Origin of the sequence: Microbacterium bandirmense (assembly GCF_037204185.1) — a bacterium.
Taxonomy (GTDB): domain Bacteria; phylum Actinomycetota; class Actinomycetes; order Actinomycetales; family Microbacteriaceae; genus Microbacterium; species Microbacterium bandirmense.
The window spans coordinates 167,295-280,091 of sequence record NZ_JBBDGM010000004.1 but is presented as its reverse complement, the minus strand read 5'-3'; the positions used below and the strand labels follow the sequence as shown (position 1 = coordinate 280,091).

97 protein-coding genes and 2 pseudogenes (1 of these 99 cut by a window edge) are annotated in these 112,797 nt (G+C 69.0%); 55 read left to right on the top strand and 44 right to left on the bottom strand.

The features are described 5' to 3' along the window. Nucleotides 1-159 precede the first annotated feature (159 nt). Complete coding sequence (locus tag WDU99_RS06775) at nucleotides 160-744, top strand: ATP-dependent endonuclease (RefSeq protein WP_337331681.1); 585 nt, start codon at nucleotides 160-162, stop codon at nucleotides 742-744. 122 nt (nucleotides 745-866) lie between these two features. After that, entirely contained in the window at nucleotides 867-4,709 is a 3,843-nt protein-coding gene (locus WDU99_RS06770; protein WP_337331680.1) for an alpha-L-fucosidase, read from the top strand. Nucleotides 4,710-4,941: 232 nt separating this feature from the next. Here WDU99_RS06770 and WDU99_RS06765 read toward each other — a convergent pair whose 3' ends face one another. Next, nucleotides 4,942-5,724, bottom strand: a complete 783-nt coding sequence (locus WDU99_RS06765) for an acetoin reductase (RefSeq protein ID WP_337331679.1) — start codon at nucleotides 5,722-5,724, stop codon at nucleotides 4,942-4,944. Nucleotides 5,725-6,009: 285 nt separating this feature from the next. On the opposite strand from WDU99_RS06765, the gene dnaK reads away from it, so the two are divergent. From dnaK to WDU99_RS06745, 4 genes are read left to right on the top strand one after another with little or no spacing between them, the layout of a single operon-like run. Next, nucleotides 6,010-7,866 carry a molecular chaperone DnaK gene (gene dnaK, locus WDU99_RS06760; RefSeq protein ID WP_337331678.1) on the top strand — a complete coding sequence of 619 codons (1,857 nt, stop codon included), beginning with the start codon at nucleotides 6,010-6,012 and terminating at the stop codon, nucleotides 7,864-7,866. A 2-nt stretch (nucleotides 7,867-7,868) separates the two neighbouring features. After that, nucleotides 7,869-8,504, top strand: coding sequence for a nucleotide exchange factor GrpE (locus WDU99_RS06755; protein WP_337331677.1), 636 nt, complete (start codon nucleotides 7,869-7,871; stop codon nucleotides 8,502-8,504). Between the two features lie 7 nt (nucleotides 8,505-8,511). Continuing rightward, nucleotides 8,512-9,489, top strand: coding sequence for a DnaJ C-terminal domain-containing protein (locus tag WDU99_RS06750; protein ID WP_337331676.1), 978 nt, complete (start codon nucleotides 8,512-8,514; stop codon nucleotides 9,487-9,489). A 1-nt stretch (nucleotide 9,490) separates the two neighbouring features. After that, the gene (locus WDU99_RS06745) at nucleotides 9,491-9,952 is read left to right on the top strand and encodes a heat shock protein transcriptional repressor HspR (RefSeq protein WP_337331675.1); all 462 of its coding nucleotides are present in this window, start codon (nucleotides 9,491-9,493) and stop codon (nucleotides 9,950-9,952) included. A gap of 92 nt (nucleotides 9,953-10,044) precedes the next feature. On the opposite strand, the gene mgtE is transcribed toward WDU99_RS06745, so the two are convergent. Beyond that, entirely contained in the window at nucleotides 10,045-11,403 is a 1,359-nt protein-coding gene (gene mgtE / locus WDU99_RS06740; protein WP_337331674.1) for a magnesium transporter, read from the bottom strand. Between the two features lie 260 nt (nucleotides 11,404-11,663). After that, nucleotides 11,664-12,635, bottom strand: coding sequence for a hypothetical protein (locus WDU99_RS06735; RefSeq protein ID WP_337331673.1), 972 nt, complete (start codon nucleotides 12,633-12,635; stop codon nucleotides 11,664-11,666). A gap of 106 nt (nucleotides 12,636-12,741) precedes the next feature. On the opposite strand from WDU99_RS06735, the gene WDU99_RS06730 reads away from it, so the two are divergent. The 6 genes from WDU99_RS06730 to WDU99_RS06705 all read left to right on the top strand — a co-directional run bounded on the left by WDU99_RS06730 (nucleotide 12,742) and on the right by WDU99_RS06705 (nucleotide 18,173). After that, the gene (locus tag WDU99_RS06730; protein ID WP_337331672.1) at nucleotides 12,742-13,899 is read left to right on the top strand and encodes a DUF4185 domain-containing protein; all 1,158 of its coding nucleotides are present in this window, start codon (nucleotides 12,742-12,744) and stop codon (nucleotides 13,897-13,899) included. Between the two features lie 100 nt (nucleotides 13,900-13,999). Further along, on the top strand, nucleotides 14,000-15,364 hold the full coding sequence (locus WDU99_RS06725; RefSeq protein ID WP_337331671.1) for an ABC transporter substrate-binding protein: 1,365 nt from the start codon (nucleotides 14,000-14,002) through the stop codon (nucleotides 15,362-15,364). Nucleotides 15,365-15,432: 68 nt separating this feature from the next. Continuing rightward, a complete protein-coding gene (locus WDU99_RS06720; RefSeq protein WP_337331670.1) occupies nucleotides 15,433-16,359 on the top strand; it encodes a carbohydrate ABC transporter permease in 927 nt (308 codons plus the stop codon). Between the two features lies 1 nt (nucleotide 16,360). Then, a complete protein-coding gene (locus tag WDU99_RS06715; protein WP_337331669.1) occupies nucleotides 16,361-17,254 on the top strand; it encodes a carbohydrate ABC transporter permease in 894 nt (297 codons plus the stop codon). Nucleotides 17,255-17,343: 89 nt separating this feature from the next. Further along, nucleotides 17,344-17,829: a nucleotidyltransferase family protein gene (locus tag WDU99_RS06710; protein ID WP_337331668.1), complete on the top strand. Its 486-nt coding sequence runs from the start codon at nucleotides 17,344-17,346 to the stop codon at nucleotides 17,827-17,829. Then, complete coding sequence (locus WDU99_RS06705) at nucleotides 17,826-18,173, top strand: HepT-like ribonuclease domain-containing protein (protein ID WP_337331667.1); 348 nt, start codon at nucleotides 17,826-17,828, stop codon at nucleotides 18,171-18,173. Before WDU99_RS06710 ends, WDU99_RS06705 begins: the two co-directional genes overlap by 4 nt. Before the next feature lie 28 nt (nucleotides 18,174-18,201). Here WDU99_RS06705 and WDU99_RS06700 read toward each other — a convergent pair whose 3' ends face one another. Beyond that, nucleotides 18,202-18,945, bottom strand: a complete 744-nt coding sequence (locus WDU99_RS06700; RefSeq protein WP_337331666.1) for an SDR family NAD(P)-dependent oxidoreductase — start codon at nucleotides 18,943-18,945, stop codon at nucleotides 18,202-18,204. A gap of 10 nt (nucleotides 18,946-18,955) precedes the next feature. Next, nucleotides 18,956-20,089 (bottom strand): glycoside hydrolase family 172 protein, encoded by a 1,134-nt coding sequence (locus WDU99_RS06695; protein ID WP_337331665.1) that lies wholly within the window; start codon nucleotides 20,087-20,089, stop codon nucleotides 18,956-18,958. A 153-nt stretch (nucleotides 20,090-20,242) separates the two neighbouring features. Between WDU99_RS06695 and WDU99_RS06690 the strand changes: the two genes are divergently transcribed. The 4 genes from WDU99_RS06690 (at nucleotide 20,243) to WDU99_RS06675 (ending at nucleotide 28,693) form a co-directional block, all read left to right on the top strand. After that, entirely contained in the window at nucleotides 20,243-21,223 is a 981-nt protein-coding gene (locus WDU99_RS06690) for a LacI family DNA-binding transcriptional regulator (protein WP_337331664.1), read from the top strand. 195 nt (nucleotides 21,224-21,418) lie between these two features. Beyond that, nucleotides 21,419-22,948: an FGGY-family carbohydrate kinase gene (locus WDU99_RS06685; RefSeq protein WP_337331663.1), complete on the top strand. Its 1,530-nt coding sequence runs from the start codon at nucleotides 21,419-21,421 to the stop codon at nucleotides 22,946-22,948. After that, entirely contained in the window at nucleotides 22,941-27,137 is a 4,197-nt protein-coding gene (locus WDU99_RS06680) for a GH116 family glycosyl-hydrolase (protein WP_337331662.1), read from the top strand. The genes WDU99_RS06685 and WDU99_RS06680 overlap by 8 nt, the downstream gene beginning before the upstream one ends. A gap of 143 nt (nucleotides 27,138-27,280) precedes the next feature. Beyond that, nucleotides 27,281-28,693 (top strand): glycoside hydrolase family 1 protein, encoded by a 1,413-nt coding sequence (locus WDU99_RS06675; RefSeq protein WP_337331661.1) that lies wholly within the window; start codon nucleotides 27,281-27,283, stop codon nucleotides 28,691-28,693. Nucleotides 28,694-28,741: 48 nt separating this feature from the next. On the opposite strand, the gene WDU99_RS06670 is transcribed toward WDU99_RS06675, so the two are convergent. Beyond that, entirely contained in the window at nucleotides 28,742-29,308 is a 567-nt protein-coding gene (locus tag WDU99_RS06670; protein WP_337331660.1) for a TetR/AcrR family transcriptional regulator, read from the bottom strand. A gap of 71 nt (nucleotides 29,309-29,379) precedes the next feature. Here WDU99_RS06670 and WDU99_RS06665 point away from each other — a divergent pair, with 71 nt between their 5' ends. Further along, nucleotides 29,380-29,952: a dihydrofolate reductase family protein gene (locus WDU99_RS06665; protein WP_337331659.1), complete on the top strand. Its 573-nt coding sequence runs from the start codon at nucleotides 29,380-29,382 to the stop codon at nucleotides 29,950-29,952. 18 nt (nucleotides 29,953-29,970) lie between these two features. Here WDU99_RS06665 and WDU99_RS06660 read toward each other — a convergent pair whose 3' ends face one another. Then, complete coding sequence (locus tag WDU99_RS06660) at nucleotides 29,971-30,555, bottom strand: hypothetical protein (protein ID WP_337331658.1); 585 nt, start codon at nucleotides 30,553-30,555, stop codon at nucleotides 29,971-29,973. A gap of 123 nt (nucleotides 30,556-30,678) precedes the next feature. Here WDU99_RS06660 and WDU99_RS06655 point away from each other — a divergent pair, with 123 nt between their 5' ends. Continuing rightward, the gene (locus tag WDU99_RS06655) at nucleotides 30,679-31,899 is read left to right on the top strand and encodes a glycosyltransferase (protein ID WP_337331657.1); all 1,221 of its coding nucleotides are present in this window, start codon (nucleotides 30,679-30,681) and stop codon (nucleotides 31,897-31,899) included. Here the strand turns inward: WDU99_RS06655 and WDU99_RS06650 are convergent. The 5 genes and pseudogenes from WDU99_RS06650 to WDU99_RS06630 all read right to left on the bottom strand — a co-directional run bounded on the left by WDU99_RS06650 (nucleotide 31,872) and on the right by WDU99_RS06630 (nucleotide 36,060). Further along, nucleotides 31,872-32,114 carry a hypothetical protein gene (locus tag WDU99_RS06650; RefSeq protein ID WP_337331656.1) on the bottom strand — a complete coding sequence of 81 codons (243 nt, stop codon included), beginning with the start codon at nucleotides 32,112-32,114 and terminating at the stop codon, nucleotides 31,872-31,874. The two genes, WDU99_RS06655 and WDU99_RS06650, sit on opposite strands and share 28 nt — an antisense overlap. A gap of 79 nt (nucleotides 32,115-32,193) precedes the next feature. Continuing rightward, nucleotides 32,194-32,567, bottom strand: a pseudogene (locus tag WDU99_RS06645) (SHOCT domain-containing protein). 144 nt (nucleotides 32,568-32,711) lie between these two features. Next, a complete protein-coding gene (locus WDU99_RS06640; protein WP_337331689.1) occupies nucleotides 32,712-34,418 on the bottom strand; it encodes a sulfatase-like hydrolase/transferase in 1,707 nt (568 codons plus the stop codon). Then, nucleotides 34,409-35,038, bottom strand: coding sequence for a sulfatase-like hydrolase/transferase (locus WDU99_RS06635; protein WP_337331655.1), 630 nt, complete (start codon nucleotides 35,036-35,038; stop codon nucleotides 34,409-34,411). The genes WDU99_RS06640 and WDU99_RS06635 overlap by 10 nt, the downstream gene beginning before the upstream one ends. 131 nt (nucleotides 35,039-35,169) lie before the next feature. After that, complete coding sequence (locus WDU99_RS06630; RefSeq protein WP_337331688.1) at nucleotides 35,170-36,060, bottom strand: formylglycine-generating enzyme family protein; 891 nt, start codon at nucleotides 36,058-36,060, stop codon at nucleotides 35,170-35,172. A 96-nt stretch (nucleotides 36,061-36,156) separates the two neighbouring features. On the opposite strand from WDU99_RS06630, the gene WDU99_RS06625 reads away from it, so the two are divergent. From WDU99_RS06625 to WDU99_RS06615, 3 genes and pseudogenes are all read left to right on the top strand, one after another. After that, nucleotides 36,157-37,086 carry an HAD family hydrolase gene (locus WDU99_RS06625; protein WP_337331654.1) on the top strand — a complete coding sequence of 310 codons (930 nt, stop codon included), beginning with the start codon at nucleotides 36,157-36,159 and terminating at the stop codon, nucleotides 37,084-37,086. Beyond that, nucleotides 37,086-38,729, top strand: coding sequence for a SulP family inorganic anion transporter (locus tag WDU99_RS06620; RefSeq protein ID WP_337331653.1), 1,644 nt, complete (start codon nucleotides 37,086-37,088; stop codon nucleotides 38,727-38,729). The genes WDU99_RS06625 and WDU99_RS06620 overlap by 1 nt, the downstream gene beginning before the upstream one ends. Before the next feature lie 54 nt (nucleotides 38,730-38,783). After that, nucleotides 38,784-38,939 (top strand): annotated as a pseudogene (locus WDU99_RS06615) (helix-turn-helix domain-containing protein); the annotation flags it as partial. A 4-nt stretch (nucleotides 38,940-38,943) separates the two neighbouring features. Here the strand turns inward: WDU99_RS06615 and WDU99_RS06610 are convergent. After that, nucleotides 38,944-39,642, bottom strand: a complete 699-nt coding sequence (locus tag WDU99_RS06610; protein ID WP_337331652.1) for an NRDE family protein — start codon at nucleotides 39,640-39,642, stop codon at nucleotides 38,944-38,946. A gap of 128 nt (nucleotides 39,643-39,770) precedes the next feature. On the opposite strand from WDU99_RS06610, the gene coaBC reads away from it, so the two are divergent. Both coaBC and WDU99_RS06600 read left to right on the top strand, forming a co-directional pair. Beyond that, a complete protein-coding gene (gene coaBC, locus WDU99_RS06605; RefSeq protein ID WP_337331651.1) occupies nucleotides 39,771-40,973 on the top strand; it encodes a bifunctional phosphopantothenoylcysteine decarboxylase/phosphopantothenate--cysteine ligase CoaBC in 1,203 nt (400 codons plus the stop codon). A 77-nt stretch (nucleotides 40,974-41,050) separates the two neighbouring features. Continuing rightward, nucleotides 41,051-43,198 (top strand): ATP-dependent Clp protease ATP-binding subunit, encoded by a 2,148-nt coding sequence (locus WDU99_RS06600; RefSeq protein ID WP_337331650.1) that lies wholly within the window; start codon nucleotides 41,051-41,053, stop codon nucleotides 43,196-43,198. Nucleotides 43,199-43,302: 104 nt separating this feature from the next. Here the strand turns inward: WDU99_RS06600 and WDU99_RS06595 are convergent, their stop codons facing one another. After that, a complete protein-coding gene (locus WDU99_RS06595; RefSeq protein WP_337331649.1) occupies nucleotides 43,303-44,658 on the bottom strand; it encodes a glucose-6-phosphate dehydrogenase in 1,356 nt (451 codons plus the stop codon). Nucleotides 44,659-44,735: 77 nt separating this feature from the next. Here WDU99_RS06595 and WDU99_RS06590 point away from each other — a divergent pair, with 77 nt between their 5' ends. Next, nucleotides 44,736-46,532 (top strand): glycoside hydrolase family 15 protein, encoded by a 1,797-nt coding sequence (locus tag WDU99_RS06590; protein ID WP_337331648.1) that lies wholly within the window; start codon nucleotides 44,736-44,738, stop codon nucleotides 46,530-46,532. A 68-nt stretch (nucleotides 46,533-46,600) separates the two neighbouring features. Here WDU99_RS06590 and WDU99_RS06585 read toward each other — a convergent pair whose 3' ends face one another. Next, entirely contained in the window at nucleotides 46,601-47,722 is a 1,122-nt protein-coding gene (locus tag WDU99_RS06585) for an ABC transporter permease (protein ID WP_337331647.1), read from the bottom strand. Continuing rightward, nucleotides 47,719-48,624, bottom strand: a complete 906-nt coding sequence (locus WDU99_RS06580; RefSeq protein ID WP_337331646.1) for an ABC transporter ATP-binding protein — start codon at nucleotides 48,622-48,624, stop codon at nucleotides 47,719-47,721. The genes WDU99_RS06585 and WDU99_RS06580 overlap by 4 nt, the downstream gene beginning before the upstream one ends. 159 nt (nucleotides 48,625-48,783) lie before the next feature. Here WDU99_RS06580 and WDU99_RS06575 point away from each other — a divergent pair, with 159 nt between their 5' ends. Next, a complete protein-coding gene (locus WDU99_RS06575) occupies nucleotides 48,784-49,362 on the top strand; it encodes an NADPH-dependent FMN reductase (RefSeq protein ID WP_337331687.1) in 579 nt (192 codons plus the stop codon). Between the two features lie 123 nt (nucleotides 49,363-49,485). Here the strand turns inward: WDU99_RS06575 and WDU99_RS06570 are convergent, their stop codons facing one another. The 11 genes from WDU99_RS06570 to WDU99_RS06520 all read right to left on the bottom strand — a co-directional run bounded on the left by WDU99_RS06570 (nucleotide 49,486) and on the right by WDU99_RS06520 (nucleotide 64,227). Continuing rightward, entirely contained in the window at nucleotides 49,486-50,244 is a 759-nt protein-coding gene (locus WDU99_RS06570; protein ID WP_337331645.1) for a response regulator transcription factor, read from the bottom strand. A 16-nt stretch (nucleotides 50,245-50,260) separates the two neighbouring features. After that, nucleotides 50,261-51,505, bottom strand: coding sequence for a sensor histidine kinase (locus tag WDU99_RS06565; protein WP_337331644.1), 1,245 nt, complete (start codon nucleotides 51,503-51,505; stop codon nucleotides 50,261-50,263). 62 nt (nucleotides 51,506-51,567) lie between these two features. Beyond that, the gene (locus tag WDU99_RS06560; protein ID WP_337331643.1) at nucleotides 51,568-51,969 is read right to left on the bottom strand and encodes a RidA family protein; all 402 of its coding nucleotides are present in this window, start codon (nucleotides 51,967-51,969) and stop codon (nucleotides 51,568-51,570) included. A gap of 77 nt (nucleotides 51,970-52,046) precedes the next feature. Next, on the bottom strand, nucleotides 52,047-53,291 hold the full coding sequence (locus tag WDU99_RS06555; RefSeq protein WP_337331642.1) for an alanine racemase: 1,245 nt from the start codon (nucleotides 53,289-53,291) through the stop codon (nucleotides 52,047-52,049). Continuing rightward, nucleotides 53,288-54,901, bottom strand: a complete 1,614-nt coding sequence (locus tag WDU99_RS06550) for an N-acyl-D-amino-acid deacylase family protein (RefSeq protein WP_337331641.1) — start codon at nucleotides 54,899-54,901, stop codon at nucleotides 53,288-53,290. Before WDU99_RS06550 ends, WDU99_RS06555 begins: the two co-directional genes overlap by 4 nt. Nucleotides 54,902-54,984: 83 nt before the next feature. Then, entirely contained in the window at nucleotides 54,985-55,806 is an 822-nt protein-coding gene (locus WDU99_RS06545) for an HAD family hydrolase (RefSeq protein ID WP_337331640.1), read from the bottom strand. Continuing rightward, the gene (locus tag WDU99_RS06540) at nucleotides 55,803-56,645 is read right to left on the bottom strand and encodes an exodeoxyribonuclease III (protein ID WP_337331639.1); all 843 of its coding nucleotides are present in this window, start codon (nucleotides 56,643-56,645) and stop codon (nucleotides 55,803-55,805) included. The genes WDU99_RS06545 and WDU99_RS06540 overlap by 4 nt, the downstream gene beginning before the upstream one ends. Before the next feature lie 9 nt (nucleotides 56,646-56,654). Then, nucleotides 56,655-59,648, bottom strand: coding sequence for a helix-turn-helix transcriptional regulator (locus tag WDU99_RS06535; protein ID WP_337331638.1), 2,994 nt, complete (start codon nucleotides 59,646-59,648; stop codon nucleotides 56,655-56,657). Then, nucleotides 59,645-59,857, bottom strand: coding sequence for a hypothetical protein (locus WDU99_RS06530; protein WP_337331637.1), 213 nt, complete (start codon nucleotides 59,855-59,857; stop codon nucleotides 59,645-59,647). The genes WDU99_RS06535 and WDU99_RS06530 overlap by 4 nt, the downstream gene beginning before the upstream one ends. 229 nt (nucleotides 59,858-60,086) lie before the next feature. Beyond that, a complete protein-coding gene (locus WDU99_RS06525) occupies nucleotides 60,087-63,527 on the bottom strand; it encodes a S8 family serine peptidase (protein WP_337331636.1) in 3,441 nt (1,146 codons plus the stop codon). 163 nt (nucleotides 63,528-63,690) lie between these two features. Next, a complete protein-coding gene (locus tag WDU99_RS06520) occupies nucleotides 63,691-64,227 on the bottom strand; it encodes a YbhB/YbcL family Raf kinase inhibitor-like protein (RefSeq protein WP_337331635.1) in 537 nt (178 codons plus the stop codon). Nucleotides 64,228-64,301: 74 nt separating this feature from the next. Between WDU99_RS06520 and pyrE the strand changes: the two genes are divergently transcribed. After that, nucleotides 64,302-64,880 (top strand): orotate phosphoribosyltransferase, encoded by a 579-nt coding sequence (gene pyrE, locus WDU99_RS06515; protein ID WP_337331634.1) that lies wholly within the window; start codon nucleotides 64,302-64,304, stop codon nucleotides 64,878-64,880. A 109-nt stretch (nucleotides 64,881-64,989) separates the two neighbouring features. Here the strand turns inward: pyrE and WDU99_RS06510 are convergent, their stop codons facing one another. Then, the gene (locus WDU99_RS06510) at nucleotides 64,990-65,562 is read right to left on the bottom strand and encodes a YdeI/OmpD-associated family protein (protein ID WP_337331633.1); all 573 of its coding nucleotides are present in this window, start codon (nucleotides 65,560-65,562) and stop codon (nucleotides 64,990-64,992) included. A gap of 84 nt (nucleotides 65,563-65,646) precedes the next feature. Between WDU99_RS06510 and WDU99_RS06505 the strand changes: the two genes are divergently transcribed. Both WDU99_RS06505 and WDU99_RS06500 read left to right on the top strand, forming a co-directional pair. Continuing rightward, nucleotides 65,647-66,330: a LacI family DNA-binding transcriptional regulator gene (locus tag WDU99_RS06505; protein WP_337331632.1), complete on the top strand. Its 684-nt coding sequence runs from the start codon at nucleotides 65,647-65,649 to the stop codon at nucleotides 66,328-66,330. 87 nt (nucleotides 66,331-66,417) lie between these two features. Beyond that, on the top strand, nucleotides 66,418-67,797 hold the full coding sequence (locus tag WDU99_RS06500) for an FAD-binding oxidoreductase (RefSeq protein ID WP_337331631.1): 1,380 nt from the start codon (nucleotides 66,418-66,420) through the stop codon (nucleotides 67,795-67,797). A gap of 39 nt (nucleotides 67,798-67,836) precedes the next feature. Here WDU99_RS06500 and WDU99_RS06495 read toward each other — a convergent pair whose 3' ends face one another. The 5 genes from WDU99_RS06495 to WDU99_RS06475 form a co-directional block, all read right to left on the bottom strand. Further along, nucleotides 67,837-68,643: an HAD-IIA family hydrolase gene (locus tag WDU99_RS06495; RefSeq protein ID WP_337331630.1), complete on the bottom strand. Its 807-nt coding sequence runs from the start codon at nucleotides 68,641-68,643 to the stop codon at nucleotides 67,837-67,839. 23 nt (nucleotides 68,644-68,666) lie between these two features. Then, nucleotides 68,667-68,840 carry a hypothetical protein gene (locus tag WDU99_RS06490; protein WP_337331629.1) on the bottom strand — a complete coding sequence of 58 codons (174 nt, stop codon included), beginning with the start codon at nucleotides 68,838-68,840 and terminating at the stop codon, nucleotides 68,667-68,669. 43 nt (nucleotides 68,841-68,883) lie between these two features. Next, a complete protein-coding gene (locus WDU99_RS06485) occupies nucleotides 68,884-69,516 on the bottom strand; it encodes a metal-dependent transcriptional regulator (RefSeq protein WP_337331628.1) in 633 nt (210 codons plus the stop codon). 3 nt (nucleotides 69,517-69,519) lie between these two features. After that, nucleotides 69,520-69,846, bottom strand: coding sequence for a hypothetical protein (locus WDU99_RS06480; protein ID WP_337331627.1), 327 nt, complete (start codon nucleotides 69,844-69,846; stop codon nucleotides 69,520-69,522). A 112-nt stretch (nucleotides 69,847-69,958) separates the two neighbouring features. Beyond that, on the bottom strand, nucleotides 69,959-71,161 hold the full coding sequence (locus WDU99_RS06475; protein WP_337331686.1) for an Nramp family divalent metal transporter: 1,203 nt from the start codon (nucleotides 71,159-71,161) through the stop codon (nucleotides 69,959-69,961). A 122-nt stretch (nucleotides 71,162-71,283) separates the two neighbouring features. Here WDU99_RS06475 and WDU99_RS06470 point away from each other — a divergent pair, with 122 nt between their 5' ends. Next, nucleotides 71,284-71,910, top strand: a complete 627-nt coding sequence (locus WDU99_RS06470) for a TrmH family RNA methyltransferase (RefSeq protein WP_337331626.1) — start codon at nucleotides 71,284-71,286, stop codon at nucleotides 71,908-71,910. Between the two features lie 13 nt (nucleotides 71,911-71,923). Here WDU99_RS06470 and WDU99_RS06465 read toward each other — a convergent pair whose 3' ends face one another. Further along, nucleotides 71,924-72,148 (bottom strand): hypothetical protein, encoded by a 225-nt coding sequence (locus WDU99_RS06465; RefSeq protein WP_337331625.1) that lies wholly within the window; start codon nucleotides 72,146-72,148, stop codon nucleotides 71,924-71,926. Between the two features lie 108 nt (nucleotides 72,149-72,256). On the opposite strand from WDU99_RS06465, the gene WDU99_RS06460 reads away from it, so the two are divergent. The 6 genes from WDU99_RS06460 to WDU99_RS06435 all read left to right on the top strand — a co-directional run bounded on the left by WDU99_RS06460 (nucleotide 72,257) and on the right by WDU99_RS06435 (nucleotide 79,645). Then, entirely contained in the window at nucleotides 72,257-73,972 is a 1,716-nt protein-coding gene (locus tag WDU99_RS06460) for an acyl-CoA dehydrogenase family protein (protein WP_337331624.1), read from the top strand. Nucleotides 73,973-74,106: 134 nt separating this feature from the next. Beyond that, nucleotides 74,107-75,360: a sensor histidine kinase gene (locus WDU99_RS06455; RefSeq protein WP_337331623.1), complete on the top strand. Its 1,254-nt coding sequence runs from the start codon at nucleotides 74,107-74,109 to the stop codon at nucleotides 75,358-75,360. Next, entirely contained in the window at nucleotides 75,357-76,028 is a 672-nt protein-coding gene (locus WDU99_RS06450; RefSeq protein WP_337331622.1) for a response regulator transcription factor, read from the top strand. The genes WDU99_RS06455 and WDU99_RS06450 overlap by 4 nt, the downstream gene beginning before the upstream one ends. A gap of 57 nt (nucleotides 76,029-76,085) precedes the next feature. Continuing rightward, nucleotides 76,086-77,315, top strand: coding sequence for a hypothetical protein (locus tag WDU99_RS06445; RefSeq protein WP_337331621.1), 1,230 nt, complete (start codon nucleotides 76,086-76,088; stop codon nucleotides 77,313-77,315). A 258-nt stretch (nucleotides 77,316-77,573) separates the two neighbouring features. Further along, nucleotides 77,574-78,539, top strand: a complete 966-nt coding sequence (locus tag WDU99_RS06440; protein ID WP_337331620.1) for an alpha/beta hydrolase — start codon at nucleotides 77,574-77,576, stop codon at nucleotides 78,537-78,539. An 86-nt stretch (nucleotides 78,540-78,625) separates the two neighbouring features. Continuing rightward, nucleotides 78,626-79,645 carry a CdaR family protein gene (locus WDU99_RS06435; RefSeq protein WP_337331619.1) on the top strand — a complete coding sequence of 340 codons (1,020 nt, stop codon included), beginning with the start codon at nucleotides 78,626-78,628 and terminating at the stop codon, nucleotides 79,643-79,645. Between the two features lie 18 nt (nucleotides 79,646-79,663). Here WDU99_RS06435 and WDU99_RS06430 read toward each other — a convergent pair whose 3' ends face one another. After that, complete coding sequence (locus WDU99_RS06430) at nucleotides 79,664-80,995, bottom strand: MATE family efflux transporter (protein WP_337331618.1); 1,332 nt, start codon at nucleotides 80,993-80,995, stop codon at nucleotides 79,664-79,666. 85 nt (nucleotides 80,996-81,080) lie between these two features. Here WDU99_RS06430 and WDU99_RS06425 point away from each other — a divergent pair, with 85 nt between their 5' ends. From WDU99_RS06425 to WDU99_RS06415, 3 genes are all read left to right on the top strand, one after another. Next, nucleotides 81,081-81,647, top strand: coding sequence for a DnaJ family domain-containing protein (locus WDU99_RS06425; protein ID WP_337331685.1), 567 nt, complete (start codon nucleotides 81,081-81,083; stop codon nucleotides 81,645-81,647). Between the two features lie 39 nt (nucleotides 81,648-81,686). Next, nucleotides 81,687-83,708, top strand: a complete 2,022-nt coding sequence (locus WDU99_RS06420; RefSeq protein ID WP_337331617.1) for a M13 family metallopeptidase — start codon at nucleotides 81,687-81,689, stop codon at nucleotides 83,706-83,708. Between the two features lie 117 nt (nucleotides 83,709-83,825). After that, nucleotides 83,826-84,764 carry a serine hydrolase gene (locus WDU99_RS06415; RefSeq protein ID WP_337331616.1) on the top strand — a complete coding sequence of 313 codons (939 nt, stop codon included), beginning with the start codon at nucleotides 83,826-83,828 and terminating at the stop codon, nucleotides 84,762-84,764. Nucleotides 84,765-84,866: 102 nt separating this feature from the next. Here WDU99_RS06415 and WDU99_RS06410 read toward each other — a convergent pair whose 3' ends face one another. Beyond that, the gene (locus WDU99_RS06410) at nucleotides 84,867-86,309 is read right to left on the bottom strand and encodes an MFS transporter (protein WP_337331615.1); all 1,443 of its coding nucleotides are present in this window, start codon (nucleotides 86,307-86,309) and stop codon (nucleotides 84,867-84,869) included. Nucleotides 86,310-86,380: 71 nt separating this feature from the next. Here WDU99_RS06410 and WDU99_RS06405 point away from each other — a divergent pair, with 71 nt between their 5' ends. The 9 genes from WDU99_RS06405 (at nucleotide 86,381) to WDU99_RS06365 (ending at nucleotide 93,458) form a co-directional block, all read left to right on the top strand. After that, nucleotides 86,381-86,779, top strand: coding sequence for a hypothetical protein (locus tag WDU99_RS06405; RefSeq protein WP_337331614.1), 399 nt, complete (start codon nucleotides 86,381-86,383; stop codon nucleotides 86,777-86,779). Nucleotides 86,780-86,783: 4 nt separating this feature from the next. Continuing rightward, nucleotides 86,784-88,103 (top strand): alpha-hydroxy-acid oxidizing protein, encoded by a 1,320-nt coding sequence (locus WDU99_RS06400; RefSeq protein ID WP_337331613.1) that lies wholly within the window; start codon nucleotides 86,784-86,786, stop codon nucleotides 88,101-88,103. 42 nt (nucleotides 88,104-88,145) lie between these two features. Further along, nucleotides 88,146-88,406 carry a ribbon-helix-helix protein, CopG family gene (locus WDU99_RS06395; protein WP_337331612.1) on the top strand — a complete coding sequence of 87 codons (261 nt, stop codon included), beginning with the start codon at nucleotides 88,146-88,148 and terminating at the stop codon, nucleotides 88,404-88,406. Then, on the top strand, nucleotides 88,403-88,834 hold the full coding sequence (locus WDU99_RS06390; protein ID WP_337331611.1) for a type II toxin-antitoxin system VapC family toxin: 432 nt from the start codon (nucleotides 88,403-88,405) through the stop codon (nucleotides 88,832-88,834). The genes WDU99_RS06395 and WDU99_RS06390 overlap by 4 nt, the downstream gene beginning before the upstream one ends. Continuing rightward, nucleotides 88,831-89,463 (top strand): hypothetical protein, encoded by a 633-nt coding sequence (locus WDU99_RS06385; protein ID WP_337331610.1) that lies wholly within the window; start codon nucleotides 88,831-88,833, stop codon nucleotides 89,461-89,463. Before WDU99_RS06390 ends, WDU99_RS06385 begins: the two co-directional genes overlap by 4 nt. A gap of 39 nt (nucleotides 89,464-89,502) precedes the next feature. Continuing rightward, a complete protein-coding gene (locus WDU99_RS06380; protein WP_337331609.1) occupies nucleotides 89,503-90,192 on the top strand; it encodes a GNAT family N-acetyltransferase in 690 nt (229 codons plus the stop codon). A gap of 100 nt (nucleotides 90,193-90,292) precedes the next feature. Next, complete coding sequence (locus tag WDU99_RS06375; RefSeq protein WP_337331608.1) at nucleotides 90,293-91,678, top strand: glycine--tRNA ligase; 1,386 nt, start codon at nucleotides 90,293-90,295, stop codon at nucleotides 91,676-91,678. 373 nt (nucleotides 91,679-92,051) lie between these two features. Next, nucleotides 92,052-92,666, top strand: a complete 615-nt coding sequence (locus WDU99_RS06370; protein WP_337331607.1) for a hypothetical protein — start codon at nucleotides 92,052-92,054, stop codon at nucleotides 92,664-92,666. Between the two features lie 153 nt (nucleotides 92,667-92,819). Then, nucleotides 92,820-93,458 (top strand): hypothetical protein, encoded by a 639-nt coding sequence (locus tag WDU99_RS06365; RefSeq protein WP_337331606.1) that lies wholly within the window; start codon nucleotides 92,820-92,822, stop codon nucleotides 93,456-93,458. Between the two features lie 99 nt (nucleotides 93,459-93,557). Here the strand turns inward: WDU99_RS06365 and WDU99_RS06360 are convergent, their stop codons facing one another. Beyond that, nucleotides 93,558-96,584, bottom strand: coding sequence for an alpha-mannosidase (locus WDU99_RS06360; protein WP_337331605.1), 3,027 nt, complete (start codon nucleotides 96,582-96,584; stop codon nucleotides 93,558-93,560). A 32-nt stretch (nucleotides 96,585-96,616) separates the two neighbouring features. Continuing rightward, the gene (locus WDU99_RS06355) at nucleotides 96,617-97,921 is read right to left on the bottom strand and encodes a glycoside hydrolase 5 family protein (protein ID WP_337331604.1); all 1,305 of its coding nucleotides are present in this window, start codon (nucleotides 97,919-97,921) and stop codon (nucleotides 96,617-96,619) included. A 120-nt stretch (nucleotides 97,922-98,041) separates the two neighbouring features. On the opposite strand from WDU99_RS06355, the gene WDU99_RS06350 reads away from it, so the two are divergent. Further along, nucleotides 98,042-98,515 carry an adenylyltransferase/cytidyltransferase family protein gene (locus tag WDU99_RS06350; protein WP_337331603.1) on the top strand — a complete coding sequence of 158 codons (474 nt, stop codon included), beginning with the start codon at nucleotides 98,042-98,044 and terminating at the stop codon, nucleotides 98,513-98,515. 25 nt (nucleotides 98,516-98,540) lie between these two features. On the opposite strand, the gene WDU99_RS06345 is transcribed toward WDU99_RS06350, so the two are convergent. The 5 genes from WDU99_RS06345 to WDU99_RS06325 form a co-directional block, all read right to left on the bottom strand. Continuing rightward, complete coding sequence (locus WDU99_RS06345; RefSeq protein WP_337331602.1) at nucleotides 98,541-98,963, bottom strand: DUF1801 domain-containing protein; 423 nt, start codon at nucleotides 98,961-98,963, stop codon at nucleotides 98,541-98,543. After that, the gene (locus WDU99_RS06340; RefSeq protein ID WP_337331601.1) at nucleotides 98,960-99,565 is read right to left on the bottom strand and encodes an HhH-GPD-type base excision DNA repair protein; all 606 of its coding nucleotides are present in this window, start codon (nucleotides 99,563-99,565) and stop codon (nucleotides 98,960-98,962) included. Before WDU99_RS06340 ends, WDU99_RS06345 begins: the two co-directional genes overlap by 4 nt. A 149-nt stretch (nucleotides 99,566-99,714) precedes the next feature. Further along, complete coding sequence (locus WDU99_RS06335) at nucleotides 99,715-100,602, bottom strand: hypothetical protein (RefSeq protein WP_337331600.1); 888 nt, start codon at nucleotides 100,600-100,602, stop codon at nucleotides 99,715-99,717. 136 nt (nucleotides 100,603-100,738) lie between these two features. After that, complete coding sequence (locus tag WDU99_RS06330; protein WP_337331599.1) at nucleotides 100,739-101,824, bottom strand: patatin-like phospholipase family protein; 1,086 nt, start codon at nucleotides 101,822-101,824, stop codon at nucleotides 100,739-100,741. Then, complete coding sequence (locus WDU99_RS06325) at nucleotides 101,808-102,230, bottom strand: hypothetical protein (RefSeq protein WP_337331598.1); 423 nt, start codon at nucleotides 102,228-102,230, stop codon at nucleotides 101,808-101,810. Before WDU99_RS06325 ends, WDU99_RS06330 begins: the two co-directional genes overlap by 17 nt. A 62-nt stretch (nucleotides 102,231-102,292) precedes the next feature. Here WDU99_RS06325 and WDU99_RS06320 point away from each other — a divergent pair, with 62 nt between their 5' ends. The 3 genes from WDU99_RS06320 to WDU99_RS06310 are packed head-to-tail and all read left to right on the top strand — an operon-like array spanning nucleotide 102,293 to nucleotide 107,793. Beyond that, nucleotides 102,293-103,978, top strand: coding sequence for an NAD-binding protein (locus WDU99_RS06320; protein ID WP_337331597.1), 1,686 nt, complete (start codon nucleotides 102,293-102,295; stop codon nucleotides 103,976-103,978). Nucleotides 103,979-103,981: 3 nt separating this feature from the next. Continuing rightward, a complete protein-coding gene (locus WDU99_RS06315) occupies nucleotides 103,982-105,874 on the top strand; it encodes a toll/interleukin-1 receptor domain-containing protein (protein ID WP_337331596.1) in 1,893 nt (630 codons plus the stop codon). Further along, nucleotides 105,871-107,793: a WD40 repeat domain-containing protein gene (locus WDU99_RS06310; RefSeq protein ID WP_337331595.1), complete on the top strand. Its 1,923-nt coding sequence runs from the start codon at nucleotides 105,871-105,873 to the stop codon at nucleotides 107,791-107,793. Before WDU99_RS06315 ends, WDU99_RS06310 begins: the two co-directional genes overlap by 4 nt. A 7-nt stretch (nucleotides 107,794-107,800) precedes the next feature. On the opposite strand, the gene WDU99_RS06305 is transcribed toward WDU99_RS06310, so the two are convergent. Continuing rightward, nucleotides 107,801-109,111, bottom strand: coding sequence for a glutamyl-tRNA reductase (locus WDU99_RS06305; protein WP_337331594.1), 1,311 nt, complete (start codon nucleotides 109,109-109,111; stop codon nucleotides 107,801-107,803). A gap of 85 nt (nucleotides 109,112-109,196) precedes the next feature. Between WDU99_RS06305 and hemE the strand changes: the two genes are divergently transcribed. The 4 genes from hemE to WDU99_RS06285 form a co-directional block, all read left to right on the top strand. After that, a complete protein-coding gene (gene hemE, locus WDU99_RS06300; protein WP_337331593.1) occupies nucleotides 109,197-110,210 on the top strand; it encodes a uroporphyrinogen decarboxylase in 1,014 nt (337 codons plus the stop codon). A 70-nt stretch (nucleotides 110,211-110,280) separates the two neighbouring features. Then, complete coding sequence (locus WDU99_RS06295) at nucleotides 110,281-111,849, top strand: protoporphyrinogen/coproporphyrinogen oxidase (RefSeq protein WP_337331684.1); 1,569 nt, start codon at nucleotides 110,281-110,283, stop codon at nucleotides 111,847-111,849. A gap of 139 nt (nucleotides 111,850-111,988) precedes the next feature. Beyond that, on the top strand, nucleotides 111,989-112,405 hold the full coding sequence (locus WDU99_RS06290) for a hypothetical protein (RefSeq protein WP_337331592.1): 417 nt from the start codon (nucleotides 111,989-111,991) through the stop codon (nucleotides 112,403-112,405). 1 nt (nucleotide 112,406) lies between these two features. Beyond that, nucleotides 112,407-112,797, top strand: the 5' portion of a protein-coding gene (locus WDU99_RS06285; RefSeq protein WP_337331591.1) for a phage holin family protein. It continues 17 nt past the right edge of the window; only the first 391 of its 408 coding nucleotides appear in the window; the start codon lies at nucleotides 112,407-112,409; its stop codon lies beyond the right edge, outside the window.

The window sequence follows — 112,797 nt, the reverse complement described above, 5'->3', positions numbered from 1 at the left end:
GCATCCGATCTCGGTGGGTCTCGCCTCCTCACCGTGTCGGATTACTGACGATGAGGTGCCGGACCGGCGCGTCGGCGATCGACACGCCGCGCGCGGGGTGCGACGTCAGTAATCGGACACGTTGGATGCTGCGCATCGGCGCCGCGCTAGTGTCGAGCCATGTCGGGCGCAGGTACGAGACCGACGGTCGTGCTTTTCGAGGGCAGGAGCGACCGGCTGGCGTTCGAGGTGCTCGCACGGCACCGCGGCGCGCGCATCGAAGTGCTCGACCTGATCGTCATGGACGGCATCACCAATCTGCGGGCGAACCTGACCCGCCTGCGCGCGTCGGGCGCGCGAGCGCTCGGGCTGTTCGACGCGGCCGAGGGCCGGTACGTCGCCGGCGTGCTGCACGATGTCGGGATGCTGGATGCTGAGGTGGCGGATGCCGGGGCATCCGATCTCGCCGCGATCGGCTTCTACGGGTGCGAGCGCGACCTCGAAGAGGAGGTGATCCGCGCCGCCGGCGCTGGGCTGGTGCTCGAGACCCTGGCGACACGCGGCGAGCTCGAGCGGTTCCGGGTGTTCCAGCGCCAGCCCGCGCAGCGGGTGCGCAGCATCGCGGAGCAGCTGCACCGGTTCGCGGGCACGACGGCCGGCCGCAAGGCGCGCTTCGCAGCGGACATCCTTGAGGTGCTCCCACTCGACCGGATGCCCGTGCCCCTGGCCTTGCTGCTGGAGTCGGCGAACGCCGGTGATACGTAAACACCCGAGCAATTAACGACCTGGGTGAAGTCACGCCCGTCTTGAACCAGAAACCGTTGCCTATACATCGGAGGTTTGTTAGTGTCGCACCGATCTGTCCTTCTCAGCAACGGAGCAAAGGCATGCGCACACGCAGACGTTCCCATCCATCGTCACCACGATCGCGGGTCGGTGTCGCCGTGGCCACGGCGGCGATGATCTTCGCCGGAACACTGGTTCCCGGTGCCGCCGCATCGGCAGCATCCGACGAACTCAACATCGCCTTCGCTGGCTCGCTCGTCGGCACGACGGCGTACACCACGGTGGAGGGCGAGACGATGCGCGGCGTCGTGCATCGCATGGACGGCGCCGAAGAGCAGCAGGCGGGCGGCGGCGTGGTGCTCGGCGGCGGCACCCAGGGCATCCGATACGACGCGTCCGGATTCTCTCTCGCCGAACCCGACGCGACCTCGGGCTTCGTCGCAGAGCTCTCGATCACGGCATCCGGCGCCCAGACCGACATGGCCACGCTGTTCGCCGCCGGCGGCAATCTGTTCGTGCGCATCGAGGGAGGTGAGCTGGTCTACGGATTCGACTCGCAGTCGGACGGCTCCTGGCAGAAGAACCGGCGCACCGCTCCCGCCCCGTCGGCATCCGCGCAGCACGAGCTCTCGGTGCAGTACATCCATGTCGGTGACGGTGCCGAACTGCACGTCTCGCTCGACGGCGTCGTGCTCACACCGGTCGTCGCCGACGCACCGGCGGCGATCAACGCGGCAGCCGCAGCGTCGTTCGGATTCGGCAACGACGTGCACCCCGCGGGCGGCGACCGCGGCTACAAGGGGCAGCTGCACCGCGTCCGCGTCGCGGCGGGCCTCACCGGCTACGACGCCGATCAGAACACGTTCCAGCCCGACCCGGTGACGAGCACGCTGCTGAACACCGGATTCTCGGGCTCGTCTTCGGGTGCGGAGTACACACCCGCGGCGGGAGAGGTCGTCGAGGGCGCACTCGCCCTGCGCAGCGGTGCCACGGTCTCATCCGGAGGCCTTTCGCTGACCAGCAGCGCGCAGGCGGCCGATTTCACGGCCACCGACGAGGTGTTCAGCGGAACGACCCTGGCTGAGGGTTTCGCCGCCGAGGTGGAGTTCACGGCCGACGCCGCCCAGAAGGACCTCGCCACGCTGATCGCCGTCGGCGGCAACTTCTCGGTGCGCTATCGCGCCGACGGCCTGCAGTACGGCTTCAGCTCGAACCAGTCGGGCACGTGGGTCGACCACATGGCGATGGCGGCGGTACCTGCCACCGGTAAGGCGCACGTGCTCTCGGTGGCCTACCAGCCGCTCGACGGCGGCGGCGCCGAGGTGATCGCCTGGCTCGACGGTGTCGAGCTGCCCAAGGTCACCGCCGGTGAGCGCTCGATCCGCAACTCCGCGTCGACCACGACGGCGACCTTCGGCAACGAGATCGCCGCCGTCGGCGGCCGTGCCTTCATCGGAAAGGTCGACCGCGCGCGCTTCGCCACGATGATCGAGCCCTTCACGGCAGCCTCGTTCGAATTCCAGCAGCTCAAGCCCGTGGTGCCCTGCACCGAGCTCGGTGACATCGAGCCGGCCAACTACATCGCCCTGTCTGCCGACGACTGCCCCGAGAACATCCTCGCCAAGTCGGCGCTGGTGCGTCCGACCGACCAGCAGCTGCGGTGGCAGGAACTCGGCCTGACCGGCTTCGTGCACTTCGGCATCAACACCTTCTACAACCAGGAGTGGGGCCACGGCACCGAAGACCCCACGCGCTTCGACCCGACCGGTGAGGTCGACGTCGACGGCTGGATGAAGACCCTGCGCGACTCGGGTCACCGCATGGCGATCCTCACCCTCAAGCACCACGACGGGTTCGTGCTCTACCCCTCGCGCTACACCGACTACGACATCGCGTCGACCCCGTGGAAGGACGGCAAGGGCGACATCGTGCGCGAGTTCACCGACGCCGCACGCAAGTACGGCATGCAGGTGGGGCTGTACATGTCGCCGGCCGACTCGCATGAAGAGATCGACGGGCGCTTCGGCAACGGCAGCGCGAAGTCCGAGCGCACGATCCCGACCCTGGTCGAGAACGACGACCGGGCCGGCAAGGACCTGCCGACGTTCACCTACGACGCCACCGACTACGGCGCGTACTTCTTGAACTCGCTGTACGAGATCCTCACCCAGTACGGGCAGATCGATGAGGTCTGGTTCGACGGTGCGGCCGGCAACACCGAGAAGCAGGAGCTGTTCGACTACCCGGCCTTCTACGACTTGATCGGCAAGCTGCAGCCGAACGCGGTGGTCGCCGTCGGCGGCAACGATGTGCGCTGGGTCGGCAACGAGCACGGCACCGCGCGCCAGAACGAATGGGCGCCGATGGCCGTGAACGTGCCCGAGGACGGTGGCAAGATCGGCGTCGTGGCCGGCGGATCCTTCGAGCAGGTCGGCTCTGCCGAGTCGCTCGTCGCCGGCGCGCGGGGCGGGGCGGATGCCCTGCACTGGTGGCCGACCGAGTCCGACATGAAGCTCACCCAGGGCTGGTTCGCGCACCCGAACGACGTGCCCAAGAGCGGACCGACGCTGCTGAACCACTACCTGAACACGGTGGGTCGCAACTCGGTCATGCTGCTGAACACGCCGCCGACGACCAACGGGTCGTTCGCGCCGTCATCGGTCTCGGCCCTGGAGTCGTTCGCGGCCGAGCAGCGCAAGGCGTTCGGTGTCGACCTGGCGATCGGCGTTCCCGTCGAGAGCCCCGACGGCGCGACCGACGCGCTCACCGACGGCAGCCGGCGCACCGCGTGGAGCAGCGAGGAGAAGACCGGGACGTTCACGATCGATCTCGGCGAGGCTCGTACGGTGAACCGCGTGACGCTCGCCGAGGGCGTCGACGTCGCCGGGCAGACCGTGGATGAGTTCCACATCGAGGCCGAGATCGACGGTGAGTGGAAGCGCGTCGGCGGCGCTGGCACGATCGGCGTCAGCCGCATCGTCACGCTCGACGCGCCCACCATCGCCCAGCGGTTCCGCGTCGTGATCGACTCGGCACGTGCACCGTTCGCGCTGGCGAAGCTGGCACTGCACCCGACGCTCACCGAGGATCCGGGTCGCCTCACGGAGGTCTGGGTCGACTGCAGTGCCGAGCGCGCCGGGGACGGTTCGAAGGACCGCCCGTTCTCATCGCTCGAGCAGTTCCGCGAGACCGAGCTCGCGCCGGGAGCGGCCGTGCACCTGCGCGCGGGCACCACCTGCGCCGATTCCGACACTCCGTTCTGGGGTTACGGCACGGCCGACGAGCCGATCGTCGTGGATGTCTACGGCGACGGCCCGGCGCCCACCTTCGGCGACCGCACCGCGCGCGAGGTGTTCGAGCACCTCGAGGCGCAGGGCTGGCAGCTCGACCTGCCTGCCGCTCCTGTCGCCGAGGCGCAGGTGGAGCTGGGTGCGTCGAGCGTTGTGGCCGGTGAGCAGGTGTCGGTGGACCTGAGTGGTTTCGAAGCGGATGCTGACGTGCAGCTGTGGCTGCACTCGGAGCCGATCAAGCTCGACGACGTGGTGGTGGATGCTGAGGGCTCGGCGCAGGTGAGCGTGACCATCCCGGCGAACACCGAAGCCGGGGACCATCGGGTGGTCGTGACCGATGGCGAAGGTGCGGAGCTTGCTGCTGCGGACCTGACCGTGACGGCCGCGCCCGGTGGTGGTGACGGTGACGGCGACGGTGACGGCGACGGTGACGGCGGTGGCACGGGTCCCGGCGACGGTTCCGGTGACGGTGATGGTTCCGGTTCCGGTGACTCCGGTTCGAGCGACTCCGGTTCGAGTGCCTCCTCGGATGCTGGTGACGAGCTGGCCGTGACCGGTGCGGATGCCGCCGTGTGGGCCTCGATCACGGCCGGCGCTCTGGCGCTGATGGCCCTCGGCGGATTGCTGTGGGCACGCAAGCGCCGCACGACCTGATCGGCTGAGAGCACGTCAGTGCGACCCGGGAAGCGCCTGCTTCCTGGGTCGCACTGCTTTCAGCATCCGATCCTGCGCCCGGTCACTGACGCTGTCGGCTGATCGCAGAAGCGATAGTCAGATCATCGCAAAAGTGATAGCCGAAAGATCGCAGAAGTGATAGCCGACGACGGGTCTGCATCACGCGGCCGGTGCACCGGGGTGCACCGGCCTGAGCCGGAGACAACGGAGGTCAGCTGTACAGCATCCCGCCGTCGACGAGCAGGGTCTGCCCGGTCACGTACTCCGCGTTCGGGCCGGCGAAGAACGAGACGACGCCGGCGACGTCCTCTGGCGTCTCGATGCGGCCGAGGCTGATCGACTCGACGTTCTCCTTGAGGTTCTCGCCGATCGGCTTGCCGTTGATCTCGGAGAGGCGCTTGTCGATCTCATCCCACATGCCGGTGCCGACGATGCCGGGCGCGTACGCGTTGACGGTGATGCCCTTCGGGGCGAGCTCCTGCGAGGCGACGTGAGTGAGGCCGCGCACGGCGAACTTCGATGCCGAGTACGCACCGAGAATCGGGAACCCCTTCACGGAGGCGATCGATGCGGCCGAGATGATGCGGCCCTTCTTGCCGAGCTCGGTGAACTTCGCGGCGGCGGCCTGGATGCCCCAGACGACGCTGTTCACGTTGATCCGGAAGATGGTGTCGAGCTCTTCCTCGGTGACCTCTTCGATCGGCTTCACCTGGGCGATGCCGGCGTTGTTGACCATCACGTCGAAGCTGCCGAGCTCCGCAGCGGCGCGGCCGACCGCCTCAACGACGTCATCCTTCTTGGAGACGTCGGCGCCGACGAAGATGGCCCTGCGGCCGAGCGCCTCGATCTCTGCAATGACGTCGGTGGCCTTGGACTCCTGGGCGGGGAGGTCGGCGATGGCGATGTCGAACCCATCGGATGCCAGCTTCAGGGCGATCCCGCGACCGATTCCCTGGCCTGCTCCGGTGACCAGTGCGACCTTGTTCTCAGACATGAATATCTCCTTCCGCTGCGCATGTGGAGGCGCATGATGTGACGGCGGCCGGATGCTGATCCGCAATGGCCGCCTGTGCTCGGTACAACCGAGAAGGCGATAGATGTATTCCAATGAATGGATTTGCTGAGCGATTCCACGCGTAGAGTGGCGCAGTGGGTGAAAGTTGAGTGAACGCGTATCAACTTTCTTGACAGCATCCGATCGCACGTTTACACTTGAGTCATCACGGCTCAGGTTTCCTTGAGTCGTATCCCAGACTTCATCAACACAAGGAGAAAACACATGGCACGTGCTGTCGGTATCGACCTCGGAACCACCAACTCCGTCGTCAGCGTCCTCGAGGGCGGCGAGCCCAAGGTCATCGCCAACGCCGAGGGCTTCCGCACCACCCCGTCGGTGGTCGCATTCACGAAGGACGGCGAGGTGCTGGTCGGCGAGACCGCCAAGCGCCAGGCCGTCACCAACGTCGACCGCACCATCGCGTCGGTCAAGCGCCACATGGGCACCGACTGGTCGTTCGACGTGGACGGCAAGAAGTGGACGCCGCAGGAGATCTCGGCGCGCATCCTGCAGAAGCTCAAGCGCGACGCCGAGTCGTACCTCGGCGACACCGTGACCGACGCCGTCATCACCGTTCCTGCGTACTTCAACGACGCCGAGCGTCAGGCCACCAAGGAGGCCGGTGAGATCGCCGGCCTCAACGTGCTGCGCATCATCAACGAGCCCACCGCCGCTGCGCTGGCGTACGGCCTCGACAAGGGCAAGGAGGACGAGCTCATCCTCGTCTTCGACCTCGGTGGCGGAACCTTCGACGTCTCGCTGCTCGAGGTGGGCAAGGACGACGACTTCTCCACCATCCAGGTGCGCGCCACCGCCGGTGACAACCGCCTCGGCGGCGACGACTGGGACCAGCGTGTCGTGGACTTCCTGATCAAGCAGTTCAAGGAGACCAGCGGAGTCGACGTCTCGGGCGACAAGATCGCGCTGCAGCGCCTCAAGGAGGCCGCGGAGCAGGCGAAGAAGGAGCTGTCGTCCTCGACGAGCACCAGCATCAACCTGCCCTACCTGTCACTGACCGAGTCGGGCCCGGTGTCGCTGAGCGAGACCCTCACCCGTGCGAAGTTCGAGGACCTCACCAAGGACCTGCTCGACCGCACCAAGAAGCCGTTCGAGGACGTCATCCGCGAGGCCGGCATCAAGGTCAGCGAGATCGACCACATCGTTCTCGTCGGCGGATCCACCCGCATGCCCGCGGTGGCCGACCTCGTCAAGCGCGAGACCGGCAAGGATGCCAACAAGGGTGTCAACCCGGATGAGGTCGTCGCCGTCGGCGCCGCCCTGCAGGCCGGCGTGCTGAAGGGTGAGCGCAAGGACGTGCTGCTCATCGACGTCACCCCGCTGAGCCTCGGCATCGAGACCAAGGGCGGCATGATGACCAAGCTCATCGACCGCAACACCGCGATCCCGACCAAGCGCAGCGAGACCTTCACCACCGCCGACGACAACCAGCCGTCCGTGGCGATCCAGGTCTTCCAGGGTGAGCGCGAGTTCACCCGCGACAACAAGCCGCTGGGCACCTTCGAGCTCACCGGCATCGCCCCCGCTCCCCGTGGCATCCCGCAGGTCGAGGTGACCTTCGACATCGACGCCAACGGCATCGTGCACGTGTCCGCCAAGGACAAGGGCACCGGCAAGGAGCAGTCGATGACCATCACCGGTGGCTCGTCGCTGTCGAAGGAGGACATCGACCGCATGGTGCGCGAGGCCGAGGAGAACGCGGCCGAGGACAAGAAGCGCCGCGAGGCCGCCGAGGTCCGCAACCAGGCCGAGACCCTCGCCTACTCGATCGAGAAGCTGATCAAGGAGAACGAGGACAAGCTGCCCGAAGACGTCAAGACCGACGTGCAGGCCGACGTCGACGCCCTCAAGACGGCTCTCGCCGGCGAGGACGACGACGCTGTGAAGACCGCGTTCGACAAGCTGAACGAGTCGCAGGGCAAGCTGGGTGAGGCGATCTACGCCAACCAGCAGGCCGAAGCCGCAGCCGACGGTGGTGCCGAGGAGCCCACGGCCGAGACCGACTCCGACGAGGATGTGGTCGACGCTGAGGTCATCGACGACGAGGACGAGAAGAAGTAACGATGACGGACAAGAACTTCGACGAAGTTCCCGAGAGCGAGGGGTCGGATGCTGCGGCATCCGGCCCCGCGCCGGATTCGGGAATCCCCGAGAACGCCGACGCGGCCGACGCCGCGGCCGCGGAGGGGTCGGATGACGACCTCACGGTCGACGACATCCTGAACGCCATGCAGACCGACGAGGCGACGATGAACGACGCCGACGGCGCCGGAATCGCGGATGCTGAGCATGCGCTGCTCAACGATCTCAAGCGACTGCAGGCCGAGTACGCCAACTACCGGCGCCGCACCGAGGAGCAGCGTCACGTCGAGATCGCCCGGGCGAAGGGCGAGGCCGCCAAGGGCCTGCTGCCCGTGCTCGACGACCTCGACCGCGCTCAGCAGCACGGCGACCTGGTCGAGGGATCGGCCTTTGCCGTGATCGCCGAGAAGGTGCGCTCGGTCGTGGAGCGCCTCGGCGTGGTCGCCTATGGCGCCGCGGGCGAGGAGTTCGACCCGCAGCAGCACGAGGCGATCTTCCAGCAGCCCACTCCCGGGGCCACCACTTCGACGATCCTCGAGGTCGCCGAGGTCGGATACCGTCTCGGCGATGTCGAGCTTCGCCCCGCGAAGGTCGTCGTCGCCGTACCCGCGGAGTAGGTGATCGATGGCCAGCCAGGATTGGTTCGACAAGGACTTCTACAAGACGCTCGGCGTCACCAAGGACGTCTCCGACGCCGATCTCAAGAAGACGTACCGCAAGCTCGCGCGCAAGTACCACCCCGACTCCAATCAGGGTGATGCCAAGGCCGAGGCGAGGTTCAAAGAGATCAGCGAGGCGTACGCCGTGCTCAGCGATGCCGAGCAGCGTCGCGAGTATGACGAGATCCGCGCCATGGGTTCGGGCGCGCGCTTCACGGCGCCCGGGCCCGGGGCATCCGGTGGCTTCGAAGACGTCTTCAGCCGCTTCGGACAGGGCGGCCAGCAGGCCGACTTCGACGACATCTTCTCGATGTTCTCGCAGGGCGGCGGGTCGTTCGGCTCGGGCCGGTTCGGGCAGCCGACCGGCGGGTACCGCGGCTTCGGCGGCCCGCAGAAGGGCGCCGACGTCACGGCGCGCACCACGCTCGACTTCATCACCGCGGCCAAGGGCGAGACCATCACTCTGCAGGCCGAAGACGGCAAGCCGTTCAAGGTCAAGGTGCCGGCCGGCGTCGCCGATGGTCAGAAGATCCGTCTGCGCGGGCGCGGCCGCCCGTCGCCCGACGGCGGTGCGCCCGGCGACATCGTCGTGCAGGTGAAGGTGCGTCAGCATCCGGTGTTCAGCCGTGACGGGCTCAATCTGCGTCTGACCGTGCCGGTGACGTTCACCGAGGCGACGCTCGGCGCGACCATCGAGGTGCCCACGCTGGGCGGCGATCCGGTCAAGCTGCGGGTCGCGCCCGGCACGCCCTCCGGGCGCGTGCTGCGGGTCAAGGGACGGGGCATCGCCTCGTCGAAGGGCACCGGGGATCTGCTCGCAGAGCTTCAGGTCGCCGTGCCCACCCACCTCGACGACGCCGCCCGCGAGGCGCTGCAGCGCTTCCACGAGCTCGAGCCCAAGGAGAACCCGCGGGCCGACCTGATGGCCAAGGCGAAGGCCTGACATGGACGCCGACGCACCCGTCTTCGCGATCGCGGTCGCCGCGGAACTGGCCGGAATGCACCCTCAGACGCTGCGGCAGTACGACCGCATCGGCCTGGTGGTGCCCGGTCGCACCCGCGGCGGCTCGCGCCGCTACTCGATGCGCGACGTCGAGCAGCTGCGTGAGGTCGCCCAGCTCTCGAGCGAGGGGATGAGTCTGCCGGCCATCGCCCGCTTGCTCGATCTGGAGGACGAGGTGCGGATGCTGCGGCGCCGCGTCGTGGAGTTGGAGGGCGCGCTGCGCGCCGAGCGCGACAATCGTCCCGGCGTGCGCGTGTTCGCCGCGGGGGCCACCGGCTCCATCGTGCCGGTCGGGTCGAGCCGGCGGATCCGCCGCTCGACGGAAGTGGTGCTGTGGCATCCGCGTGCGCGCCGCGCCGCCGGTGACGAGCGCGGCTCCGACCGCGCCGACGACGAGGGCTGACGCAGTGGCGCACGCGCTACCCCTTCCTGCATCTGCGCCATCGATCGATGGCGCAGATGCAGAAAAGTGTGGCGCACCCAGCCGCGAGAGCGTCAGATCCCGAGCACGGCCTTCGCGATGAGGAAGTAGATGATCAGACCCGTCGCGTCGACGAACGTCGTGATGAACGGGTTCGAGAACACGGCCGGGTCGACCTTGATGGCTCGCGCGGCGAGCGGCATGATGCCGCCGATGGATGCTGCCACCGTGCACACCGCGGTGAGCGTCAGCCCGATGACCAGGCCGATGTGCCAGTCGTAGACCAGTCCGGCGATGCCGAACCCCAGCAGGCCGAGCAGCAGTCCGAGGCTGAGCCCGACGCGGATCTCGCGCGAGAGCACCTTGCGCACATCGCGGGGCGTGATCTCGCCCAGAGCCAGTGAACGGGTCACGGTGGTCGCAGCCTGGTTGCCCGTGTTGCCGCCCGTACCGATCAGCAGCGGCACGAACAGGGCCAGCACCGTCATCTGCGCCAGCGTCGCCTCGAACGTGTCGAGCACCTGCACGGTGAGCGTCGCACCGACGGCGAGCACCAGCAGCCACACCACGCGCGAGCGCACCAGGCGCCGGATCGGGGTCGACAGGTACGACCGGCGCAGCGGCTCCACGCCGCCCTGGCGGGCAGCATCCTCACTCTCCTCCTGCTTGAGGATGCGCGCCGCATCGTCAATCGTGAGCACCCCGACGAGCCGCTCCTCGCTGTCGACGATGGGCAGCGCCAGCAGCCCGAGGTCGGTGGTGCGGCGCGCGACGGTCTCGGCGTCCTCATCGGCGTTCGCGACGTGCGCGTCGCTCATCAGGTCGGCGATGGCGTCGTCGTCGGATGCTGCGAGCAGGTCGCGCAGACTGACGACGCCCACCACGCGGCGGCCGGCATCGGTGACCGGGAGGGTGTAGATCGTCTCGGCGTGGTCGAGTCCGGCGCGCACTCGCCGCATCGTGTCTCCCACGGTCGACTGCGGGTGGGTGATGATCACCTCTGGACTCATCCGTCGCCCGATCGCGTTGTCGCGATAACCGAGCACGGATGCCGTCAGCTCGCGTTCCCGCGACGAGAGCCCCCGCAGCAGGCGGGGTGCGACCGAGGCCGGCAGCTCGTCGATCAGCCAGACGCGGTCGTCGGGATCCATCTCGGCGAACAGGCGGGTGACCTCGGAGTCCTGCAGCGCCTGGATCAGGTCGCTCTGCGTGCCCGGTGTGAGCGCCTCGAAGACCTCGAGTGCCCTGGTCTTCGCCAGCAATCGGTAGACGACGGCGCCGTCGGCGATGCTGAGCCGGCCGAGCAGTTCGACGAGTTCCGGGATGTTCAGCGGGGTCAGTGCGGCAGACGCCTCAGCTAGATCGCCGCGGGCGATCAGCTGCTCGACGGTGTCGGCGACGTCGGAGATGTGCTCAAGCTGCGTGGGAGTCATGGCATGCCTTACGGGAAGGCACCGCGGCAGGCGGCAGACGCGCTCCGATGGGGCGTCGCTCAGCCGAGCGGTGCGAAAGCGAGGAGGGGAAGAAGTCTGTGACTGTGACTGTCACCGGACATGATGAACCACCTCGCTTTCTTGTGCTCGTGAGGGCTTGCGTGCTCCAGCTTAGCCCGGGGCGGCTGAGCGGTTTCTGGTGCAAGGTCGGGAGGCCGCGACTTGGGTCCGTGGCTGAGTCTGGGCTCTGTCGTCTCCCATCAGTCCAGCGGTTCGATCGAGAATCGGAACGATGCACCCTGACGGAACGGCTCCAGGATCTCGAAGTTCTCGTAGGCCGGGCCGCCGGGGATCGGGGAGGCGCTCGCCCAGTACGACCAGCGCGCGTTGACCAGCACCTCGAGATCGGGATGCGGGTCGTCCACCCGCCAGGCTTGCGTTCCGCGTCGCCCGAGGAAGTGCCAGTGCTTGGCAGTGTCGTCCGAATAGGTGACAGCGCCCGGATCGTCCTCGTCCCCGGTGGCGCTGACCACCGCGGCATCCCCGTCGCGCGTGAGATCCGCGAGTGGGAACCGACTGTGCTCCGTGAACCCGGTGCCGGAGTGATCCGGCCACAACTCCGCCGTCTCGACGACCCGGTCTGCCAGGTGCAGCCGGCGAAGACGTGCCCAGTTTCCCATCGTGGCGGTGAGAACCAGGTGCGACAGGGCAACCGAACCGTCGTTCGCGAAGCCCGCGACCTCCACCTCGTGCGGCCGGTCGGCGCGGAACCGCACGCGCACTCGCACATCCGCGCCGTTGTCGAAGCGCTCGACCCCGATCCACACGGTGAGGCGCTCGACGCCGTCGACGTCGTCGACGACACCTTGAGCCGGGGCGAGCGGGTCGCGCGGCGCGAGGTCGTCGGGGGTGTCCATCGACCAGAAGCGCTTGCCGTTGTCGCCTGGGTCCAGCGAGCTGGGCTCGAGTTCGGAGTAGCCGCGCTCGGTGTTTCCGACCGGGATCGGCTCGACGGCGACGAAGTTCACCAGCCTCTCCCGGGGATGGTCGAGGTAGTGCGTGAAGATCCGCAGCAGACCGCGCGGTCCGGGGATCGGATGGATGCCGATCTGCAGGCCGTCAGCATGACCCCAGCGCGGCTCGGCTGGAGCATCGGCGACGGGACGGAGCCACGTGCCTTCGATGGAGGCGGGCGTGGCGGCGGCGAATCTCTCGGCCCAGTCGGTGCGCAACGGAGTTGTCCTTTCGAGGGTGGGCGGGGTGTGGCGACGTCGGTGAGAGATCAACGTAGTCGGTTGAAATCGATTTCGCTAGAGTGGGCTCCGATCAAGGAGGATCATGTCTCGTGAACGCCGTACGCTCACCCACTGGACCGCCATCGTGGCATCCACCTGTCTGTCCCTGTCGCTCGCAGCCTGCTCCGTCGGTGACGCCGTGAGTGTCGATCCCGATCCGGACAAGCCGTTCGTGCTCGCAGGTGTTTCTGAGGTCACCGAGATCGCGCAGCTCACCGGGCCCGATGCGATGAACGACACCGCCTCGGTGTCGGTCGCCGGCACCGATCTCGGTTCGATGGTGAACGTCGGCGACCGCACGCTCTTCCTGTTCGGAGACACGTTCGGCGAACGCGATCCGGAGTCGATCGGTGGCCAGGGCGGGTTCTGGCGCTCCAACGTGTCGGCATGGACGACCGACGACGATCCGACGGACGGCATCACGTTCGACGGCTGGTTCTCCGACGATGTCGGCCTCGCCGCAGCCCTCATCGAGGGTGACCACGATGCGAACGGGGCCGGCGGCGAGGTCACGAAGATCCCCACTTACGGCTTCGCCATCGGGGAGACGATCTACGTGTCGTACATGTCGGTGCGTCACTGGGGCGATCCCGGCGCGTGGGACGCGAATCACTCGGCGCTCATCGTCTCGCGGGACGGCGGCGAATCCTGGGATCCCGTCGCCGGCGTCCGGTGGCCGGGCGACTCGAACTTCATCCAGGTCGCCACGGCGCAGGTCTCCGAGGACGGCGAGGACTACGTCTACTTCTGGTCGATCCCCGCCGGCAGGTTCGGTGGGGTCCAGCTGATGCGTGTACCGGCTGACGAGGCGTCCGTCGAAGACCAGGGCGCGTACTCGTACTTCGCCGCCGTCGATGGCGAGACGCCGCGGTGGAGTGCCGAGATGGCGGACGCCGAGACCGTTGTCGACGGGACGATCGGTGAGCTCTCCGTGATGTGGTCGACTTATCTCGATCGCTGGCTGATGACCTATTCGGACGCCGGCAACGCGTACATCCGCGAGGGCATCACGCCCTGGGGTCCGTGGGGCGACCCGGTCGAGCTCGTCTCGGCCGGCGACTATCCGGGTCTGTACTCGCCGTACATGAATCCGCGGTATGTCTCAGCGGACGGCAGGACGGTGTACTTCACGTTGTCGCTCTGGGGCCCTTACAACGTGTTCTGGTTCTCGGCGGACCTTGAGCGCGCCTCGGACGAATGACGCTTGCGCGTGAAATCGATTTCGTCTAGCGTGACGCGTACGGCACAGTCGCCGCACACAGCCCCGACTCGAGGACGAGTCGTGTTCCTGAGGAGAAACCATGAGAATCACACGCACACGTCGTGCCGTGATCGCCGCAGTGGGTGCGGTGACGGTCGGCACGCTCGCCCTCTCCGGCTGCGGGTCGAGCACACCGGGAGAGTCGGCGGACGACGGCGATGCGTCCGGAGCCACCACCATCCAGTTCTGGCACCGGACGTTCACCCCGGTCGAGAACGAGTGGTACGAGAACATCGTCAAGGAGTTCAACGAGTCTCAGGACGAGATCAAGGTCGTCGGCACTGAGGTTCCCGCTGACGCGTGGGATCAGAAGATGAAGGCTGCGCAGGCCGCTGGCAAGGCGCCCGACGTCTACACCCACCCCGGCAGCATCCAGGATGCTGTCAACGCCGGGCAACTGCATGAGCTCGACGAGATCGTTCCCGCCGATGCTCTGGAGGAGATCATCGACGCAGCCAAGCCGGTGTCCGCGATCGATGGCACCTACTACGCGTACCCGCTGCTGCTCGAGCCCCAGGCCGTGCTGTTCTGGAACAAGGACCTGCTTGACGCAGCCGGCGTGGACTCGGAGAACGGCCCGGAGACTTGGGACGACCTGATGGCGGCCTGCGAGAAGATCCAGCCGACACTGGCGAGCGGTCAGTACTGCATCTCGCCGGCACAGGACGCCGCGACCTTCGCGTGGTCCTCAGTCGGGCAGCAGTACAACTTCGCCGGCCACACCGCGCTCACCGACGACTGGACCGCACCGAACATCGACGACGACGGCTATCGCGCGATGATGGAGCAGTACAAGGCGCTGTGGGACAACGGCTATATGCCGAAGCAGCCGCTCGCCGCGTATGTCGAGGGCAAGGACTTCGGCGAGCAGAAGGTCGCCTTCAAGGTCTCGGGCTCGTGGATGATGTCGGAGATCGGCTCGGACTACCCCGACCTGCTCGGCTCCACCGGAATCGGCGCGTTCCCGAACGCCGAAGGATCCGACGACCGCGCCGCGACGACGCTCGGCAACTTCAAGTGGGTCGTCGACGCCAAGACCGCGAATGCCGAAGCGGCAGGCGAGTTCCTCAGCTGGGCGATCGCCGGCGACCCGGAGAACGTCGTGCCGTTCTTCGTCAATACGCAGTTCACGAAGGTGCCGGTCCGCCAGTCGGTTCAGGATGCCGTCGCCGACGACGAGGCGGCAGCCGATGCGCCATGGTCGGACGTCATCGTCAACGAGATCGCTCCGACGGCCATCCCTGAGCCCACCTACCCATGGGATGTCTCGCTCGCGGTCGGCACCGCTTTCGAGTCGGTGATGAAGGGGGCAGCATCTGCGGATGACGCGATCAAGACCGCGAACAACGCGATCCAAACCGTGATTGACCGCGACGGCCTGGCCGAGAAGGCGCCGAAGAACTGACCCGACACGATTCGGGGGCCGGGGTGATCCCGGCCCCCGAACTGTGACGCACGAACGACGAGGTGGACATGGCCAGCCAAGCTGTGCAAGAGCGCCGGATGATCCGGCAGAGGCAGAACCGGCATCGATTCCGGGACGACAAGATCGCGTACTGGTTCCTGTTGCCGGTCGTCGGTCTCCTGGGGATCTTCGTGATCTGGCCGGCGATCTACGCGGGCTACCTGTCGTTCCAGAACTGGAGCTTCTACAAGGATCCAGAGTTCGTCGGCTGGAAGAACTTCACCGACGTGATGTCCGACCCGCTGTTCTGGGCGGCAGTCGGTCGAGGGTTCGTCTTCGTCGCGATGACGGTGCCGCCCATGCTGATCTTGGCGTTCCTGTTCGCCAGCCTGGTCGTCAGTGTCGGCAGGAAATTCGCCAGCGTCCTGAAGGTCAGCATCTACATTCCGACGATCATCTCCGCGGTGATCACGTCGATCATCTTCGTGCTGATCTACGACTACTCCGGCGGTCTGCTCAACTGGTTCCTCGCGCTGTTCGGCATCGACCCGATCGCGTGGATCGGCGATCCAGCCTGGGCGCTGCTCGCCATCGCCGTTCCGGCGATCTGGCTGGGCATGGGCCTGACGTCACTGATCATGGTGGCCGCGATGGTGGACATCCCGCAGGAGTTCTACGAGGCGGCGGCGATGGAGGGCGCGAACTGGTGGCAGAAGACTGTCTTCATCACCCTTCCGCAGATGAAGAACATCCTCCTCTACCTGCTGATCACCGGGTTCGTGGCAGCGATCCAGCAATTCGAGCTTCCATTGGTCATGACCAACGGCGGGCCGCTGGATTCGACCATGCTGCCGAACCTGTTCATCTTCAATCACTTCCGCAACGACATCAATGTCGGCTACTCGATCGCGGCGGCACTGCTGATGTTCGTCGTGCTGGGCACCGTCTCGGCGGTCGTGTTCAGATTCGTGAACTCGGAAAGGCTGGTGGACTGAGATGACCTCGTTGCAGGAGACGACCCGGATCGTCCTCGCAGGCAAGGAGCCCAGACGCCCCCGGATGCCGCGCACGCCCGGATCATGGCTGGTCCTCGTCGGCAAGCTGATCGCCGGTCTGCTCTTCCTCGTCGCAGCGCTCTTCCCGCTGGCGTGGATGGTGATCGCCGGCTTCAAATCGAAGACTGAGGTCATCCAGACCCCGTTCCAGTTCTTCCCCGAGGTGTGGCGGTGGGAGAACTACGTCCAGATCCTGTCGGATCCCACGTTCGCGCTGACCATGGGGTGGACTTTCATGGGCGCCGTCCTGTTCACACTCCTCAGCCTCACCGTCAACTCCCTCGCCGCCTACGCTTTCGCGCGCTTGGAGTTCCGGTTCAAGCGGACCATCTGGACGATCGTCATCACCACGATGTTCATCCCGGCGATGACGATCCTGCTGACGAGCTTCATCGTTGTGACGAGGCTCTCGATGCTCGACACCCTCGCTGTGCTGGTGCTGCCAGGGGCCGCGAGCGCCGCAACGGTGTTCTTCATCCGACAGTTCTACCTGAACATCCCCGCGAGCCTCGAAGAGGCGGCGATGCTGGACGGCTGCGGACGATTCGCGATCTTCGTGCGGGTCTTCCTGCCGCTTTCGAAGCCGCCGTTCGTCGTGATGGGAATCACCGCGTTCCTTGCTTACTGGAACTCCTACGTCTGGCCGATCCTGACCATCACCACACCGGAGCGGTTCGTCGTGCAGCAGTATCTGGCTACGTTCCGGTCGGAACGCAGCACCGAGCTGGGACTGCTCATGGCAGGCTCGGTGCTCGCCGCAGCGCCCGTGGTCATCCTGTTCCTCATCTTCCAGCGTCAGATCATCGGCAACATCAAGATGGCGGGGCTGAAGTAGTTTGCGCCGCGTAGGGTGCAGCAGCTTGTCGAGCGTCAGGGGGGGTGAAGGGGTTTCTCTAGGCGAGGCGCGGTGATAGCATCACCTATATGGCGTCGCCAGAGCCGTTGAAGGAGATCCGTCGCGAGGCCGCACGGGCGGACGCATTGCAGCGCCAGGCGCGGGAGCTGTTGATCGATACCGTTCACCGCGCCGCCGCCGAGGGCTTGTCCCAAAGGGACATCGCGCAGACGGTGCGCCGCAGTCAACCGGAGGTATCGCGACTCCTGCGTCAGAAGCGGCCAGGGCCACTCGCGTTCAAAGTGTCGCAGAACCGTCAACAGCTGCTGGATGTGCTGACGAAGTTCGGCGTCGCGGATGCGCGCATCTTCGGCAGCGTCGCCACCCGGGCGGAGACATCCGACTCCGACGTGGACCTACTCATCGACACAACTCGAGTGCTCGGTCTGGGCGCTCTGTCGCGACTCGAACGGGAACTATCTGCCGTCATCGATGCGCAGGTGGATGTCGTGCCGCTGAGGGCGCTCCCGGGGTATGCACGCGACCGGGTGCTGGCAGAGTCGGTGCCGTTGTGAAACGCACGCCCCAGGAATCGCTTGCCGAAGCCATTGCACACCTCGACGCAATGCACCGCCATCTTGCGCGTGGCGCGATCGATGACGAGACCGTGGCCGATGCGGTCTCGTTGAGGCTGGCTGCGACGATCGAGACCCTCCATCGAGGAGCGCCTGACCTCACGACCGGACTGTTCGGTGATGAATGGTCGGTGATCTGGGGCATGCGCAATCGCATCGCGCATGGATACGCTTGGATCGACATAGAGACCGTTCGGGCCACGGTGGACGAGGATCTCCCTTCGGTCGAGGCAACGCTTCGATCCTTACTGCAGCAAATTCGGGACACGGCGCGCGAGCCGTAGGGCCACCTGGCAGTGACGCGGTCGGTTGTCACCAGACGGTGTAGCCGCCATCGGCGATCACGTCGGAGCCGGTCATCAGACTCGACGCCTCCGAGGCGAGGAACAAGATGATCGACGCGACCTCGTCGGGGGTGCCCAGCCGCCCGGTCGGTGTGCGCTCACGCCACACCTCGCCCAGCTCGGGTTCGCGCTCGAGCAGCGCTGCGGTCAGATCCGTGGCGATGTAGCCAGGGGAGACCGAGTTCACGCGCACGCCGCGATCGGCCCATTCTCCGGCCAGGGTCTTCGTGAGGTGCATGACGCCGGCCTTGGACGCGTTGTAGCTCACCTGCTTCTGCGGGAAATTGCTCACCGTGCCACTCATCGACGCGATGTTGACGATCGCGCCGCGACCGGCGGCGAGCATGTGCCGCCCGAACGCCTGGCACACGTGGAAGGTGCCGGAGAGGTTGACGTCGATCACGCGCGTCCAGTCCTCTGCCGACATGACTTCCGCGCTCGCCGAGCGCACGATACCCGCGGCGTTCAGCACGACATCGGGTGCACCCAGGCGCGCGGTCAGCGTGTCAGCCGCGGATGCCACGGCACCGGCATCCGTCACGTCGACCTCGATGAACTCCGCGTCGATGTCCGCATTGCCCGCCAGGTCGAGCACGACCACACGGGCGCCCTGACCGATGAACCGGAGCACTGTCGCGAGCCCGATGCCTCGCCCGCCGCCGGTGACGACGACGAGCTTGCCGTCGAGGTCGGGGTAGATGGCGTCCGTCATACCGACCACCTCAGCCCTGGGGCGCCCGCGGGGGAGTGGCGCCGATGTCGGGGACCGGGGCAGTCCCTAGGTGGACCTCCATGTCGTCGGCGCTCGGCGACTTCGGCCGTCGCGCGGTCGGGCGATCGAGGTAGAACATCGCCGTCGAGGCGATGTCGTCACGCAGCGGAAGGTAGCGCCACCCGCTGCGCCACCCGAGTGCCTGGATGTCGACCTTGGGGATGCCCGTGGCGAAATGGATGGGGTCCAGCAGGTGCCAGCGGTACATGCCGAACCGCTGCTGCGAGACGTACAGTCCGTCGGGCCGGATCACCTGCGGCATGCCCAGATAGGGCGTCGAGAACTCGGTGTAGCCCTCGCCCGGGATGTCGAAGTTCCACGCGCCGCCGAAGTAGTCCTCGGTGCCGGTGCCGCAGATCGTCGGATAGTCGGTGTCGTCGTCGAGATAGAACTTGATCTCGCCCTCACCCCACCATCCGTTGGAGTTCACGCCCCACGCGATGTAGGTGCCGACGTACTGCCCCTGACCCTCGATGCCCTCCAGGATGACGTGGGGGGTCAATTCCTCGAGCGGGTTCGACCGGCGCCACTGCGCATGGAAATAGCCGTCCTGCGAGTAGTCGCCGCCGATCTCGTAGGTGACCTGGTAGTAAACGCGCACATCGACCGTCGAGGTGTTCTCGATGGTCAGCCGCGCACCGTCGCGGAACGGCATCGGCCAGTAGGAGTTGAATCCGCCTTGCGGGTTCGCGGCGATCGCCTGCGAGTTCACCTGAGCGAACACGCCCCAGCCGTTACAGAAGAAGTCGCCGTAGGGCACTTCGACCGCAGGTTCGTCCGAACCGTCCCAGAACGCCCGCAGGATCAGGGTGCGCCAGTTGTCGGTGTGCGTGGTGATCCAGATGTGCGTGATCTTGCCTGCCCCCTGGATGTTCGCGAGGTCGAAGGTCTCACCAGCCTTGATGTCGACGCTCGGCGAGATCTTCCAGCCGGGCCCGAGGTCGCGGGCGCAGGAAGCACCGGTCCCCTCGGTGGCGCGACCGCCGCCCCCTGCGGATCCGTCGAAGTTCTCCGGTGAGATCGATCGCGTCTGCACGGAGCGCAGTGCGGCGATCGATGCGAGATCAGAGCGTGCAGATGTCATCTCTTCTTTCACGTCCTTGTGTGTCTGGCCGGCGGAGCACCGAACATCGAGGTCTCCCAAATGTAATCGATTTCAGAACCGAGCACCAGAGCGCGTCTCGGCGCGATACTGTTTCATCACGACCGGGCAACCGGAACATGCAGTGAGGTGCACATGTCCACGATCTACGACGTCGCGGAGCTGGCGGGAGTCTCGCCGGCCACTGTCTCGCGCGTCTTCAATGGCACCAGCGTGTCGGACGAGAAGGTCGCCGCCGTCCGCGACGCCGCGAAGCGGCTCAACTTCACGCCCAATCGCGCCGCGCGCACGCTCCGCACGCAGAACTCCGAGGTCATCGCCCTCGTCATCCCCGACATCGAGAACCCGTACTTCACCGAGATGGCGCGCGGCGTCGAGGACGTGGCCTCGAAGGCCGGGTACTCCGTCGTCCTGTGCAACTCCGACGCGCAGCTCGACAAGGAGTCGACCTATCTGCAGATTGCGATCGCCGAGCACATGTCCGGCGTCATCATCGCGACGGCGTCAGAGAGCTCGAACCTTGATCCGATCATCGCGACCGGCCGGCCCGTCGTCGCGGTAGACCGCCACACCGCCTACGACGTCGACGGTGTCGTGATGGCCAACCGCGCTGCGGGAACCTCGGCGACGAAGGATCTGATCCGCGCGGGTTACCGCCGCATCGCCTACATCGGAGGGCCGGCGCACATCGACACCGCCGCCGAGCGTGCCGCCGGATGGCAGGATGCCCTCACCGCTGAGGGGCGGGAGATCGATCCCGAACTGCTGCGGTTCTCGACCTTCCGCGTCGACGGCGGACGAGCAGCCATGGAGGAGCTGCTCGCGCTGCCCGAGCGGCCCGATGCTGTCGTCGCCGGAAACAACCTCATCGGAGTGGGAGCGATCCAGGTGCTCACCGAGCACGGACTCACCCCTCCCGCCGTCGGCGTCGCGGTGATCGGCTCGTTGCCGTTCACGACACTCTCACCGAGTGCGGTGACCGTGGTGCGGCTGCCGGCACGACACATGGGCGTCACCGCGGCGAACATGCTCCTCGAGCGCATCCGCGGCGATCAGCAGCCCGCGCGCACGGTCGTGCTGCGCAACCAGGTGCATGCCGCCGGCGCAGCCCGCTGACCCCGGCGCCACCGTTCCGGTCGCAGTTTCTGCCGTTCTGAGCGCTGGTTAGCGGCAGAAACTGCGACCGGGACGCGGAGCTGCGTCCCGGTTCCGGCAGAATCTGCGACCGGAAGATCGCATACAGGCTTCCCTTGCGACATGAAATCGATTTCGCATAACCTGTACGAAGCTTGTCATACCAAGGAGGACGACATGCACTGCACCCTCGGGGTGGACATCGGCACGTCGAGCACGAAGGGTGTGCTCGTCGCCGAAGACGGCAGCATCGTGGCATCCACCACCCGCGCGCACGACGTCGACCGTCCGCACACGGGCTGGGTCGAGATGGATGCGCGCATCTGGTGGGATGAGTTCACCGACATCGCTCGCGAACTGACCGCCGCCCTTCGGGCGGCTCAGGGATCGGACGCGGCCGAGATCTCCGCCGTCGGCGTCAGCGGCATGGGGCCCTGCGTGCTCCTCACCGACGAGAGCGACGAGCCGGTGCGCGCGGCGATCCTGTACGGCGTCGACACCCGCTCCGGCGCTCAGATCGCGCGCATGACGGAGGAGTTGGGGGTAACCGAGATCACCCGCGTCGGCGGCTCGACCCTCACCTCGCAGGCGGCGGGGACGAAGATCGCGTGGATCGCCGATGAAGAGGCGGATGCCTTCGCGCGCGCCACTCGCCTGTATATGCCTGCCTCGTGGCTGGCCCGCAAGCTCACTGGCGCCTACGTACTGGACCACCAGTCGGCCAGCCAGACCTCACCGCTCTATGACATCGAGAACGAGACCTGGTACGAACCGTGGTGGCAGCGTTACGCCGACTCGATCGCGCAGCCGCGCCTCACCTGGGCCGGGGAGATCGCCGGCCACGTGACCGCCGAAGCAGCAGAGACCAGCGGCATCCCGGCTGGCACCCCGGTCATCACCGGCACGATCGACGCGTGGACCGAGGCGGTCAGCGTCGGCGCCCACGAGGTCGGCGACCTCATGCTGATGTACGGCACGACCATGTTCCTGGTCGCCACCGGCGATGAGACTCTGCGCACCCCGTCGATGTGGACCACCGCGGGGGCTTTCCCCGGCACCCGCAATCTCGCTGGCGGTCTGTCGACGTCCGGCGCGCTGACGGCCTGGCTGAAGGACCTCACCGGATCCGACTACCCCGATCTGCTGGCGGATGCCGAGAATTCCGGGCCCGGCGCGAAGGGACTCCTCGTCCTTCCGTACTTCGCGGGGGAGCGCACGCCCATCCAGGACCCCGACGCCCGCGGCGTCCTCGCCGGGCTCACGCTCGAGCACACCCGCGGCGATCTTTACCGAGCGGCCCTCGAGGCGACCGCGCTCGGCGTGCGGCACAACGTCGAGACCATGCGCGCGGCGGGCGCCGACATCCGGCGCATCGTGGCCGTCGGGGGTGGCACGCAGGGGCAGCTGTGGCTGCAGGTCGTCTCCGACGTCACGGGGCTCGTGCAGGAGGTGCCCGCGACGACAATCGGCGCCAGCTACGGAGCTGCCTTCCTCGCGGCATCCGCCGTGGCTGAACCCGGAGCAGCTCCGGTCATCACCGACTGGAACCCGATCACGCAGACGATCACACCGAACGCCGATCTGCGCGACTTCTACGACACCCTTTTCGACCGTTACGTGCGGCTCTACCAGGGTTCGAAGGACGTCGTCCACGAGCTCGCCGCGGATCAGCGAGCACGCGAGCAACACGGAGCCCATCGTGGATGAGCAGCGCCGTACCCGCGGCATCCCGCACACCTCCCAGGCCACTGCTTTCCCGCTCGGCGGCATCGGCACCGGCAACGTCTCGCTCGGCGCCCGCGGCGAGTTGCGCGACTGGGAGCTGGAGAACCTGCCCGACAAGGGTCGCGTCAACCCGCACTCCTTCTTCGCGATCCACGCGGCGCCCGAGGGCGGCGAGGCGATCACCCGCGTTCTCGAGGCGCGGCTCAACGGCCGTCACGACGCGGATGCGGGCTACCCGTTCGACCAGCTCGCGGGCCTGCCGCGCCTGGCCGGCGCGAATCTCCATGGCGAGTATCCGGTGGTCGACATCGACTTCTCCGACGACGACCTCCCCGTCGACGTCTCGCTCCGCGCGTTCACGCCGCTCGTGCCGCTCGACGCCGATGCGTCCGGCATTCCCGCCGCGGTGCTGCGATACCGGGTGACCAATCCGGGGCCCTCGCCGGTCGCGACAACGGTCGTCGGCAGTGTCTCGCACACCGCGGGCCGCGGCACGCCCGGTCCCGACGCGCCCTGGGGCATGCGCGCCACGCAGACCGTTCGCTGGCGCGACGACGGAGACGTGCGCGGGCTCGACTTCGGCATCGACCTTGCTGACGACGACCCCGGGTACGGCACACTGAGTCTGACGACGACGGATGCCGCGACCACCGTCAAGCCGCAATGGGTGACCAGCTACTGGCCCGACGGCGCCCGGCTGTTCTGGAACGACCTCGCCGACGATGGGATGCTGACACCCGAGCCCCGGCTCACGCTGGAGGATCGTCCGCGCGGGCTCTTCGCCGAACTGGATGCCGACGGTGACGCCGCACCGCTCAGCGAGGCCGAGATGATGGCAAAGCTGCCCCGCATCCGCACCGGATCTCTCGGCATCGTGCACACGCTCGCTCCCGGTGAGAGCCGCGATTTCGAGTTCGTGCTCGCGTGGAGCTTCCCCAACCGCCGCCGCGGCTGGCACGGCCACATCATCTTCGACGATCCCGAGGGCGGCATCGTCCGCAATCACTACGCGACACTCTGGCCGGATGCCTGGTCTGCGGCGACGCACCTGCACCGTGGGCTCCCTGAACTCGAAGCCGCGACGAACGCCTTCGTCGAGGCGCTCTACGGCGGCACCCTCGACCCCGCCATCAGCGATGCGGCGGGTGCGAACATCGCAGCCCTCCGCTCGACCACCTGCTTCGTGCTCGAATCCCCGAATGCCGAGCTGGGCGAGGGGCCCGTCTTCGCCGCGTGGGAGGGCTCGTTCGACCACGGCGGATCCTGCGAGGGCACCTGCACTCACGTCTGGTCGTACGCGCAGACGGCGGCCTGGCTCTTCCCCTCGCTCGAGCGCAGCGCGCGCCGCGCCGAGTACCTGCTCGAGACGGATGCCGACGGCGCCCAGAAGTTCCGCGGCAACCGCATCTTCGGTGGCCCTTCCTGGTTCATGGGTCCTGCCGTCGACGGACAACTCGGCACCCTGCTGCGTCTGCACCGCGAGTGGCGCTTCAGTGGGGACGACGCGTTCCTCGCGGAACTGTGGCCGGCGGCATCCCGCACCCTCGACTACGCGATCCGCGAGTGGGACCGGGACGGCGACGGCCTGCTCGACGGCGAGCTGCACAACACCTACGACATCGAGTTCCACGGGATCGAGCCGCTGGCGAACGGCATGCTTCTGGCCGCCCTGCGTGCAGGCTCGCGGATGGCCGCGCACCTCGGCGAGACCGATCGCGCGCAGGACTGGTCGGCGAGCGCCGACCGGGTGGCGGATGCCATGGACGCCGTGCTGTGGAACGGCGAGTACTACCGGCAGGTGATAGCCGACGTCGATCAACACCGCTACCAGTACGGCGAGGGCATCCTCTCCGACCAGTTGCTCGGCCAGTTCCACGCCTTTCTTGGCGGACTCGGGCATCTGCTGCCGCGCGAGCGCATCGAGTCGGCGCTCGCCGCGATCGTGCGGCACAATCATCGCTCCGACCTGTCCCGACACGAAAGCACCCAGCGGGTGTACGCGCTCAACGACGAGGGCGGGCTGCTGCTCGCCTCCTGGCCCCGCGGCGGAAGGCCCGCGATCCCGTTCGTGTACTCCGACGAGGTGTGGACCGGCATCGAGCACCAGGTCGCGGCATCCCTGCTGTTCGCCGGCCGCACAGACGACGCCCTGCTGGTCGAGCGGACGATGCGCGCACGATACGACGGCGCGCATCGCAATCCGTGGAATGAGATCGAGTGCGGCAATCATTACGCCCGCTCGCTGGCCTCGTGGGGGTTGCTCATCGCGGCCGGCGGTGCGCAGTGGGATGCCCCGACACGCAGCCTCGGCTTCGCGCCGGCCATGCCCGGTCCGTTCCGGTCGCTGTTCACCACGGGGAAGGGATGGGGGCGCGTCGAGATCGATGACGACGCTCTGACCATCCATCTCGACGGCGGCGAACTCGAAGCCGACGAACTGCAGCTTCACGGGACGACCGTCGCCCGTGGCATCCGACTCCGCGCCGGCGACGTGCACGCCGCGCGGCTGCCAGACAACCACTCAACACCGGAGAAAACCATGAGCTACACCCTCCCCACCCCCGCCACGCGCCCGGCATCCGCGCCGAAGACCGCGTACCTGATCACCTCGGGCGACCTGCGCGAATCCGCCAACATCGCCGGCTGGCCCACCCAGGTCGCACTCGAAGCCGGTGTCACCGGCGTGCTCGAGGGCCTCGGCTGGAGTGTCATCCGCCCGTTCGGCGTCGACCCGGCGACCGGCCACGGCTTTATCTCGAGCCAGCGCATGGGCCTGGAGGTCTTCAAGAGCATCCCCACCGACGCGCCGCTGGTCGTCGCCATCGCCAACTGGCAGTACTCGCACCACGTGCTCGCAGGCCTGCGCACCCACGAGGGCCCGATCCTCACGGTCGCCAACTTCGCCGGCGACTGGCCCGGGCTTGTCGGACTTCTCGGCCTGAACGCCGGCCTCACCAAGATGGATAAGCCCTACGCCACCACCTGGTCGGTCGACTTCACCGACGAGTGGTTCACGAACGGCATCCGCGAATGGACCGAGACCGGCGCCATCGTGCACGACGACTCCCACGTACGCGCGCTGCCCGCCCTGCCGGACAGCCCTGAGAAGCAGCTCGGCGAGGCGCTCGCGGCGCAGCTGCTCGACGAGAAGGCCATCATCGGCGTCTTCGACGAGGGCTGCATGGGCATGTACAACGCCATCTTCGACGACGAGCTGCTCAACCACACCGGCATCTACAAGGAGCGCCTGTCGCAGTCGGCGCTGTACGCCGAGATGCTCGAGGTCGCCGAAGAAGAGGCCGACGCCGCCTTCGACTGGCTGATCGAGAACGGCATGACGTTCAACTTCGGCGAGGACGGCACCACCGAGCTCACCCGCGAGCAGGTGCAGTGGCAGATGAAGATGTACATCGCCGCCCTGCGGATCGCCGATGACTTCGGATTGGATGCTGTCGGCATCCAGTACCAGCAGGGTCTGAAGGACCTTGTGCCGGCATCGGACCTCGCCGAGGGCATCCTGAACTCCACCCAGCGCCCGCCGGTGACCAGCCGCGACGGCTCGCGCGTGCTGCACGAGGGCCGCGCGTTCCCGCACTTCAACGAGGCCGACGAGGGAGTCGCCGTCGACGCACTCGTCACAGACCGTGTCTGGCGTGCGATGGGCCTTGTGCCCGACAACACCCTGCACGACGTGCGCTGGGGTGAGGAGTACGACGGTGAGTTCGTGTGGGCGTACGAGATCTCGGGCTCCGTCCCCGCTTCGCACCTCGGCGGCTGGGACAAGGCGGAGGGCTGGCGCCAGGGGCACGTGTTCTTCCCGGCCGGCGGCGCGACGCTCAACGGTGTGTCGAAGCCCGGTGAAGTGGTGCTGAGCCGCGTGTTCATCGCCGACGGCATCCTCCAGGCCGACATCTTCCGGGCATCCGTCATCGAGCTGCCCGAAGACGAGACGCAGCGCCGCAAGGCCGCGACCAACGAGGAGTGGCCGATCGCGCACGTCGTGCTGCACGGCCAGAGCCGTGACCAGTTCATGGCCCGCCACAAGGCCAACCACGCGCAGCTCGTCTACGCGCCCGACGCCGAGACGGCCGACAAGGCGCTGATCGCGAAGGCTGCGATGTTCGACGGCATGGGCATCAAGGTGAACCTGGTGGGTGACGTGCGTATCTGACCTGCATCCGCGGCACTTTCCTGCATCCGCCACATCGATCGATGGTGCAGATGCAGGAAAGTGTGGCGGTCCATCGCAAGCCCGGGTTTCGTGCGCGGGCTGGGTAGGGTGGATGCGCAGGGACCCGACCCAGGGAGACGATGATGCCTCATCCCAGCGCCGAGCGGCTCGGCCGCTGCCTTCCGCGCGGCTTCGTGATCGGAACAGCCACCGCCGCGGCGCAGATCGAGGGCGCAGCGGACGTCGGCCGCCGCACGCCCAGCACGTGGGATGCCTTCAGCGCGCAGCCCGGAAGGATCCTCGACGGATCCAGCACCGCGGTGACCGCCGACCACTTCCACCGCCATGCCGAGGATGTGCGCCTGATGGCCGATCTGGGAGCCGACGCCTACCGGCTCTCGCTCGGGTGGACGAGGCTGCAGCCGCATGGCACCGGGCCGCTGGATCCCGAGGGCGTCGCGTTCTACGACCGGCTGCTCGACGAGCTGCACGAGGCCGGCATCTCTCCGTTCGTCACCATCTCGCACTGGGACATCCCGGTCGAGTACGAGCACGGCTGGCTCGCCCGCGACACCGCGCACCGCCTCGGCGAGTTCGCAGCGCTCGTGGGGGAGCGCTTCAGCGACCGCGTCACCGCGTGGATCACGATCAACGAACCCGCCACCGTGACCCTCAACGGCTACGCCCTCGGGCTGCACGCACCAGGGCAGGCCCTGCTCTTCGACGCGCTGCCGACCGTGCACCACCAGCTGCTCGGTCACGGGTTCGCCGTGCAGGCGCTGCGCGCCGCAGGCGTGGACGGCCAGATCGGCATCACGAACGTCCACACCCCCGTCGTGCCCGCCACCGACAGCCCAGACGACGCCATGATGGCCGCACTGTTCGACGTGGTGCACAACCGCGTCTTCGCCGATCCGGTGCTGCTCGGCCACTACCCGCACGTGCCTGACGAGCTCGCGCCGCTGTTCGGGGCCTTCGCGGAGGTTCCGGTAGAAGACCTCGCCGTCATCTCACAGCCGCTCGATTTCTACGGGCTCAACTACTACATGCCCACACGCGTCGCCGCCGGCGCAGGTTCGGGTGAGAGCCCGGATGGCACCAGCGACGCCATGGCCGACCTGCCGTTCCGACTCGAGGAGTTCGACGAGTTCCCGACGACGGGATTCGGCTGGCCGGTCGCACCGCAGTTCTTCGCCACCGCGCTCGCCGAGGTGCACGAGCGCTATGGCGAGGTGCTGCCGCCGGTCTACATCACTGAGAACGGCGCGAGCTTCGCCGACGAAGTGAACGCTGCGACCGGCGCCGTCGACGACCATGCTCGCATCGACTACCTCGCCGCGCACCTCGGCGCCGCTCTCGATGCAGTGGCGCCGGGCGGACCGGCAGAGGGTCTCGACCTGCGCGGACTCTTCGTGTGGTCGCTGCTGGACAACTGGGAGTGGGCGGCCGGATTCACACAGCGCTTCGGCATCGTGCACGTCGATTTCGACACACTGAAGCGGACCCCGAAGGCGTCGTACCGCTGGCTGCAGAGCGCGCTGCGCGCCCGCGACTGACCCTAAGCGCGACCAGTCGTCGACCGCCGCCGCTGACCCCACGGGTGATCAGGGCAGCAGTCCTTGCACGAACGCGTCGACCGCATCATCGGTCGAGCCCTCGGGATCGATCGATGAGGTCAGCCGATCGAAGATCAGTCCCTCGATCGCATAGTGGAACAGGGCGATCTCTCGTCGGCCACCGGGCAGACCCGCGGCGGTGTTGAACGCGACGTCGGCGTCGAACCCGGCGCGCTGCCAGGCTCCGAGCGCCTCGGCGAGGTCGGGCCGACGGGCGGCCTCAAGGCGCAGCTCGAAGAGCGCCAGAGTCACCTCGCGCTGGGCGGTCAGCCGTCGCACGATATCGCGCGTGTACGCCGCGAACAGCTCTCGCGACGGCGGATCGGATGCCCGTGCCTCGAGATCCTGGCTGGTCGGTGCCAGCCGGGCGCCGATCCGTTCGAGAAGGCCGTGCAGGAGGGCCTCGCGGCTGCGGAAGTAGTTCGACGTCGTGCCGACCGGCACCTCCGCTTCCGCATCGATCGCACGGTGGGTCAGGCCTCGCGAGCCCTCACGGGCCAGCACGGCGATGCCCGCGTCGGTCAGCGCATTCCGCCTCGCATCGTTCTTCGCCATGACTCGACACTAGCTCAACCACTTCACCTGTTGTAGTCTCTAACCACACCACCTGTAGTGATTGGAATCAGATGCGAGAACTCACCTACTACGCGGCCGTCACGATCGACGGGTTCATCGCCGGACCCGACGGGCAGTTCGACGGCTTCGTCTTCGAAGGAAGCCACCCCGCCGCCGTCGGCGAGAAGTACGTCGGCGCGGTGAACACAGCCATGGCCGACGCCATCGGACTGCCCATCGACGGCGGTCCGTTCGACACGGTGTTGATGGGGTGGAACACCTACGCCGTCGGGCTGCCCGACCATCCGAGTCCGTATTCCCACCTCCGTCAGATCGTGTTCACCCGCGAACACACGGCGCCCGAGGGCGCAGACGGGGTGGATTTCACCGACCGCGACCCGGTCGAGGTGGTGCGCGCGCTCAAGGCCGAATCCGGGAAGGGAATCTGGCTCTGCGGCGGCGGCGCGCTGGCCGCGACGCTGCGCGATGAGATCGACCGACTCGCGCTGAAGCGCAATCCTGTGCTGTTCGGCGGTGGCATCCCGCTGTTCGCAGAGGGCGGCTATGCGCCCGAGCGGTGGCGTGCGCCGGTGATCACGCCCTATGAATCCGGCCTCGTGCTCGCCGAGTACGAGCGCGGCTGAGCCGCGGGGAAGCGCCGGTCAGGCCGGCGGCAGGCGCAGCACGTTCGACTCACCCGAGGTGAGGTCGTCCGCGATGCGGATGCTGCGCGCCAGATCATCCAGTGAACCCTCGAGGGTTCCGAAGCGCTCGCGGTCGCTGCACACGACGTTCAGCGTGATCAGGTGCGTCCCGGTGTCCCAGGTGTAGTTCGCCGACGGCGGGGATGCCGGGTTCGGCGGCATCGGCATCATGAGCTTCTCGCCCACGCCCAGCGGCGTCGGGAAGCTCTCGGTGTCGTCGTACTCCATCGGCATGGATGCCCGCGCCATGCGCAGCTGCGGGGTGAGCTCCTGCACGGTCGCCATCGCCACGACCAGCTCGGGCTCGGCCTTCCACGTCCAGGCCAGCACCCGCCCGTCGGCACGGCGCATCGCCAGCGGGATGGCCTGACTGGCCAGCCACGCGCCCACCCGCGAACCCGGGACGCCGTCACGCCCGAGTGACGTGTTGGCCTGCGTCATCAGCATCCGAATCGCAGCCTTGCGGTGCCGACGCCCGCGCAGACCGAGCGACCCGGTCACGGGAATCCACAGGGCGGGATCGGCGGAAGAGGTCAGGCGCATGATCACACGCTACGCGAGCACGCGTGGATCAGGCTGAGAGCGTCACGGCCAGGCAACCGGCCCGTCGCAGTCCTCTCGGGTAGAGTTGCCTGCGCTCAGCGCTACAGATAGGCAGCATCCCCCGTGACATCTTCCCCTGACGGCCAGCCCGCCTCGGCGGGCTCTGCGGAACCCGGACGTCCCCTGAAGATCCTCATCGGCTGCGACACGTTCGCGCCCGACATCAACGGCGCCGCGCGTTTCGCCGAGCGCCTCGCCGCGGGCCTCGTCGAGCGCGGCCACGAGGTGCACGTCGTCGCGCCGAACACCCGGTACCGGCGCTCCGCCGTGCACGAAGAGGTCATCGAGGGTCAGCCGATGACGATGCACCGGCTGCCCTCGGTGCGCTGGCTGCCGCACGACTGGCTGCGCTTCATCTGGCCGTGGCGCTCGAAGCACTACGCCCGCAAGGTGCTCAGCGCCGTGCAGCCCGACGTGGTGCACATCCAGTCGCACATCGTCATCGGGCGCGGACTCGCGCGCATCGCGACGCAGCGCGGCATCCCGATCGTCGCCACCAACCACGTCATGGCCGAGAACATCCTCGACCACACCACGATGCCCGATTTCATCAACCGGATCGTGCTCAAGCTCGCCTGGGACGACGCGAAGCGCACCTTCGACCTGACGCGCGCCGTGACCACGCCCACCCGCAAGGCCGCCGACTTCCTCGAGCGCACGATCGACATCGCCGGCGTCGTGCCCATCTCGTGCGGCATCGACCGCCGCAACTACACGCCGGTGATCGGGCCGCGCGAGAAGAACCGCATCCTGTTCGTCGGGCGGCTCACCGGCGAGAAGCACGTCGACGTCGTGCTGCACGCCCTCGCCCGACTCGACCCCGCGCTCGACGTCACCTTCGACATCGCCGGCGGCGGCGACCAGCGCAAAGCGCTCGAGGCGCTCACCGCGCAGCTGGGGCTCAGTGACCGCGTGACCTTCCACGGCCGGGTGACCGACGAGCAGCTGCGCGAGCTGTACTCCCGCTCATCGGTGTTCGCGATCGCCTCGATCGCGGAGCTGCAGTCCATCGTGACGATGGAGGCGATGGCATCCGCCCTTCCCATCGTCGGAGCCGACGCCGTCGCGCTGCCGCATCTCGTCCACGACGGTGAGAACGGCTACCTGTTCCAGCCGGGCGACGTCGACGAGCTCGCCGACAAGCTCACACGGGTGCTCACCGCGCCGCAGGAGGAGTACGAGCGGATGCAGCGCGCATCGCTCGACGGCGTGGCCGTGCACGATATCAATCGCACCCTCGACACCTTCGAAGCGCTCTACCGCGACGAACCGCTGCCCGTCTGAGCGCGGGCCGCGTCGCTCTCGTCGTAGCCGCCCATGATCAGCCAGATCAGCACCGAGACCAGCGGCAGGACGAACAGCAGCAGCACCCAGACGGCCTTCATCCAGCCGCTCAGGCCGCTGCGGAACAGGGCTGTCAGCACGTGCAGCAGCACGAGAAGATACGAGACGATCAGCACGCCCCACAGCAGATAGCCGAGATACTCCCACAGGCTCATCGGACTGCCTTTCCAGAATGTGAAAGGGGCGTCGAGCGGATGCCCGACGCCCCCGTCATGAGGTGAGTGGAGACGATGCTCAGGCCAGTGCCTTGGCCTTGAGCTTCTCGTACTCCTCGGTCGTGATGGTGCCCGCGGTCAGCAGCTTCGCAGCATCCGCGATCTCGTCGGACGGGCTCTTGCCCGCGGCCTGACGGATGTACGCATCGGTGGCGTCCTTCGCCTCCTGTGCGGATGCGGCGCTGCGCTCGGCCATGCCCTGACCGCGTGCGATCAGGTACACCAGGGCGGTCAGGAACGGCAGGAAGATCAGGAAGATGACCCAGATCGCCTTCGCCCAGCCCTTCAGCTTCCGGTCACGAAGATGTCGCCGATGATCGAGAAGAGCACCATGAGGTAGGCGATGAAGAAGAACGCCCAGATCATGTACCAGAAGAAGTCCCAGAATCCCATTGTGTATTCCTTTCTCGGAAAATCGGTGAACCGCCGAGTCCCACAGTTCCGTGAATCCGCACGAGCCGCCGCGGGGCGTCACCCATCGCGGGTGAGGCGCACCCGCCGCAACTCCCATGCCGGCGGCCACTCGCGGGCCCGCCGCTACTCGCGGGCGAGTGCCGCGAGTGCCTCGAGCTCGAGATCGAGGTACTGCTCCTCGCTGACGTCGACACCCACACCGAGCAACTTGCCGCCGGTGAAGGGGAATCCGTCGGCGTACTGTCCGCTGACGGCGTCGCCGCTGTCGAAGCCGATGCACAGGCCGTCTCCCGCGAGCGTGAACTTGCCCACCTGTGCGCGCATCGGCCCCTCGGCGACCACCTGATCGTCGACGTACAGCCGGCACGTGCCGAGCGACTCCCCGTGCTCGCCCGCGCTCTCGCGGACGAACTCCATCCCCAGCGCGTGCTTGCCCGGCGTCAGCTCACCCGAGGTGAACGTCTGCTCGGGCGGGATGCCGAGGAAGTTGTACACGTAGTTCAGCGTGTTGTCCTTGATGAACAGCGCGTGCCCGCCGAAGCGCGAGCCGTGCGCGAAGAGCACACCCTGCGCGCCCTCGTCGAGCACGACGTCGGCGATGATCTTGTACGACCGCCCGCGCACGTTCACCGCCACGCTCTCCGGCACGGCGGTGGTGTCGGGGTAATAGACGTATCTGGTGCGGGGCGGTTCGGCCTGCGGGCGCTCGATGGTCAGGATGTCGCGCGCTGCGCGATCGTCCAGCGGCAGCACGTTGTTGCGCTCGGCCTCCACGAACCACGCGTCGATGAGCTCCTGCAGCTTCTCGGGATGCTCGGATGCGAGGTCCTTCGACTCCGAGCGGTCGGTCTCCACGTGGTAGAGCTCCCAGCGGTCCTCGTCGAAGCGACTGTGGCCGGTGAGCGGGGCATGGATCGCGGCCGCCTTCCAGCCGTCCTTCCAGATTCCGCGGGTGCCGAGCATCGCGTAGTACTGCACCTTCTTCTCGGTGGGACCATCCGGCGCGGCATCGAAGGAGTACCTCATCGAGACTCCGTCCAGCGGACGCTGCTCGACGCCGCGGAACACCGACGGCATCTCGATGCCGATCACGTCGAGCACGGTCGCCACCACGTCGGTCGAGTGGTGGTACTGATGCCGGATCTCGCCCTTGGCCTTGATGCCGGCGGGCCAGTGCACGATCATCGGGTCGCAGGTGCCGCCCGAGAACTGCGAGTAGCGCTTGAACATCTGGAACGGCGTGGAGAACGCCGTCGCCCACCCGGTGGGGTAGTGGTTGTAGGTCTCCGGGCCGCCCAGCACGCCGATCTTGTCGAGGTTCTCCTTCAGATCGTCGGGGAACCCGTTGAAGAACTTGTTCTCGTTGACCGATCCGTCGGGGGACCCCTCGCCGGAGGCACCGTTGTCGGCGCAGTAGAAGATCAGCGTGTTGTCGAGCTGGCCCGAGTCCTCGAGGTAGTCGATGATGCGACCGATCTGCGCGTCGGTGTACTCGCTGAACCCGGCGAACACCTCCGCCATGCGGGCGAAGAGGCGCTTCTCGTCATCCGACAGCGTGTCCCACGGCTTGACGTAGTCGGCCGCGTTCGCCTGGTCCTCCGGCATCGGGTTGATCGGAGTCAGCTGCGTGTCGGCGGGCACGATGCCGCGCTCGATCATGCGCCCCAGCACCCACTCGCGGTAGGCGTCGTAGCCGTCATCGAACGCGCCCTTGTACTTGTCGATGTAGTCCTTCGGTGCGTGGTGCGGGGCGTGGTTCGCGCCGGGGCAGAACCAGGTGTACCAGGGTTTGGAGGGGTTCGAGGCGTTCTGGTCGCGGATCAGGCGGATGGTCTGGTCGGCGAGATCCTTGGACAGGTGGTAGCCCTCTTCCGGCGTGTAGGGGGGGGCTCGATGAAGTGGTTGTCCTCGACGAGGTCGGGGTACCAGTTGTTCGTCTCGCCGCCGAGGAAGCCGTAGAAGCGGTCGAATCCCTGCGCGAGCGGCCACTGCTCCTTGCTGCCGCCTGTGGACACATCCTCTTCTGGCACGTTGTGGTTCTTGCCCACCCAGAACGTGGAGTACCCGTTCTTCTGCAGCACCTGACCGATCGTGGCGCACGATTCGGGGATGTGACCCGAGAGCCCCGGGAAGCCGTTGGTGCCCTCCATGATGTTGCCCATGCCGTTGACGTGGTGATTCCGCCCGGTGAGGAAGGTCGACCGGGTCGGCGAGCACAGCGCCGTGGTGTGCCACTGCGTGTAGGTGAGGCCGTTCGCGGCGAGGCGATCCAGGGTGGGCATGTTGATGCGGCCGCCGTACGGCGACCAGGACGCCATCCCGGTGTCGTCGTACAGGATCACCAGCACGTTGGGCGCGCCCTCGGGTGCCCTGGCGGGTGCGTACGGGCCCCAGTCCGCGACCGAGTCGCGCACGTCGAGGGCGATCTTGCCCTGGAATTCCTTGGTCATTGTGCTCCCTCTCCGGCGGCGCGCACAGTCGCGCGTGGGGTCACGCTAACCCGGGTGCCTTGCTCGGACCGCGGGACTTCACCCGCGCCGGGTGAAGAAGGGGAGAGTCGCGATGCGGCCCGCGAGGGAGGTCAGAGATCGGATGCCAGGCGGAAGCCGACATGCGACATGCCGGTGTCCTCGGCCTGGGGCGACCGCGCCGCAGGACGGAATCGCAGGCAGTAGTCGGGGGAGCACAGGAACGATCCGCCCTTGAGCACGCGACGCGGGATCTGCTCGCCCTCGGGTGAGCTGCCGGCGGCCAGCAGGTTCGCGCGCTTGCCGGCGTCCACCGGGCGGTCGGTGGGCACCAGGTGCCGGGGCGTGTAGTAGTCGCTGGTCCACTCCCAGGTGTTGCCGATCATGTCGTACAGGCCGTAGCCGTTCTCGGGGTACGAACCGACCGGGGCGGTGCCGCCGACGCCCCGGTTGTCGTAGGGGAAGCGCCCCAGCCACGAGTTGGCCAGCGCTCTGCCGCCCGGGTAGGGCTCGTCACCCCACGCGAACCGCAGGCCGTCCTCACCCCCGCGTGTCGCGTACTCGTGCTCGGCCTCGGTGGGCAGTCGTGCACCCGCCCAGGTCGCATAGGCCATGGCATCCTCATAGGCGACGTGCACGACGGGATGATCCATGCGGTCGGCGATCGACGTGCCGGGGCCGAACGGCGCACGCCAGTGCGCGCCCGGCTCCCATCGCCACCAGTTGCGCCAGTCGCGCAGATCGACCGGGCCCTTCGTCGGGGTGAAGACCATCGCGCCTGGCACCAGATCGGCCGTTGCGACGCCCGGGTACGCGGCCGGGTCGAGCGGGCGCTCGGCGACGGTGACGTAGCCGGTGTCGTCGACGAAGCGGGTGTAGTCGGCGTTGGTGACCGCGTGCTTGGCGATGCGGAAGGCGGCGACCGTGCGCGTGTGCACCGGCCGCTCGTCGGGGTAGAACTCCTCCGACCCCATTCGGAACTCGCCCCCCGGGATCTCGATCATCTCGCGCTGGTCGTCGGCCATGTGTCCACCGTAATGCTCGCGATGACGTCGCCGCGCTGACATGATGCAGGTGTGGACGCGAGGAACGAGGGCGAGATGAACCCACTGCCGTCATGGAACGACACCGCCACCCGCCGCACGATCGAGGAGTTCGTGGCGTCGGTCACCACAGGGCCCGACGCGGTGCCCGTCGAGGACCGCATCGCGGTGTTCGACAACGACGGCACGCTGTGGTCTGAGAAACCCGCGATCATCCAGCTCGACTACATCATCGGGCAGTGGGCGGCCGAGCTGAAGGCCGACCCCTCGCTGGCCGAACGACAGCCGTACCGTGCCGTCGCTGACGGCGACCTCGGCTGGATCGGCGGCGCCGTCGAGAAGCACTACGCGGGCGACGACTCCGATCTGCAGGTGCTGCTGGGCGCGCTGGTCGGGTTGACCGACGGCATGTCGGTCGACGAGTACGCGGCATCCGTCGCCGAGTTCTTCCGCAGCGCGACGCACCCCACCCTCGGCACGCCGATCTCGGGCGCCGTGTACCAGCCGATGCGCGAGCTCATGCGCTATCTCGAGCAGCACGGCTTCACCTGCTACATCGCCTCGGCGGGCGAGCGCGACTTCATGCGCAGCATCACGCAGGAGTACTACGGGATCCCGCCGGAGCGGGTGATCGGCTCAGCGTACGGCCTGACCTACGATGCGGATGCCCGCGCGGTGAAGTACTCGGCGAACCTCGACTTCCTCGACGACGGGCCGATCAAGCCCGTGCGCATCTGGAGCAGGACCGGCCGTCGGCCGCTGCTCGCGGCGGGCAACGCGAACGGCGATCTGCCCATGCTGCAGTTCGCCGTGGGCGATGGGACCGTACGGCGAGGGCTCGCACTGCTGGTGCATCACGACGATCACTCCGGGCGCGGTGACGAGCCGTACGACAAGGGTGCCGAGCGGGCGCTCGCCGCCGCCGACGTCACCGTGATCAGCGTCGCCGAGGATTGGTCGCGGATCTTCCCGCCGCCGGAGGCCTGATGGTCAGCGTGACGCCGGCTTCAGCATCCGATCCTGCCGCGCGACGCTGGCTCGCACCCACGCTGCGCGGCTACCGGCGCGCATGGCTGGGTCGCGATGTCGTCGCCGGGCTGTCGGCCGGAGCGGTGGTCATCCCGCAGGCGATGGCGTACGCGACGATCGCGAACCTGCCCGTGCAGATCGGGCTGTACACCTGCATGGTGCCGATGCTCGTCTACGCGCTGCTGGGCGGCTCGCGCGCCATGAGCGTGTCGACCACCTCGACCATCGCGACGCTGAGCGCCACGACGCTCGTCGCGGCGGGGGTGACCGCGGAATCGGACGATCCGGTGCCGGCGCTGATGGCGCTCACCCTGCTGGTCGGGGCGATCCTGCTGCTGGCCCGGCTGCTGCGGCTCGGCGGCGTCGTCGAGTACATCTCGAAGCCCACCATCATCGGGGTGCAGGTCGGGGTCGGCGCCACGGTCGCCGTCGGACAGCTTCCGAAGCTGCTCGGCGAGGGTGGCGAGCCGTCTGCCGAGGGATTCATCCGCTCGATCGTCGCGGCCCTCGAGGCGCTGCCCGGGATGAACCTGCCGACCGTGCTGCTGTCGATCGGCTCGATCGCCGTGCTGGTGCTGCTGCGGCGCTTCGCGCCGGCCGTGCCGGGGCCGCTGATCGTCGTCGTCGCGGGCATCGCTCTGATCGCGTTCACCGGACTGCCCGACCGCGGTGTCGCGCTCATCGAGCCTGTTCCGCAGGGGCTGCCGCCGTTCGTGCTGCCGTCGTTCACGCACATCGCGGCGATGGCGCCGGGAGCGTTCGCGATCGCCGTGATGGTCTTCGTCGAGTCGAGCGCCGTCGCGCGCACACTGCGCGAAGCGGGCGAACCGCAGATCGACAGCAACCGCGAGCTGTTCGCAGCCGGCGCCGTGAACGCGATCGGCGGTTTCTTCCAGGTGCTGCCTGCGGCCGGCGGATTCTCGCAGAGCGCGGTGAACAAGGCTGCAGGCGCCCGCTCGCAGCTGGCGGCCATGGTCACCGTGGTGCTGGCGGTGCTGGTCGCGCTGCTGCTCGGCCCGATGCTCAGTCTGCTGCCCGAGGCGACGCTCGCCGCCCTCGTCTTCGTCGCCGTGGCCGGCCTGATCGACATCAAAGGGCTCGCCGGGCTGTGGCGGCTGAATCGCGCGGACTTCTGCGTCGCGGCGGTCACGGCGTTCGTGGGACTCACCGCCGGCCTGCTGCTCGCCGTCGCCGTCGGAGTGGTCGGCACCATGATCGTCGTCATCCGGGAGCTGAATCGCGTGCGGCTGGATGTCGGAGAGGTGCACGACGGCGTGCTCGTCGTGCGACTGGGCGGCCCCCTCTACACCGCCAATGCCCTCGGCTACGAGACGGCCGTGCTCGATGCCGCGGCGGCGCATCCGGGTATCCGCGCTCTTGCGCTCGACGCGGCACAGCTGCGGGTCGTCTCGATCACCATCCTCGAGGCGCTCGCGGAGCTCGACTCCGAGCTCGCGGCGCGGGGAATCGAGCTGCGGCTGGCCGCGCTGCCCGACGAGGCGGCGACTGTCGCCGACCGCGATGCGTGGTTCGCCGCGCTGACGAGGGAAGGTCGGGTCTACCCGACGGTGGACGCCGCGCTGCACGATTGTCCCGAGTAGGGCCGAGGTCGTCAGCGGTACTGCGCGCCGAACTCGGCGCGCTGCAGCGGATGCATGCTTGAGAGCACCGATCTGAGTCTGGAGCAGATCGCGCAGGACAGCGGATTCGGATCGGCGGCCGTCCTGCGGCAGAGCTTCGCCCGCGTGCTCGGCGCCACCCCGACCGCGTACCGCGCACGATTCGGCGCTCCTGCAACGACGAACGCCTGACTGCTCAGCTCCAGTGCCCGGGCGCCGGCAGCGCGCGTGACTCGACCGTCGCGCCGCCGGTGCCGACCTCTGCCGTGCAGTACAGCAGCGACATCGTCGGGTAGCCGTGCGGGTTGTTGTCACGGATGATCGCCCGGTCGTCGGACGGATCCAGAGAGGCGGTCTGAGCGAGCAGGCCCACCCAGTGGGAGGCCCAGTCGCGGGCATCCGCCGTCTCCCGCGCCTCGGCGCGGAACGTGGGCAGCCACGTCTCGATGCGCGGGGTGCTCAGGTCGTCGAGGTCGTCGTGGGCGATCATGTGCACGCCGGGGGCGACCGGGGTCTCGCGCAGCTCGGAGCCGTCCCAGGTGAGCACGCGCGAGGCCTCGGGTGACACCTCGAGCAGATTGAAGCCGTGCGTGCGCACCGGGGCCGCGGGCGAGCGGCCCGCGACGGATTCGAGCACCAGGCCGCCGCGGGAGACGAGCTGATCCTCGGGCAGATCGAGCAGATCGGCGCGGTTGAGCAGCACGGCCAGACGTCGTGTCGCGGGGTCGTAGGCCAGCCATGCCCCGCCGGCGCGGCGATCGCGGATGCCGATCACACCCGGGTACTGCTCGGGCCACCACCGACCGAGATCGTCCCACGCACGCTGCGGATCCTCGTCGCGCACGGCCAGCAGCCGCGCCTCGCCCGGCTCGACATCGATCACCACGGTGCACATGGATCCGAGTCTATGGGCGGGTGCTCCCCGCGTTCGTATCGCTCAAGTTGCTGTGTTTTCCGGGATTCAGCAGCAACTCAAGCGATACGAACGCGGTGGGTCGGTGCCGGTGCGGCAGAATCGGAGGCGTGAACATCGTCGTCGCAGTCACCGGCGGAATCGCCGCGTACAAGTCCGTGCACCTGGTGCGCCTGCTGATCAAGGCCGGTCACGAGGTGACCGTCGTGCCGACCGAAGACGCCCTGCGCTTCGTCGGGCTGCCCACCTGGGAGGCGATCAGCCGCAACCAGGTCACCACGAGCGTGCACGACGACGTCGCCAGGGTGCGGCACGTCGCTCTCGGCCAGGCCGCCGAGCTCGTGATCGTCGCCCCCGCCACCGCGAACACGATCGCGAAGATGGCCGCAGGCCTGGCCGACGACCTGCTGGGCACCACGCTGCTCGCCACCACGGCACCGGTGGCGATCGCACCCGCGATGCACACCGAGATGTGGCAGCACCCCTCGACCCAGGCGAACATCGCGACGCTGCGCTCTCGCGGGGTCACGATCCTCGGCCCCGATTCGGGGGAACTCACCGGCGGCGACTCCGGCCCGGGTCGGATGCTGGAGCCCGAGCAGATCGCCGAGGGCGCACTCGCACTGGTCGGTGAGAGAGACCTCGACGGACTGCGCGTCGTCGTCTCGGCCGGCGGCACCCGCGAGCCGCTCGACCCGGTGCGCTATCTCGGCAACCGCTCCAGCGGCCGGCAGGGTGTCGCGCTGGCGCTCGCCGCGGCTGACCGCGGGGCAGACGTGGTGCTGGTCGCCGCGAACATCGATGCGTCGGTGATGGCGGATGCTGATCAGCATCCGCTCATCCGCGTCGAGCGCGCCGGGAGCGCGGCCGAACTCGGAACCGTCATGCGGTCGATCGCCGATGACGCCACGGTCATCGTGATGGCGGCGGCGGTGGCCGACTACCGGCCGGTGGAGGTCTCGGAGGGCAAGCTCACCAAGGAGGCCGGCGGCCTCGAGAGCATCGAACTGGTCGAGACCGAGGACATCGTCTCGGGCCTGGCGGCGCGGCGCCGGCCCGGCCAGCTCGTGGTGGCGTTCGCCGCCGAGACTCCGCGTGATGACGACGAGCTGCTCGATCGCGCCCGTCGAAAGCGGGAGCGCAAGGGCGTCGACCTGCTGGTGGTCAACGAGGTCGGCTGGGAGCGCGGCTTCGAGACGGCGGAGAACGCCGTGCACGTGATCGGCGACGACGGGGCGGTGCTGGCATCGGCATCCGGCTCGAAGCGCGTCGTGGCCGACGCGATCTGGGATGCCATCGCCGACGGGCTGTGACGTGTGTCAAGGGCGCACACCTGCTAAACTTGAGTCAGCACCACTCAACTTTGAAGGAGTCTTCTCAGGAGGAACGAATGACCAACCCGGCACAGCAAGAAGAGCAGCAGAGCGCCCTCGAGCAGTTCGGCATCAACCTCACCGATCGCGCCCGCCAGGGCAAGCTCGATCCGGTGATCGGCCGTGACAGCGAGATCCGTCGCGTGAGCCAGGTGCTCACCCGCCGCACCAAGAACAACCCCGTGCTCATCGGGGAACCCGGCGTCGGCAAGACCGCCGTCGCCGAAGGGCTCGCGCAGCGCATCGTCGCGGGAGACGTCGCCGAATCCCTCAAGGGCAAGGAGCTCATCTCGCTCGACATCTCGGCCCTCGTCGCGGGCGCCATGTACCGCGGTCAGTTCGAGGAGCGGCTGAAGAGCGTGCTCAAGGAGATCACCGAGTCCGAGGGTCGGGTCATCACCTTCATCGACGAGCTGCACGTGCTGATGGGTGCTGGCGGCGGGGAGGGCTCGGTCGCAGCATCCAACATGCTCAAGCCCATGCTCGCGCGCGGCGAGCTGCGCCTCATCGGCGCCACCACGCTCAACGAGTACCGCGAGTTCATCGAGAAGGATGCCGCGCTCGAGCGGCGCTTCCAGCAGGTCTACGTCGGCGAGCCGTCGGTCGAAGACACCATCGCGATCCTGCGCGGGCTGAAGGGGCGCTACGAGGCCCACCACGGGGTGACGATCGCCGACAGCGCGCTGGTCGCCGCCGCGGCGCTCTCGAACCGCTACCTGCCCAGCCGTCAGCTGCCCGACAAGGCCATCGACCTCGTCGACGAGGCCATGTCGCGGCTGAAGATGGAGATCGACTCCTCGCCCGTCGAGATCGACGAGCTCAAGCGTCAGGTCGACCGGATGAAGCTCGAAGAGCTCGCCCTGAAGAAGGAGAAGGACGACGCCTCGAAGGAGCGCCTGGCGACGCTGCGTGAGCAGCTGACCGGCCTCGAGCGCGAGCTCGCCGGCCTCGAGGAGCGCTGGGCGCGCGAGCGCCAGGGCCTGAACCGCGTCGGCGAACTGAAGAAGCAGCTCGACGACGCCGTCACCCAGCGCGATCTCGCCATGCGCGAGGCCGACTACACCAAGGCGTCCAAGCTCGAGTACGAGACCATCAAGCGCCTGCAGCTCGACATCGCCGAGGCCGAGGCGGCCGAGGCCGCCGTCGACAGCGAGGGACGCATGGTCAACGAGCAGGTCAGCGACGAGGACATCGCCGCCGTGATCGCCGCATGGACGGGCATCCCCGTCGGTCGTCTGCTGCAGGGTGAGAGCGAGAAACTGCTGCACCTCGAGAGCGAGCTCGGCAAGCGGCTGATCGGGCAGAAGGATGCCGTGAAGGCGGTGTCGGATGCTGTCCGCCGATCCCGCGCGGGGATCAGCGACCCCGGGCGTCCGACCGGATCGTTCCTGTTCCTCGGCCCCACGGGCGTGGGAAAGACCGAGCTGGCCAAGGCGCTGGCCGAGTTCCTGTTCGATGACGAGCACGCCATGGTGCGCATCGACATGTCGGAGTACGGCGAAAAGCACTCCGTCTCGCGGCTGGTCGGCGCCCCTCCCGGGTACATCGGCTACGAGCAGGGTGGTCAGCTGACCGAGGCCGTGCGCCGGCGTCCGTACAGCGTGGTGCTGCTCGACGAGGTCGAGAAGGCGCACCCCGAGGTGTTCGACGTGCTGCTGCAGGTGCTCGACGACGGCCGACTGACCGACGGGCAGGGCCGCACGGTCGACTTCTCGAACGTGATCCTTATCCTGACCTCGAACATCGGCTCGCCGATCCTCATCGACCCGGTGATGTCGACGGACGAGAAGCGCGAGGCGGTGATGGCGCTCGTGCGCCAGTCGTTCCGCCCCGAGTTCCTGAACCGACTCGACGACATCGTGATGTTCTCGTCGCTCTCGGAAGACGACCTCGCGCAGATTGTGGAGCTCTCGGTCGACCAGCTGCAGAAGCGGCTCGGCGACCGTCGCCTCACGCTCGCCGTGACGCCGGATGCCCGGGCCTGGCTCGCCGAGCGCGGTTACGACCCGGTGTTCGGCGCCCGCCCCCTGCGCCGGCTCATCCAGACCGAGGTGCAGAACCGCCTGGCTACGGCACTGCTGTCGGGTGGGGTGCACGATGGCGACACAGTGCGGGTCGATGTCTCGGCCGACGGTTCGGGACTGGTGCTCACCAGCCAGGCCTGAGCCCCGCATCGCGGGAACAGATGCAGGGAGTTTGAACGCTTGCAGGGCGACACGCCGGGGGTTTCCTTCACAAGCGTTCAATCGACCTGCAAACGTTCCCGGCGTCAGTCGGTATGCCAGCCGGGCCCTGCGGAACCCGCCGGGTACGTCTCCAGCGGAACCGCGTCGGATGCCCACGCATCGCGCACCGGCTGGATGATGCGCCAGCACTCCTCGGCCTCATCGGCGCGCACCGACAGGGCGACATCACCGTCGAGGAGCTCCTCGAGAACCTCCTCGTACGATCGCTGCTGACCTTCGCCGAGGTCGGCGAGCAGATTCTCCTCGCGCAGCGCGAACGGGTCGTCGCCGCCGGTCACGTGCAGGCGCAGCGACATCTCGTCGGGTCCGAGCGAGAAGGTCAGCCTGCCGCCGTCGACCGGCACGCCGTCGAGTCCAGGCGGCAGGTGCCGCACCGGCTTGAAGGTCACCACGATCTCCGACCACTTGCGCGGCAGCGCCTTGCCCGAGCGCAGTACGAACGGCACCCCCGCCCAGCGGTCGCTGGCCACCTCGAAGACCACCTCGGCGAGCGTCTCGGTCTGCCGCGCGGCATCCACCCCCTCCTCGTCGCGGTAGGCGGGCAGATCGCGCTCGCCGACGCGGCCCGCGGTGTACTGCGCGCGTCGCGTCGAAGCCGCCACGTCATCGCCGAACACGTGGGTGGCCCGCAGCACGGCGGCCTTCGCGTCACGCAGATCGCGCTCATCGAGCGTGGCCGGCGGGTCCATGGCCAGCAGCGCGAGCACCTGCAGCAGGTGGCTCTGGATCATGTCGATCATCGCGCCGGCCCTGTCGTAGTACCGCGCCCGTCCCTCGAGGGCCACGCTCTCGTCGAAGCGGATCAGCACGTGGTCGATGTGCTCGGCCGACCACACCGGCTCCCAGATCCTATTTGCCAGCCGCACGCCGAGCAGGTTCAGCAGCGTCGACCTGCCGAGGAAGTGGTCGACGCGGAAGATCTGCTGCTCTGGCACGAGCGCCAGCAGCTTCTGGTTCAGCTGCTTCGCACTGGCCTCGTCCTCGCCGAACGGCTTCTCCATCGCCAGCACGGTGCCCTCCGGCAGCGTCAGGCCGGCCATCGCGTCGATCGCCGCGGCGGTGACGGCCGGCGGCAGGGCGAAGTACAGCACTGTGGACCGGTCGAGGCCGTCGACCAGGGATGCCACGGCACCGGCATCCGTCACATCGGCGCTGACGTAATCGCCGATCGTGACGAGATCGAGGGCATCCGGCGCGTCGGCGAACGCGTCGGAGACTGCCTTCCGCCACGTCTGCTCGTCCCATTTCTCGCTTCCCGCGCCGCGCAGGATCACCCGCCGCTTCGGATGCTTCGACAGCAGCGCAGCGAGCGAGGGCAGCAGCAGACGCGAGGTGAGGTCGCCGGAGGCGCCGAGGATGAAGAGGGTCGTTGGCGACATGGGGCAGACGATAGTCGCCTCAGCCATCATTCGCACCCCCGTGGCGATTCGGTGCCGGGCGTGGAAGACTCCGGAAGATGGCACCGCGCATCGAGGACTACGCCCTGCTCAGCAACTGCCGCACAGCGGCACTGGTCTCGCGGGAGGGGAGTGTCGACTGGCTCTGTCTGCCCCGCCTGGACTCGCCCAGCGCCTTCGCCGCGTTGCTCGGTGACGCCGACCACGGGCGGTGGGAGCTGCGCCCCGACGACCCGGACGCCACCGCCACGCGTCGCTACGACGCCGACACCTTCGTTCTGATCACACGGTGGGAGTCCGGTGGGAACGTCGCCGAGGTGCACGACTTCATGCCGATCGACCCCGATCCGGGCGTCGGCATCGAGCGCGCCGATCTGGTGCGGCGCGTCATCGGCGTGCACGGCTCGGTGACGATGCGGCAGCATCTCAGCATCCGATTCGACTACGCCCGCGCCCTGCCCTGGGTGCGGCAGACCGGCACCGACGACCGCCCTGAGATGGTCGCGATGGCCGGACCCGACGCGCTGGTGCTGCGGGGCGCCCGACTGCGTGCCCACGACCATCAGCACCACGGCGAGGTGACGGTGGATGCCGGGCAGATCGTCGATCTGCACCTGACGTGGTTCCCCTCGTACCGTGCGGTGCCCGATCCGCTCGACGTCGACGACGCCCTGGCGTTCACCACCGACTGGTGGCAGAGCTGGGCCGACCGCATCGAGCATCACGGGCCGCACCACGAGAAGGTCGTGCGGTCGCTGCTGATCCTGCGCGCCCTGACCAATCACGTCACCGGAGGCATCGCCGCGGCGGCGACGATGGCCCTGCCCGAGGAGATCGGCGGTGAGCGCAACTGGGACTACCGGTACGTCTGGCTGCGCGACGCCGCGCTCACCCTCGAGGCGCTGCTCGACCACGGCTTCCTCGCCCTGGCCGAGCGCTGGAGGGAATGGCTGCTGCGTGCCGTCGCGGGCGACCCGGCCGACCTGCAGATCATGTACGGGCTGGCCGGCGAGCGCAACCTGCACGAGTGGACGCTCGACTCGCTGCCGGGCTATGAGCACTCGACGCCGGTGCGGGTCGGCAACGGCGCCGCGGCGCAGTACCAGGCCGATGTCGTCGGCGAGGTGATGGTGACCCTGTCTGCCGCTCGGGCGGCGGGACTCGCCGAGACGGAGTTCGCCTGGCCGCTCGAGCGCCAGCTGCTGCGGTTCGCCACGGAGTCGATCGACCGCCCCGACCACGGGCTGTGGGAGATCCGCGGTGAACCGCACATGTTCACCCACTCGCGGGCGATGATCTGGGCCGCGTTCGACCGCGGCGTGCGCGCGGTGGAGGACGGCGGACTCGACGGCCCCGTTGACACCTGGCGCGAGCTGCGGGATCGGATGCGCGACGAGATCGACCGCGACGGCGTCACCGACGGCTACTTCACGCAGTACTACGGTTCGACCGAGGTCGACGCGTCGCTGCTGCTGCTGGCCGAGGTCGGCTTCTGTGCGCCGGATGATCCGCGGATGCTCGCGACCGTCGAGCAGATCGAGCAGACGCTCATGCACGACGGGCTGGTGCACCGGTACCGCACCGACACCGGCGTCGACGGCCTCGCCGGGGGAGAGAGCCCGTTTCTGGCGTGCTCGTTCTGGCTGGTCGAGCAGTACGCCGCGACGGGTCGCCGCGACGAGGCCGAGGCGCTGATGGCGCGCCTGTGCGGGCTGACGAACGACGTCGGGATGCTGGCCGAGGAGTACGATCCCGTCGCCGAACGGCAGCTCGGCAACACCCCGCAGGCGTTCTCGCACCTCGCGCTCGTGCGCGCGGCGGATGCGCTGGTGCACAGCGAGCTGCGACCGCGGTAGCTTCGCCGCCGCCTGACCGCCGAGGCCCCGCCCAGCCCCGAGGTCCCAGCCCCCAGGCCCCGCCGGGGTCAGCCGCGCAGCGCCTCGCGCAGCTTCACCCGTGCGCCCATGCGCAGCAGCGAGTTCTCGTAGATCTTCGCGCCCAGCATGATCATCAGCACGCAGGCGACGAGCATGATCACCAGGGCGGCGAGCGGCTCCCACCACTGCGCCTCGCTGAAGAACAGCCGAACCGGCATCGCGACAGGCGCGGAGAACGGCACGTACGAGAGCACGGTCATCACGACCGGGTTGTTGCCGAGGAAGATCACCAGGAAGTACGGGATCATCGTCAGATACATCACCGGGGTCAGCGTCGCGCCGGCATCCTCCTGGCGCGACACGAGAGACCCGGCCGCCGCGAACATCGCCGCCAGCAGGATGAAGCCGAACAGGAAGAACACGGCGAACCACAGCAGCGGGGCGCCGAAGCCCTGCAGCAGCTCGGTCTGCCCGGTGACGATGAGCCCGACCACTGCGACTGCGATGAGCATCAGGATCTGTCCCATCGCCAGCACGGTGTTGCCGATCACCTTGCCGGCCAGCAGCGCGCGCGCCGAGATCGTCGACAGCAGGATCTCGATGATGCGGGTCTGCTTCTCTTCCACAACGCTGGTCGTGATCGGCGTTCCGAACGAGATCGCGGCCATCATGAAGACCAGGCCGAAGATCATGCCCAGCGCGTATCGCATGCCGAAGTCCGGCGCGTCCGGGTTGAGCAGCTCGACCGTGGGCGCGGCAGACAGTGCGGCGACGAGATCCTGGGGCGCCTCCTCGTCGGCGAGCACCAGCAGGCCCATCGGCGAATCACTGTCTTCGAGGATCGCGGCGTCGACCTCGCCGTCGCGCACGAGCTCTTCCGCGGCATCCCGCGAGTCGACCGGAGTGACGTCGAACGCACCCGTATCGGGGATCATCGACGCGGTCTGACCGACCGCGGCGATCGGGGTCGCCGAGCTGGTGCTCGAGGCGATGCCCATCCAGATCACTCCGCCGAGCGCGACGAGCACGAGGATGGCCGTGGAGATCAGGAAGGCCTTGCTGCGCAGGCGGGTCATGATCTCGCGCTCTGCGACGAGCCAGGCCCCCTGCGGCGTGGACAGCGGCTTCGCCGGCGCGGCGGTGCTCCTCGGTGACGTCGTGATTGTCATCGGATGACCTCCTTGAAGATCTGGGCCAGAGTGGGGCGCTGCGGCGCGAACAGCGTCACGTCGCCATCAGCCATCGCGCGACGGAGGACGCGCTGCGCGGTATCGGGGGAGTCGACGTCGAACACGGCGCTGCCGCCCTCGAACGAGATGACCGTGACGCCGGGCTCGGTGCGCAGCCAGCCGGCGTCGCCGGAGCCCTCCAGCTCCCATCGCGGTGCCGAATGCTGTGCGCGCAGCTGCTCGCGCGAACCGGATGCCCGGATCGCGCCGTCGGCGATGATGATCAGGTCGTCGCACAGGCGCTCGACCACGTCGAGCTGGTGCGACGAGAACAGGATCGACGCGCCCTGCGCGGCCCGGGTCTGCAGCACGCCGGCGACCACGTCGACCGCGAGCGGGTCGAGACCCGAGAACGGCTCGTCGAGGATGAGCACCTGCGGATCGTGCACCAGGGCGGCGGCGATCTGCGCGCGCTGCTGGTTGCCCAGCGACAGGGCTTCGATCTTGTCGTTCAGGCGCTCGCCGAGACCCAGCTCGGTCAGCAGCGCGGTGGCGCGCTCGGTGGCGTCCGCCTTGCTGAAGCCGTGCAGTCGCGCGAGGTAGACGACCTGCTCGAGCACCGGCATCTTCGGGTACAGGCCGCGCTCCTCGGGCATGTACCCGAAGCGCTGGCGGTCGGATGCCGTCGCCGGCGTCCCGCCGAGCGTCACCGTGCCGTCGTCGGCGGCCAGCACACCGAGGATGATGCGCATCGTGGTGGTCTTGCCCGCGCCGTTGCCGCCGACGAAACCTGTCAGTCGCCCGGGCGCGACGTCGAAGCGGATGTCGTCGAGCACTCTGCGTGCGCCGTAGCTCTTGGTGATTCCGTCGAGGCTCAGATGCCCCGTCTGCTGCTGTTGCATGCCGTCAACGCTACGGATGCGCCGTGTCCGGCGGATCCCCCCTGCGACGGATCGTGAGACACCCGTGCGACGGATGCCACGACCCGGGGAATAACATGCGCACGCATATATGTTGGGTCTGTCGTACGCCCGGGCTCGTCGAGCCCCGACCCAGAAGGAATCACTGTGACCCGCACCATCGGCTACATCGTCGGCAGCATCTCGAGCACCTCCATCAACCGCCGCCTTGCGCGCGTGCTCGAGAACCTCGCCCCCGAGGGCATCGAGCTCGTCGAGATCCCGATCAAGGACCTGCCGTTCTACAGCCCCGACTACGACGCGGACTTCCCGCAGGTCGCTCGCGACTTCAAGCAGGCCATCGCCGATGTCGACGGCGTGATCGTCATCACCCCCGAGTACAGCCGTTCGATCCCGGGCGTGCTCAAGAACGCCCTCGACTGGTCGACCCGTCCGTACGGCGAGATGTCGTTCTTCGGCAAGCCCACCGCCGTGATCGGCACCTCGGGCAGCGGCGTCGCCACCGCCGCCGCTCAGCAGCACCTGCGTGCGATCCTCGGCCACTTCAACGCCGTGACCATGGGCCAGCCCGAAGGCTTCATCCAGGACCGCCCCGGCCTGTTCACCGAAGACGGCCAGGTGACCGACGACAGCACCGCCGGCTTCCTGGTCGGCTACCTCGAGGCTTTCAACGGCCTCATCGCACGGGTGCAGCACTCCGCGGAGCTCGTCAGCGCCTGATCGCCGGGCCGCGCGCGCGGCCGCCCCGCCGAGAAACCACCTCCTGCATGAGAAATCACGCAGGAGGTGGTTTCTCGTACGGGAAGTGGTTTCTCGCGGGAAGACAGCGGAGGGGAGGCGGGCTCAGGTCAGGCCGTGGCGGTGCGCCAGCACCACGGCCTGCACGCGGTCACGGGCACCGAGCTTCTGCAGGATCCGCGAGACGTGCGTCTTCACGGTCGCCTCGCCGATGAACAGCGCCCCGGCGATCTCGGCGTTGCTGCGGGCATCCGCCATCAGCGTCAGCACCTCACTCTCGCGTTCGGTCAGCGGCTCGCTCAGCACCCCGCCACCACCGTCGACAGCACGGGATCTCGCCGAGTGCACGGGAACCTCGGGTGAAGAGGCCGTGCGGTCGGCAGCATCCGGTGCACTGGCGCCCGGCGACCCACCCGGCACCTCGGCGGGCGCCGTCCGGAAGCGCGCCAGCACTCGCCGGGTGACCTCCGGCGCCAGCATCCCGTCGCCCGACGCCAGCGCGCGCACCGCGGCGATCAGCTCTTCGGGGCCGGCGTTCTTTAGCAGGAACCCGCTGGCGCCGGCATCCAGCGCCTCGTACAGGTATTCGTCGCGATCGAAGGTGGTGACGATCGCGACGGCGGATGCCAGCTCAGCGTCCCCGACGATGCGACGCGTCGCCTCGAGACCGTCCATGTCGGGCATCTGCACGTCCATGGTGATGACGTCAGGGCGCAGCCGACGGGCGAGCTCGACGCCCTCGGCACCGGTCGCGGCCTCGCCGACGACCTCGATGTCGGGTTGGGTGTCGAGGATGGTGCGGAACCCGGCGCGCAGCATCGAGTGATCGTCGACGAGCAGAACACGGGTGGGCGAGTCGGTCATATCGGCTTTCGCTGGGTCAGGTCGGGAGGGGGATGCTGGCGCGGACTCGGAACCCGCCCTGGGGTCGCGGCATCAGCTCGATCGAGCCGCCGGATGCCTGGGCGCGCTCGCGCATGCCGAGCTGTCCGAGTCCGGGGCGGGGTACCGGCGCGACCCGGCCGGAGTTCACGATCTCGAGTTCGACGGCATCCGAGGCGTACCGCACGCGCACGTCGGCTGTCGCGCCGGCCCCGGCGTGCCGACGCGCGTTCGTCAGTGCCTCCTGTGCGATGCGATACAGATTGACGGCGACCGTGCTCGGCACCGGAACCGGGGCGCCGATCACCCGATAGTCGGTGGGCAGCCCGGCATCCCGAGACGACTGCGCCAGCCTCTCGATGTCGTCGAGGCCGAGGGCCGCGGCGGCGTCGTCGTTCTCGTCGCCGTGCGCGCGCAACGTCTCGAGCAGGCGGCGGAAGTCGCCGATCGCCTCCCGCGAGGCGTCTTCCACTCCGGCCATCAGCTGTTTCGCACGTTCGGGGTCCTGGTCGACGACGAGCCGCGCGGCACCGGCCTGCACACCCATCACCGAGACGTGATGCGCGACGACGTCGTGCAGCTCGCGGGCGATGCGCACCCGGTCGAGCGCGACGGCCTGTGCGGCGGTCACCTCGCGCTCGTGCTCGAGCTCGTGTGTGCGCTCCTCGAGGGCGGAGCGCTGCTGCGCCGCGTGCCACGAGCGCTCGCCGAAGTAGTACGCGCCGCCGAAGTACAGGCCGTTCAGCAGCAGCTGGATCATCATGAACGCCAGCACGGGCGAGAACGCTCCGGCGGCCGTGTCGGCATCGGCTGCGCCGCTGATCGCCTCGCCGTACATCACGGCGAGCAGCCAGACGAACATCCCGACGATGATGCCGACGCGCACCCACAGGGCTGCGCGGCGGTCGTTCATCCAGGCGCCGACCGTGTACAGCGCGATGAACATCGTGATGTTCACGACGTACACCTCGGGCACCTTCAGCGACACGCTGGCGAAGAACACCGCGGCGATGAACACGGCGACGGGTGCGGGCCAGCGTCGGCGCACGGCGAGTGGCGCTGTCACGCCGAGCACGACGAGCAGCGCGGCCCACATGGGTGCCTGATCGTCACCGTACAGCTGGGCGATCGTCGACAGGCCCGCACTGATGACCCCGCCGACCAGCAGAACGCCGGCGAGCAGCACGTCCTGTCGCAGGTCGCGCGGCGTCGGGGTGCGCGTGAGGGCCGGGGATGCGGGCATGCTTCAACCGTAGAGCGCGCCGACCCGAACGGCATCAACCCTGAGGCGGATCGCGCACCCGCTCAGACGACGGCGAGCGCGTCGATCTCGACGAGCATCTCGGGGTGGGGCAGCCCGACGAACACCGTGGTGCGGCAGGGCAGCGCGCCGCCCGGCACGTGCTCCTGCATGAAATCGCCGTACGCCTCGTTCATGCGGGGGAACAGGCTCTGCTCGGTGAGATACACGCGGAACATCAGCACATCCTCGACCGACGCGGCGCCCGCCTCGAGGATCGCCCGCACGTTCTCGAGGGTGCGCATCGTCTGCGCGTACACGTCGCCCTCGGCGACGTAGGTGTTCGTCTCGGGATCCATCGGTCCCTGTCCGGAGACCTGCAGCATGTTGCCCTTGCGCAGGCCCTGCGAGAAGACGTGCGCGGGCGCGGGGGCGGCTTCGGTGCGGATGACGGTCGTGTCGGTCATTTCTCTCCAGGGTCAGGTTCGGGCGTGGAGGCGGGATCGGCTGATGGAGGCGGGGTCGGATTGCGGAGGCGGGGTGATCAGGTGAAGTGCAGGCGCACCAGATCGCGCACGCGCAGTTCGTCGTCGACCAGCGGCACGAGGCCCCAGCGGTCGAGCGTGGTGCACGGATGCGAGATGCCGAGCTCGATCAGGTCGCCGACCCGTGGCGGCGCGTCGCCGCCCGCGGCATCCGGGTCGACGTCGATGAACGCATGCTGATCGGCGAGCTTGCGCACCCGTCCGGCGAGCATGCGCGGCGCCGAGCCATCGCGCCCCCGCACGCCGAGCACGAGCGGCAGGTCCTGATCGAAGCCGACGTCGCGTCGCCCGCACAGGGCGACGACGAGGCCGGGCTCGGGGATGCTGAGCACGGGCGCCCACACCCGGATCGCCGACCGCAGGTCGGGCGCGCCCGCGCTGCCGCGCGCCTCGGGGGTGGTGCGCGCGTACAGTCCGTCGTCGTGGGTGAGGTACGCGCCGCTGCGCAGCAGGACGCTCGTGGCAGGTACGCCTGCCACGGCCAGGGCGTCGACGGCGACGTCGAAGTAGGCGCTGCCGCCGAGCGAGACCATGGCGCCGGCAGGCAGCAGCCCCTCAGCCTCGAGGGTGAGGGCGGTGGCGCCGAGCTCGCGCACGAAGGTGTGCACGTTCTCGACCTTCTCCGCCTCCGTTGCGCCGCCGAGCGTGCCCTCGTAGGTGGCGACGCCGATCACGCGGATGCCCGGAGTGCGTGAGGCCTGTTCGGCGAGCCGGCGCAGCGCGGGCTCGCCGCGCACTCCGGTGCGCCCACCGGGATGCCCGACCTCGAGCAGCACGTCGATCGGACGGGCGTCGGCGGGACCCGCCAGCAGCGCCAGCCCGTCCGCGGAGTCGGCGTAGACCGGGCATTCGAAGGCGGGGTCGGCGGCGAGCTCGGCGCGCAGCCAGGCGATCGTCCCCGGTTCGACGAGCTGATTGGCCAGCAGCAGCCGGGGGATGCCCGCCGCGCGGTACACCCGAAGCTGTGAGGGGGTCGCCGCGGTGATGCCCCACGCGCCGGCATCCAGCTGCCGGCGGGCGAGCTTCGGCGCCATCGCGGTCTTGCCGTGCGGGGCGAGCGCGACGCCGCGGCCGCGCACGTACGCCATCATCTGGGCGATGTTGTGCTCGATGGCGCTCTCGCTCAGCGACAGCTGCGGAAAGTCGCGGTCGGCGGCGAACAGTGACGTGCCGACGAGGTCGGAATCCTCGACGAGACCGGGGCCGAGCCCCTTGGTGAGGGGGAGGGGAGAGGGTTCGATCACGATGCCGGCCTTTCTGTCGGGGTGCTCTCCCTCATCATGCCCAGGTGATCCGCTGCCGGGAACAGGTCGCCGTCCACGAGCACTCGGGAACCTGCGACGATCACGTCGTCGATGCCCTCGGCGAGCAGCGTCGGTGCGTCGTAGGTGGCGCGATCGGCGAGGCGCTGCGGGTCGACGAGGCAGAAGTCGGCGATGGATGCCGGCCTCACCAGACCCCGGTCGCCGAAGCCGAACCGGCGGGCGGCCCGCAGCGACAGGTGCTCGGTCGCCTGCCACCATGTCCAGTCCCGCCACTCGAGCACGTGCCGGCGCAGCATGCGGGCGAAGGCGCCCCATCCGCGCGGGTGCGGATGGCCACCGAGGAATATGCCGTCGGAACTGCCCAGATGCGCCCGGTGGTTCGCGATGGCGCGCACGTCTTCGACCCGGTTCGCGGCGGGCTGGCGCACGATCGCACCGGCGCCGAGTCCGGTGGCGAGGATCAGCTCGCAGATGGTCTCGCCGATCGACCGACCCGTGCCCTCCGCGATCTGCTCCGGAGAAAGCCCCTCGGCCCACCTCCAGTCGGGATGGTCGGCGACGCTGACCGTGACCCGACTGAGCAGCTCGGCGATGCCGGGGAACCAGTCGTGCTCCAGGCGTCGCCGCGTGATGGGATCGGCAAGCCGGGCGAGCGCGTGCTCGGGGCCGTCCTCCTGCAGGTCGGCGGGCAGTGCGAGCATGGCGAGGATCGTATTCCCGCGGCGGTACGGGTACGAGTCGAAGGTGAGGTCGACGCCCTCGGCCAACGCTGCGTCGACGATCGGCAGCACGAGGTCGGCGGGGGCGTGCAGGTGCGCCACGTGCACGGGGGCACCGGTGGCTCGGGCCAGGTCGATCACCTCGCCGAGACCCGCGGGTGCCGCGGCTTCGTATCCGCGCACGTGCGCCACGAGCGGCACGCCGGTCCCGGCGGCGATCTCGGCGAACCGGTGCAGCTCGACGGCGTCCGCGAAGCCGCCCGGCACGTACTCCAGGCCCAGTGAGACGCCGGCAGCGCCCTCGGCGATGCCCGCGCGGGTGATGTCCTCGATCTCGTCGAGCTGACGCTCGGTGAGCGGAGCGGGTGAGAACCCGCTCACCGTGGTGCGCACGGTGCCTGCCGGCACGAGCGCCCGGCTGCTCAGGCGCGACACCGCCGCGAAGTGCGCCAGCAGCGTGCCGATGCTCATGCCCTCTCGGTGCCCGTCGGGGAGCGGGCCGTTGACCGCGGCGAAGTAGCGCTCGTTCAACGGAGCGGATGCTGCGGTGGTCGGCGCGAAGGAGATGCCGTCCTGGCCGAGCAGCACACCGGTCAGACCCTGCCGCAGCAGGGCGAGCTCGCGGTCGTCGCGACCCAGCGCTCCCTCGCCGTGGCTGTGCGCGTCGATGAATCCTGGCATGAGGATGCGCCCGGCGGCGTCGACGACGGTCGCACCGGCGGGGAGATGCTCGACGGGGACATCGGCGGGAAGCAGACCGGCGACACGCCCGTCCACGACGAGCACCGTGCCGGACTCGAGAGCGACTGCGTCGGGCACCGGGAACCGCGCATCCCGGAGGGCGAGCGGGTGCTGTCCCGACGTGACCATGCCCGCCTCCTTTTGTTAGCCGCGTGAACATACACTTTCACACGCTCACAGCGCCATGCAAACGCGCGGCTGCGGAGGGGGCGTCAGCGCGGCAGCATCCGCTCGATCACTGCCGCGACGCCGTCGGCGTCGTTGGCGTCGGTCACCTCGTCGGCGGCCTCGCGCACCACCTCGAGCGCGTTCGCGACGGCCACGCCGTGCCCCGCCCACTGCAGCATCTCGAGGTCGTTGAGCGCGTCGCCGAAGGCGAGCACCTCACTGCGATCCACGCCCAGCCGCGTGCACACCTGGGCGAGACCGGTCGCCTTCGTGACGCCCTGGGCCATCACCTCGACGAAAGGCGCTCCCGACAGGGTCGCCTCGAAGCCGGTCCGGCCCAGCGCCCGCAGGGCGTCGAAGATCTGCGAGGTGGGCATCGACGGATGCCGGATCACCAGCTTCAGACTCGGTGCGGCCAGCACATCGGCCAGCGGCACTCCGCCCATCGATTCGGGATGCCGCTTGTGATCGTTCAGGTCCGCGATGGCGGCGTAGCCCTCCTGTGCGACGAAGCCCTCGCCAGCGTCTCGCACACTGGCGAACAGCAGATCGGGGATCACCGCCCGAAGCGCCTCGGCGAGCTCATGTTGCACGTCGGCCGGGATCTCTTCCGCGAACAGGTGCTCGCCGGTGCCCAGGTGCACCCCGTAGGCGCCGTTGCCGCACAGCGCCCAGCCGTCGAACCCCGCCTGCGCGGCGATGGGGCGCAGGCCGATCGGCTGGCGTGCCGTGACCGGCACGGTCGCGATGCCGGCATCCCGCGCCGCATCGAGAGCCGCACGGGTGCGTTCGGACACCCGCCCCGTGCCGTCGAGCAGCGTGCCGTCGAGATCGGTGGCGATCAGCCGGATGCGACCGCCGGTCACGCGAAGATCATCGGCAGGTCGTCGTCGTCCTCGCCGCCGCGGTCGAGGTCGACGACCACCGGCACGTGGTCGCTCGGCTGTTCGCCCTTGCGCTCGTCGCGGTGGATGGATGCCCCGGTCACGGCATCGGCGAACGTGCGCGAACCGAGGATGAAGTCGATGCGGATGCCCTCGTTGCGGGGGAACTTCAGCCGCTGGTAGTCCCAGTAGGTGAAGCCCTCGGGGATCAGCGGCCGCACGACATCGGTCACGCCGGCCGTCCCGAGCGCGAAGAACGCGTCGCGCTCGGGTGGGGAGACGTGCGTCGAGACCCCCTCGACGATGGCCGGGTCTCCGTTGTCGTGATCGAACGGGATGATGTTGAAATCGCCGACCAGGGCGAGCGGCAGATCGGGCTGCGCCGCGAGCTCTGCTCCGGTCGCCGCGCGCAGCGCCTCGAGCCAGTGCAGCTTGTACGCGTAGTGCTCATCGCCCAGCGCCCGGCCGTTGGGAACGTACAGGCTCCACACCCGCACGCCGTCGACCATCACCCCGAGCGCACGTGCCTCGAGCGGCGCCCCCGGGCCCTCGTGACCCTTCGCGAAACCCGGCTGGCCCTCGAACGAAGTGCGCACGTCACTGATCGGCAGCCGGCTCGCGATCGCGACGCCGTTCCACTGGTTAAGCCCGTGCGCCTCCACGTGATAGCCGGCCTCTTCGAACGGCGCGTAGGGGAACTGCTCGGGCTTGCACTTGATCTCCTGGAGCGCGAGCACGTCGATGTCCTCGCGCACGGCGAAGTCGACGGCACGGCCGACACGGGTGCGGATCGAGTTGATGTTCCAGGTGGCCAGACGCATGCATCCAGCCTATGCGCGGCCGCCGACGTCGATCGCCTTCCCGGTGGCCTGCAGATGGAAGAACGCGGCCGCCTCGACCCGGTTCGCCGCGCCGATCTTCGCGAGGATCGCCGACACGTGCACCGAGGCCGTCTTGGGCGAGATGAACAGGCGCCGACCGATCTCGGGATTGCTCAACCCCTCGGCGACCAGCTCGAGCACCTGCCTCTCGCGGGCGGTCAGCTGCGGTGGCCCGCCTGCGACGGCATCCGAGAGCCCCGCGCGGGCCGCGAGATCACGCGCCCAGCGCGCGACCACGGCGATGCCGTGTGCGGGAGCGCCGTCGGCGATCTCGTCGAGCATCGCCGTCGCGGCATCGCGGTCGCCGGCATAGAGCAGCGCCTGCATGAGGCGGTAGCGCGCGTACCAGAGCTGGCGCACGGGCACGAAGCCGTCGGCGGCGAGGTCGGATGCCATCCGCCAGGCGCCCACGGTCGCCGCCGGCGCCTCGGCCTCGGCCCGCGCCGCCTCGGCGGCGACCAGCGCCACGATCGCCGGTGTTGCCTCGTCGTCCGCGTGTCGGGCCAGCACGTCATCGATCATCCCGCCCAGACGCGCCAGGTCATCGGCATCCGATCGGGTCAGGGTCGCGTCGGCGAGCGCTCGCGCCGCCGACACCAGGTGGGGCCGGGCGATACCGGGCTCGAGACCCGCGCGCACGATGTCGAGTGCCCCGCCGAGGGCCGTCGAGATCAGGGCGGTCCGCGCGGCGGCATCCGACATCGTCTCCGCTTCGTTCAGCGCTGTCTCGAGCACGAACGTGCCCCACCCTGCGCGTTCCTCGCTGTCCTCCGCGATCAGCTGGTCGATGCCCGTGCCGTGATCGTCGCGACGTGCGTGGGCCCGTTCGGGATGGTCGCCCCACGCGTCCGCCAGCCCCAGCAGCCGCCACCCGAACGAGCTCATCACCTGCGTGCTGGCGATCACCGAGAGGCCGCGCTCGGCAGCGCTGCGACCCGCTTCAGCGTCGCCGGCGGCGAACAGCGCCTCTGCGGCGTTCAGATCGATGCCGTACACAAGGGCCGCAGGGTCGGCGACTTCGCTGGTGCGGCGCGCGGCCAGCTCAGCGGCCTCACGGAATCTGCCCAGACGCACCAGCGCATCGAGCTCGGTGATGAAGTTCACCTGGTACTGACGTGCGCCCATGCTGCTGACCGGGAATCGCCGCACCCGCATGAGCGCCTCGGTGAGCCTGCCCGCGACGGTGTCGAGGGTCGCCGCGGTGTCGAGCACCCTGGCGCGCAGCAGGGGGTCGTCGATCGCATCGCTGTGAGCGGTGGCGAGCGCGATGAGGCGCTCGAGCTCCGGCACCTCCTCGGGTCGCGGGTCGAACGTGGCCGTGCGGATCCGCGACACGAGGCACTCCACCACCAGGGAGCGCGTGCCGGGATCCTCGTCGTCGAGCAGCGACAGCGCCTCGATGCTCACCCGACGCGCGGCGGCCGGATCGCCGAGGTTCGACAGAGCGTACGAGGTGACGTTCAGCAGTCGGGCGCGCTCCACGCGCTGCTCGGGCCCTGCCTCCGACAGCCCGGCGCGGGCCACGCGCAGCGCGCGCGCCGGATCGCCCAGACCGTGGTCGGCCGTGTCGGCGAAGAACTCCAGTCGCGACATGCCCGCGCGCGCCTCGGCATCCGGCACCTGCGGCCAGATCGCCAGCATCCGCTCGCCGATCTGCGACATGACCGGCTCTGCCGACGTCTCACCGGCATAGCGGCGGGCGATGACCATCGCATCGAATGCGCGCACCGCGTCACGGGCCTGCTCCCAGTGCTCGGCAGCCTCGGCGGCGCGCTCGCGGTGGCCGTCGGCGACGCGACGGTCGAGTGCGGCACCGTAGCGCGCATGCAGATCGGCGCGGATGCTGGGCAGCAGATCGTCATGCACAGCCTCCTGCAGCAGGGCGTGCCGGAACGCGTAGCCGTCGTCGTCTGAGACGAGGATGTTCTCGACGAGGCCCTCACGCAGACCCTCGTGCAACCGGCCGCGGTCGACGTGCCCCTCGGCGGTCTCCTCGAGCAGGTCGCTGTCGACATGCACGCCGCCGGCCGCGAGCAGGTCGACGGCTGCGCGCGCATCGGAGCTGAGGGTCTCGACGCGGGCGAGCAGCAGATCGCGCAGTGTCGTCGGCAGCCGGGAGTCGGTGAGGGCGATGAGCTCTTCGATGAAGAACGGCAGCCCGTCGCTGCGCTCCACGATACTGTCGACAACGCGCTGGTCGAGGTGCGGGTCGAGCATGCGGGTCAGGCGCGCGGCGTCAGCCGGTGAGAGCCGTTCGATCTCGATGAAGGTGACCGAGCGGTTGCGCTCGAGGTCGGCGAGCACACCGCGCAGGGGATGCCCGCGCCCGACGTCATCGGTGCGGTAGGTCATCACGATCGTCAGGTGCGCGCCGCGCAGAGTGAATGTGAGGGTCTTCAGCAGCGCGAGGGTGGCCGTATCGGCCCAGTGCAGATCCTCGATGATCAGCACGAGGTGCTGGTCGGCGCTGAGTGCCTCCAGTAGAGTGCCGAGCGCGTCGGAGATGGCGTCGTTGCCCGTTGTGGTGGCCGACGGCAGTGCCGTCTCGGTCGCGATCTCGGGGAGGATGCCGGCGAGTGCGCCGCGCACGGTCGACGAGACGGCTGCCGGCAGTGCGTCGCCGAGCTGAGCGTGCAGATCGCGCAGCATGCGGCGGATCGGGGTGAACGGGCTGCCGATCTCACCCATGTCGACGCACTGCCCCACGGCGATGACCGCGGTGGGTTCGAGAGCGGCCGCCTCTCGCCGGAACTCCTGCAGCAGGCGGGTCTTGCCGATGCCGGCCTCGCCGCGCACGACGACCACTTCGGGGTGTCCCTCGCGGCCGGCGTCGAACGCGCGTCGGAGGGTGGCTGCCGCTTCATCGCGAACGATCAGCGGTGCCGGGGTCGACAAGGCCATGGCCCATGGTGGCACGGCGGCCGGGTCGAGGCCAAGGGTCATGCTTGCCGCATCTGGCGTTGTGCGTGACGGGCCCCGGCCGGCCGGGGCGTGCGGTGCGTCAGCGCGGCGCGCAGCCGCGTGACCAGGCTCGGCCGGCTCGCCTTCATCGTGCCGCGCTCGAGCGCGATGCGGCGGTACTCGAGCTCGCGGTTCAGGACGGCGGTACGGCGCTGGTCGATCATCGAGTCGACGTAGATCGTGGTGTTCATGATGTTCTCCCTGTTCGTCCCGCGGGATGCGGGGGCTGATGAGAACGACTTTCCTCTCTGAGGGGTGGGGTGAGCATCGGGCGGCTGCCTCATCTTCGCCGTGCGTCGACACCTCAGATCCGTGCGTCGACACCTCAGATCCGTGCGCGAGGGCCTTAGGGCGGGGCCGAACACGACTGAGGGGCGGATGCCGCAGCATCCGCCCCTCAGCCCTCGCCCTTCTCGGAACTCAGCCTCCCGCGTTCCAGTCGACGGTGATCGGCGTGCGCGCGATCGGCGTCGTGCGCAGAGCGTCAGAGGTCAGGGTCGCCACCGCGGCCCATTCGCCCTGTGCCTGGCCGCGCACCGAGTAGTTCAACTCGATGGTGCCACCCGCTGCCGGCGGCGTCGTGCCGACCGCGTAGCCGTCGCCGGCCGTCGGCAGGCCCTCGAGCACGACACCGCTGGTGCCATCGCGGTTCTCGGCGGCAGTCGCTGCCGAGGTCGCGTCGTCAGACACCCCGTCCTCGCCGTACGTGAACCAGACGCCCTCTGTCGCGCCGGTCTGGATCCACACCTGCATCGAGTTCGTCGCGTTGCCGGAGTACGTCGGCACCGTGTTCCACTCGGCCACGATCCAGCTGTTCACGCCGTCGGTGAGCGATCCGATGCTCACGCCGGCGCCACCGGCCGCAGCCTCGGGGTTGAGGTCGGTCCACAGCGGTGCGAGCACGTTGTTCGGCGTCACCGGGTCAGGGATCGGCTTCGGCTCGTACCAGACATCAGCGGCCTCACCGCCGCCGACCACGAGGTAGCCGTTCGAGACCACTCCGAGCCTCGTGTACGTCTCACCGCCGAACTGGAACGGCGGGACGTTGAAGTTGACGACCTCCTCATCGCCGATGGGGAACGGTGTGACCCCGAACTGATCCAGCGGCAGGAAGCCGCCGCCGGGGCCGAGGTCATCGGTGAACCCGGTGATCTGCGGCGGTACCGCCGCACCGAGCGTGCCGCTCCACACCCCATTGCTGCCCTTCTTGCGCAGCGGCGACTCGACGGACTCGATACGCATCTTCCCGTCCACCGAGACCTCGATCTGTGCATCGACATCGACCGGCAGGAAGTTGGATGCCGTGACCGTGCAGTCCGCGACACCGCGACGCGCGAGCGTCGTCGGAGTGCAGCTCTGCGTGAGGTTGATGCTCGCGGCGGCTGCGTTCGCGGCAACCGGGATCACCATCGCGTTGCCCCTCTTCGGCGTGAGCGTGACCTGACCCTCGTGCCAGCCGTCGGTGGCGCCGAGCGTGTTTATCGTCACGGTGATATCGCGCGACTGTCCCGACGGGATCGTCAGGTTCTTCGGCGAAACGCTGATGTCGAACTCACCGTCGGTGGTCGCCGAGGTGCGGAACACCTGCGTCTTCCCACTGACGTTCGTCACCGTTCGCGTGGTCGTGACGGCACCGGGGAGCGGGTCGACATTGATGCTCGGGATGTTCAGATCCACACGGGTCTTGGCATCCGCTGCACTCGCGGCGAACGCGGCCGCCGTCTCGCTGATCGTCGCCAGCGGGGCGATGGCGCGGTCGGCGCGGATCGATCCGGCGCCGCGGTCGAACACACCGGCATCCGATCCGTCGACATTGACCACGTCCTGAACGGACGAGGTCATCAGCGCCGACTTGATCTGACCGGGTGTCCACTCGGGATGCGCCGCCACGAGCAGCGCCGAGACGCCTGCCGCGTGCGGTGCCGACATCGACGTGCCGGCGATCGCCTGGTACAGCTCACCGGCGGGACCGCTGTCGATGCCGATCGGCGTCGGCGTGTGGCCGGCGATGACCTGCACGCCGGGCGCGGTGATGTCGGGCTTGAGGAACGGCCCGATCGGTCCGCGCGAGCTGAACCCGGCCATGACGTCGCCCTGCGAGACCGTCGACTCGCCGTGCGCCCAGGTGGCCGTGACGCCCGGGTGGTCGCCGATGAACGCGATGATGTCGTCGTTCGGGCCCTCCAGCTGGATCGCCGGCAGGAAGTGGTTGTCGGTCTGCAGATCCATCGGCTCGGGGTTGGCGAGGATCATGCCCGCCGCCCCGCCCTGCAGGGCGTTGTAGCCCTTCGCGACGCGGCCGTTGCCGCCGCGCACGCACAGCACGACCTGGTCCGTCACCGAGTCGGCAGGCAGAGGTGTCTGGCAGAGCTCGTCGTTGTAGCCGGGAACGTCCGCGGCGAGGACGACACCGACGTCATCGATGCCCTGAGTGATGGTCGTGCCCTGCTTGACCAGCGTCTCGCCGTCGGTGGAGGCCAGCACCAGCGCCGAGGTGAATGCGCGATCCGAGGTGGAGGCGCCGACGGTCGTCGTCCACGGGCTGGCGTGGTCGGCGGTCGAAGCGCCGGGGCCGGAGTTGCCCGCAGACGAGTTCACCGCGATGCCCGCCGCGAACGCGTCGAGGAACGCCAGCTCGGTGGAGTCGTACGGGTCGGGGCTGCCGCTGATCGAGTAGTTGATCACGTCGACGCCGTCGAGCACGGCCTGACCGATCGAGGCCACCAGGTCGCCCTCGTAGCCGCCGTTCGGGCCGAGAGCGCGGTAGGCGATCACCGACGCTCCGGGTGCGATTCCGCTGAACGGGCCGCGCTGGATGCCGAGGATCTCGGCCGATTCGACGTTGCCGCCCACCGCGGTGGTGGCCGTGTGCGTGCCGTGTCCCTCGGCGTCGCGCGCCGAGCAGAGCGTATCGAGGCAGTACGCGTCGATGCCCGCCGGGTCGGGGCTGGACTGGTAGACGTCGAGCATGGCGTAGGCGCCGACGAGCTTGTTGTTGCAGTCGAACTCGTCGCCGACGGTGCCGTCGCCGAACTCGCACGACCACGGGCCGCCGTCCGGCGCGCCGAGTCCGTTCTCGGCCAGCATCGGATGCTCGGGCCAGATGCCCGTGTCGATGACGCCGACGATCACGCCCTCACCGGCGCGGTCGCGCCCGCCGAGGCTCGGCCACACCGCATCGGCGCCGATGAAGTGGGTGGCGTCCTGGTCAGGGGCCGGTGTCGTCTCGGGTAACTCCGCGTCGGCCGCGGCCTCCGAGGTCACCGAGGTGGGGGCCACGCGCGTCGTCGGAGTGGGCGAAGCCCCGGTGGCCTGGCGCAGCTCGTTGGACTGCACCGCCGCGACGGAGCCGAGCTTGAGCAGGTCCTTGGCGCGGTTGGCGGGCACGGTCATCGAGAAGCCGCCGTAGACGGTGACGTAGTCGGCGATGACCGCGCCTCCGACGAGATCGGTGGCCTCCTTCTTCGCCTCGGCGATGCGCTCGGCGACGTATGCCGAGTAGGCGTCGATCGCCGCGCTGCCCTCCGAGATCGGGATGCCCGTGATCTCAGGGCTGGTGGCGGCAAGGCCCTCGATCGCTCCGGTGTACGAGGCGACCGGGTCGACGTCGACCTTCACCATGATGGTCGTCGCCTTGGCATCCGACCGCTTGAGAAGCTTCGCGTCGTTCGTCGCGAGCCGACCCGAGTTCGACTTCGCGCTGTTGCTGAAGCTGTCGTCCGGCGACAGCGGTGTGGCGCTGAAGGCGCCCGCGTCGTCGTCCTGTGCAGCCGCGGGGGCCATGCCCCCGACGACAAGCAGGGCGGTCGCCGCGGCGGCCACCCCCAGAATCCGTGATCTGCGACCTCTCGAACTGCGCATGACACTCCTTCGTGATGCTGCGACCGTGGTTCGGTCCTGACTGGGTGCCCCGGTTGGGGGCGCTCACAGAACCAGACAGTAACGGAGTGCCGCGCGAGTCACTAGGGCTACATGACGAAGAGCCTCGGAAGAAGATGTCGGCGGTCGATGCCGACGATCGGGGTCACCTCTCGGCGGGGTCGCCGGTGCCGATCAGGATGCCGCGTGCCAGCGTGTGGAAGTGGCGGTTGAACCCGAGCACGCCGGGAGTCGCGCCCGCCTCGAGATCGAGGTGATCGACGTCGAGGGCGTCGACGACGAAGAAGTAGCGGTGCACGCCGGTCCCCGCCGGTGGGGCGGCGCCGATGTAGCGCTCGAGGCGGGCCTCGTTCGGCAGCACGCGGCTGCCGGCGGGCAGGCTCTTCGCGCTGCCGTCACCGCTGGCGAGCGAGCGCACATCGGCGGGCAGGTTGTACGCGGCCCAGTGCCAGAAGCCCGAGCCGGTGGGCGCGTCGGGGTCGAAGCACGAGACGGCGAAACTGAGCGTGCCGGCCGGTGGCTGCGACCACTCCAGCGTCGGATGCCGGTCCTCGCCGGCCCGATCCGAAGACCATGCGAACCCGGGCAGCGGGCCGCCTGCGGTGAAATCTGGGCTGGTCAGCTCGAGCGGCGGCACGGGGCGCAGCTCGGCGAGGGCGGCATAGGGATCGTACGAGAACATGTGGAGCCTCCTGGCTCTACGCTAGGCCAGCCCCGGCATCCGCCGTCCGACGCACGCCGAATACACTGAATGCCGTGACGAATCCCGCCGAAGACCGCGATCTCTCCGAAGACCGCCGCGCCCTGCTCGACCTGATCACCGCGGAGGCCGTGTTCCACGGCGACTTCACCCTCTCCAGCGGCAAGCAGGCCACGTATTACGTCGACATGCGCAAGCTCACCCTCGACCACCGGGCCGCCCCGGCCATCGGGCGGATCATGCTCGACCTCATCAAGGACCACGACGTCTCGGCCGTCGGCGGGCTCACGCTCGGCGCCGACCCGATCGCGAACTCGGTGATGCACGCCTCGGTCGGCGGGGATCGCCCGCTGGACGCCTTCGTCGTGCGCAAGGAGCCCAAGGATCACGGCCGCGGCCGCCAGATCGAGGGTGCCGACGTCGCCGGCAAGCGGGTCATCGTGCTGGAGGACACCTCCACCACAGGACAGTCGGCGCTGAAGGCCGTCGAGGTGCTGCGCCGCGAGGGCGCCGAGGTGATCGGGGTCGCCGTGATCGTCGACCGCAAGACCGGCGCACAGGCCGCGATCGAGGCAGAGGGCCTGCAGTGGCTGGCCGCCTACGACCTCGACGACCTGGGGCTCGACCCGCAGTAGGGCATTTACATTCCGGGGGCCGACACGCCAGATGTCGGACGAACCCGGGCATCCGGTCCGACATGTGGCGCGTCGGCCCCCGATTCGTATCGGGTGACAGGGGCGCAGGTCACGGCCTGCGGCCCTCGGCGGCGTCGGCGACGATCTTGGCGATGCGCTTCGCCCGCGTCTCGGCGCGCTTGGCCATCGCGATCTGAGTGAGGCCGAGCTTGCGGACGGAGGGCGGGAAGTCGTCCCACGCGGTCCGCGCCGCCGGCACGGCATCGAGGGCGGATGTCAGGTCATCGGGCTCCACACCGGCTTCGGGTCCGTCGAGCACCGTCCACGACCCGTCGGCCTTGGCGGCCTCGATCACGCGGATGCCCGCCGGCTCGAGCAGCCCGGCCGCCTCGAGCTCGGTGATGCGCGCCTTGTTCGTGGCCGCCCAGCCGCTGCCGCGGCGTCGGGGTGAGAACCACTGCCCGACGTCGCCGTTCTCGAAGGTGCGCACGGGGCCGTCGATCCACCCGAAGCACAGCGCCTGACGCACCGCATCCTCGTAGTGGAGACCGTCGTTGTCGATGGTGCGGCGCACGTGCAGAAGCCAGACTCCGGATGCCGTCTCGTGGTGCCCCGCCATCCAGCCGCGCCAGGCCGTGGCATCCGCCGCCGTCACTCGTTCACCGTCGTCGAGAACTCCCATGCGCGCCAGCCTAAACGCGGCCTCCGACGTTCCGACAGCATCCGAATCTGGACTTGGCAACGTTTTCATGGAAACCTGCCAGTTATGGCGAAGCCATCCGACGAAAGCGCCGACGCCACCGGGCGGCCGACCATGAAGGACGTCGCCGCGCACGCCGGTGTCGGACTGTCGACCGTGTCACGCGTCGTGTCGGGCAGTACAGGAGTCAGCCGCGCCAAGCGCCAATCCGTCGAGCGCTCGATCGCCGCGCTCGGATACAGCCGCAACGACTTCGCCCACACCCTGCGAACCGGCTCCGCGCGCACCATCGGGGTCGCCGTCACGCGCATCTCGGACCCGTTCTATGCGCAGATCATCGAGGCCGTCGAATCCCGCGCGCAGGAGCGCGATCTGCTGGTGCTGGTCGCCTCGGCCGGCGATGACCCCGCCGAGGGCGAGCAGGTGCTCCGGCGCATGCTGAGCCGCCGACTCGACGGCCTCATCGTCGTCGCCCCCGAGGAGTCCGACATGGGCTTCCTCGCCCCGGAGCGGGCGGTGGGCACTCCGATCGTCTTCGTCGACCGACACCTGTTCGCGCTGTTCCTCTCGGACGCCAACCAGGGTCCCGTGTCGCTGTCGCTCGTGAACCTGTCGCAGGGTGCGCAGCTGTCGAACTACGGTGCGTCGATGGCCGGAGCGCTCATCGCCTCGCTGCCGACGCTGCTGGTCTACATCATCCTCGGCAAGTACTTCATCGGCGGTCTGATGAGCGGGTCCGTGAAGTCCTGATCGCGGATCCAGACGGGGAGTCCGCAGCGGGAAAATAGGTAATGTTCCCGATGCAGCGAGCACGGTGCGGGGCGCAGGGTGGATCCCATGACACTGGCATCCACTCCCGACCTCACGACGCTGCGCGCCGTCGACGGTCTGCACTTTCCCGGCGAGCCCGGCTACGACCACGCACGACTGGCGTGGAACCTGATCGCCGACCAGCATCCGACGGTGATCGCCGTCCCCGAGAGCATCGACGGCGCCGTGCGCATGGTGCGAGCCGCGGCGGATGCGGGACTCCGCATCGCGCCGCAGGCGAGCGGGCACGGCGCGCCCGCACTCGACCAGGAGGCCCTGCGCGGCGCCATGCTGCTGCGGCTGCACCGGCTGACCGGCGTCGAGATCGACGCCGAGGCCCGCACCGCCCGCGTGCTCGGCGGCACGCTGTGGCGCGAGGTCGTCGAGGCAGCTGCGCCGCACGGGCTCACCGCACTGCACGGCAGCGCCGGAGACGTCGCCGTCTCGGGATACATCCTCGGCGGCGGCATCTCGTTCTACGGTCGCGAGCACGGCCTGGCCGCCCACCGAATGCGCGCCGTCGAGATCATCACCGCCGACGGCGCGCTGGTGCGCGCGAGCGCGACCGAGCACAGCGACCTGTTCTGGGCGCTGCAGGGTGGCGGCGGCAACTTCGGCGCGGTCGTCGCAATCGAGATCGACCTGCTGCCGATTCCCGACGTGCGGACCGGGTTCCTGCTGTGGGACATCTCCGCGGCATCCGACGTCGTCCCCGTCTGGCGGGACTGGACGCGCGGACTGGACCGCGCCGCGACCACCAGCCTGCGGCTGCTGCGCTTCCCACCCGTGCCCGAGATGCCCCCGTTCCTCTCCGGGCGCTCGCTGGTGATCATCGACGGCGCGATCCTCGCCGACGATGCGAGCGCGGCCGACCTGCTGCAGCCGCTGCGTGCACTCGCCCCCGAGATGGACACGTTCGCGAGCATCCCCGCGCCGGCGATGCTCGAGGTGCACATGGACCCGCCGGTGCCGTCGGCGGCGATCTCGGACCACCTCATGCTGGGTGACCTGAGCGACACCGCCATCGACGCGCTGCTCGAGAGCGCAGGGGTGGATGCCACGGCGGCGCCCATGATCATCGAGATCCGCCACCTCGGCGGCGCATTCGGTGATCCGAAGGACGCTGCCGTGCGCGGCATCGATGGCGAATACGCGCTGCTCGCGGTGCAGCCCGTGGCGGTTCCGGAATTCGCCGAGCAGGCGGCGGGGCTGGTCGCCGGCGCCATCGAGGCGATGCGGCCGTGGGCCGACTGCGCGCCCTATCTGAACTTCATCGATGCGCCGTTGGATGCCGCGACCGCGTTCGACCCGGAGACGCTGGAGCGGCTGCACCGCGTCCGTGCGCAGTACGACCCTGATCGCGTGTGGCTGTCCGCGCATGCGCTGCCGGAGGTGGAGCCGGTCTGAGCGATGCCGGCGGTCGAGGCGCCAGCGGCAGGCGAGGCGTCAGCCTTCGACGGTGCGGATCGTCCCGGTGATCGCCGGCAGCAGGTCGGCGACCGAGTCGACGATCTCATCGGGGCGGAACGGGTACTTCTCCACCTCGGCCCGATCGCTGATGCCGGTGAGCACGAGCACCGTGTGCAGGCCGGCCTCGATGCCGGCGACGATGTCGGTGTCCATCCGGTCGCCGATCATGCCGGTCTTCTTGGAGTGCGCGCCGATCTTGTTGAGCGCCGAGCGGAACATCATCGGGTTGGGCTTGCCGACGACATACGGCTCCTTGCCCGTCGCCTTCGTGATCAGGGCGGCGACCGCGCCGGTCGCGGGCAGGGGCCCGTCGACGCTCGGGCCGGTGGTGTCCGGGTTGGTGATGATGAACCGCGCGCCCGCGTTGATCAGCCGGATCGCCCGGGTGATCGCCTCGAACGAGTAGGTGCGCGTCTCGCCGACGACGACGAAGTCCGGCGCTGTCTCGGTCATCACGAATCCGGCGTCGTGCAGGGCGGTGAGGATGCCGGCTTCGCCGATCACGAACGCGGAGCCACCAGGCACCTGCTGCTTCAGGAAGTCGGCGGTCGCGAGCGCCGAGGTCCAGATGCGCTCCTCGGGCACGTGCAGTCCGCTCGTGCGCAGGCGCGCGGCGAGGTCGCGGGCGGTGAAGATCGAGTTGTTCGTCAGCACGAGGTACGGGATTCCGGCCGATTCCCATCCCGCGAGCATCTCGGCCGCTCCGGGGATGGCGTCGTTCTCGTGGACGAGCACGCCGTCCATGTCGGTCAGCCAGCATTCGATGTCATCGCGGAGTGCCATGTGCTCAGCCTATGGTCCGGTGGTCAGCGGCGCGGGCCGCGCGGACCGTTGGGGCGGTCGTCGTCGTCCCAGGGGCCCTCGTACCATTCGCCGCGGTTGTCTTTCTTGTCGCGGCGCAGCAGCCGGAACGAGAACAGGGCGAGCGTCGTCAGTCCGATGCTGATCAGCACCAGGAACAGCATGTCGTCCTGAGTCATGGTCTTCCCTCCGAGGTGGTCGGGTTCAGCCTACGTCGCGTCGCTATGCGCTCAGCCAGACCGCCTCGCCGGCCCCGTCGGGCAGGGGGCGTCGGATGCCGTCGAGCACGATCCCGTCAGCATCCGCCACCGCCTCGGCGCCGACCGTGACGCCGACCTCCTCGAGTCGCTGCAGCAGCTCGGGGTCGCGGTCGCTGACGCGCAGCACCCTCCCGGTGTGCCCGGCGGGGGCGTCGGCGAGCAGCACGAACGGCTCGCGCACGACCGCGCCGTCGGCATCGGGGATCGCGTCGCCGTGCGGATCGAACCGCGGGCGCCCGAGGCGCTGGTCGATGGCATCCAGCATCCGATCGCTGACGGTGTGCTCGAGCACCTCGGCCTCGTCGTGCACCTCGTGCCAGGCGTAGCCGAACTCGCGCACCAGCCACGTCTCGATCAGCCGGTGGCGGCGCAGCATCGTCAGGGCGCGGGCGCGTCCGGCATCCGTCAGCCGCACCGCGCCGTACGGCACGTGCGAGACGAGCCCGGCGGCGGCGAGCTTCTTGACCATCTCGGTGACGCTCGACGGCGCGATGCCCAGGGCGGCGGCGAGCTGCGACGGGGTGATCGGCGCGTCCTGCCACTCGGTGTGCGAGTAGACGGTCTTCAGGTAGTCGTCGAAGGCGCGGGATGCCATGGCTCAGCCTCCCAGGGAGGCGAGCACAGCGAAGGCGGCGCCACCGGCGAAGAACAGGATCGCGAATCCGGCCATCGCTGCCAGGAGCGACAGCCGGCCGTCGTAGTCGTCGACGCCGCGGGTGCCGATGGCGCGGGCGCGGAAGGCGAGGAACAGCGTCATCGCGCCGAGCACGAGCTGCACCCAGGGGCCGCCGGCGGGAAGCAGCACGGGCCAGGCGATCAGCACGACGCCGAGCGCGCCGGTGCCGAGGGCGAACCAGGTGCTCAGCCGCATCCGTCGCCGCGCGTCGGAGTCGTCACGGTGCTTCTTGGCGGGGGCGGAGGGCATGGATCGAGCCTACCTGGCCGGGTTTTCCGCCCGCCGAGTGTTCAGGTCGCAATGGATGCCGTTATCCGGCGCGCGAAGCGGCATCCATTGCGACCTGAACCAGCCGACCGGGTCACGCGCCGGTCGCCACCAGCCAGAGCAGCACGGCGTTCAGCGCGATCAGCAGCGCGGCGAACACGACGCCCAGCACCGTCGTGAGGCGCCGGTTGGCGTGTTCGCCGAGCGTGCGCCGCTGTGCGGTGAGGGCGACGAGGGGGATCAGAGCGAAGGGGATGCCGAAGCTCAGCACCACCTGACTGAGCACAAGCGCGAGGGTCGGGTCGAAGCCGACGCCGAGGATGAACAGCGCGGGGATCAGCGTGACCAGCCGGCGGGCGAGCAGCGGGATGCGCACGGTGAGCAGTCCGTGCATGATCTCGGCGCCCGCGTAGGCGCCGACCGAGGTGGATGCCAGGCCGGACGCCAGCAGTCCGACGGCGAACAGCGTGCCGATCACCGCGCCGAGGTTGTCGCTGATCGCGGCGTAGGCGCCCTCCAGCGAGTCGGTGCCCTCGACTCCGGCGAGGTTCGCGGCGGCGAGCAGCAGGATGGCGAGGTTCACGGAGCCGGCGATCACCATCGCGATCGTGACGTCCCAGCGGGTGACGGTGAGCAGGGTGCGGATCGATGGAGGGTTCGACGTGCGCGGGTCGCCGAAGCGGTCGCGGGCCAGTGCACTGTGCGCGTAGATCGCGTGCGGCATGATCGTCGCGCCGAGGATGGATGCTGCCAGCAGCACCGACCCGGCATCATCGAATCTCGGCACCATCCCGCCGAATACGCCGCCCGGATCGGGCGGGGCGATGAACAGGCCCGCCACGAACCCGACCACGATGATCGCCATCAGTCCGATGATGACGAACTCGAAGTGGCGCGGGCCGCGCCGGGTCTGCACCGCCAGCAGCGCCATCGAGACCGCCCCGGTGATCGCCCCGCCCAGCAGCAGCGGGATGTCGAACAGCAGATACAGCGCCACTGCGCCGCCGAGCACCTCGGCGATGTCGGTGGCCATCGCGACCAGTTCCGCCTGCAGCCAGTAGGCGCGTCGCGCCCATGGATTGCGGATGCGAGTGCCGAGCACCTCGGGCAGGCTCTGCCCGGTGACGATGCCGAGCTTGGCGGACAGGTACTGGATCAGCCAGGCCATCGCGTTGCCCGCCAGCACGACCCACACCAGCAGGTATCCGTAGCGGGCACCCGCGGTCATGTTGCTGGCGACGTTTCCCGGGTCGAGGTAGGCGACGCCGGCGACGAGCGCCGGCCCCAGCATCCACATCCCGCCCAGCGGCGAGCGACGCACGGGCTGGTCGATCAGATTTTTAGGCACACCGAAACATTATCCTGTTTTCGGTTGACCTAAAAGTCTGTGGCGGTTCATCGAATGGATAGCCTGGGGTGATGGATGATCAGGTCTCGGGGCACACCACGCACGGGATCGGCCCCTATCGGGGTGGGCGCGAGGAGTGGCCCACCGAGGAGCACTTCGATCCCGATCTGCTTGAACATGGCGACACCCGCAACGTGATCGACCGGTACCGCTACTGGCGCATGGACGCGATCATCGCCGACCTCGACACGAGGCGGCACTCGTTCCACGTCGCGATCGAGAACTGGCAGCACGACATGAACATCGGCTCGATCGTGCGCAGCGCCAACGCCTTCCTCGCCGACACGGTGCACATCATCGGTCGACGTCGCTGGAACAAGCGCGGCGCCATGGTCACCGACCGCTACCAGCACGTCATGCACCACCCCGATGTCGCGACGTTCGCCGCCTGGGCGGCGTCGGAAGGCATCCCGATCATCGCGGTCGACAACGTGGGCGAAGCCGTGCCTGTCCATCGGGCCGAGCTGCCCGAGCGATGCGTGCTGCTGTTCGGCCAGGAGGGTCCGGGGCTCTCCGCAGAGGCGCTCTCCGCAGCGTCCGCGCACATCGAGATCACGCAGTACGGCTCGACGCGCTCGATCAACGCGAGCGCGGCGGGTGCGGTCGTGATGTACGAATGGTGTCGTCGGCACGCCTGAGCGGTTGGGTGCGTCAGTCGCGCTGGATGCCGAAGGTGTGCTTCATGAGTGCGTTGACATCGGAGTCGAGACGGTCGATTCGCTGATTAATGCCGCGGAACTCGGACGAAATCTCACTGCGCAACGACCCGATCTCCGTCCGAATGACGCGCACGAACATCGTCGACATCAGCGTCAGCATGCCGAACAGCCCGGCGACGAAGACGCCGATGAGCGTCCATACCTGCGGTTCCGTCATCGTCAGCACTCCTTCATCATCGCCCGTTTCGATCGAGGATGACAGGGTGAACCCACTGAGACGCAGTCTCGCGTACACTGAGTCTCAGTCTCATGTGAGGAGTGCACGATGGCATCCGATTACATCCCGCCGGTCGACGACTACGCCTTCCTGTTCGGCGAGGCCTTCGGCCTCGACCTCGTCACGCGCGGCACGGGCGGCGCGTTCAGCGCCGACGACGCCACCGAGATCATCGCCGGCGCGGGGGAGTTCGCGGCTTCCGTGCTCGCACCCCTCGAGACCGTCGGCGACCGCGAGGGCGCCCGTCTCGCAGACGGCCAGGTGCGGCTTCCCGACGGCTTCGCCGAGGCCTACCGCGCCTTCGTCGAGGCGGGCTGGGTCACCGCCGAGGCTCCGGAGACCGCGGGCGGCGACGGCCTGCCCGGCTCGATCCGCGCGGGACTCGGCGAGCTGTGGAACGGCTCCAACGCCGCCTTCGCACTGTGCTGGCTGCTGACCGCAGGTCAGATCCATGCGCTCGACGCCGTGGCATCCGATGAGATCCGCGAGACCTACCTGACCAAGCTGGTCTCCGGTCAGTGGACCGGCACCATGAACCTCACCGAGCCCGACGCCGGTACCGACCTGGGCGCGATCCGCACCATGGCGACGCCGCGCGATGACGGGTCGTGGGGTGTCAGCGGGCAGAAGATCTTCATCACCTGGGGCGACCACGATGTCGCCGAGAACATCGTGCACCTCGTGCTCGCGCGCACCCCCGACGCACCCGCGGGCGCCAAGGGCCTGTCGCTGTTCGTCGTGCCGAAGCTCCTGCCCGAGGCTGACGGCACCCCCGGTGAGCGCAACGCCGTCACGACCGTCGCGATCGAGCACAAGCTCGGCATCCACGGCAGCCCCACGTGCGTGCTCGCCTACGAAGACGCCACCGGTCACCTCGTCGGCGAGGTCGGCGGGGGCCTGGCGGGCATGTTCGTCATGATGAACTCCGCCCGCGCCGGCATGGGGTTCCAGGCCACCGGCATCTCGGACCGCGCCTACCAGCAGGCCGCCGCGTACGCGGCCGGACGCCTGCAGGGGCCCGTCATGGACCGCCCGGCCGGCGCGCCCATCGCCGAGCATCCCGATGTGCGCCGCCTGCTGCTGTCGATGCAGTCCCGCATCTTCGCGATGCGCGCATTGGGCGTGTACCTCGGCGACCTCTTCGACCGGGCTGACACCGACGGAACCGGCACCCTCGCCGAGTTCCTCGTGCCGGTGCTCAAGGGATGGGCCACCGAAGACGCCGTCGCGATCACCAGCGACGCGATCCAGGTGCACGGCGGCATGGGCTTCATCGAGGAGACCGGAGTCGCCCAGCACTACCGCGACGCCCGGATCATGCCCATCTACGAGGGCACCACCGCGATCCAGTCGAACGACCTCATCGGACGCAAGGTGATCCGCGACGGCGGCGCCACCGCTGAAGCGCTCTTCGCCGAGATCGAGTCGACGGTTGAGTCGCTGCGGGGGTTCGGCGATGTCGTCGCGACCCGCACCGCCGACCGCCTCGAGCGCGCGGTCGCCGCGGCCCGCGCCGCGACGACGTCGCTGCTCGGCTTCGGCCAGACCCGCGACGCCTACGGCGTCAGCGTGCCGTACCTGATGCTGCTGGGCACGCTCGCCGGCGGCTGGATGCACGCCCTCGCCGTCGTCGCCGTGCTCGGCCACGAGACCTCGGATGCCACTGACGCGGCGCGCCTGGTCAGCGCCGACTTCTACGGCGCCCACCACCTGCCGCGCGTGCACATGCTGGCCGAGACCGTGGCGGCCGGCGAAGTCGCCTGACCCGCTTCGGCAACTTCCCCCTGCGGCCGGGGAGCCAGATGTCGGCCATTCACGGCTCTGAGCAGACATCTGGCTCCCGGGCTCGGCCGCGTATCGATGCCCGCGCGAGTCCAGGCCATGTCACCATGGTGGGCGTGACGGCATCGAGTGGGACCACCCCGGCGCTGCGCACACCCCTGCGACTCGGCGTCATCGTGCCCGTGCTGCTGACGATCATCCTGCTGCCGGCCTCGCTGATCGCGCTCGTGCAGCCGGTCGCGCTGCCGCTGCCCCTCATCCTCGTCGCCGGGGTGCTGTTCATCGGGCTGCATGCCGTGTCGTTCCTGGCCTCTCGGCATCCGCTGCCGGCATTCGCCGCGGCCAGCGCGATCATGCTGGCACTGGCGCTCTTCCCTGTCGTCGCCGGCGTGGGGGCAGCGCTGTATCCCTCCGGCCTGGCGTATCTGCTCTTCGTGCATCAGGTGGCTGTGCGCTGCGCACGACGCTGGGCGCTCGCCGCGATCGCGATCGCCGTCGTCGGGTCCGCGATCGTCGCGATCACGACAACCGAGATCCCCGATGCGCTCCTGCGATTCGGAGTGTTCCTGGGCCTCGCCGCCGCGAATGCCGCGGCGTGGGCGTTCGGACTGCTGCAGCGGGTGCGGCAGGCGCAGGCGGTCGAGCGCGAGCAGTCGCGCCTGCGCGAGGCGCGCGCTGCGGAACGAGCCAGGATCAGCGCCGAGCTGCACGACGTGGTCGCGCATGCGCTGACTGTGATGATCGCACAGGCGGATGTCGCCCGCGGATTCCTGCGCGAGCAGCCTGAGGTCAGCGACCGCGCACTCGGTGTCGTGCTCGACAGCGGACGCGACGCGCTGCGGGGCCTGCGCGGAATCGTGCGGGACGACGCAGCCGACGCCGGCGGCCCACGCGTCCCGACTCCCGATCTCGACGACATCACCGCTCTGATCGCCGCCGCACGCAGTCCCGAGACCCGCATCGATCACGATCAGCACGGCGTGCCGCTGCCGCTGCCCGTCGCCGCCCGGCTCGCCCTGCTCTCGGTCATCCGCGAGGGGCTGACCAATGCGATCCGGCACACCGTTCCGCCGCGGAGTGTGCGCGTGCGGGTCGAATGGGAGACGGCGGCCGTGACCGCGACGATCGACGACGACGGCGGATCGGCGCGCCCCGATGCCCCGCACGACCCCGATGTCCCTCGCGGAGCCGACCTCGGCACCGGCACCGGCCTGATCGGCCTGGCGGAGCGTGCCCGGCTGGTCGGCGGCACGCTCGAGTCCGGCGCGACCGCCGGCGGCTGGCGGCTGACGGCCACGCTGCCGGTGTCGGATGCCGGGAGCGCGGCCATCGCCGACCATCAGGTGCCACCGGAACAGGAGTCCCCATGACGGTGCGTGTGCTGCTCGCGGACGACCAAGACCTGCTGCGCGAGCCGCTGGCGATGATGCTCGCCCGCGACGAGCGGATCGAGGTCGCAGGTTCGGTCGCATCCGGAGACGAGGCGATCTCGTTCGTGCGCGCCCACGCGGTGGACGTCGTGCTGATGGATGTGCGCATGCCGGGCACCGACGGCATCGCCGCGACGGCCGAGGTGCGCAGCATCCGCCCCGACACCAAGGTGATCGTGCTGACGACGTTCGATCTCGACGAGTACGTGTTCGGCGCGATCCGCGCCGGCGCGAGCGGCTTCCTGACCAAGGACGCGACGCCGCTCGAGGTCGCCGACGCCGTCATCGGCGTCGCCTCGGGCGAGGCGGCGATGGGCGCGCACGCGGTCGCCGCGATGGTCGGGTTCGTGCGCGAGGGCGCGGCTCCGAGCACCGCATCGGATGCTGTCGCATCGCTCAGTCCGCGCGAGCAGGAGGTGCTGCGGCTGCTGGCGACCGGCGCCGGCAACGATGTCATCGCGCAGCGACTGTTCGTCTCGCAGAACACCGTGAAGACGCATGTGAAGGCGGTGCTCGCCAAGCTCGGTCTGCCTGATCGCATCCACGTCGTGATCTGGGCGTATGAGAACGGGCTGCGCGGGCCGGGCGGTTCTCACCCGCACGGGTGAGGGTGATCGCCCCTGCGGGCGACGCGCGCGGATGCCCGCGATTCTTAGCGTGAGGATATGAACATCCGCACAAGAAGGATCATCACCGCGCTGTCGATGCTCAGCGCGGCCGTCATCGCAGCGCTCTCACTGCTGCGCCTTGCCGTGCCTGCCTTCTCGGCCTGGTACGCAGAGCTGTCGGTCTCGCTTCTGGATCGGCTCGTCGACGGCTTCGCCGCTTCGCTGATCGGACTGCTCACCGGCGTCGTGGGTGTCGTCGTCTCGCTGCTGCTGCTCGCCGGAGCCGGCGCGAACCGCACCGGCACGGGCGCGCGCTCGGAACAGGTCCCCGCTCTCGTCGGCACTCTCGCGGTCATGGTGGCGATCGCCGCCGTGCTGCTCGTTCCGGGCGACATCATCCCCGTCGCCGGGTACACGTTCGCGATGGTCGCCATGGGCATTTTCGTGGCCGGTGCGGTGCTGCTGACGATTCGGCATCCGCTCCCGGGCATCGCGGCGCTTGCCGCATTCGCAGGGATCATCGTGTTCTTCACGATCCGGGTGGACGACCCGCTGCTGCTGCCGTCGCTGTTCGCCGCCCTGGGGGCGGAACTGCCGCAGCTGGCGGTCACCTTCGCACACCTGGCGCTGGCCGCAGGCATCGCGCTGAGTGCGATCGGCGACGGTCGCACCCGGGGAGCACTCGGTCGCCGGGTACTCGCGCACCGCACGGCGATCACGGTCGTCGCCGCCGCGTGCGCGGTGCCGTACGCGTTCGCGAGGGCGTCCTGGCTCACGCCCTGGCCGCTGCTCTCACCCGGCTCCGATGTACTCGCCGCCGACCCGGCCGTGCTGGCCACCGGGCTGTCCCTCGGGTTCGCGATGCTCTCCGGGGGCCTGCTCACGCTGGGCCTTGTGCGGCCCTGGGGTGAGCGGTTTCCGCGCTGGTTCGCCGGACTGGGCGGCCGTGCCGTGCCGGTCGGGCTGCCCGTGATCGCTGCGATGACGGTGGCTGTGCTGTTCACCGCCGGCGGGCTCGGCATGGTCGTGCAGGCCTTCGCCGGGCAGTTCGGCGCCCTCGGCCCGGCCGCCGTGATCGAGATCGTGGGGATCTTCCCGTTCTGGCTGTGGGGCCCGGTGCTGGCGCTGGCCACCTGGGGTTACGCGATGCACCGCGCCGGCCGAGAGGCTGCGGTCGGACGGGCGTCGGATGCTGCGGCGCCCCGGGCACGAGCAGGACGACACGCTGCCACGGTGTCGTCTCATGGACTGGCCCAGCTCGACGCATGGGAGAGCCGCGAGGCGTGAGCGGCGGTGCGGGGTTCCGATTCGCCGACACCCCTACCTGCCGGCCACACCCCTAGGTGCGGACGCCCGTACGTGGGGGTGTCGGCAGCACCTGGGGGTGTCGGCGGAAGACGATGCAGGGCACCGGGCGCGTGGCCCGCCACGTGGCGGGTGCGGCGTGGCGAAGTGCGTTCCGGCGGCGGTCGTGCCGAGGGCGTCTCGCGGAGAGAATCGAGACATCCGCGAAGATGCGGAGCTGACCGATCAATGGAGTTCGTGATGACCACCACCTTTCCCGTGCCGCCGTTCGACCCGGAACTGTCCGCCGCGCTTGCCCTCGTCGGAGAGCAGATTCCGTCCACGCTGACGCCCGAGATGATCCCGCTGATGCGGCAGATGCCGGCCGACCCCACGCTCGCCGATCAGGTCGCCGCGGTCAGAGCCGTCGCCGAGGACCACATCATTCCCGGATACGGCGGCGCGGAGATCGCCGTCACCGTGTATCGCAATCCCGAACAGGTCGGCACAGGACCGGGAATCTTCCACATCCACGGCGGTGGGATGATCATCGGTGACCGATTCACAGGTGTGCAAGGGTTCCTGCCTTACATCGCCAGTCACGGTGCGGTGGTCGTGACCGTCGAGTACCGGCTGGCGCCCGAATTCCCCGATCCCGTTCCGGTCGAGGACTGCTACGCAGGCCTGAAATGGACAGCCGAGAACGCCGAGAAGCTCGGTATCGATTCGAGTCGGCTGATCGTCGGCGGCGCGAGCGCCGGCGGCGGACTCGCAGCCGGCGTCACCCTGCTTTCGCGCGATCGGCAGGGCCCGCAGCTTCGGGCGTCCCTGTTGATCTATCCGATGATCGATGACCGCAACACCACCGTGTCATCGCATCAGATCCAGGGCATCGGTGTGTGGGATCGCGTGAGCAATGACACCGGATGGGATGCCCTGCTCGGCGACCGTCGCGGCACAGACGACGTATCGATCTACGCGTCCCCATCACGCGCGACGGATCTGTCGGGTCTTCCACCGACGTTCATCGAGGTTGGCAGTGCCGAGGTGTTCCGCGACGAGGACGTCGCGTACGCCTCCGCGATCTGGGCTTCCGGCGGCGACTGCGAGCTGCATGTCTGGCCTGGCGGCTTCCACGGATTTGATGGGCTCGCGCCGCAGGCCCAGCTCTCGATCATGGCAGTCGCAGCGCGCGTGCAGTGGCTCACGCGAATGCTGGACGCCTGACGTCGCTCGGCTGACACCATTCAGGTCGTCGTCACCCACCCTGCGCTTGGTGCGTAGGGTGGGCATGACGGTGGGAGGATGCTTCGATGAGGGAGCTCGCCGGGCGACTCAGCGCGCTGGACCCCGAAGCCAGCGAGACGCTGCGGGTGATCCAATACTTCGACACGCTCGTCGATGGCCGAGTCGGTGCGGAGGGGATGCTGCGCGGCGCAGCCATGCTCAGTGGCGCTCCGGTCGGTCACCGAGCGTCAGCCGCCCGCCGTGGCCGGGTTTTCGACCCGAACCAGGTGGCCGGTCGTGAGGGCACGCCCGGGGGCTGGCCATCGATACGGCTGGCAGACGACGGCGTGGTCTGGCTCGAGCGCGCCGGCGCACCGCATGCGAACGACGCGATGATCCTCGAGCGTCTGGCCATCGCGCTGTCGATCATGGCGCAGCGTGTGGACACGGCCGCACCGACCCGTCGGGCCGTGGAGATTCTGATGTCGGCGGACGCCGACGACGCGCAGCGCGAGCAGGCGGTGGCGCTCCTCTCGCTTCCGGTGCACGCCACGATCCGTGCCGTCGCGGCTCCGATGTCTGTTCGGCTCAAGAGAGCTGTGCCGCATGCCACCGTCGTGACGAGGTTCGGCGTCGTGCGAGCGATGGTCGCTGTGGGGGACGAACGGATGCCGACGGACAGAGCGGGGATCGGAATCGCCGCTGAGTCAGTGCTTGACCTGCGTGAGTCGTGGCGCGCGGCCCTCATCGCGCTGCGCTTGTCCGATGCGGTGCACACCGTCGTCCGGGCGGATGATCTCGGGGTGCTGCTGAGCGTTGCGGATGCCGAGGATCAGCGCTCCACTCCCCATGCAGACGTCGAAGCGATCGAGACCCTGCGTCGTTCAGGGTGGTCGGAAGAAGTGCTGCGCGGGATCGCCGCGGGCTCCAGCATCCGATCCCTGGCGGTGACCGCCGGCATCCACCACTCGTCCATGGACGGACGGCTCAAGCGGCTCCCGGCGGCGCTGGGCTACGACCCGCTCACTGCCGCCGGGCGCACGCGACTCGACGTTGCGCTCATGCTGCATCGGCTGGCGCACACTCGCTTCGACGGCGACGTGTAGCGACCCTCCCTCGACCGCTCAGGCGGGCACCCTCGTCCAGGCATCCGTCCGCACGCGCCAGTCGAGGGTCGCGAGACGGGCCAGCAGGTAGACGCCGAAGAACGCCACGGCCAGCCACACCAGCCCCGCAGCGCCGTCGACCCCGGTGGCGGCGATGATCCACAGGGCCGGCAGGAACGGCACCAGGTTGAGCATGCCCACGATGGCGAGGTAGCGCGCGTCGTTCGCGCCCATCAGCACCCCGTCGAGCACGAACACGACGCCGGCGACGGGCTGCGCGACGGCGAGCACGATGAGTGCCGGCTGCACGAGTGCGGCGACCGCGGGATCGCCGGTGAACAGCAGCCCCATCCACGGCGACAGCACGGCGATGACCGCGCCGACGATCACCCCGAACCAGACTCCCCATGCGACGGTGCGCCGCAGCACGCGGTGCACGTGATCCAGATCGCCCGCACCGAGCCCCTTGCCGATCAGTGCCTGCGCGGCGATCGCGAGCGCGTCGAGCGCGAACGCGGCGGTCGAGAAGAGCGTGAACGCGATCTGCCAGCCGGCCAGCTCGTCGGTGCCGATCCCGGTGGCGACGCCGACGGTCGCGAGCAGGGCGACGCGCAGGCTCACCGTGCGCAGGAAAAGCCAGCCGCCCGAGCGGGCCGTGCCGCGGATGCCGCTGCGCTGCGCCTTGATCGATGCGCCGTGGCGCTTGGCCAGGTTGCGGATGACGACGACATAGGCGGCCACCATGCCCCACTGAGCCATGACCGTGCCGAAGGCCGAGCCGGCGATGCCCCAGCCGAAGCCGTAGATGAAGACCCAGTTCAGTCCCGCGTTCGCGGCGAATCCGAAGCCGGCGATCCACAGCGGGGTGACGGTGTTCTGCATGCCGCGCAGCAGCCCGGTGGCGGCGAAGACGATGAGCATGGCCGGAAGGCCCCACATCGAGATCGACAGATAGGTGCGTGCCTCCACAGCGACCGGATCGGTCGCGCCGAACAGTCCGACCAGCGCTGGTGTCGCGAGCGATCCGGCGATGGCGAGGAGTGCGCCGAGCGCAAGGGCGAGCCACATGCCGTCGATGCCGACCGAGACCGCGTCGCCCGGCTTGCCGGCGCCGAAGCGCCGCGCGACGGCGGGCGTGGTGGAGTAGGCGAGGAACACCATGAGCCCGACGATCGTCTGCAGCACGGCGCTGGCGATGCCGAGCCCGGCGAGCGGCACCGTGCCGAGATGCCCGATCATGACGCCGTCGATGATCAGGAACAGCGGCTCGGCGACGAGCGCACCCAGGGCCGGCACGGCAAGATGCAGGATCTCGCGATTGAGCGTCGGCGATGCGGAGGGTGTTGCCACCCCACGAGCCTATGGCGTGCTGCGGACAGCGACGGTGCCACCCGTCACATCGCCGCCTACGCTGGAGGAACCGGAGGTGGTGACCATGTCAGACGCGATGAGCGATGCGGCGCGGTACCGCGCGCGGCAGGCGGCAGGTGAGACAGAGTCGTCGGATGCCGGTGTCGAGCCACCCATGGTGCTGAATGCTCAGAACAAGGCGGAGTTCGTCGAGACGGCGATCCAGATCGCGATCCGCCAGGGCGCGTTCGATGACCTGCCCGGAGCCGGGAAGCCGATCGAGGGTCTGGGCACGCATCACGACCCCGACTGGTGGATCCGCCGCAAGATCGAGACCGAGAACCTGACCGGACTGGGGCCGCCGGCGATCATGCTGCGCACCGAGGATCGCGAGCTCGACGCGTCGCTCGATGAGCTCGGACGCGAGGACGATGTGCGTGCCGTGGTCGACGACTTCAACCGCCGCGTGATCGAGGCGCGGCGGCAGCTGAGCGGCGGTCCGCCGGTGGTGACGAAGACGCGCAACGTCGACGCCGAGGTCGCCGCGTGGCGGCAGCGTCGGCAGGTGGCGAAGAAGGCGGATGCCGCGGCCGAGAGCGCCCCGACGCGGCCACCCCGCAGACGCTGGCGTCGGCGACGCAGCGACGGCTGACCCGCGTCGTCGTCGGTGCGGCCGCATAGGCTGGATGCCATGACAGACGTTCTGCCCTCCGGCCTATCCGTCTCGGAGTTCAACCCCGCCATCCGTCCCCAGGATGACCTCTACCGCCACGTGAACGGCACCTGGCTCGAGGCCGCTGAGATCCCCGCCGACAAGGCGCGCTGGGGCTCGTTCCACATGCTCGCCGAGCAGGCCGAGAAAGACGTGCACGCCATCGTCGAGGAGTCGCAGTCGGCAGAGCCCGGCACCCTCGCGCGCAAGGTCGGCGACCTGTTCACCAGCTTCATGGACACCGAGCGCATCGCCGCGCTCGGCACCGCTCCGCTGGCCGAGCAGCTCGCCGAGGTCGACGCCATCGACAGCATCCCCTCGTTCCTCACCACCGTCGGCGCGTTCGACCGCGACGGCGTCGCCGCGCTGATCGGCGTGTTCGTCGAGCCCGATCCCGGCAACCCCGAGCGCTACGTGCCCTTCGCCGTGCAGGCGGGACTCTCGCTGCCCGACGAGAGCTACTACCGGCTCGAGAACTTCGAGGGCACCCGCGCCGCGTACCGCGCGCACCTCGAGCGGCTGCTCGCCCTGGCATCCGTCGGCGACGCCGCAGGCACCGCCGATCGCGCCTTCGCGCTCGAGCACGAGATCGCCGGTCACCACTGGGACAACGTCGCCTCCCGCGACGCGGTCAAGACGTACAACCTGAAGACCTGGGATGACTTCCAGACGCTCGTCGGCGTCGATCTCACTCCGTGGCGGGATGCCGTGCAGGGCCCCGCCACCAACGACGCGTTCGCCGAACTCGTCGTGTTCCAGCCCAGCTTCTTCGAGGGCCTCGGGGCGCTGCTGGTCGAGGACCGGCTCGACGACTGGAAGGCCTGGCTGCGCGCCAAGGTCGTGCATGGTCTGGCCGGCTACCTCACCGACGAGTTCATCGACGAGAACTTCTCGTTCTACGGCACCGAGCTCACCGGCACGCCGACGATCCGCGAGCGCTGGAAGCGCGGCGTCTCGCTGGTCGAGGGCTCGCTCGGTGACGCGGTCGGCAAGATCTACGTCGAGCGCCACTTCCCGGCCGAGTCGAAGGCCGCCATGGACGAACTGGTCGCCAACCTCATCGAGGCGTACCGGCAGAGCATCGAGACGCTCGACTGGATGAGCCCCGAGACCCGCCAGAAGGCGCTCGCCAAGCTCGCCACGTTCCGGCCGAAGATCGGGCATCCCGATGTCTGGCGCGACTACGGCGCCATCGAGATCGACGCATCCGACCTGATCGGCAACGCGCGCCGCGCGACGCGTTTCGAGCACGACCGTCAGATCTCGAAGGTCGGCCAGCCCATCGACCGCGATGAGTGGTTCATGCCTCCGCAGATGGTCAACGCCTACTACAACCCGCTGATGAACGAGATCGTGTTCCCGGCGGCCATCCTGCAGTACCCGTTCTTCGACCCGAACCGCGACGCCGCCGCGAACTACGGCGGCATCGGCGCCGTGATCGGTCATGAGATCGGCCACGGATTCGACGACCAGGGCAGCCGCTACGACGGCGACGGCCGGCTGCAGGACTGGTGGACCGACGCCGACCGCACCGCCTTCGAGGAGCGCACCAAGGCGCTCATCGCGCAGTACGACGCGCTGGTCCCGCTCGGCCTGAGCGACGAGCACCACGTCAACGGCGCGCTCACCATCGGTGAGAACATCGGCGACCTCGGCGGTCTCGGCATCGCGCTCAAGGCCTACGAGCTGTCACTGGCCGGCCCTTCACTTCGACTCGCTGACGCTCGCTCAGTACAAGCGACAGGCTCAGGGACCCAGTCAGGGGGAGTGATCGACGGCTACACCGGCGTGCAGCGCCTGCTGCTGAGCTGGGCTCAGGTGTGGCAGCAGAAGAGCCGCGACGCCGAGACGATCCGCCTGCTCACGATCGACCCGCACTCGCCGAACGAGTTCCGCTGCAATCAGATCCTGAGCAACGTCGACGCGTTCTACGACGCCTTCGACGTGCGCGAGGGCGACGCCCTGCACCTGCCGGAGAAGGAGCGCGTCACGATCTGGTGAACTGCGGTGGAGGGGGATCGGGGAGCGGGCTACGATGAACACGGCCGTCGGGATCGCTCACGCGGGGGAGTGTGATCCTGGAGGCCGTCACCTCCCCCGACCCTCGTTAGGAACGGCGTGGCCCCGCACTCCTCCTCCCCGCCCGAGCCGGTAGAAGGCGCCCGCGCGTCGGCGCGGCGATCGCAGCAGCATCGCGGTCGGCGCACGCCCCGCCGTGCCGCCGCCGGTCGACGGTCGTTCAGCTCGAGCCTGAAGGCGCTGGAAGCGCTCGCACAGTCCGGCGCGCAGGTCTCGGTTCACGTCGCCGATCTCGACAGCGGCGACGTCGTGCTCTCGGGTGACGACCACGTCGCCCTGCCCATCGCGGGTCTGGGCGTCGTGCCCGTGCTGATCGAGACCGCCGCTGGGTTGGAGACGGGTCGGATCGATCCGCTGCGCATCGTCGACAGGACGCGCGCCCAGTTCGTCGCCGGCTCCGGACTGTGGCGCAGCCTGCGGGCGCCGGCGCTGCCGATGGTCGACCTGGCGGTGTTCGCCGCAGCGTCAGGCGACCCCAACGCCGCCAACGCACTGCTCGACGTGGTCGGGCACGATCAGGTGCGCGCGCGGATGGTGAGTCTGGGCATGCCGCGCAGCGCGGTGCTCGACCGGTTCCGCGACAAGCGCGGCCCCGACGACGCCCCGCACGTCGCGGTCGGCACCACCCGCGAGTTCTCGCGCCTGTTCGCCGCGCTGGTGAACTCGACCGTCGTCAACGCCGCCGTCAGCGTGCAGGTGTCGGAATGGCTCAGCCTGAACCAGGACCTCAGCCTGGTCGCTTCGGCCACCGGGCTCGACCCGTTCGCCCACGATCAGGACGCCCACGGTCTGCTGTTCATCAACAAGACCGGACGCGACCGCGGCGTGCGCGCCGAGGCCGGCGTGCTGGGCGGTCCCCGCGCGGGCATCTCGTACGCTCTCACGGTGTGCTTCGACGATCTGTCGATCAACCACCGACTGCGCGCACACGAGGCCTTCCGGGTGCTCGGCACCGACCTGATGGAGTACGTGCACTGACCCGGTCCGCCGAAGAAGCGCGTGTCGCGAGGGGCGGGTTCAGCAGACGTCGGCTGGGAGCTCGTTCCGTCGATGGTACGCCGCGTGGTGCGTCGCGCGGGGTCAGTCGCGAAGCGCCGGACGCTGCTCGGAGTGCGGATGCTTCGGGATGAAGAATGTCAGGACGAAGGCGAGGATGCCCGCGGCGATCGCCAGCCAGAACGAGAACTCGAACGCGTCGCGGGTGGGGATCGCAACGCCGTCGACCTGGACGCTCATCGAAGCGAGTACGCCGCCCATGACCGCGGATGCCGTGGACGTGCCGACCGAGCGGAACAGGGCGTTCAGGCCGTTGGAAGCGCCGGTCTCGTGAGCGGGGACGGCGCGCATGATGATCATCGGCATGGCCGCGAACGAGAATCCGATGCCGACGCCGATCAGCAGGTTCGCGACGATCAGATGCCAGACCTCGCTCGACCACAGCAGCACGAAGACGTACGCCAGCACGATCGCCGCGGTGCCGACGGTGAACAGTGGGCGCGGCCCGACGGTGCGCTCCAGAAATCCCGAGAGCGGCGAGATGACCATCATCACGACACCTGAGGTGGCCACGACCAGCGCGGCCGAGAACACATCCAGACCTAGCCCCGAGCCCGTCTCGACCGGCAGCTCGAGCAGCTGGGGGAAGGTCACGTTCGACGCGAACAGCGCGAACCCCATGCAGATCGCCGCGACGTTGGTGAACAGCACGGCCGGACGGGCGGCGACGCGCAGGTCGAGCAGCGGGTCCTTCGCCCTCAGCTGGTACCAGCCCCACAGCAGCAGCACGAGGATGCCGCCGATCAGCGCTGCCAGTGAGACCGGCGAGACCCAGCCCCACTCCGCGCCACGCGACACGTAGAGCAGCAGACCGGTGAGGCCGATCGCCAGACCGATCGCGCCGACGATGTCGAGTCGGCCGGGGGAGAGGAGCACGTCTTCAGGTACGACGAACGCGACCAGCAGCGCACCGATGACACCCAGCGCGGCGGCGAGCCAGAACAGCCAGTGCCAGTCGGCGTTCGCGGCCAGGTACGCCGCCACTGGCATCCCGACGGCGCCGCCGACACCCATCGTCGCGCTCATCAGCGCCACTGCGGTGCCGAGCCGTTCGGGGGAGAGCACGTCGCGCATGATGGCGATGCCCAACGGGACAACGCCGGTGGTTGCGCCCTGCAGGCCGCGCCCGATGATCACGCCCACGATCGACGTGGAGATCGCGGCGATCACCGAGCCCAGGATGAGGATCAGCAGCAGCGCGATCACCACGCGCTTCTTGCCGTACATGTCGCCCAGGCGTCCCGAGATCGGCGTGGCGACCGCCGCGACGAGCAGCGTGATCGTGACGACCCAACTGGTGTCCTCGCGGGAGGCGTTCAGCAGCTCGGGCAGTTCGGCCTGCAGCGGTACGACCAGCGTGAACATGAACGCCGAGCACAGTCCGACGAACGCGAGTACGGCGACGATCGCCGCCGGAGGTGGGGTGCGTGTCAGCCGTCTTCTCGCCCTGTCATCCGCATTGCCCATCCGATCAGGCTATCGCTCCGGCGTGATCGGGGCTGTGCAGAGGCAGCCGTGCAGAGGGTAGCGTCGGGGGCATGCTGCCTGCTGACTGGACGCCGCACCGCCGCGACGATGGCGAGCTGCTCGGGTGGATCCACCCGTCCGCAGACGAATGGATCGCGATCGATCTGCTCGGGCGACCGGCATCGGCAGCGGTGGACTGGCTCGAGGCCGAAGCCGCATTGGAGCAGGTGGGACTCGCCTGGCTCGCCGATGTGTGGATGCTCGAGGGGGAGGCGCCCGATCCGCTGCGCGTGCGCTTCGTCGAGGTCACGCCCTCGGAGGGCGACGTGACAGGGCGGATCATCATCAAGGTCGACGACTTCGGCGATATGCAGCGCCCGCCCACCGAGCGCTTCACACTGCCCTGGCCCGCGCCCGCCCGTCTGCGTCCGGCACGCGACGGAGACCCCGACGGGCGCACGCTACGGTGACGGCATGAGCACCGTGGCTCCAAACGATCCGGCGGCCGCGAGAGGGATCTCGCGCCGCACGCAGTCCGACATCTACCGCGCGGGCATCAGCGGCGCACGACCCGCTGTGCCCGTCGACGGGCGGGCATTGGATGCTGCGGCGCAGGCCGCACTGTCGGCAGAGGCGTACGCCTACATCGCCGGGGGTGCGGGCGCCGAGGCCACGGTCGCCGCGAACAGGGCGGAGTTCGACCGGTGGCAGGTGTGGCCGCGCCCGCTGCGCGACGTGACCGTGCGTGACCTGTCGGTGGACTTCCTCGGGCGCTCGCGTCCCACCCCGCTGCTGCTCGCACCACTGGGCGTGATGGAGCTCGCGCACCCGGAAGGCGATCTCGCCGTGGCGCGGGCGGCAGCATCCGCCGGCGTGCCGTACACCGTCTCGAACCAGGCATCCTTCCCACTCGAGCGCATCGCGCAGTCGGCACCTGGCGCTCCGCGCCTGTTCCAGCTGTACTGGTCGGCCTCCGACCAGCTCAACGCGTCGCTGCTCGGCCGGGCCGAGGCATCCGGCTGCGAAGCGATCGTCGTCACCCTCGACACGCACCTGCTCGGCTGGCGCACCCGCGACCTCGACCTCGCGTACCTGCCGTTCACGCGCGGAATGGGCATCGCGCAGTACACCTCCGATCCGGTGTTCCGCGACCTGGTCACGCAACGGACGTCCGCTTCCGCCACCGACGGCAGCCCTGTCAAGGTGACGCCCAAGACCATCGCGGCCGGCGTCTCGATCGCCCGCAAGGGCGCACCGCTCACCGGCAGCCGCAGCCTGCGCGACAACCTGCGCTCGCCGCTGCCGCGAGCGGCCGTCGAGACGTTCCTCGACGTCTTCTCGACACCTTCGCTGACCTGGGACGACCTCGCGAAGGCACGCGAGTGGACCTCGCTGCCGATCATTCTGAAGGGCATCGTGCATCCCGACGATGCGGAGAGGGCGGTGGATGCCGGACTTGACGGCGTCTGGATCTCGAACCACGGCGGGCGGCAGATCGACCGTTCGGTGCCGACGCTGGCGGTGCTGCCCGAGATCTCGGAGCGCGTCAGCGGTCGGGTGCCGGTCGTCTTCGACTCCGGCGTGCGCTCGGGTGCGGATGCCGCGATCGCCCTCGCCCTCGGTGCCGACGTCGTGGCCATCGGCCGCCCCTGCGCCTACGGGCTCGGCATCGCGGGGGAGCAGGGCGTGCGCGAGGTGATCCGCAACGTGCTCGCAGAACTCGACATCACCCTCGGGCTTGCGGGTCTCACCTCGGTCGCCGAGCTGGATAGGGACGCGCTTCGAGCGGTGTGACTTCGCGGTACCACTATCTGCCGTCAGCGGTACCATCGGTGTATGGCGATGAATCTGAGGTTGCGGCCGGAGGCAGCGGCGGCACTGAAGGCCGAGTCGGAGCGCACCGGCCTCAGCCAGCAGGAGATCCTTCGCCGCGCCGTCGATGAGCACCTGGGGTTGGCGGAGAAGCCGCGCGACGTCCTGCCGAACTGGGTCGAACCACCGACGCGCCGGTACCGGGCAGTGACCCCTGCGATCCGGCTTCCAGAGGGGCTGACCTCAGAGCAGATCCTCGATGAGCTCAGGGCTGACCGGATATGACAAGGGTCTATCTCGACTCGAGTGCGCTGATCAAACGCATCTTCGACGAGCGCGAGTCACTGGCACTTCGGGATGCTCTCACCGACGCCGAGCAGCACGGCGTGCACCTGGTGACGTCCGCATTGGCGCGGGTCGAAGTCGGCAGAGTCGCACGCACGCGTATCGACGCCGATCTCCCGCGGGTTGTGGGAATGGCGGCTACCGAAGCGATGGACGGAATCTCGACGGCGCACCTGACTCGTACAGTGATGGACAGCGCCCGGATCATCGGTCCGCCGGTCCTGCGCACGGTCGACGCGATTCACCTCGCCACGGCTGTCGCCCTCAGCGCCGACGAGATCTGGACCTACGACATCCGCATGGCGCAGGTCGCCGAAGAACTGGGCATCCCTGCCGTCATGCCCGGCCGTGATTCCATAGACGGATGAGCGCACACGACGAGGTTCCCGCCGAGCAGCATCCCGCCGACACCGACTGGCACCGCTGGGCGCCGATCGGGCAGACGCTCGATGCGAGCCGGACGGTGGGCAGCGGTCCGGTGCCGAGCATCGCCGCGTTCGGGCTGCTGCCGCTGGAGCCGATGCTCGTGCCCGAGAAGCCGCGCGGCGGCGAGCTCGACCCGTCGAAGTGCCACCACTGCAAGCCGTCCGAGTTCACGATCTGGCAGGACGACGAATGGCGGGTCAGCGGCGGCATGCAGGGGCCGACCGGCATCCCCTTCGTCGGTGCGATCTCGCCACGCCGCCACGTGAAGCTCGAAGACGCCCCGATCGAGGTGCTCGCCGGGCTCGGTCCCGTACTGCAGCGTGTCTCGGAGGCGACGAAGGCGATCCCGGCCGTCGCACGGTGCCACTTCTCACGCTGGAACGACGGCTCGGCGCATCTGCATCTGTGGGCGTACGCACGCCCGGCCGGGATGATGCAGGGCCGCGGCGCGATCCTGCCTTACTGGGAGCAGAGCATGCCCGCGATGCCCGAGGAGATGATGCAGGAGTACCTCGAGATCGTCGCGAACGCGCTCGCCGCGGGTGGCGGCGAAGCGTTCCCTTACCGCTGACGGTTTCGGCATCCGGCACAAGAGGGGCAGACTGGGGTCGTGCGCACGATTCGAGATCTCGACACCGTTGAACTGATCATCGAGGCCCAGGGGCTGCTGGATTCGATCCGCGGCCCTGAGCGCGTCATCGATGCTGGCACCCTGCGCGCCCTGCAGCAGTCGGGCAACTACGTCGTGGGGCTCTTCGACGGTGACGACGGCGACGAGCGCATGGTGGGCGCGTCCGTGGCGTTCTTCGGCGTGCCGGGGCGTCGCACGATGCACTCGCACATCACCGCGCTGATCCCCGAGTATCGCGGTCGCGGATGGGGCCGGGAGCTCAAAGAGCACCAGCGCCAGTGGGCGTTCTCCCGCGAGGTCGGCCGGATCACCTGGACGTTCGACCCGCTGGTCGCGCGCAACGCGCACTTCTTCCTCACCGTGCTCGGCGCCCGCGTGACCGACTACGTCGTCAACCAGTACGGCATCTTCGGCGGTGGCGACGCCGGCGACGAGAGCGACCGCTTCGATGTGGAGTGGTCATTGGCCGATATCGCCAAGCCGCCGGCATCCGACGCCGTCAAGGCGACTCTCGAGATCCCCACCGACGTCGAGGCGATGCGCGTCACCGATCCGGCCGCCGCACACGAGTGGCGACTGCGCCTGCGCGGTGAGGTCGAGCAGCTGCGCGACCGTGGCCTGCGCGTGGCCGGATTCCAGGCCGGTCGGGGCTACCTGTTCTGCGAGTGAGCCACCGACAGCCTGTCACCGCGCCAGGGGGTCGCCGGTAGGATGAGGGATGCCCGTCATTCCGGGCGATTCCCCGTAGCATCCGACCATTGGAGCCACCGTGGCCGAACAGTCCCGTCTTGACAAGGTCATCGCCCTCGCCCGCCACCGCGGGTTCGTGTTCCAAGCGGGTGAGATCTACGGCGGCTCCCGTTCGGCATGGGACTACGGCCCCCTCGGCACCGAGCTGAAGGAGAACATCCGCCGGCAGTGGTGGCAGACCTTCGTGCGCGGACGCGGCGACATGGTGGGGCTCGACTCGTCGATCATCCTGCCCAAGCGCGTGTGGGAGGCCTCCGGCCACGTCGCGACCTTCACCGATCCGCTGGTCGAGTGCCTGCAGTGCCACAAGCGCCACCGGGAAGATCACCTCATCGAGGCGTTCGAGGCGAAGAAGGGCCGTCTGCCCGAGAACGGCATGGCCGACATCGTCTGCCCCGACTGCGGCACCCGCGGCCGCTGGACCGAGCCGAAGTCGTTCTCGGGACTGATCAAGACCTACCTCGGCGTCGTCGACGACGAGTCGGGCCTGCACTTCATGCGCCCTGAGACCGCGCAGGGCATCTTCGTGAACTTCTCGAACGTGCTCACTGCCAGCCGCAAGAAGCCGCCGTTCGGCATCGGCCAGGTCGGCAAGGCGTTCCGCAACGAGATCACCCCCGGCAACTTCATCTTCCGCACCCGCGAGTTCGAGCAGATGGAGATCGAGTACTTCGTGCCGCCGACCGAGGCGCAGGAGTGGTTCGAGCACTGGGTCGAGGCGTGCTGGGACTGGTTCGTCGACCTGGGCATCGAGCCCGACAACATGCGCCGGTTCGACGTCCCTGAGGACGAGCGCGCGCACTACTCGGCCGCGACCATCGACTTCGAGTACCGCTTCGGCTTCCCCGGCAAGGAGTGGGGCGAGCTGATGGGTGTCGCCAACCGCACCGACTACGACCTGTCGAGCCACACCGAGGCATCCGGGCAGAACCTCAACTACTTCGACCAGGCGTCGGGCGAGCGCTACACGCCGTACGTGATCGAGCCCTCGTTCGGCCTGACCCGCTCGATGATGGCGTTCCTCGTCGACGCGTACGAAGAGGAAGAGGTGCCCAACGCCAAGGGCGGCACCGATACCCGCACGGTGCTCAAGCTCGACCCGCGCCTGGCGCCGGTCAAGGTGGCCGTGCTGCCGCTCTCGCGCAACGAGAAGCTCTCGCCGCTGGCGCGGGAGGTGGCCGACACTCTGCGCGGTCGCTGGAACATCGACTTCGACGACGCCGGCGCCATCGGCCGCCGCTACCGCCGTCAGGACGAGGTCGGCACCCCGTTCTGCGTCACGGTCGACTTCGACTCGCTGGATGACCGCGCCGTTACCGTGCGCGACCGCGACACGATGGGTCAGGAGCGGGTGCCGCTCGACGCTCTGCAGTCCTACCTCGCCGAGCGCCTGCGCGGAGCCTGACGGGTCCCACCGTCACGCCGAAGCCCCCTCTGATCGTCGCCGCCCCCTCGGGCGGCGCGAATCAGAGGGGGCCTCGGCGTTGGGAGGGGGCTTCGACGTCGGATGCCCGAGAGCTGATGCTCAGAAGTCCTCGCCCTCGGCCTGCGAGGGGTGCTTGTCGAACCAATACGGGCGACCGATGAACAGGTGGGCGTCGGTGTCGAAGACTTCACTGGTGTCGTTGCGGTTCACGATGGGCTCCTTTGCGCGTGTGCGAGTGGCTTGCTTCAAGCATTGCTCATGGATTCGTGCTCTTACTCGGGGCGCTGACCGAAAGAACCGCGATATCTTCCATCAAGGAAAGTCGCTGGCCCCGGGGCGCTAGGGTGACGAGGTGAGCAGCGAAGCGGATGCAGAAGCGTCGGATGCCCGAGCGCGACGCCGCACCTGGATGACCGGTGGCGCGCTGCTCGTGCTCGCGGCCGCGGTGGGGCTCGTGGCTCGCGGACCGCTCGGCTGGATGCACTACGGCAAGGACTGGCTGTGGGGCATCGGCGTGCTCGTCCTCGCGATCGGAATCGGGAGTGCGGGCAGCATCACCGGCCGGCGTCCGCTCGCCACGATCGTCGTGATCCTTCAGGTGATCGTGGCATCGCCCGCGGTGTCCTGGTATCTGTCCACGCGGCTGCCTGACCTTCCCCCGAGCACTCATGCCGCTGAGGATGCCTGGACGGCACTGTTCATCCCCTACTACCTCGTGGTCTTCATCCTGACGCTCGTCGCTGCGACTCTGATCGGCACGGCCCGAGCGGTGCCGATGCCGTGGAGCTGGGCGCCCTTGTGGGCGGTCCTCGTCGCTCTCGCCATCGGGTTCGCGTCTGCGCTCGGAGCATACGCGCTCGGCGGCTTCACCATCGTCTATCTGCCGATGATCAGCACCGCACTGCTCGGCATCCTGGCCATCGTGCTCGGAATCCGCAGCATCCCGGCATCCGTCGTCGTGCAGTGACGCGCCGGTGCCGGCTGCGCGGTCTCGCCCCTGCCCACCTACGCCGCCCCTGCTGATTCACGTGAATCAGCAGGGGCGGGGTAGCCCAGCAGGGGCGGGGCGGGGCGAGACGAGCGCGCGTCGGATGCCCGCGGCCATCGATACAGTAAAGATGTGATCACCGTGGATGCGAGCGGCAAGGCCGCGATGGAGCGCCGGCGCACGTGGCTGATCGGCGGCATCCTGCTCGTCGCCTACGCGATGATGACGCTGGTCGGCTGGATGGGCACCGCCCTCAGTGTCGGACGGCTGCCGTCGCTGCTGATCTCGGCGGCTTTCCTGATCTTCGCGGTCGGCATCGGCCGGGGTGGGAGCGTCACGGCGCGGCGCCCGCTCGGCACCGGGGCGCTGATCGCTCTGGCGCTGTGGCACGCGGGCGCTCCGTGGCTGTTCGATCTCATCCCCGACACGGCGTACGACCACCCCGGCTACTTCGCCGCCGTGCAGATGCTCACGATCACCGGCGTCGTGGTCGAACTCGTGCTGGCGATCATCGCGGTCACCCAGATCGGACGCACGGGTGTCGTGCCCCCGCCGTGGCGGTGGGCGCCGCTGTGGGTGCTGATCGCGGTCATCGCGGGCCAACTGCCGCAGACAGGAGCAGTGCTCGGCTCGATGGTCACCAGCCAGGACGCTCTGGTGACCATCAACGCGCTGGCCGCGCTGCTCAACGCCGCCGGCGTCTGCTTCCTCGGCGTGCTGGCGATCGTGCTCGGGACACGCCGCGAACCGGCATCCGTCGTCGTGTACTGACGCATCCTCGCCCCTGCCTACCTACGCCGCCCCTGCTGGTTCACGTGAATCAGCAGGGGCGGCGTAGCCCAGCGGGGGCAGCGAGCGACTCCCGCGGCGTCAGGCCCGCGAGATGCGCAGCGTGCGCACCTCGAAGGGACGCAGCGCGAGCTCGCCGCCGGTGCGCGCGTCGTCGACGTCGTCTTCGATCAGCGAGATCTCTCGGATGCCCGAGTGCGCGAACCCGACCGAGAGCACGCCCCGCGTGCGACGGCCCAGCGACTCGTACACCCGCACGATGACGTCGCCCGAGCGATCGTCGGCCAGCTTCACCGACGACACCACGATGCCCTCGCCCGAGACCGACACCAGCGGCTCGACCTCATTCGCACCGCGCACGAGCGTGGCCGGGGCGTTCAGGGCGATGCCCTCGGCGGTGGCGATCCCGGCATCCGCTCCGATCACGAACCCGACCTCGATCTGGTGCATGCCGTGGTCGGTCTCGGGATCGGGGAAGCGCGGAGCGCGCAGCAGCGAGAGGCGGATCGTGGTCGTCACGTCATCACCGTCGACCTCGCGCGAGGTGTCGTAGCCGTAGATCGAGTCGTTGATCAGCGCGGCGCCGAAGCCGTCGTCCTCCTGCGCGAGCACGAAGCGGTGCATCGAGGTCTCGAACTTCGCGGCCTCCCAGCTGGTGTTCACATGCGTGACCCGGCGCTGGAAGCCGAACTGCGTCTCGGCGAGCGTCTCGCGCGCGAAGATGTCGAGCGGGAAGGCGAGCTTGAGCAGCTTCTCGGTCTCGTTCCACTCGATGTCGTTCAGCAGCAGCACGGTTCGCGAGTCGGGGCGCAGGATGATCGTCTGCTCGATCGTCGACTGCGAGAACTCCCGCTTGACGAGCACGGTCGCCGCGCCGTCGATGACGGATGCCGAGATCGACGTGACTCCGGTGAGGTCATCGACCCGGTTCTTGTAGTACCGGTCGATGTCCCACGCGTCCCACATGTTCGGGAAGTCCTGGTGCAACTGAAACAGGTTCGCAGGCGACCCTGCGGGGATCGTCTCTCGGCCGGTGTCCTTGTCGATCGCCGAGACGATCAAACCCTCGGGCGAGACGGTCACCGAGACGAGGTCGTTCTCGAGCAGCCAGCCTTCTTCCGGTCCCTGAGCCGATCGAAGGGCGGTCAACTCGGCGGGTCCGCTCGCGAAGTCCTCGGACGACAGCTCGGCGGCACCGAGCGCGCGGGCGCCGGTCGCCGCACCCACCGACGTCGGCGTGAAGCGTAGCAGCTTTTCACCCTCGCCGGCCAGTACCTCGCGCGCCGTGGCCGAGAGGGCTTCAGCATCCGAGATCACATCGCCGAGCGTCTCGACCGCCTCGCGGTGCACCCACGCGATCGACGTGCCGGGCAGGATGTCGTGGAACTCGTGCAGCAGCACGAGCTGCCACAGCCGGTCGAGCTCTTCGTACGGGTACTCAGTGCCGCGCTGCACGGCAGCGGTCGCCGCCCACAGTTCGGCCTCGATGAGCGCCTGTTCCGCCCAGCGGTGCAGCGCCTTGGTGGCATGCTGGCTGGTGAGGGTGCCGCGGTGCAGCTCGAGGTAGAGCTCGCCGACCCAGACGGCAGGGTCGGTCAGCTCGGCGCGCGCGTCGTCGAAGAACTCGTCCGGGTGCTTCCACTCAACCTTCGCCGACCCCTCGAGGTCGGCCAGACGCGACGCCTTTCCGGTCATCTCGCGGGTCGTGCCGCCGCCACCGTCACCCCAGCCGACCGGGGCGATCGACATGGTGCCGACGCGGTTCTCCTTGAACTGGCGGGAGGCCTTGGCGACCTCCTTGCCGCTCAGCTGCGAGTTGTACGTGTCCATCGAGGGGAAGTGCGTGAACATGCGCGAGCCGTCGATGCCCTCCCACAGGAAGGAGTGATGCGGGAACACGTTGCGCTGGTTCCACGAGATCTTCTGCGTGAAGAACCACTCGAACCCGGCGCGACGCATCAGCTGCGGCAGCGCGGGGGAGTAGCCGAAGCTGTCGGGCAGCCAGACGCCCTTCGAGCGGATGCCGAACTCGCGCTCAAAGAAGCGCTGGCCGTGTGAGAACTGGCGCACCAGCGACTCTCCGGTCGGCATGACGGTATCGGACTCGACCCACATCCCACCCAGCGGCAGGAACCGGCCGGCCTCGACGGCGGCCTTCACGCGCTCCCACACCTCGGAGCGGTGCTTCTTCATCCAGGCGTACTGCTGCGCGCTCGACATGCCGTAGGTGAAGTCGGGCTGCTCGTCGATCAGCGTCGTCATCGAGGAGGTGGTGCGGGCGACCTTGCGGATCGTCTCGCGCACCGGCCACAGCCAGGCGGAGTCGATGTGCGCGTGACCGATGGCGGCGATGCGGTGCGCGCTCGCGTCGGCGGGCGATGCCAGCACTTCGGTCAGCTGCGCCCGGGCATCCGACGCGGTCTCGACGATGCGCTGCAGGTCGAGTGCGTCCAGCGCGTTGTCGAGTGCCTGCAGAATGCGCATCCGGCGCGGCGAGGTCTCGGGCAGCTCAGCCTGCAGCTCGATGAGCACCTCGAGATCGAGAGACAGGTCGAAGACCTCGGGCTCGAAGACGGCGAGGTCCATGTGCCGCACGCGGTACAGCGGCTCGGGGGACGAGGTCTGGATGTCACCCTCCTGCGTCGGCAGGAAGGGGTGGTAGTCGAGCAGCACCGGGTTGGCAGCGCCCTCGAGATAGAACTCGACCGCCTCGCCGGGGCCGGCCTCGATCGCCACCCACTGGTTGCGCGGGTTGATGCTCTTCATCGGAGTGCCGTCGGGGCGGTAGGCGAGCGCCTCGCACTGAAATCCGGGCATGTTGATGTCGAAGCCGAGATCGATGAGCGCCTCGATGCGCTTGCCCGCCCAATCGGCCGGTACCTCGCCGCGCACGCGGAACCAGGTGGTGCTCCAGGCGGGGCCCCACATCGAGCCGGCGCTGAACGGCTCGAACTCGAGGGCGAGGCCCTCGGCTGGGGCGATCGGCTCGCCGGGCAGCCGGTTCGCGGTGATCTCGAGCGGGACGCGCGCCGAGTGGATGGCGGGCCGCACGCGCTCGGTGAGGACGCGGTTCACGCGTCCGACGGTGAGCGAGGTCTCTTCGTGCATCGGGTGTGTCCCCTCAATCAGTCGGTGGCAGTTCAGTCCACGACGGTGTTGTTCGACGCGTAGGTCGCGACGTCGCCGGAGAGGTCGGGATGCACGAGCTCGGTGATCCCGCGGGCGCTCAGCGCGGTGGCATCCGAGGCGTCCTTCGAGGTGACGAACGTCGCGTCGACGCCGTCGGCGCACGCCGCCAGCCACGCCTCGAAGATCGGTCCGCCGGGCGCGAGTGCGCCGCGGCTGACCGGGGTGTCGTCGGCATCCACCTCGATCACGATGCCGAGCGCGCGCTTCGGCGCTGCACGGCGTTCACGCAGTTCTGGGATGATCTCGGCGAAGCGCGTCCCGATCGGCTTGGCGGCGCCGGACTGATCGATCAGCCCGAGCGAGTACTCCAGCTCGGGAAAATCGGCGAGCGTGCGGCTGACGTCGTGCGAGCACCACCAGGTCACGCCCCAGAGGTTCGCGGTGCGTGCCGCATGGCGCACCGTGGCCTCGAGGAAGCCGGGCATCTCGTCGTCGGTCAGGCAGTTCGACGGCGCCCCCACCTCCTGCAGCCAGGTGCGCCGCTGCGGGTCGGTCGCGAAAGCGCGGGTCACCTCGATCATGTACTCGGCATGGCGGTCGGATGCTGACGACCGGCCCCCGTAGCGCTGGGCGGTGCCGTTGAAGATCCACGAGTGCACCGTCGTCATCGCGCCCAGGCGAGCGGCGAGCGCCGGCGTGAACCCGTGCCCGTCCAGGTACCAGGCGGCGTCGTACTCGCTGTGCACATGCTCCTGGTCCGGCGCGGCCGAGTCGGCCGCATCGAGCAGGGCGGTGATCCAGTGGGCGGCTTCGGCGGTGGTCACCGGCCAGGGAGAGGGATGCACGGATGCCGAGAACTGGTTCGTCTCGTTCCCGGTGGTGAACCCGAGGAAGTTCTTCGCGCCGCCCAGCTCCTCGGCGAGACGCTCGACGAGCGCGACCTGCCCGCTGAGGGCATCCGGGTGGGTGAACATGTTCTTGTCATGCCAGGTGTACAGCCACGACGGGATGAAGTCGAAGCTCGACAGGTGCCCCTGGATGACGTCGACGCTGACATCCAGCCCGAACTCGGCTCCCGCGTCGACCACGGCGCGCACATCGGCGACGGCCTCAGCGCGGATGAGCGTGCGGTTGGGCTGCAGCACGGGCCAGAGGGGGAAGATCCGCACGTGATCGAGCCCGAGTGCGGCGAGGCCGGCGAAGTCGCGGCGGACGTCATCGAGGTTCAGCGACAGCCACGAGTGCATCCAGTTGGCGGAGGGGGTGTAGTTCGCTCCGAAGCGCAGCCGTGCGTCACCGGGAGGGGTCGAAGACATCGCCGTCCTTTCGTCTCTTGAGGACCTCACGTGCCATGTTAGGTCCGCTCCACACGCTCGCTGCATCCGGCGTACGGTCCGTCCGCATAGACTCTCCAGGGACCATCTGAGAGGACCACGATGACCGAGACGCCGAAGAAGCACCAGGATTACAATCCGGGCCCGCGCGTGGGGATCACCTTCTCCACCTTCGACCTGCTGCACGCCGGACACATCATGATGCTCGCCGAGGCGAAGCGGCAGTGCGACTATCTGATCGCCGGTCTGCAGATGGATCCGACGCTCGATCGTCCCGAGAAGAACGCTCCGACGCAGACGGTCGTCGAGCGCTACATCCAGCTGCGCGGCTGCGAGTACGTCGACGAGATCGTGCCGTACTCCACCGAGCAGGACCTTGAGGACATCCTGCGCTCGTTCAAGCTCGACGTGCGCATCGTCGGCGACGAGTACGAGGACCGCGACTTCACCGGCCGTGAGTACTGCGAAGAGGCCGGCATCGAGCTGTACTTCAACAGCCGCAACCACCGCTTCTCGAGCTCGGGCCTGCGCAAGATCGTCGCTGCGAAAGAGGCAGAGCGGCTCTCGCGCGGCTGAAGCGCCTACCTGACCCCATGCCGAGTCAGCTGATCGCCGTCAGCTCCACACCCTCGCTGCCGCCGGCCTCCGACCAGGCGAGCGAGCGGGTGAGGATGCCCCGCAGCACGTCGAGGTCGATCTTCTCGAGGTCCTTGATGTACAGGCATCCGACGCCTGTCGTGTGTGGACCGAGGCGCGCGAGTTCATCCGCGTACTCCGCGGTGGACTCCAGGTAGATCGTCGAGGCCGCCTTGCGCGGCGCGAACGCCAGCAGTGGCATGTCGCCCTCGTTGCCGGTCGGGTAGCGGTAGTGGCAGCTGCCGAAGCCGACGATCGTGCCCCACAGCACGGGATCGCGCCCGGAGACCTCCTGCAGCAGGGCGGTCAGCGTCTCGGCATCCCGCTGCCGACGCGCGGGCGTGACGGCCGCGATGAACGCGCCGACGCTTCCTCCGGTGGGCCTCATTTCGTCGCCTTGTCGTGCTTCGCCGCCGCGGCGGCGGCCTTCATCGCCTTCTTGTGCTCGCGCACCTTCGTCAGCGACTCCGGTGAGACGATGTCGGCGGCGCTGCGGTACGCGCCCTCGTCGCCGTAGGGGGCGGATGCCTCGCGCCAGCCGTCTCCGGTGAAGCCGTACTGCTTGCCGAGCAGCGCGAGGAAGATCTTCGCCTTCTGCTCACCGAAGCCGGGCAGCTTTTTCAGCCGCTTGAGCACCTCGGGGCCGTCCGGGCTGCCTCCTGCCTCGGTCGGGGCGGTCCACAGCGCCTCGGCGTCGCCGCCCCATTCGTCGACGAGCGTCTGGCAGAGCGTCTGCACCCGCGTCGCCATCGATCCCGGGAAGCGGTGCACCGCGGGGGTCTGCTTGAACGCCTCGAGGAAGTCATCAGGGTCCATGGCGGCGATGGCCGTGGCATCCGATGCGCCGGTGCGCTGTTCGATCTTGAGCGGGCCGGCGAACGCGGTCTCCATCGGCACCTGCTGGTCGAGCAGCATCCCGACCAGCAGAGCCAGCGGGTTGTTGGTGAGTAGGTCGTCGGCGGCGGTGTCTCCGGTGATGTGAAGGGCCATGCGTCCAGTGTGCCAGGGGCACGGCATCCGCCGCCCGTACGCCTGGGCGCGAAGCGCCCGCCCTCACGATACGTGGCCGCCACCCGTCACACGCACTTGACGTCAACGAACTTGCCGGTCGCGAAGTGATCAGCTGAGCGAGCAGTGCATCATCCGAAGGCGCAGTGCATTCGGACCTGGCTCTCATCGGTCGTCGACGTCGAGTCCCCCTGGAAGCCGAAGAAGCGCGCGCCGTCTGAGGTGAGGAGCGGAGCCGGTGCGAGCTCGTAGAGACCGACCAGCTCACCGGGGCTGATCACCTGCGGTGCAGAAGCCGGCGGAGCGGCGCGTGCGGCGATCGTGTCATCGGGGATGCCATCGAGCCAGTCGGAGCGAGGACACACGCCGCCCCAGGCCTCGACGGGGCTGGTCTGCATCGGGAACGCGACGCCGTCGACGTCGATGACGGTGACATCCCGGGTCTGGTGGCCGCTGCCACCATCGGCACAGTCGCGGTCCTGGTCGGTGTGCGGCATCCACAGCGTCTGATCGATGCTGAAACCGTCCTCCGTGGCGTTCACCGACTGGACGACGTCGCCGCAGCGGGTCGTGCGCGCAATGGGATAGATGACCTGCTGTGCCACGGTTTCCACGTCGTCGGCGTTTCCGAGCCAGATGTACCAGAGCTCCTGGAAGCCGTTGCCGTCGAGTTGGGAGATCGGGACGGCGAGGTCGACGACTCCGTCGCCGTTGGCATCCGACTCGACGCCGACGCCGATCTCGTAGGTGCGCATGTGGTCGTCGCTCGCCGTGCCGTCCTCGAATGCGATGGTGAACGGCTCTTCGATGCCGCGACCGGCGAACGACCACTCGGTGTCGCGGATCCAGTCGCCGATGTCGGCGCCGGTGAGAGCCGGTGTCTCCGGTGTCTCCGGTGCGTCCGGTGTCGATTCGGCGGAGTCCTCGGCACGTTCATCTGCAGAGGGAGGTGACGATGCGCACGCGGTGAGGAGGAGCACGGCTGCGACGGCTGCGCTGAGACCGGCCGCCGGGGACATTCCTGATACTGCGCTCGCCAAGACCAGGTTCCTTTCGAGGTCGGGCTGGCTCCGGGGTATCCGGCCACCGTTGTCGAATTCCTCTCCAACCTAGCGAGAAGCGCTGCCCGGATACCAGGGTGTTGCACCGGCGGGCTTATGCCACGAACCCTGCGAAATGCTCGGCCGTGACCTCTTCGGCGATGCTGCGGCCGAGTCGCCGCAGTGCCGGGATGGCATCGACGGCGTCCAGGTGACCGGCGTGGGCCAGCCTGGACGAGAGCCCGCGTCGGCGGAGCTCGGCCTCCGTGACCGCCGCGTCGTAACGGGCATAGCTGAACAGCGGATCGGATATCGACGGATGGTGAAGACTCCCGAGCTCGGCGTCGATGGGTGCGCCGTGACGGGTCTGGCCCAGCACGCGGCACATCATGTCCTGCTGTGCGCCGACGCTGCTGATCAGCGCGGCCGGCACCGCCGTCGCCTGTTGCCAGAGCGGCTGATCGAGCCGCGAGAGCGCGCGGGTGGCGAACGCGCCGGTGCCCACGCTGATCAGCAGCAGCTGTTCCGGGCCGCGCGGCCACTCGAGCCGGTATTCGGGCAGCATCGCCATGAGGGCCAGCTGGAGCGCCGGATTGTTCAACGTGGTGGTGGCGCCGTCGCTGAAGACATAGGTCGTGCCGCTGCCGAAGGTGATGTGCTCACTCGGGAAGTAGGTGGGCGCGGCAGTGCTGGCACGGACCAGCTGCCACAGGGGCAACTGCAGATTCGAATCGGTGTTCGCGGGGTCGTTGAACGCCGCGTTCGGATTGCTGCTGACCGGCCAGGGCGAGTCGGTGCTGGCATTGCGCAGACCGATCATGAGCAGGCAGCGCAGATCACCGGACCCGAGTGTCGTGGTCTCGCCGAACTCGTGCTTGAGGAGCGTGGCGAGTCCGGCATGGTCGTAGCGGTGCCGGATGCGGGCGCGCCAGCGCGACGACTGGAAGATCGTCTTGGCGTGGGTGACATAGAGATCGAGGAGCTGCTCTGCCGAGCGACCCAGGGCGAGTCCCGCCGCGATGATCGCCCCGGTGCTCGTTCCGCCGATGTAGTCGAACCAGTCCCCGAGGCGCAGGTCCGGGTCGTCGCACTCCTGGCGGAGCGTGCGCTCTATCCCCGCGATGACCTCCAGTGCGACGACGCCCCGGACACCACCGCCGTCGATGGCGAGCAGTCGACGTCGCTCAGGCGGCAGCGCCATCGTCGATCACCGAGTAGCCCAGCCGGCCGAGCAGTTCCGGCAACGCGCGGATCCGGATCCGGTCCAGCTCCCGAACCGGTTCGTCCAGCTCTTCCCAGGACACCAGGTGCGGATGCTGCGTGCGCCCGATGCTGCGGGTGAACCGACACCAGCGCAGGTGCTCCAACCGAGCGCCCGCCTCGAGCTCCTCCGGCGTGAGCGCCGTGCGACGTTCTTGACGATCACCGGCGACGATCGCAAGGCCGAGCGCGGCGAGGATCGTGGGGGCGAAGCGCGCGGAGTCGAGGTTCGCCTCGCGCTCGGACGCGTCCATGCGCTCCCAGGCAGTGGCGTGCTCGCGGCGTCGTTCGGCGTCGCGGAGGTGGGTTGCTCGTGCGAGTGCCTCGACATGCTCGTCTGGGATCACTGGGCGTCGCTCTCTCCCGTTCACTAGGATCAGGGTAACCGGCCCTTGGCGGAGGACGAGCAATGCGGCAACGATTCTGGACGTTCTGGGATCGTTTCGGCAGTGCTGCAATGCTCGGACTCGTCGCGGCGGTCTTCCTCCTGGGCCTGTTCGGCATCTCGTGGTATGCGCGTATCCACGACCTGGAGTTCCCGTTCGGCACCCGGCTCTACATCGCCGCATCGCTGTTCCTGCTGGAGAACGGCTCGCTCGACGGTGAGATCCCCTGGCCGCTCGAGATCGCACGCTGGGCCGCTCCCGTCGTGCTCGCCACGGCCGCGATCGGCACGTTCCTCTCGGTGCTCCGGCACCGCGCATGGTCGCTCGGGGGGCGACGTCTGCGCGGGCACGTCGTGGTGATCGGACTCGGAGAACGGGGGTGGCGCGCTGCGTGCTCCGCGAAGCAGGCAGGTCGCGCGGTCACCGTGATCGAGGCGGACGCCACGAACCCACATGTGCGCGCGGCCCGCAGGCGCGGAATCCCGGTGATCGTCGGCAATGCGGCAGAACTGTCGCGGCTGCGATCGGCACGCCTCGACCGGGCATCCCGCGCGCTCGTCTTCGTCGGAGACGACACCGCGACCACGGCGATCGCGGATGCTGTCGCCGAGCTCGCACAGCTGCCGGGCGTGTCGTTGCGGTCGGAGTTCTGCTGCTTCCTCGCCGTGCCCGATGCCGAGGCCGCAAACGATCTGAACGCGCTCATGCATGACCAGGGGGCGCTGTTCCGGCGAGAGTTCTTCACCCTCGAAGACCGCGCAGGGCCCGTCATCGTCGACCGTTGGGCGGGACTGCTCACGACACCGGGGGCGCCCGCACCGCTGGTGGTCATGGGCGCGGATGTCGTGGCCCGCTCGGTGGTCGCCGCTGCCGCCAGGCAATGGTCGGCGCGCACAGACGGAAACGTGCTCGAGGTGCACTGGCTGGTCTCTGCGCGCACTCGCCGCATCGAGCGACTCCTCGCCGACCTCGACGGGCTGACGACGGTGCGGATCATCGTGCACGAGCTCGACAGCACGCAGGCGCGCAGCACCGTCGCCTCTGCGCTCCGCGGATTGCGGAGCATCCCGTCGCTGGTCGTCGTTGCGGAACAGGACGACGCGGACGCATTGAGCCTGCTCGCCACGACGGACCTCGTGCTGCGAGACACCGGGGCGATGGTCGTGGGGGTGACCGAGAGGCCGTCGCTGGTGCGTCTGCTGGATGGTCATGGACGGATCGAGCTTTTCGACGTCGGGGCCGAGCTCGGCGATGACGATCAGATCGCCCACGGCCGGCTCGAGGCGCTCGGACGAGCGCTGCACGACGGCTACCTGCGTCAGTTGAACCGCGCTCTCCCCGCAGCGGAGCGCATCCGCAAGCCCGCGTATCGGCCCTGGGCGGATCTGCCGCACGAACTGCGGGCACAGAATTATGACGCCGCTCGGGCGGCGCGGGGGATGCTGAACGAACTCGGCTTCGACATCGTGCCGCGCACGCCGCTGCTGCCGGCCGTCTCCGATCTCGACGCGGACACGGTGGAGACGCTCGCGCGTGCCGAGCACACCCGCTGGTTTCTCGCACGCAACCCGGAAGCCGCTGAACCCGAGTGGCTGGATGTCGATCCCGTGCATGCCGAGCAGAGCCGGGATCAGGCCAGGCGTCTGCCCGGGGTGCTCGCTGCGGCGGATCTGCAGATCACCCCCGCGCCCCGACGAGAGGGACCATGAGACATGGCGGACCACAGGTACAGCGCGTTCATCTCGTACTCCCACTCCGCCGATGGCGCCTTCGCCCCGGCGCTGCAGAGCGGCATGCAGCAGCTCGGGCGCTCGTGGCGACAGCGTCGCGCGATGGAGGTCTTCCGCGACGAGACCGGTCTTGCCGTCGACCCGAACCTGTGGGGCGCGATCACGACCGCGCTGGACTCCTCGGAGTGGTTCGTCCTGCTCGCCTCGCCGCAGGCGGCTGCATCCCACTGGGTCGGACAGGAGATCGAGCACTGCGTCGCGACCAAGGGCGCCGACCGGATCCTCATCGTCCTCACCGAGGGCACGCTCAGCTGGGACGACGCGGCCGAGGACTTCAGCGCCGATTCCGACGCCGTCCACCCCGCGCTGCGCGGCCTGCTCACAACCGCCCCGACGATCTTCGACCTCTCCTGGGCGCGGCAGGAGACCGACCTGACGCTCGACAACGTGCGATTCAGAACGGATATCGCGCGCATCGTCGCCATGATCCGCGAAGAACCGCTCCAGCAGGTGGCGGAGCACGATGCGCGCGCACGTCGCCGGACGAAGGCCATCGTCCGCTCCACGCTGGGCGTTCTCGCCGCGGCCACCGCTGTCGCGGTGATCGCCGCTGTCGCCGCCGGGGTGAACTGGCGGCAGGCGTCCGTCGAGCAGTCGGCTGCCGAACACGAGGCACAGGTCGCGCTCGCCCGGGAGTTCGCCGCCGAGTCGCGGTCGGCGGAGGATCCGCGCGCGGCGCTCGCTCTCGCCGTCGAGGCATACTCACTGGCCCCCGCCGCGGAACACCGCGGTGCGCTGCTCGCGGCGATCAGCGGCACGGGTTCCGAGCTGGTCGAGGTTCCGGAACTGCTGCCGGAGGGGCGCCAGAGCGCGGACATCACCTCGTCCTCTTCGACCACCGATGGCGGCGGGCGGGTCACGCTCGCGACCGCCACTGGGTCCATCGCCGTCGATCTCGCAACCGGCGGCGAGTGGATGCTGCCGGGTCGGGCACACTACCTCGCGCCGGACGGTGAGCACGCCGTCGGAGCGGACGGCACCGTCTTTGCTCTCGGCGATGAGGGTCGTGCCGATCCGGTCGCCACCATCCCGGCGCTCGGCACGGAGCCGTCGTTCACCGCGGCCGGCGATCTTCTCGCGTATCGGCATGAGGGCAGCGCCGGTGCGCGGCTGATCGTGGTGGACATCGCGGGTGAGAAGGTCCGCTCCGTGGCCGTGCCGCTCGGATCGGACTGCGCCGGATGCAGCGGTGATGCGTCCGCCATCGCCATCGCGCCGGATGGGAGCATGGTCGCCGTGCGCATCGCGCCGGCGTGGGCCGAGACGCCCATACGTGCGCGGCTGTCCAGCTATGCCATCGGCGGCGACCGGCTGACGGAGCTCGCATCGGCGGACGTCGCCGGAACCGGCATGGTGCGCTTCACAGACGACTCGTCGGCGCTGTGGGCCCGCGACGATGGTGCGGTGCTCGTCCTCGCTCCCGGCACGCTCGAGCCGGTTGGGGAGGCGATGAGCATCAGCAGGGCGGGGCCCCTGGAGTACGCGCACGACGCACTCGCCCTCGCACCCGCAGACGGCTGCCGGCTCCCCGGCGTGGTGCTGCCGCCGACGATGGCCACCGTGGCCGAGCTTCCCGCCGACCTGGAGTACACCGAGGGTGGGTGTTACGACGCGGCGCAGGGCGGCAGTCCGCGCTGGCTGCTCGGCGGCAGCTGGGTGCGCACATCGGCGGGAACGTGGCCGACCGAGGCCGAGCGACTGCTCGACATCGCCTGCGATGCGCTCGGCGGCACCGTCTCCCGTGAGGACCTCACCGAGTTCGCCGCCATCGGCCACTCGCCGACCGGATGCTCCCAGAACACGGAGGAGTCATGAGCGCGACCGTCTACCTGGCCGGCGCGAATGGCCCCGACCAGCCACTCGCCGACGCCTTCGCCTGCGCGCTGCCGCGGTACGGGCACCGCGGAGCCATCCGGATCACGCGCACCGGTGATCCTGCCGCTGCGGATTGGTTCCTGCTGCTGGCATCGCCGGAGTCGGCGAACGACCCCGACGTCGACGCCGCGATACGGCAGCGTCTGGCCGCGATGGGTGTGGAGCGGCTCCAGGTGGTCGTCACGGCGGGCACCTGGGAATGGGACAACGCGCGCAACGCGGTCTCCGCCGAGTCGAGCGCCGCTCCCGAAGCCCTTCGTCATGCATTTCCCGTCGAGCCCCGGCATATGCTCTACGCGGGCGATCGCACACGGCGGCCCGCGCCCCGTGACCCGCTGTTCCTCGACCGGGTGGCCGAGATCGTGGCGCCCATCCTCGGAACCACCAAGGACGATCTCGCCGGAGAGGACGTCCGCCGGCAGCGCCGCACCCGGACCCTCACCCGCATCGGTGCGGGTGTGCTCGCCTCGCTGCTCATCCTGGCAGGAGCGGGCGGTGTCCTGGCGGTGCAGGGCGCCGCGGCAGCCGGCCAAGCGCGCGCCGAAGCCGAGCAGGAGCGGGACGACGCCGACAGTCGCAGACTCGCCGCACTCGCTCAGCAGGTCGCCGGAACCGACGGGGCACTCGCACGACTGCTCGCGATCGAGGCCTGGCGGATCTCGGAGACGGACCAGGCGCGTGCGGCACTGGCCTCGGCCGCCGAGGTCTCCGGCGAGTGGGAGGTCACCACCGTCTCCGACGAGGTGACCCGACTGATCGGGCATGCCTCGTATCCCGTCGACCTCGCCCTGTCCGACACGCATGTGGCGACCATCGACGTCGCCTCGGCACTGCGGATCTGGCCGCTCGGAGCCCTCGCCTCACCCACGCAGGTCGACAGCGTCCACGGACTTGTCGACATCGCGTGGTCGCACGACGGTGAATCGCTCGCGGCAGCAGGGGGCCGCGTGTACCTGTTCGGCGCAGACGGGCAGGCCCTCGGCTTCACCGGCCCCCGCGCTCCCGCCTCGGTCATCGGCGCGTGGGGCGGCACCGGATTCGTCGCGGGCGGGGAGTCGATCGCGCTCATCGATGAAGGCCGGGTCGTGGCAGAACGCCCCGTCAGCGAGGTGGGCTTCAGCGATCGCGCGGTGTTCGTGGCGGGCAATCCCGCCGGCGACCGAATCCTGGCCGGGTCCGCGGCGGGCCACATCGCGCTCCTGGATGCTGACCTGCAGCCCATCGCGCAGTGGCAACTCGTCGTCGCCATCGACCAGTTCGGCGATCGGGACAGCATGCGCGCCCTCGCCTGGGACGGCGACGATCGGGTCGCGCTCCCGCCGGACAACACCGGCATCCTCGGCCCCATCCTCAAGCAGGGCGCGCCGGATGCCCAAGACGGTGCCATAGCGGGTGTCTACCACGCACAGACGGGAGAGGCCATCGAACCGCTCGTCTCCGGCGGCTACATGCCGCTCCCCGCCACGTCGGCCGTGTTCCTGCCCGACGGGTCGGCCGTCGCGATCACTCCGGGTGGCCTCGAATCCCCGCCGGCCCTCGGCGGCACGAGCACGGCCCCTGATCTCACCGGTGTGCCCCTGCCGCTGCGCGCCGAGCTCGTGCGAACCTCGCCGGACGGACGCTGGCTGGCCGTAGCCGGCGACAGCGAAGAGGCGAACCTGCTTCGCCTCGGCGGCACCGAGAACTCTGAGAACTCTGAGAACTCCGAGAACACCGAGAGCGCCGAGAGCGCCGAGAGCAGCGATCCCGTCGTCCGTGCGTGCGCAGCCGCGGGGCGGAACCTCACCGAGGCCGAATGGGCGATATATCTCCCGGATCAGGACTACCGGGCCACCTGCGACGAGCTCGATGCTCCGTGATACGCCGTCAGGCGATGTCGGATTCCGCAGCGCGGCCGGCACCCGGAGCGAGGCCGTACAGCGTCTCCAGCGCGGCTGTGAACTCCTCGCCCCGACCCTCTGCGGCGAGCTCGTGGGCGCGCACCGTGGGGGTGTGCAGCAGCACGCCGGCGAGGTGGCGCATGGCCTGCTCGACCAGGCCGTCCTCGTCACCGCGGCGGCGGGCACGGTCGATCTCGGCTTCGAGCAGCCCGAAGATGTGTGTGCGGAAGGCGACCACGGCCGGCGTCACGCTCTGCCGCGACCCGTCGGCGTGGAAGCTCTCGGCGGCCTCGCGCACCACGACGCGGGCGGCGTCCGCCGCCTGCAGTTCCTCCAGCGGTGCGTGCAGGCGGATGGTCTCCAGATCCAGCAGGGCGACGCCCTCGAGGTGCGCGACCTGGGGATCGACGTTGCGGGGCATCCCCAGGTCGATGACGAGCTGCGAGTGCGGGGCGTCGGTCACCGGCGACTGGGCCGCGAAGCCCGCCGCAGGACCGATCGGGCATCCGCCGCCGTCGGCAGCCGCCGAGCGCAGCAGCTGCGCCGGGCCGAGCACGGGCTCGGTTGCGGTCGTGCAGGTGATCAGCAGCGTCGATCCCTGCGCCACCGAGGCGTACTCGGTGTCGCGCACCGCGCGGATGCCGTGCTTCTTGGCGAACAGCTCGGCACGGCCAGACGGTGAGAACACCGAGATGTCGACCGCACCGCGCTCGCGCAGCGTCGCGAGGGTCACCGCGGCGTACTCGCCGGTGCCGACCAGCAGCACGCGCTCGGCGGACCAGTCCGCGATGCGGCTGTCGGCGAGCTCCAAAGAGAGGCGCACCAGCGAGCGACCCGCGCGGTGCAGGGCGGTCACGTTCTTCACCTTGCGCTGCGCCTGGCTGGCGCGCTGGAACAGCCGCTCCAGCTCGGATGACGTGGTGCCGGCCTCGCGGGCATCCGAAAGGGCCCGGCGCACCTGGCCGGCGATCTCGCCCTCGCCCGAGACGACCGACTCCAGCCCCGAGGCGACGGCGAAAAGGTGCTCGGCGACGTGCCGGTCGGCGACAGTGCGGTAGGCGCCGTCGAACTCGGATGCGGGGATGCCGGTGGCGCGGGCGACAGCATCCACCACCGCACTCTGATCGAGGCCGTCGGACTCGATGTAGGCCTCGAAGCGGTTGCAGGTCGCCAGCACGACCGCACCCTGCGCACCCGCCTCCATCAGGGACGGTGCGACGTTTTCGGGGTTGCGACTGAGACGTTCGAGGAGTTCGAAGGAAGCCGTCTTATGACTGGCCGTCACGCAGAGCAACACGCAGGGCAGTTTACCCGCTGTGTCTTTGAGCGAGCCCCACACCGTCACGCCGCCGACACATAGGCGCGGATGACACGATGGACGCATGAGCGATCTGCTGCGTGCCCTCGCCGGCGAGACCCCCGAGCGCACCCCCGTCTGGTTCATGCGTCAGGCCGGACGCTCCCTTCCCGAATACCGCGAGCTGCGCGTCGGCACGCGGATGCTGGACGCCTGCCTCACCCCCGATCTCGCCTCCGAGATCACCCTGCAGCCGGTGCGCCGGCACGGCGTCGACGCGGCCGTGTTCTTCAGCGACATCGTCATCCCGCTGCGTCTCGCCGGTGTCGACGTGGTCATCGAGCCCGGCCGGGGCCCCGTGTTCGCCGACCCTGTGCGCACCGCCGCCGACGTCGCCCGCATCACGGCGATCGACCCCGCTGACCTCGACGGCACTGCGATCGCCGAGGCCGTGCGCCTCACCGTCGCCGAGCTCGGAGACACCCCGCTGATCGGCTTCGCCGGCGCACCGTTCACCCTCGCCGCGTATCTGATCGAGGGCGGACCCTCCAAGGAGCACCTGCGCGCCCGCGCCATGATGCACGCCGACCCCGCGTCGTGGAACGCGCTCGCCGGATGGCTGTCGCGCATCTCGCGTCGCTTCCTCGAGATCCAGCGTGACGCGGGCGCCTCGGTCGTTCAGCTGTTCGACTCGTGGGCGGGTTCGCTCAGCCCGACCGACTACCGCACGCACATCGCCCCGCACTCGCGCGCCGCGCTCGAGGGGATCGGGCTTCCCAGCATCCACTTCGGCGTCGGAACCGGTCCGTTCCTCGCCGACATGCGCCTGGACGGGATCGCCGACGCCGTCGGCGTCGATTGGCGGATGCCCCTGGACGAGGCGATCCGCATCGTCGGCGACGACGTCGCCGTGCAGGGCAACATCGACCCGGCCCTGCTGCAGGCGCCGTGGCCGGTGCTCGAGGCACACGTGCGCGACGTGATCGAACGGGGGCGCGGGGCGAAGGGGCACGTGCTGAACCTCGGCCACGGCGTGCCGCCCGAGACCGACCCCCACCAGCTGACCCGCATCGTGCAGCTCGCGCACGGCGAGCTCTGACGCGGCTTCGGCCGACACACGACGTCCAGGTCGCAATAGATGCCGGAATTCCTGCGCCGAAGCGGCATCCATTGCGACCGGGACACCGGGGACGACGACATCGAGATTTGAAAGAATCGACACCATGACCGATCACGCAGCCCCCGAGCTGGCCGCCCGCGCCGCCGAGCAGCACGTCGTCGTCATCGGCGGCGGCACCGGCGGGCTCATCGCGGCCCGAGAATGCGCGCGGGTGGGCATGCGCGTGACGCTGCTCGAGGCGGCGGATGCCCTCGGCGGCAGCATCCGCTCGGTCGAGCTCGACGGCGTCATGATCGACGCGGGCGCCGAGAGCTTCGCCACGCGCGGAGGACACGTGCACGCGCTGGTCGCTGAGCTGGGTCTCTCCGACCAGGTAGTCGCACCCCAGGGCGGCGGGGCGTGGTTGAGCGGCATTCCGGATGCCCCGGATGCGCCGCTGCCGAAGGGCGGAATCCTCGGGATCCCCGCCAATCCCTTCGCCGACGACGTGCGCCGCATCATCGGCTGGCGCGGTGCATGGCGCGCGTACGTCGACCGGCTGCGTCCGCCGCTCACGATCGGCCATGAGCGCAGCCTGGGCAAGCTGGTGCGCTCGCGCATGGGCGCGCGCGTGCACGACCGCCTCGTCGCGCCCGTCACCGCGGGGGTCTACTCGGCACTGCCCGACGACGTCGACACCGAGATCGCGGCGCCGGGGTTGAGCACGGCGCTCACCCGCACCGGCTCGCTCAGCGGAGCGGTCGCGACTCTGCTGGCCGAGCGCCGCGGGGCATCCGCCGAGGGCAAGGCCCCGGGGTCGGCCGTGCTCGGCCTGGTGGGCGGTATGGGCCGTCTGGTCGCCGCCCTGCACGCCGAGCTCGACACCTACGGCGTCGAGGTGCGCACCGAGACCCGCGCCACCTCACTGCGTCGCGACGGAGCCGGGTGGGTGGTCGCCTGCGAGACGACGGCGGAGGACCCCGACTCGGTCGACGACGAGGCGGATGCTGTCGCCGATGAGGCGCTGCACGCCACCGGCATCGTCGTCGCCACCCCCGAGCCCGCAGCCCGCGCACTGCTCGAGAGCAGCGTGTCCGGACTCGGGCCGGCCGGTGAGGCCCCCGAGATCGAGATCGTCAGCCTGCTGCTCGACGCACCCGCGCTCGACGCCGCACCCCGGGGCAGCGGTGTGCTCACCGTGCCGGGCAGTCACATCGCCAAGGCGCTGACCCATTCCACGGCCAAGTGGGGCTGGGTGCGCGCAGCCGCCGGTGACCGGCACGTCGTGCGGGTGTCATTCGGGACGCAGGGTGAGCCGGCCGCGACCGCCGCGCTCGATGACGATGCGGCCGCCCAGCTCGCGCTGACGCAGGCTTCCGCCCTGCTCGGGATCGAGTTGACTCCGCAGCAGCTGGTCGCCGCGCACCGCGGCCGTTTCGTGCAGGCTCAGCCGAGTTCGTTGATCGGTGCGGCAGAGCGCCGCACGGCCGCCCGTGACGTGGTGCGGAAGATCCCCGGTCTCGCGGTCGTCGGCGCGTGGATGGCGGGCACCGGACTCGCGCAGGTGATCCCGGATGCCGTGGCCGAGTCGGACCGGCTGCGCAGCGGTCTGCTGTGGGGCGAGAACGAGCGCGGTTGAGCGTTCTTACACCCCCTGGAGGGTTCGCACAACCGTAGATGCCGAATCCGGCATATGCGACTACCCTGGAGATCGATCACGCGGGGGCGGTGAGTTCCGGCCCGGTGAAGACGCCGCAACAGGAAGTCAGGAGGCTCCCATGAAGGGGAAGATCGGACTCGTCGTCGGACTCGGCGTAGGTTACGTGCTCGGCACGCGCGCGGGACGCGAGCGCTACGAGCAGATCAAGACGCAGTGGCTGAAGCTGTGGCACACCGACCCGGTGCAGCATCAGGTCGCACGCGTGCAGGAGTTCGCGAAATCGCAGGCCGCCGCGGTTCCCGGTGCGATGTGGAACGGCGCGGTGAAGGTCGTCAAGGCGGTCTCCAGCTCGGGCACTCCCGGGCAGAAGCTCGACGGTGTCATCGACGCGACCAAGGACGCGGTCGACGAGGTCGCCGATGCGGCTGAGGACACCGCCGAGGCGGCACGCAAGACCACGACGAAGACCACGACCAAGAGCACTTCAGCGAAGAGTGCCTCGTCGAAGAGCTCGGCGAAGAAGAACGGATCCTGACATGCGCCGCGGATACCGCGACCGCGCCGACGACAGTCTGCTGACGCTGCTCGGAGACCTGCCCGAGCTGGTGCGGAATCTGATCACCGCAGAGGTCGAGGCGGCCAAGGCGTGGGTCAGGCGCACATCCAAGGACGGACTGTTCGGCAGCCTGTGGTTCATCATCACGCTGTTCCTGCTGTTCTGGGCGATCCCAGTGCTGCTCGCCTTCGCGATCATCGGCCTCTCCTCGTGGTGGCCGGCGTGGGTGGCGGCCCTGGCGGTGTTCGGCTTCCTGCTGCTGGCGATGGTCGTCTTCGCCCTGCTGGGCATCCTGCGCTTCCGCAAGATCGTGAAACGACAGAACCCCGGACAGGCCGTGGCCACCGACGTCCGTCTCGTGAAGGAGGCAG

Excerpts from the sequence above, each read along its gene's own strand:
- WDU99_RS06450 (WP_337331622.1), top strand. The coding sequence starts at position 75,357 with ATGACGGTGCGTGTGCTGCTCGCGGACGACCAAGACCTGCTGCGCGAG.
- WDU99_RS06480 (WP_337331627.1), bottom strand. The coding sequence starts at position 69,846 with ATGCCCTCCGCCCCCGCCAAGAAGCACCGTGACGACTCCGACGCGCGG.
- WDU99_RS06750 (WP_337331676.1), top strand. The coding sequence starts at position 8,512 with ATGGCCAGCCAGGATTGGTTCGACAAGGACTTCTACAAGACGCTCGGC.
- WDU99_RS06440 (WP_337331620.1), top strand. The coding sequence starts at position 77,574 with ATGACCACCACCTTTCCCGTGCCGCCGTTCGACCCGGAACTGTCCGCC.
- WDU99_RS06340 (WP_337331601.1), bottom strand. The coding sequence starts at position 99,565 with ATGGCCCTTCACATCACCGGAGACACCGCCGCCGACGACCTACTCACC.
- WDU99_RS06290 (WP_337331592.1), top strand. The coding sequence starts at position 111,989 with ATGAAGGGGAAGATCGGACTCGTCGTCGGACTCGGCGTAGGTTACGTG.
- WDU99_RS06390 (WP_337331611.1), top strand. The coding sequence starts at position 88,403 with ATGACAAGGGTCTATCTCGACTCGAGTGCGCTGATCAAACGCATCTTC.
- WDU99_RS06585 (WP_337331647.1), bottom strand. The coding sequence starts at position 47,722 with ATGACAATCACGACGTCACCGAGGAGCACCGCCGCGCCGGCGAAGCCG.
- WDU99_RS06775 (WP_337331681.1), top strand. The coding sequence starts at position 160 with ATGTCGGGCGCAGGTACGAGACCGACGGTCGTGCTTTTCGAGGGCAGG.
- WDU99_RS06660 (WP_337331658.1), bottom strand. The coding sequence starts at position 30,555 with ATGCGCCTGACCTCTTCCGCCGATCCCGCCCTGTGGATTCCCGTGACC.
- WDU99_RS06405 (WP_337331614.1), top strand. The coding sequence starts at position 86,381 with ATGCTGCCTGCTGACTGGACGCCGCACCGCCGCGACGATGGCGAGCTG.
- WDU99_RS06410 (WP_337331615.1), bottom strand. The coding sequence starts at position 86,309 with ATGGGCAATGCGGATGACAGGGCGAGAAGACGGCTGACACGCACCCCA.
- WDU99_RS06550 (WP_337331641.1), bottom strand. The coding sequence starts at position 54,901 with ATGGTCACGTCGGGACAGCACCCGCTCGCCCTCCGGGATGCGCGGTTC.
- WDU99_RS06495 (WP_337331630.1), bottom strand. The coding sequence starts at position 68,643 with ATGGCACTCCGCGATGACATCGAATGCTGGCTGACCGACATGGACGGC.
- WDU99_RS06695 (WP_337331665.1), bottom strand. The coding sequence starts at position 20,089 with ATGACATCTGCACGCTCTGATCTCGCATCGATCGCCGCACTGCGCTCC.
- WDU99_RS06635 (WP_337331655.1), bottom strand. The coding sequence starts at position 35,038 with ATGACCAAGGAATTCCAGGGCAAGATCGCCCTCGACGTGCGCGACTCG.
- WDU99_RS06710 (WP_337331668.1), top strand. The coding sequence starts at position 17,344 with ATGGCGTCGCCAGAGCCGTTGAAGGAGATCCGTCGCGAGGCCGCACGG.
- WDU99_RS06400 (WP_337331613.1), top strand. The coding sequence starts at position 86,784 with ATGAGCACCGTGGCTCCAAACGATCCGGCGGCCGCGAGAGGGATCTCG.
- WDU99_RS06395 (WP_337331612.1), top strand. The coding sequence starts at position 88,146 with ATGGCGATGAATCTGAGGTTGCGGCCGGAGGCAGCGGCGGCACTGAAG.
- WDU99_RS06765 (WP_337331679.1), bottom strand. The coding sequence starts at position 5,724 with ATGTCTGAGAACAAGGTCGCACTGGTCACCGGAGCAGGCCAGGGAATC.
- WDU99_RS06505 (WP_337331632.1), top strand. The coding sequence starts at position 65,647 with ATGGCGAAGCCATCCGACGAAAGCGCCGACGCCACCGGGCGGCCGACC.
- WDU99_RS06490 (WP_337331629.1), bottom strand. The coding sequence starts at position 68,840 with ATGACTCAGGACGACATGCTGTTCCTGGTGCTGATCAGCATCGGACTG.
- WDU99_RS06590 (WP_337331648.1), top strand. The coding sequence starts at position 44,736 with ATGGCACCGCGCATCGAGGACTACGCCCTGCTCAGCAACTGCCGCACA.
- WDU99_RS06485 (WP_337331628.1), bottom strand. The coding sequence starts at position 69,516 with ATGGCATCCCGCGCCTTCGACGACTACCTGAAGACCGTCTACTCGCAC.
- WDU99_RS06525 (WP_337331636.1), bottom strand. The coding sequence starts at position 63,527 with ATGCGCAGTTCGAGAGGTCGCAGATCACGGATTCTGGGGGTGGCCGCC.
- WDU99_RS06595 (WP_337331649.1), bottom strand. The coding sequence starts at position 44,658 with ATGTCGCCAACGACCCTCTTCATCCTCGGCGCCTCCGGCGACCTCACC.
- WDU99_RS06675 (WP_337331661.1), top strand. The coding sequence starts at position 27,281 with ATGCCTCATCCCAGCGCCGAGCGGCTCGGCCGCTGCCTTCCGCGCGGC.
- WDU99_RS06745 (WP_337331675.1), top strand. The coding sequence starts at position 9,491 with ATGGACGCCGACGCACCCGTCTTCGCGATCGCGGTCGCCGCGGAACTG.
- WDU99_RS06570 (WP_337331645.1), bottom strand. The coding sequence starts at position 50,244 with ATGACCGACTCGCCCACCCGTGTTCTGCTCGTCGACGATCACTCGATG.
- WDU99_RS06385 (WP_337331610.1), top strand. The coding sequence starts at position 88,831 with ATGAGCGCACACGACGAGGTTCCCGCCGAGCAGCATCCCGCCGACACC.
- WDU99_RS06335 (WP_337331600.1), bottom strand. The coding sequence starts at position 100,602 with ATGTCCCCGGCGGCCGGTCTCAGCGCAGCCGTCGCAGCCGTGCTCCTC.
- WDU99_RS06725 (WP_337331671.1), top strand. The coding sequence starts at position 14,000 with ATGAGAATCACACGCACACGTCGTGCCGTGATCGCCGCAGTGGGTGCG.
- WDU99_RS06690 (WP_337331664.1), top strand. The coding sequence starts at position 20,243 with ATGTCCACGATCTACGACGTCGCGGAGCTGGCGGGAGTCTCGCCGGCC.
- WDU99_RS06630 (WP_337331688.1), bottom strand. The coding sequence starts at position 36,060 with ATGATCGAGATCCCGGGGGGCGAGTTCCGAATGGGGTCGGAGGAGTTC.
- WDU99_RS06540 (WP_337331639.1), bottom strand. The coding sequence starts at position 56,645 with ATGCGTCTGGCCACCTGGAACATCAACTCGATCCGCACCCGTGTCGGC.
- WDU99_RS06535 (WP_337331638.1), bottom strand. The coding sequence starts at position 59,648 with ATGACCCTTGGCCTCGACCCGGCCGCCGTGCCACCATGGGCCATGGCC.
- WDU99_RS06715 (WP_337331669.1), top strand. The coding sequence starts at position 16,361 with ATGACCTCGTTGCAGGAGACGACCCGGATCGTCCTCGCAGGCAAGGAG.
- WDU99_RS06510 (WP_337331633.1), bottom strand. The coding sequence starts at position 65,562 with ATGGGAGTTCTCGACGACGGTGAACGAGTGACGGCGGCGGATGCCACG.
- WDU99_RS06720 (WP_337331670.1), top strand. The coding sequence starts at position 15,433 with ATGGCCAGCCAAGCTGTGCAAGAGCGCCGGATGATCCGGCAGAGGCAG.
- WDU99_RS06700 (WP_337331666.1), bottom strand. The coding sequence starts at position 18,945 with ATGACGGACGCCATCTACCCCGACCTCGACGGCAAGCTCGTCGTCGTC.
- WDU99_RS06465 (WP_337331625.1), bottom strand. The coding sequence starts at position 72,148 with ATGACGGAACCGCAGGTATGGACGCTCATCGGCGTCTTCGTCGCCGGG.
- WDU99_RS06330 (WP_337331599.1), bottom strand. The coding sequence starts at position 101,824 with ATGGCGCTGCCGCCTGAGCGACGTCGACTGCTCGCCATCGACGGCGGT.
- WDU99_RS06610 (WP_337331652.1), bottom strand. The coding sequence starts at position 39,642 with ATGTGCACCGTGGTGATCGATGTCGAGCCGGGCGAGGCGCGGCTGCTG.
- WDU99_RS06665 (WP_337331659.1), top strand. The coding sequence starts at position 29,380 with ATGCGAGAACTCACCTACTACGCGGCCGTCACGATCGACGGGTTCATC.
- WDU99_RS06315 (WP_337331596.1), top strand. The coding sequence starts at position 103,982 with ATGGCGGACCACAGGTACAGCGCGTTCATCTCGTACTCCCACTCCGCC.
- WDU99_RS06520 (WP_337331635.1), bottom strand. The coding sequence starts at position 64,227 with ATGTTCTCGTACGATCCCTATGCCGCCCTCGCCGAGCTGCGCCCCGTG.
- WDU99_RS06425 (WP_337331685.1), top strand. The coding sequence starts at position 81,081 with ATGTCAGACGCGATGAGCGATGCGGCGCGGTACCGCGCGCGGCAGGCG.
- WDU99_RS06435 (WP_337331619.1), top strand. The coding sequence starts at position 78,626 with ATGAGGGAGCTCGCCGGGCGACTCAGCGCGCTGGACCCCGAAGCCAGC.
- WDU99_RS06355 (WP_337331604.1), bottom strand. The coding sequence starts at position 97,921 with ATGTCTTCGACCCCTCCCGGTGACGCACGGCTGCGCTTCGGAGCGAAC.
- WDU99_RS06560 (WP_337331643.1), bottom strand. The coding sequence starts at position 51,969 with ATGACCGACACGACCGTCATCCGCACCGAAGCCGCCCCCGCGCCCGCG.
- WDU99_RS06320 (WP_337331597.1), top strand. The coding sequence starts at position 102,293 with ATGCGGCAACGATTCTGGACGTTCTGGGATCGTTTCGGCAGTGCTGCA.
- WDU99_RS06350 (WP_337331603.1), top strand. The coding sequence starts at position 98,042 with ATGACCGAGACGCCGAAGAAGCACCAGGATTACAATCCGGGCCCGCGC.
- WDU99_RS06500 (WP_337331631.1), top strand. The coding sequence starts at position 66,418 with ATGACACTGGCATCCACTCCCGACCTCACGACGCTGCGCGCCGTCGAC.
- WDU99_RS06620 (WP_337331653.1), top strand. The coding sequence starts at position 37,086 with ATGGTCAGCGTGACGCCGGCTTCAGCATCCGATCCTGCCGCGCGACGC.
- WDU99_RS06470 (WP_337331626.1), top strand. The coding sequence starts at position 71,284 with ATGGATGATCAGGTCTCGGGGCACACCACGCACGGGATCGGCCCCTAT.
- WDU99_RS06360 (WP_337331605.1), bottom strand. The coding sequence starts at position 96,584 with ATGCACGAAGAGACCTCGCTCACCGTCGGACGCGTGAACCGCGTCCTC.
- WDU99_RS06530 (WP_337331637.1), bottom strand. The coding sequence starts at position 59,857 with ATGAACACCACGATCTACGTCGACTCGATGATCGACCAGCGCCGTACC.
- WDU99_RS06460 (WP_337331624.1), top strand. The coding sequence starts at position 72,257 with ATGGCATCCGATTACATCCCGCCGGTCGACGACTACGCCTTCCTGTTC.
- WDU99_RS06445 (WP_337331621.1), top strand. The coding sequence starts at position 76,086 with ATGAACATCCGCACAAGAAGGATCATCACCGCGCTGTCGATGCTCAGC.
- WDU99_RS06420 (WP_337331617.1), top strand. The coding sequence starts at position 81,687 with ATGACAGACGTTCTGCCCTCCGGCCTATCCGTCTCGGAGTTCAACCCC.
- WDU99_RS06730 (WP_337331672.1), top strand. The coding sequence starts at position 12,742 with ATGTCTCGTGAACGCCGTACGCTCACCCACTGGACCGCCATCGTGGCA.
- mgtE (WP_337331674.1), bottom strand. The coding sequence starts at position 11,403 with ATGACTCCCACGCAGCTTGAGCACATCTCCGACGTCGCCGACACCGTC.
- WDU99_RS06770 (WP_337331680.1), top strand. The coding sequence starts at position 867 with ATGCGCACACGCAGACGTTCCCATCCATCGTCACCACGATCGCGGGTC.
- WDU99_RS06580 (WP_337331646.1), bottom strand. The coding sequence starts at position 48,624 with ATGCAACAGCAGCAGACGGGGCATCTGAGCCTCGACGGAATCACCAAG.
- dnaK (WP_337331678.1), top strand. The coding sequence starts at position 6,010 with ATGGCACGTGCTGTCGGTATCGACCTCGGAACCACCAACTCCGTCGTC.
- WDU99_RS06600 (WP_337331650.1), top strand. The coding sequence starts at position 41,051 with ATGACCAACCCGGCACAGCAAGAAGAGCAGCAGAGCGCCCTCGAGCAG.
- hemE (WP_337331593.1), top strand. The coding sequence starts at position 109,197 with ATGAGCGATCTGCTGCGTGCCCTCGCCGGCGAGACCCCCGAGCGCACC.
- WDU99_RS06650 (WP_337331656.1), bottom strand. The coding sequence starts at position 32,114 with ATGAGCCTGTGGGAGTATCTCGGCTATCTGCTGTGGGGCGTGCTGATC.
- WDU99_RS06625 (WP_337331654.1), top strand. The coding sequence starts at position 36,157 with ATGAACCCACTGCCGTCATGGAACGACACCGCCACCCGCCGCACGATC.
- WDU99_RS06755 (WP_337331677.1), top strand. The coding sequence starts at position 7,869 with ATGACGGACAAGAACTTCGACGAAGTTCCCGAGAGCGAGGGGTCGGAT.
- WDU99_RS06310 (WP_337331595.1), top strand. The coding sequence starts at position 105,871 with ATGAGCGCGACCGTCTACCTGGCCGGCGCGAATGGCCCCGACCAGCCA.
- WDU99_RS06565 (WP_337331644.1), bottom strand. The coding sequence starts at position 51,505 with ATGCCCGCATCCCCGGCCCTCACGCGCACCCCGACGCCGCGCGACCTG.
- WDU99_RS06670 (WP_337331660.1), bottom strand. The coding sequence starts at position 29,308 with ATGGCGAAGAACGATGCGAGGCGGAATGCGCTGACCGACGCGGGCATC.
- WDU99_RS06685 (WP_337331663.1), top strand. The coding sequence starts at position 21,419 with ATGCACTGCACCCTCGGGGTGGACATCGGCACGTCGAGCACGAAGGGT.
- WDU99_RS06475 (WP_337331686.1), bottom strand. The coding sequence starts at position 71,161 with ATGTGGATGCTGGGGCCGGCGCTCGTCGCCGGCGTCGCCTACCTCGAC.
- WDU99_RS06345 (WP_337331602.1), bottom strand. The coding sequence starts at position 98,963 with ATGAGGCCCACCGGAGGAAGCGTCGGCGCGTTCATCGCGGCCGTCACG.